Here is an 81,645-nt window from a genome sequence, read left to right on the forward strand (position 1 = left end):
GAGCACTTGCGGAGATGGCGCGTCCATAGGCCGCACCATGCCCGATAAAGCAGGGGTACTCTCCGGCGTGGGAAACGGAATGTCATTGAGCCTGATTTGCAGGCCTGCGGGTTGTGTCTGTTTGGAGACGCTGGAAGTCATAGGAAATAGTTCAATGTAGGTGGTGTCCAGTCGTGTGCGGTTCCGATCGGATAGCAGGGAATCGTGGGCGTCTTCCCGCCGGCCGGGGCGGGTGGGGCGCTCGCCGGCTCGGGACCGGTGGCCGGGTTCACCGGCGGGACCGGCACCGGCGGCCCGGCCCACGAGGGTCGCTCGTACCCGTGCGGCGGCTCGCCGTCGCCCCGGGCCAGCCGGAACGGCCGGGTCGCCTCACGCGCCGGCTCCGGACCGGTGCCCGGCTCGGACTCGTACTGACGCGGCGGTTCCGGCTCGTACGGCCGGGTCGGTTCCGGTCCGGCGGCCGGCTCGGCGCGCAGCGGCTCGTACGGCCGTACCGGCTCGGGCCGGGGCGGCTCGTAGCCGGACGGCGGCTCGACGCGGGCCGGCATGTACGGCCGCACCGGCTCGGGCGCCCACTCGGCCGCGCGCTCGTCGCGGGCCGGCCGGTCGTCCCAGCCCGCCCGGTCGTCCCAGCCCGCGCGGTCGTCATGGCCGGCACGGTCGTCGTGGGCCGCGCGGTCGTCGTGGCTGACACGGTCGTCGTGGCTGGCAAGGTCGTCATGGGCCGAGCGGTCGTCGCGGGCGGCGCGGCGGCCGGCGGTGTCGTCCTCCCGCTCGCGCCGGTCGGCGGGCTCCGCGGCGCGGCGCGCCGCCGGCTCGCCGGTGCGGGCCCACGGCGGGGCCCAGCCGTCGCCCCAGCTCGGGCGGTTCCAGGACGGTCCGGACCAGTCGGGTTCACCGGCGCCCGGGTCGTCCGCGGCGGGCTCCCGGGAGTCGGCGGCGGCCCGGGGCCCGGCGGCGCCCGCCGGTCCGTCCGGCGGGCGGACGTCGCCCACGGGCTGCGCGGAACGGCCGGCCGGGTCGGCGGACGGCTCGCCGGCCGCCCGGTCGGCCCAGCCACGGGAGAGCGACGGGGTGGACTCGGTGTTCGGCGCGTGGAAGCCCGGTGGCACCTCGAAGCCGGATGCGGCGGCGCCGACCGGCGGCACCTGCAGGGCCGGGGGCGCGGAGGCGGGGCCGCTCTCGGCCCAGCGGGGCGCGGCGGCCGGGTCGTCGGCGGCGTGCCGGGAGCCGGCGGCGTCGGCCGGGTTCACCTGCTGCTCGGCCGGGGGCACCGGTCGCGGGGCCGGTACGGCCAGCCGCTCGCCGTCGCTCTGCCGGGGCGGTTCGTCCGCCGGCGGGGCACTGACCGGCGCCTGGCGGGTCACGCGCGACTCCTCCCCGGCGTGGTGCACGCCGTTGACGTGGCGGCCGTTCACCGGTCCCGGCTCCGGTCGGCCGGGTAGCGGAGCCGGCAGGTCACCGTGCCGGGGCGAGGAGGCGGCCCAGCCGCCGAGATCGCCGTAGGGCCAGCCGCCGGGCGCCGGAGCACCACGGGACCAGCCGTTCGGCGGGGGCGCCCAACCGCCGCCGGTACGGGCGGGTTCGTCCTGCCGGCCCGTCCCGTCGCCGTGCTCTCCCGGGGTGGCGGCTCCGGGTTGCCCTGTTTCACTCACCGCGCGCTCCTTGGTCGCCCCCGCTGAGGCTACCGTGTGGTGACAGTGGCGATAAGTTACAGCGGCGGGCCAATTCCGCGACGGGTTCACGAACCCGCACCGGTTCGGGTGATACGTGCCGGCTCGTACGCAGATACTCGGAGGTTCCCATGACCGCAGTGGGGAACGGTGCACAGACCGCCGGTCGGCCCACCCGCCTGCCCCGCTCGGCACGCCGTAAGCAGCTGCTCGCCGCTGCTCAGGAGGTGTTCGTCGCGCAGGGCTACCACGCCGCCGCGATGGACGACATCGCCGAGCGGGCCGGGGTCTCCAAGCCGGTGCTCTACCAACACTTCCCCGGGAAGATGGAGCTCTACCTGGCGCTGCTGGACACGCACTGTGACGCGATAGTGGCAAACGTGCAGGGCGCCATGAGCAGCACCAGCGACAACAAGGAACGGGTCAGCGCCGCGGTCCGCGCGTACTTCGACTTCGTCGACCACGAGAGCGAGGCGTTCCGGCTGGTCTTCGAGTCCGACCTGCGCAACGACCCGGCGGTGCGGCAGCGGGTGGAGCGGGTCGAGCAGGGCTGCATCGCGGCCATCACCGACACGATCATCTCGGACACCGGCGTCAGCCGGTCGCACGCCGAGCTGCTCGCATCGGGCCTGGTCGGCGCCGCCGAGACGGCCGCCCAGTTCTGGCTCGCCGGCGGCCGTCAGGTGCCCAAGGCGGAGGCCGAGGCGCTGGTCGCGGCCCTGTCCTGGCGGGGCATCGCCAGCTTCCCGCTGCAAGGTGAGTCAGCCTGAACATCGGGCCGCCGGATCGGATAGCCTTCCCACGGTGGCTTTTTCGCCCCAGTTGAGGAGGCACAGTGGAGGTCAAGATCGGCGTGCAGTACGCGCCGCGGGAGCTGGTCCTGGAAAGCGCGCAGTCGCCGGCCGAGATCGAGCAGATCGTGACCGACGCCTTCGCCAGGAGCGAGGGCACGCTCTCCCTGACCGACGAGAAGGGCCGGCGCGTGATCGTGCCGGTCGGCAAGGTCGCCTACGTCGAGATCGCCGAGGCGTCGCCTCGCGCGGTCGGGTTCACCGTTCGCTGATTCCCGCGGCGCCGGCCGCCGTGGCGGGCCTCCCGCCACGGCGGCTCAGTTGTTCAGCCCGACCGCCGTCATCCGCGCGGTGTGCGCCTCGGTCAGCCGGCGCAGCAGCCCCGGCACGTCCCCGCCGGTCCGGCCGATCAACGCGCTGAGCGCGCCCCGGTCGGCGGCGGCGACCCGGCCGGCCTGGGACAGCGCCTCCCCGAGCAGCCGCCGGGCCCACATGGAGAGCCGGCCCGCGGCCCGGGGATCGGCCTCGATCGCGGCCCGGATCTCGGCCGCGGCGAACTCGGCGTACCGGGAGTCGTGCAGCACGTCGAGCAGCAGCGTCCGCTCCGGCCCGTCCAGGCCGTCGGCGATCCCGCGCAGGAAGTCGTCGGTGATCGCGTCGCCCACGTACGCCTTCGTCACCGCCTCCGCCCAGTCCCGCGGCTCGGTCGAGTCGTGGTACGCCCGCAGCGCCTCGACGTAGGGGACCATCGCCTCCTCCGGGGTGACGCCCCACGCGGCGAGGCGGTCGGTCAGCCAGCGATAGTGGGCGATCTCCGCGGCGGCCATCTCGCTGAGCGCGGCGCGGCGGCCCAGGTCGGGCGCGAGGCGGGCGTCGGCGGCGAGGCGGTCGAAGGCGAGCAGTTCGCCGTACGCGACGAGCCCGAACAGGTCGATCGCGGCGGGATCGGGGGCGGTGGGACCGGCGGCGGCAGAGCCGGTCGCGGCGGGGTCGGGGGCGGCCACGAGCGCAGGCTACCGGCGCCAATGCTGTGACTCAAGTCACATCGAGCCGCCCCGCGCGCACGGCCACCACCTGGGAATCGGGACGACTCAGGGGCCGTTCAGGTAGGATGAGACAGTTGCCGTGGGCACCGATTCGGTCAGCTTCGCTGATCAAGACCGGTCCCCGACGCGCGTGCGGCCCGGTCCGGCTCGGCGATTCGCCCCCGACCGCGTGGCCCGCGCCACACACCGAACGCGCCCTGAGGACATGAGGGGCGCACCACGAGAGGGCACCCCCACATCCACATGAGCGACCAGATTTCCGGCCAGCCACTGGCCCCCACCGCTCCGGTCCCGCCGGAGGCACCCACGTTCGCCGCGCTCGGCGCGCGGCAGGAAACCGTCGAGGCGCTGGCCGCCGCCGGCATCACCCGCGCCTTCGCCATCCAGGAGTACGCGCTGCCGATCGCGCTGCGCGGCGTCGACCTGATCGGGCAGGCCCCGACCGGCACCGGCAAGACGCTCGGCTTCGGCATCCCGCTGCTGGAGCGCGTGTTCGCCCCGTCCGAGGGCAGCGACGGCGTCCCGCAGGCGCTCGTCGTCGTACCCACCCGTGAGCTGGGCATCCAGGTCGCCAAGGACCTCGACGCCGCCGGTCGCACCCGGGGCGTCCGGGTGCTGCCGATCTACGGCGGCGTGGCGTACGAGCCGCAGATCGAGGCGCTGCGCAGGGGCGTCGAGATCCTGGTCGGCACCCCCGGCCGCCTGCTGGACCTGCAGAAGCAGAAGCACCTGCGGCTCGACCGGGTCCGCGCGCTCGTCCTCGACGAGGCCGACCGCATGCTCGACCTGGGCTTCCTGGACGACGTCGAGAAGATCCTGGCGATGCTGCCGGAGGACCGGCAGACCATGCTGTTCTCGGCCACCATGCCGGACCCGATCGTCGCGCTGTCGCGGCGGTTCCTGCGCCGGCCGGTGACGATCCACGCCGGGCACACCGCCGAGACCGGCCCGTCCCCGCAGACCACGCAGCTCGCGTACCGCACGCACTCGCTGAACAAGGTCGAGATCGTGGCGCGCATCCTCCAGGCGGAGGGCCGTGGCCTGACCATGATCTTCACCCGTACGAAGCGGGCCGCCGACCGGGTCGCCGAGGATCTCGACTTCCGTGGTTTCGCCGTGGCCGCCGTGCACGGCGATCTCGGCCAGGGCGCGCGGGAGCGGGCGCTGCGGGCGTTCCGCGCCGGCAAGATCGACACGCTGGTCGCGACCGACGTGGCGGCCCGGGGCATCGACGTCACCGGCGTCACGCACGTGATCAACTACGACTGCCCCGAGGACCAGGACACCTACACCCACCGCATCGGCCGTACCGGCCGGGCCGGGGCAACGGGTGTCGCGGTGACGTTCGTCGACTGGGACGACATGCCCCGCTGGCGGATCATCGACAAGACGCTCGGGCTGGACATGCCCGAGCCGCCGGAGACGTACCACACCTCCGCGCACCTCTACACCGACCTGGCCATCCCCACCGACGTCAGCGGCACGCTGCCGACCGCCGAGCGCACCCGCGCCGGGCTGTCCGCCGAGGTCGAGGAGGACCTGGGTGGCGGCGGCCGGGCACGCCGGGGCGCGCGTCGGGGTGACAGCCGGGGCCGCGAGCGCGGCGACCGTGACCGTGGTGACCGCGGTCGGGGCCGTGCGAGCGACGGCGGGGACGCGCCCGCCGGGCAGGCCGAGGCCGGGGACGGCGAGGCGACCCGTACGCCGCGTCGGCGGCGTCGTCGCCGGGCCGGCGAGACGGTGGCCGGCGAGCCGACCGCGGTGATCAGCACCGAGGGCTCGACCGAGGCCCCCGCCGCACCGCAGGCCGCGGAGGGTGAGACGGCGAGCAAGCCGCGTCGCCGTCGTCGCCGCCGCAGCGGCAGCACCGGCGCGCCCGCCGAAGCCAGCAACGCCGACTGACGAACACCAACGGAAACGGCCTCCCGGACCCCGGTCCCGGAGGCCGTCCCCGTCCCACGACCGCCGGACCCACGCGGTGATCATGAAGTTGACGGCGCGACACGCCGTGCTCACGTACGGCCAACCTCATGATCAACCAGGTCGGCGGGGTGGGTGGAGAACTGGAGAGGTAGGTAGGGATGCCGGAAGCGCTGGAATCGGCGCTCGCCGAGGTACGGACGCTGCTGCTCGCGCCGGGGCTGACCCGGGCGGTGGCCGCCGGGCGGCGTCGTGGGCAGCGTCCCTCGGTGGTACGCGCGGAACTGCGCCCGGTCGCGCTCAAGAGCGGCCCCCGGTTGCAGATCGCCACCTCGGACGGGTCACGGCCGCACACCCGCAACGTGGCGCCGGGAGCCGAGGCCGACGCCGCGGTGGACGAACTGCTCGCCGAGCCGTTCGGCAACTGGCACGTCGAGACCGCCGACGCCACGATCCAGCTCCGGGTGACGAAGTCCGGTGAGGCGCAGGTGCACCGCGCGGCGGCCAGCCGTACCGCCGGCGAGCCGGAGCGGCACGACCGGGCCAAGGAGTGGCTGCTCGACCCGGGTGATCCCCTCTTCAAGGAGATCGGCGGCTCGGCGGCCAAACGCCGGCAGGTCGACGCGTTCCTGCGCGCGCTGGCCGCGACGCTGCCCGACGACCTCACCGGCGCGCTGCGGGTGGTGGACCTGGGCTGCGGCAACGCGTACCTGACCTTCGCCGCCTACCGCTACCTGCTGCGGCGCGGCCTGGACGTGACACTCGTCGGCGTGGACGTACGCGAGGACCAGCGCCGCCGCAACACCGAGCTGGCCGAGCGGCTGGGCTGGGCCGACCGGGTCAGCTTCGTGGCCGGCACCATCGCCGAGGCGCCCGTCGAACCGGCGCCGGACCTGGTGCTCGCGCTGCACGCCTGCGACACCGCCACCGACGAGGCGCTGGCCCGGGCGGTGCGCTGGGACGCCCGCTGGGTGCTCGCCGCGCCCTGCTGCCACCACGACCTGGCCGCCCAGCTCCGGGCGCGCCCGGCGCCGGGACCGTACGAGCTGCTGACCCGGCAGGGCATCCTCCGGGAGCGGTTCGCCGACGTGCTGACCGACGCGCTGCGGGCCGGTCTGCTGCGCCTGCACGGGTACCGCGCCGAGGTGGTGGAGTTCGTCGACTCCCAGCACACGCCGCGCAACCTGCTCATCCGGGCACGCCGGACGGCCGGAGCGCCGACCGACGGGCAGCGCGCCGAGTATCGCGAGCTGGTCGGCCAGTGGGGCGTGACGCCCCGGCTGGAGACGCTGCTGGCGGAGCGGGCCTGAGGGGCGCGCTACCGCCCCCGGTCGCCCCGGTTGCGATCGCCCCGGTCCAGCACAGACACGCGCTCACCACGGTTGGCGGGCCGCTCGCCGTCCTCGGCCGCGGTCGGGAACGGCACCACCTTCCCGCCGAGCTGCTCGGCGTTGCCGGCGGCGGCGAAGGCGTTCCACGAGATGTCCACGAGCATCCGCTTCAGCTCGGCATGCCGGAGGGCGGCGTTGCGCTGCAACGCCATCCGCGCTCCCAACACGACCGAGGCCAGCGTGGTGCAGATCGCGCCGGTCGCGGCGATCAGGTGTACGCCGGTCGCCTCGCCACCGCGTACCGCCAGCACCAGCAGCCAGATCCAGAAGCCGAGAGCGAACAACGCGGCCTTGGCCACGAAGAAGAGGCTCACCGCGCCGGGGCGATGCGGTACGGGACGGTCCGGCTCGGCCATGCTTCTCCTCCATCGATTCTCAGGGTTCACTCAGCCTATTACCCGAAGCGCATTACCCGAAGCAAGCTTCCGCATTCACCGAGTCCCGCCGACGAGATCTCCGGACCGATCAGTCAGTTACTTCTGCGCCCCGGCGTACTAGGCTCGATCGACAGAGCCGGGCCACCGGCGGGAGGGGCAGATCCGACAGGGATGGGTTCGGCAGACGTTTCGCCGCAGATGGCCTTCGCGCGCTTCGTACGCCGGGCCATCGACGACGCGCGCGAGGAACGCGGCTGGACGGTCACCGATCTGGCCACCCACACCGGAGTCGGCCGCTCGACGGTGTTCCGCTGGCTGGCCGGCGACTGGCAGGACTACCCCGAACTCGCCAAGGTGCGCGGCTTCTGCGCCGCTCTCGACCTGCCCGTGGCGGCCGCGTTCCGCGCGCTGGGCCTGCCCGACGCCGGGCCGGTGCCGCGCCGCCGAGGTGCCGAGGAGGGTCCGGTGGAGGCCGACGTGCGGGTGATCCTGGACCGGCTGGCCGACCCGAGCGTGCCCGCCGAGGAGAAGCACCACATCCGTGATCTGCTCCGCTACCTGGCCCGCCGCCCGGTCCGCCGCGCCGGCTGACCGAGGGCTCAGGCCACCGTCAGCGTGAACTCGGCGGTCCGCACCACGCCGCCGACCTGGAAGTCCAGGAACATCCGGTAGTTGCCCGGCCCCGGCGCGGTCAGCCAGAACGTCACCTCGTCGCCGTCGCGCACCGGCTCCGGGTGTACGTGCAGGTAACCGAGGTCGCCCTCGCGCAGCGCGACCAGGTGCCCGAACGCGCCGAGGTACGGCTGAAGCGGCGCTGCCCCGCCGTCCGCGCCGGTGATCCGGAACCGCAGCGGCACCGAGCGTCCCACCTCCGGGGTGCCCGTGTACGCGGCGGTGAACCCGTCGACGGTGGCCGACGTCGCGGCGGCGGGCAACGGCCGGGGCCGGTACGCGCCGGGCGCGGCCAGGTCGGCGCCGAGCACCACGGCGACCTGTCCACCGTCGTCGGCGACGGCGGTGAAGTCCGCGTACATCCGCCAGGAGCCCGCCTCGATCGGCCCGAGCGGCACCGACCAGCTGCCGTCGGCGGCCATCGTGGGGTGCAGGTGCAGGTAACCGCTCAGGTCACGGCGCACCACGATCACATGCATCGGCTTGTCGTGCACCACGGCGAACCGGGTGACCGCGCGGCGCTTGTCGTCGCGGATCTGGAAGCGCAGCTCACCGGCGCGGCCGGCGGTCAGCTCGGCGTTCGACGGGACCAGCGTGTAACCGGCCGAGGTGATCGACAGCCCGGCCGCGCCGTCGCCGCCGCCCTGGGTGACGGTGGCGCCGTCGTGGGAGTGCGCGCCGGTGCCGGGCGCGTGGGCGTGCATGCCGCCGTCGCCCGTGGTGGCCCCGCTCGCCGTGGCTGCGGGCCGCGCCGGGTCGGCGGGCGCGTTCATCCGGCCGAGCCCGAAGCCGAGCAGCACGGCGAGCACGAGCCCGCCCACCACCAGGGCCAACCGCAGCGTCTCCCGATCCACCGCGACCGGGCCGCCCGCGGCCACCCCGGCGCGGGGCGGTGTCGCGCCGGTCACGGCGTCGTCGGGGACGACGCCGGTGCCGGACGTGCCGGACGACGACTCAGGCACCGCCGCCGACCAGCTCGTAACCCGCCTCGTCCACGGCGGCACGGACCGACTCGACCGCCAGCGGGGCGTCACTGGTGACGGTGGCGGTGCCACCGGCCAGATCGATCCGGACCTCCTCGACGCCGGGCAGCGCGGACAGCTCCTCGGTCACCGCCCGGACGCAGTGTTCGCAGGTCATCCCGGTCACGGCGTACGTCTGGACGACGGGTAGCTGCTCGGTCATGACCCCACGGTACCGCCGGTCACCTGCGGCTCCGCCGACGGTCCGCCGACGGTGGCGACGCTCGCATTCCGGCCGCGCCGGGAACTTTTCGACGGCCGGGACCTGTCACGCGGACGCGACGGGTCAGGCGGCCACCGCGAGCGCCAGCGGCAGCACGTCCGGCGCGCCGGCCCGGCGCAGCAGCCGCGCCACCATGGCCATGGTCCAGCCCGAGTCGACCAGGTCGTCCACCAGCAGCACCGGCCCGTCCAGCCCCGGCAGCGCGTCGGCCAGCTCGTCCGGCAGGCGGAAGGCGTCGTGCAGCGCGCGTACCCGCTGGGCGCTGTTGCCGCGCGGCCCGCCGCCGCCGGACGGACCGGCCGGGACGACGTGGCCGAGCAGCGGCAGCCGGCCCACGGCGGCGATCCGCTCGGCCAGCGAGCCCACCAGCAGCGGTCGCGTCCGCGAGCCGACCGCGACCACGCCCACCGGCCGCCGGGGCCACGGGTCGTCGCCGTGCGCCCACGCCTTCAGCACCTCGACCACGGCCGCCACCACGTCGTCGGGCACCGGGCCGTCGGGCGCCTCCGGCCCGACCAGCCCGCGCAGCCGCCCGCCCCACCCCAGGTCGGAGAGGCGTCCCACGGCCCGGCCGGGCAGCGCCTGCTCCGCCGGGGCGATGCGGCCCTTCAGGGGTACGCCGACCGCGTCCAACCCGGTGGGCCAGAGCTTCTTGGGCGGGATCGCGACGCCGGGGCGCCCGAGGAACGTCTGCGCGGCGGTCAGCGCCTCGTCGGAGACGGCTGCCTCGAACAGCGGGCCGGCGCAGTTGTCGCACCGCCCGCAGTCGGCCGCCCCGGTGTCGTCCAGCCCTTCCCGCAGGTAGCGCATGCGGCAGCCGGACGTCGAGGCGTACTCCCGCATGGCCCGCTGCTCGGCGGCGCGCGCGTCGGCGACGCGCCGCAACCGGGCCTCGTCGTAGACCCACGGCTCGCCGGTGGCGAGCCAGCCGCCGCGCACCCGGCGGACCGCGCCGTCCACGTCGAGCACCTTGAGCATCAGCTCCAGCCGGGCCCGGCGCAGGTCGACCACCGGTTCGAGGGCCTGGGTGGAGATCGGCCGCTCGGTGTCCAGCGCGGCCAGCACGGCGCGGACCTGTTCCTCGGGCGGGAAGGCGAGCGAGGCGAAGTACCGCCAGATGGCCGCGTCCTCCACGCCGGGCAGGAGCAGCACCTCGGCGTGCTCGACTGCCCGGCCGGCGCGGCCGACCTGCTGGTAGTAGGCGATCGGCGAGGGCGGCGCGCCCAGGTGCACCACGAAGCCGAGGTCGGGCTTGTCGAAGCCCATGCCGAGCGCGCTCGTGGCGACCAGCGCCTTGATCTTGTTGTCGAGCAGGTCCTGTTCGGCGGCCCGCCGGTCGGCGTCCTCGGCCTGCCCGGTGTAGGAGGCGACCGACCAGCCCCGGCGGCGCAGGAAGTCGGCCGTCTCGGTGGCCGCCGCGACGGTGAGCGTGTAAATGATCCCCGAGCCGGGGAGCCGGTCCAGGTGGTCGGCCAGCCAGGCCAGGCGGTGCGCCGGGGTCGGCAGATCGAGTACGCCCAGGCGCAGCGACTCCCGGTCGAGCGTGCCCCGCAGCACCAGCGCGTCACCCAGTTGCTCGGCCACGTCCTGCGTGACCCGGGCGTTGGCGGTGGCGGTGGTGGCGAGCACCGGCGTGCGCTCGGGCAGGTTGGCCAGGAACGTGCGCAGCCGCCGGTAGTCGGGGCGGAAGTCGTGCCCCCAGTCGGAGACGCAGTGCGCCTCGTCCACCACCAGCAGCCCGGTGGTGGCGGCGAGCTTCGGCAGGACGCCGTCGCGGAAGTCCGGGTTGTTCAGCCGCTCCGGGCTGATCAGCAGCACGTCGACCGCCCCGGCGTGGATCTCGGCGGTGATCTCGTCCCACTCGTCCAGGTTCGCCGAGTTGATGGTGCGGGCCCGGATGCCGGCGCGGGCCGCCGACTCGACCTGGTTGCGCATCAGCGCCAGCAGCGGCGAGACGATCACCGTCGGCCCGTGCCGGTTGCCCTCGCGCAGCAGCGCGGTCGCCACGAAGTAGACGGCCGACTTGCCCCAGCCGGTGCGCTGCACGCAGAGCACCCGCCGCCGGTCGACCACCAGCGCCTCGATGGCCCGCCACTGGTCCTCGCGCAGCCGGGCGTGGTCACCCGCCAGCCGCCGCAGCACCGCCTCGGCGCGTTCCCGTACGGCCGTCCGATCCTGGCTCATCCGGCATTTCTACCAGGAGCGGCGGGGGCGGCCGTCCCTTCCGCGTGTCAGCGGCCGAGTACGGAACCGCCGTTGACGCCGAGCACCTGCCCGGTGACGTACCCGGCGGACGGGCCGACCAGGTAGCTGACCGCCGCCGCGATGTCGTCCGGCACACCGGCCCGGCCGACGAGCGTGGCGGCGACGCGCTTGGCGTGCCCCTCGGGCGTCATCCGGTCGCCGAAGAATTCAGTCTCGGCCACGTAGCCGGGGCTCACCACGTTGACGGTGATCTGGTCCGGGCCGAGCTGGGCGGCCAGGTCGTACGCCCAGCCGTGCAGCGCGGCCTTCGCGGCCGAGTACGGCCCGCCGCCGCCGCGCTGCGCGGCGATCGAGCTGAGCAGGACAACCCGGCCGCCGGGGCGGCGCAGGGCGGGCAGCAGCGCCTCGGTGAGCAGTACGGCGGTGAGCACGTTGGCGTCCAGGTTGGCCCGCCACCAGTCCGCCACCCCGCCGAGCGAATCGGTGGACCCGCCCAGGAATCCACCGGCGTTGTTGACGACGGCGTCCACGGCGCGCTCACCCACGGCGTCCACGACCGCGCCGACCTGCCCCGGATCGGTCAGGTCGGCGACGACGGCCGTGACCGCCCCGTCCCGCCCGCTCTCGGCACCGATCCGGCGTGCGGCGGCGTCGAGCACGTCCCCCCGCCGCCCCACCACGAGAACATCGAACCCGTCCCCGACGAGCCCCCGCGCCACGGCAGCCCCGATCCCGGTCCCACCCCCACTGACCACAGCAAGCCGCCGCTCCCCCATGACCGCTCCCCTTCCCGCTGTCCCCGCTCTCCCCGTTGATCAAGGAGTTTGCGTCATCCTAACCGCGAAATCAGGACACAAACTCCTTGATCAACGGGGTGGAGGGAGAGGGCCGGAGGTCAGCGGGGGCGGTGGAGGGCCTTCAGGAGGGGGGTCACGCGGGAGCGCAGGCTGGCCAGGCCGCCGGGGAAGAAGTAGACGGCCAGGATGAACACCGTGCCCAGGACGAACAACGGCTGGCTCAGCGGGTGACTGAGGAACGCGGGCAGGCTGTTCACCGCGTCGCTGCTGCCGAACGCGGTGAGCCGGTGGTCCAGGTACATGTACAGGACGCCGCCCAGCACCGGCCCCCACCGCGTACCGGGACCGCCGAGCACCACCATGACCAGCAGCGACAGCGTCAGCTCCGACGACGTGATGTGCGGGCTGGCGCCGCCGACGATCAGCACGTAGACCACCCCACCGGCCGACGCGAGACCACCGGCGAGCGTGAACGCGACCAGCTTGAACCGGTACGGGTCGAGCCCGAGCACGCCGATGCGTCGCTCGTCGTCGCGCAGCCCGGCCAGCACCCGCCCGGTCGGCGAGGCGCTGACCCGGTGCACGACCAGGACCACCATGGCCAGGTACGCCAGCGCCAGCCAGTACAGGTTCACCGTGTTGGTGACCCCCACCAAGGCAGCCGGCAGCCCCGACACGTCCAGCGGCAGGCCCTCCTCGCCACCGGTGAGGCCGCCGAAGTCGCGGGCCACCAGGATCGCCCCGACCTGCGCGAACGCCAGCGTCACCATGGCGAACGCGATGCCGACGGTGCGCAGCGCCACCGCGCCGAGCAGCGCGGCGAGCGTGGTTCCGCCGATCACCGTGAGCACGGCGGCCTGCCACAGCGGCAGCCCGGCCTTGGTGACCAGGATGTCGGTGCCGTACACGCCGGCGGCGAAGTAGAGGGCGTGGCCGAAGGAGAGCATTCCGGTACGCCCGAACAGCAGGTCGTATCCGGCCGCGAGCCCGCCGAAGACCAGGCAGATGGCGAGCAGTTGCAGCGTGCCCGGCGAGTTGAGCGGCCCCTCGAAGATCCCGGGCAGGTTCAGCGTCGAGTACGGCAGGATCGCCGCCACCACCAGGGCCACCAACGGCAGGTACGGACGCAGGCCGTGCCAGCGGGAACGCCCGGGGGTCAGTTCGTCGGGCACCTGCGCCGGAGGCGCGTCGACCACCGAGTTGGTCATGCGTGAGCCACCTTTCCGGCCAGGCCCTGCGGACGCAGCAGCAGCACCACGGCGAGCAGACCGACCACGCACAGGTCGCCCAGCCCGGACGTGCCGTAGTAGTTGACGAACTGTTGCAGCAGCCCCACCGCGACCGCCGCGTACGCGGACCCGACCACCGAGCCCATCCCGCCGATCACCACCACGATGAACGCGAAGATCAGCAGTGAGCCGCCCTGCCCCGGCGAGACGGTGCCGAAGTAGACGCCGCCGAGCGCGCCGGCCAGCGCGGCGGCGGCCCCGCCGATCGCGAAGACCAGCGTGAACGCCTTGCGCACGTCGATGCCGAGCGCCGTCACCATCTCCCGGTTCTCCACGCCGGCCCGGATGATCAGGCCGTACCGGGTCCAGCGCAGGAACGCCAGCAACGCGCCGAGCACCACAGCGGCGGCGACGATCAGCAGCAGCCCGGCGTTCGGCACCTGCGCGCCGAGCACCGACGTCACGTTCCGGCTCCACTCCGGGCGCGGGAACGGTCGCGGGTCGGCGCCCCAGGTGGCCTGGAGCAGCGCCACCCCGGCGAGCGACAGGCCGACGGTGACGAGCACCTGCTCGATGGTGCGGGAGTAGAGCGGCCGGATCAGCACCAGCTCCACCAGCACGGCGACGAGCGAACCGGCCAGCACGCCGAAGACGACGGCGAGCACGAAGCCGAACCCGTCCGGTCCGGCGCCGGGCAGGTTGCCCGAGGCCCACCACGTCGCGTACGCGCCCACGCCGAGGAACAGCCCGTGCGCGAAGTTGAGCACGTCGGCGAGGCCGAACACCAGCGACAGGCCGGAGGCTACGAGGAAGTACAGCGCCGCCAGGCCCAGCCCGGTCAGCGTCAGCAGGACCACGGTGTTCACGCGTGCACCTCCCCGGAGCCGGAACCCACACCGAGCAGCGACTTCGTCAGCGCGGTCTCCAGCAGCAACTCCTGGGCGTCGCCGGTCCACGCGACCTTCCCGGCGGAGAGCACCACCGCGTCGGTCGCCAGCCGCCGTACCACCGCCAGGTTCTGCTCGACCAGCAGCACCGGCACGGATTCCGCGACCCGTTCCAGCACCTCGGCCACTTCGGTCACCACCTTCGGCGCCAGCCCTTTCGTCGGCTCGTCGACGAGCAGCAGCCGGTTGTCGTTGAGCAGCACCCGGCCGATCGCGAGCATCTGCTGCTGCCCGCCGGACAGCGAGCCGGCCCGTTGCCGTCCGCGCCGCTCCAGCTCCGGGAAGAGCGAGAAGACCTTGTCGTACGCGGGCGCGACACCGCGCCGTTCGGCCAGCCGCAGGTTCTCCGCGACGGTGAGCCCGGCGAAGACGCAGCGGTCCTCCGGCACGTAGCCGAGGCCGTCGCGGACCAGCCGGTGGGTGGGGCGGGCGAGCAGGCTGCGCGCCCCCATGCGTACGCTGCCGCGCACCTCGCCGCCGCGCGGCGTCAGCCCGACGATCGCGCGCAGCGTGGTGGTCTTGCCGACGCCGTTGCGCCCGAGCAGCACCGTCACGCCGGTCGGCGCGACCTCGAACGACACGCCCTGGAGGATGTGCAGCCCGGCGATCCGCACGGACAGGTCCGCCACGGACAGGACAGGTTCCGCCATCAGAGCGCCTCCCCCAGGTACGCCTCCTGCACTGTGGCGTTCGCCATCACCGTCTCCGGGGTGTCGCACGCCAGCAGCGCGCCGTGGTGCATCACGGCGATCCGGTCGGCCAGTTCCAGGATCACGTCCATGTGGTGTTCCACCATGAGCACCGCCCGGCCGCTGTCCCCGGTCAGCGACTTGATCACGCTGACCAGCTCGGGCACGTCCTCGGCGCTCACCCCGGCCATCGGCTCGTCCAGCAGCATCACCCGGGGCTCCCCGGCGAGCAGCAGCGCGATCTCCAGCTTGCGCTTCTCGCCGTGGGCCAGGGTGCCGGCGAGCGCCGTACCCCTGTAGTGCAGGCCGACCCGGTCGAGCGCCGCGTCGGCGGCGGCGGCCACCTCCCGGTCGGCCGCCGCCCGCCGCCACAGCTTCATCGAGCCACCCCGGTGTGCCTGTACGGCGAGCCGGACGTTCTCCCGCACGCTGAGCGAGCCGAAGACCGAGGACGCCTGGAAGGTACGCCCCAGTCCGAGCCGGGCACGCCGGTGCGGCGCAAGCGCGGTGATGTCCGCGCCGTCCAGCAGGACCGTGCCCTCGGTGGGCCGGCGCAGGCCGGTGATCAGGTTGAACAGGGAGGTCTTGCCGGCGCCGTTGGGCCCGATCACGCCGAGGAACTCCCCCGGCGCCAGATCGAGGTAGACGGAGTCGACGATGGCGACCTCACCGATCCGCCAGGTCAGACCGCGGGTGGCGAGCATCGGTCAGCCCTTCATCTGCGCGACCGGCGGCGCGCTCTCGTCACCGGTGAGCGACTTCTGCGCGGTCGCCGTGAAGGTGGTGCCGCTGCCGGAGAGCTTCGCCTGGTACATCGGCTGGAGCAGGGCGTGGTCCTCGGCGCGGATCTTCATGGTGCCCTTGACGCCCTCGAACTCCCAGCCCTCCAGCGCGGTGACCATCTTCTCCACGTCGTCGCCGCCTTCCTGCACGGCCCGGACGACCATCTGCGCGGCGGCGAACCCGTCCGGGTGGAACAGGTCGAGCGTGCCGCCCGGCACCTTCGCCTTCGCGGCCTTCGCGGCCTCGGTGTCGCTGGCGCCGTCGAAGTAGTGCGACAGGAACGAGATCTTGCTGCCGGCCGCGCCGAACGTCGGCCACGAGGCGCGGATGTCCAGGCCGGTGACGACGGTGGTGGAGGCGAGGACGCCCTGCTGGTCGAGCGTCTGCCACATGGCGCCGGCGGTGGTGCCGGCCCAGGCGACGAAGAGCAGGTCCGGCTTGGCGGCCTTGATCTGGCTGGCGAACGGCGTGAACTCGGTGGCGCTGGCCGGGGCCCGCACGCTGCTCACGTTCGCGCCCGCGCCCCCGATGACGGCCTTGACGGCGGCCTCGTTCGCGTCGCCGAACGCGCCGTCCTGCGCGAACACCACGACCTTCTTGCCGCCCGCGTCGCCGATGAACGAACGGGCGGTCACCACGTCCTGCCACGACTGCCGGCCGGAACGGAACGTGTACTTGTTCGCGCCGGTCACCGCGTCCGTCGCGGCCGGGCCGGAGATGAACAGCACCTTGTTCTGCGCGGCGATCGGCGCGACCTGGAGCGCCACCCCGGAGGAGGTGGACCCGGCGATGATCTTCGTACCCTTGCCGATCAGGTCCTTCGCGGCGGACACGGCCTTGGCCGGGTCGCCCGCGTCGTCGGCCTCGGTCACCTCGATCGTGCGGTCACCGACCTTGCCGGTGCCCTTGGTGGCGAAGTCGAGGCCGGCCTTGAAGCCCTCGATGTACTGCTTGCCGTAGCTGGCGAGCGGCCCGGACTGGGAGTAGACCAGACCGACCTTGACCGGGGCGGCGGCGTCGCCGCCGCCGGATGCGGTGTCCTGCGGGCTGCCACAGGCCGTGGCAGCCAGAACGACCGCCACCGAGGTGGCGGCGGTAAGGAACACCCGTCGCGTGTGCCGGATCGTCATTGCGACTCCAGGTGAGGACAGGGGGAATGTCAGTTGTCGGCTCACGCTAGAAGTGACGTCACCCACGGGCTATGTGGTCGGCGCACACAAGTGCCCGGGACAGGATGGCCGCTCGTTACAACGCCGGACATCGGCACGTAACCGCGCCGACCCGGGATGGCCGCACCCACCACGCGCACCTCGCCGGGAATGTCGGCCCACGCCATCGCGCCGGTCACCGCCCGCCGCATTCCCCGTCATGGTCGGCCGCCCGTGCGCATCGCCGGCCACCGTCACGCGGCCGGTCGCACCAGACCCAGTGGCGTACCGACTGATCGTCCTTCCGCGACACGGTCGTCCCGGCGCGCTCCACGTCGGCCAGGAACCCGAGCGCCCGGCAGATGGCCCGCGCGAACCCGCGCGCGCCGTCGAGGTCGGCCGCGAGAACCGGCAGGTGTACGACGAACCGCTCCCGGCTCACCGCTGCGCGCCCGGCGTGAACCGGGACTGCCAGCTCTTGAGCGCCGCCTTGATGCGGGTGTTCTCCTCGGCGTACCGGGACGCGTCGCGCCGGGCCAGCGCCAGGTCACCGGCCACCCGGTAGAGGAAGGCGTGCACCTCCGCCGGGTCGAGTCCGTGCCGCACGGTGCGGAACTTCCGCTCGCGGATCTGCCCGACGCTCAGCGGCCGGCACGACTCCGAGCGGTACCAGCCCTGGTTCGGCGGCCTCCGGGTCCGGTTACGCCGCGCCGACTGGAACAGGTTGAGCACGTTTCGCACGCCGATCCTCCTCACCGAGCCGTGGAGGCGGCCCGCCCGCAGACAGGGGACGCGGGCGGGCCGCCGACCCCGAGACCGCAGCCCGTTCGGCGGTACGACCCCGGAGCCCAATCCGGGTCCGACTCCCGAGGTTTGCCGAACCAACCGGAGCCGGACGCGACTCAACCTACACCAGTATCTGGTTACGCGCGAGCCTCCACTCTCGACGCGCTGGGCAACTTGTTGCAGTTACTTGTGCAGGTAGGGCAGGATCGGATTCGCCGAACCAACCGGAGTCCCCACCATGCCCACAGCAGAAGCACCGTTCCGCCGTATCGCCAACGACATCGCCGCGAAGATCAAGAGTGGCGAGCTGAAGCCGGGCGACCGGCTGCCCTCGACCCGCGAGTTGGCCGAGTCCTACGGCGTCCACATGAACACGGCCTACCGGGCGATGTCGTTGCTGCACGATCGCGAGCTGATCACCGGCCAGCCCGGCCGAGGCACCTACGTAGCCGAACCCCCGGCCTGATCAACTCCACTACGCCGAGGTGGCGGCATCACCCCGCCCCGCCCCGCCGATCTTGGAGTTGTGGCGCCTCAGATGCCCGGTTCGCGGCTTACGCGAGGCACCACAAGTCCAAGATCGATGGAGCGGCCCGAGATCTTGGTACGGGATGGCCCCTCGGGGGGCCGTTTCGTACCAAGATCTCGGGAGCGGGCGAGCGCGACGGACCCCGGGCACGCTCACGGGGTGCCCGCCGCTGCGGCGAGCACCCCGTGAACAGGAGCAACGGTCAGCGGCCGGCTCGGGCGGCCACCGCCGTGTCGGGGTGGTCGCTGAACACGCCGTCCAGGCCCAGGTCGAAGAACAGCTCGTACTCGGACGTGATGTCACCACGCGCGTTCGGGTCGGTGCCGATGCGGAAGTCCACCGGCAGGAACTGGTTCTCGGCCCGGAACGTCCACGCGTGCACCACCAGCTTCTGCCGGTGCGCGTCGCGGATCACCGGGGTCGGCGCGAGCAGCCGTCCGGCGGAGTCGCGGGGCACGATCAGGTTCTTGTTCAGGCCGACGCCGTCGGCGTACCGGGAGATCCAGGCCAGTCCGGCGGGCGTGGCCAGGTCCGCGTAGGTCCGCTTGTCGCCGCCCGCGACGAAGTCGTAGGGCGCGCCGCTGGCGTCCATGAGCTGCACCAGCCGTACGTCGATCATCTTGTCGAGTTTGCGCAGGTTGGCGGTCTCGAAGCTCTGCACGAACACCGGGTCGGCGCGGTGGGTGAGCCGGTTGCGGCGCAGCACCGCCACCAGCGGCTCCTCCAGCGGGCGGCCGATCGAGGCGAAGTAGGTGGGGTGCTTGGTCTCCGGGTAGACGCCGATGGTCCGGCCGCGGGCCTTCGACTCGGCCCGCGCCAGGTCGATGACCTCCTGGAACGTCGGGATCTCGAACCTGCCGTCGAACGCGGTGTTCGCGACGCGCACCTGCGGCAGCCGCTCCTTGGCCCGCAGCGTCTTCAGCTCGGCCAGCGTGAAGTCCTCGGTGAACCAGCCGGTGACTGTCACCCCGTCGATGGTCTTCGTGGCCTTGCGGGCGGCGAACTCGGGGCGGGCGGCCACGTCTGTCGTACCGGAGATCTCGTTCTCGTGCCGCGCGACCAGGACGCCGTCCTTCGTCGCGACCAGGTCCGGCTCGATGAAGTCGGCGCCCTGCCGGATGGCGAGCCGGTAGGCCTCCAGGGTGTGCTCCGGGCGGTAGCCGCTCGCGCCGCGGTGGCCGATCACGATCGGCCGCTGGGTCGCGCGGGTCTGCTCGGCGGCGCGGTGGTCCGGGCCGGCCTGGGCGGCCACGGCCGGCACCACCACAGCCGCCGCGAGCAGCGCGCCGGCCACGCCGAGGGCGGAAAGGGTACGTCGCAACGCCGTCTCCTGTCGTCGATGGGTACGCACAGCAGACCGGGCGCGGTTGACCGCCAGTTGGTCGGTTCCTGACCTGCCGGTGAATCTCCGGACGGAAGATGACGGGATGCGCCGCCTGCTCCGGAAGCCCGTGCGGCTGGTGCCGTTGGGGTTCCTGGCGGTGATCCTGGTCGGCACCGGTCTGCTCATGCTGCCCTGGGCCACCAGCGAGGAGCGGTACACCCCGTTCGTCACCGCGCTGTTCACGTCCACGTCGGCGGTGTCGGTGACCGGGATGGCGGTGACCGACACGCCGAACTACTGGAACGGCTTCGGGCTCGTGATGATCACCGTGCTGACGCAGCTCGGCGGCCTGGGCATCCTGACCGGGGCGTCGCTGGTGATCCTGGCGGTCTCCCGCCAGCTCGGCCTGCGCAACCGGCTGCTCGTGCAGGCGGAGACCGCCGAGTTCGGCCTCGGCGACGTACGCCGGCTGCTGTTGCGCATCGCGGCGACCGTCTTCGTCACCGAGGCCCTGATGACGGCGGTGGTCGCCGCGCGCCTGTTCCTGGCCTACGACTACCGGCCGGGCCGGGCGCTGTGGTCGGCGGTGTTCCACTCGGTGCAGGCGTTCAACAACGGCGGCTTCGCGCTCTACTCGGACGGTCTGATCGCGTTCTCCCGCGACGGCTGGGTGGCGCTGCCGCTCAGCATCGGCGCGATCATCGGCGGGCTCGGTTTTCCGGCGCTGTTCGAGGCGGTACGCGAGTGGCGGCAGCCGGCGCGCTGGGCGGTCGCCACGAAGCTGACCGTCTGGGGCAGCGTGGTGCTGACCGTCTTCGGCGTCGCCTACCTGCTGATGGCCGAGTGGGGCAACCCGTTCACGATCGGCACCTTCGACGTGCCGGGCAAGCTGCTGGCGTCGTTCACCCAGATCGCGTTGAGCCGTACCGGCGGCTTCGACGTCATAAACGTCGGGCGGCTCACCGACGAGAGCTACCCCATGCTGATCGGCCTGATGTTCATCGGCGGCGGCAGCGCCAGCACGGCCGGCGGCATCAAGGTCTCCACGTTCTTCCTGCTCGGCTTCGCCATCTGGGCCGAGTTGCGGGGCGAGCCGGACACCACTGTCGGTCGCCGCCGGGTGGCGGCGGCCAGCCAGCGGCAGGCGCTGACCGTGGCGCTGCTGAGCGTGGCGCTCGTGGCGGGCGGGACGGTCGGCCTGATCGGTTTGACCTCGCACGTATCGTTCTCGGCCGCGTTGTTCGAGGTCACCTCCGCGTTCAGCACCACCGGCCTGACCGTCGGGGTGTCCGGGCAGCTCTCCCCACCCGGTCAGTACGTGCTGATCGCGCTCATGTACATCGGCCGGGTCGGGCCGCTCACGCTCGGCTCGGCCATCGCGTTGAACACCCGTCGACGGCTGTACCGCTACCCGGAGGAGCAACCCATTGTCGGCTAGACGCCCGGAGGAGACCGGCATCGCGGTGATCGGCCTGGGCCGGTTCGGCTCGCGCCTCGCGGACTCGCTGTCCCGCCTCGGTTACGAGGTGCTGGCGATCGACCACGACCCGGCGCGGGTCCAGCACTGGTCGGCCGACCTCGACCGGGTGGTGCAGGCGGACACCACCGAGGAGGTGGTGCTGCGCCAGCTCGGGCTGGCGGACTTCCGCCGGGTGGTGGTCGCGATCGGGGCGTCGCTGGAGGCGAGCGTGCTCACCGTACTGGCCCTGGCCGAGCTGGGGATCGAGCAGATCTGGGCGCGGGCCACCTCGGAGAAGCACGCCAAGATCCTGCACTCGGTCGGCGCGCACCACGTGGTCTTTCCCGAGGCGGAGACCGGTGAGCGGGTGGCGCATCTGATCGTCAGCCGGATGCTCGACTTCATCGAGTTCGACGACGACTTCGCCATCGCCAAGGTCAAGGTCCCGGCGCCGCTGGTCGGGCGGTCGCTGCGCGACATCGCGCCGCAGGACCGGTACGGCGTGATGGTGGTGGGTGAGAAGCAGGCCGGGGAACGGTTCCGGTACGTCGGACCGGACACGGTGCTGGAGGCGGACAGCGTGCTCATCGTGGAGGGCGGCATCACCCAGGTGCAACGCTTCTCCGCGCTGGCCTGACCGTCAGTCCTTCTTCGGGCCCTTGCCCTTGCCCTTGCCCGGCCCACCCCCCTTCGACTGGTCTACTGTGCTTTTCCCTTGGGGCCCTCCTTGCCCTTGCCGGGCTTCGGTGCGGCCTTGGGCTTCGCCGGTTTGGGCTTCGCCGGCCCGCTCTTGGTGGTGGTCTTCGCCGTGGTCTTGGTGGGCGACTTGACCGGCGTCTTCACCGGCGGCGCGGTGGTGGGCGCCGAGCCGGCGATCCCGGACACCTGCACGCCGCAACTCTTGCCGCCGACGGTGAACTCCACCGGCAGCGTGTTGCTCCCGGTGTAGCGGCCGGCCAGCGTGAGCTTCGCCGACGCGCCGGGCGCCAGCGCCGGGGTCGCGGTGGGCGCGGGAATCGACACGGTACGCCCCTCCTGCCGGGCCGGCGGCTGGGCCGTGGTGACCGTCTGCTTGCCGGGGAACGTGAAGTTCATGGTCCAGCCGCGCAGTTCCCGGTCACCGGTGTTGGTAAGCGTCAACTCGGCGGAGAAGTCCTTGCCGGTGTCGCGGCGCAGCGAGTAGTCGACAGCGCAGGGCGTCGGCTCGGGCAGGCTCATCCGCGCCTCGGTCGGCTCGACGCCGCCGCTGGCCGGGCTCCGCGACGTCAGTCCCCACATCGTGGCGGTCACCGCGACCAGTCCGACGGCGGCGACACCGGCCTCCACCTTGCGCCGCCGCGCCACCGCCCGCCGCGTGCGGGTACGCACCGCCGAGAACGGCAGCGCGTCGGTCTCCGCCGACCACGGCAGGATCGTGGTGCCCGCGTTCTCGGCGAGCGCCGGGTCCATCCGGCCGAACGCCGGTGACACCGGCACGATCGCCGCGATCCCTGCGGCCTCGGCGAGCGTACGGGCCACCTCGGCGGTCGCCGGGCGGTCCTCGGGGCGCTTGGCCAGGCACCGCTGCACCAGCGCGGCGACCGGCTCGGGCAGGCCCGGCACCGGCGGCATCGGGTCCGGGTCGCGGTACATGTGCGCGCGCAGCATCTCGGTGGTGGTGCTGGCCTGCCACGGCAGGCGGCCGGTCAGCATCCGGTAGAGCAGCAGCCCGACCGCGTACACGTCGGTGGCGGGCGAGACGTGCCCGTTGTCCAGCCGTTCCGGCGCGAGGTAGGCCGGCGTGCCGAGCAGCGCGCCGTCCGGCCCCTTGTCGCTCTCCCCCACCAGCGCCGAGATGCCGAAGTCGACGACCTTCACGCCGGTCGGGGTCAGCATGACGTTGCCCGGGGTCACGTCCCGGTGCACCACGCCACGGGCGTGCGCGGCGGCCAGCGCCGAGGCGACCTCCGCGCCGATGGTCATCGCCTCCCGCCAGGGAAGCTGCCCGTCGCGGCCGAGCCGCCCGCTGAGCGGACCGCCGTCGACAAGTTCCATGACCACGTACGGCACGGTCAGGCCGACCTGGACCGACTCGCCGTAGTCGTACACGTTGGTGATGTTGGGGTGGCACAGCCGCGCGGCGGCCTGCGCCTCCACCCGGATCCGGTGCCGGAACGCCTTGTCGCTGGCCAGCCGTGAGGCCAGCACCTTGACCGCCACCTGGCGGCCCAGCACCTCGTCGTAGCCGCGCCAGACGACCGACATGCCGCCCGCACCCAACTGCTCGACGAGCCGATAGCGCTCGCCGAGCAGTTGCACGCCGTTCCTGACCGGTCCACCCATGGTCGGTCCTGTTGCCCGAAGTGGGCCCCGGTACACCTCAGCGGTCGGAATCGGTCAGGAAAGTCACCCGTTCAGGCGGTCGCGAGGAGTTGGTCCACCGGCGCGTAGTCGTCGGTGAGCACCATCGCGTCGCCCACCCATCCGGTCACCGCCGCCTCGTCCATCAGCTCGGCCCGCTCCGGCAGCAGCTTCAGACCGGGCGGGATCGCGGCCAGCGGCAGCGGCGCGTCCGAGGCGACGATCACGAAGTTGGCGCCCTGCTCCCCGTCGATCGCGCCGGGCGGCGCGATCAGCGCGACGTGCGCGAACTCGGCCTTCACCGTGGCCAGCTCGGCCCGGATGAACCGGCCCGGCGGGTAGTCGATGACGTTCTGCACGTAGATCCCGTCCGGGCGCAGCACCCGCCGGATGTCGGCGGCCATCTCCCGGGTCGCCAGGTGCCACGGCACCACCAGGTGCCCGAACGCGTCGCCGACGATGAAGTCGCGGCTGTCGGTCGGCTCGCCGCGCAGCAGCACCCGCGCGTCGCCCACCTCGGCGCGCATCTTCGGGCCGGTGCGCAGGCCCAGCTCCCGCCGGTCCAGCTCGACCAGCCCGCCGTCCAGCTCGAACACCAGGTTGTCGGTGCCGGGCCGGGTCGCGGCCAGGTAGTTCGGCACGGTGAAGCCGCCGCCGCCCAGGTGCAGCGCGTCCATCGGCTGCTTCGCCGGCCGGGCCACGTCCGCAACCAGGCCGATCCACTGCGTGTACGCGTACTTCAGGTGGTTCGGCTCGTTCAGGTCGACGTAGGAGTGCTCGGCCGAGTTGAGGTAGAGCGTGCGTCCCTGCGGCCACGACGGGTCCACCTCGACCCGGGCGCAGTGGTACGCGGTCTCCACGTCGCACGGGTTCGGCGCGGCAGCGGTGAGCCCCGCCGCGGCGAGACCGAGCAACGCCAGCGCGGCCTTGACCCGGCCCGGCGTGGACGGCCCGCCGGCCCCGGCCTGCCGTCGCAGCCACACGCCGAGCCCCAGCCCGGTCACCCCGAGCGCGGCAGCGAGTCCCAGCACGATGACGGAGCTGGACAGCGCGGCCACCAGCACGAAGCCGGTGCCCAGCGTGGCGGTGATGCCGCCGAGCGTGCCGATGCTGGACAACTTGCCCACCACCTGGCCGGTGCGGCGCAGGTCGGCGAGCTGAAGCTTCACCACGAGCGGGGTGATCCCGGCCAGCAGCGCCGCCGGCAGCACCACGGTCAGCGCTGTCAGCAGGAGCACCGCGCTCGCCGCGCCACCGCGCAGCACCTCACCGGCGTACCTGACGATCGGCAGCGTGACGGCAGTGGCGATGCCCGCCAGCACCAGCGCCGGGGCGAGCAGGGTGCGCGGGTCACGCCGGTCGGCGAGCCACCCGCCGAACCACGCCCCGTACGCGATCGCGGCCAGCGCCATGCCGATGACCGAGCTGGTCACCTGGAGCGTCACCCCGACGTACGGGCCGACCAGGCGCAACGAGACGGTCTCCAGCACCAGCACCGCGCCGCTGGAGAAGAAGACGAGGAACGCGGCGAGCCCGTTCGGGAGGGCCCGCGGCGGAACCGGGGCGTCGGCCGCCGGTTCCGCCATGACGTCGGACGATGTGCTGCTCACCGTGGCGATGGTACGCAGCGCCGCCGGCGGGCCGCGTCAATACATCGAGATGTGAACATGGTTTGTGTGGTCCGCAGCCGGGCTGCCGCCACCGCTGTACGCGCGCCAGCCGGTGTTCGGCATCCAGATCTGCCGATACCAGATGACGTACATGATGCCGAGCCGGTTCGCGTTGTTCTTCGCCCAGGCGGCGAGGCTGTCGCCGTACGCCTTGTCGCCGCCGGTGGCCGTCTTGTCCTCGAACCCGCCGCTGGCGGCGGAGAAGTCGCAGGCCCGGCCCTTGGGGTGCTCGCCGCCGCCACCGCTGCGATGACACGAGGCGTAGCGCTTGTAACCGGCCGCCTTGGCCTGCTGGAGCATGTGCAGCGTGCGCGGCGTGATGCAGCCGGACGCGGGCGTCGGGTCGTCCACCGAGCACGACTCCGACGGCCACGAGCCGTCCGAGTTGCGCGGCGCGGGCTTCGCCGACGAGGAGGTGCCGTTGAACCCGGACCCGGCGCCGGAGCTGACCTTCGCCAGCGCCACCTCGGCGTCCTTCTTCTTGCGGGCCTGCACCGCGACCTGCTTGGCCTGCTCGCGCACCTCGGCATCGATGGCGAGCTTCGCCTCGGCCGCCTGCGCCTTCGCGTCGGCCAGCTCCCGCAGCCGTTTGCTGTCCCGCTGGGCCATCACGTCCAGCTCGGCGGCGCGCTTGAGGAAGTCGTTCGGGTCGGCGCTGGCCAGCAGCATCGACGTCGCGGTCAGCCGGCCCATCCGGTACGACTGCGCGGCCACCTCACCGGCCTGCGCGCTGAGCCCGACGAGGCGTACCTCGATGTCCTTGAGCTGGGCGTCGAGCGCCTTCTGCCGGCGCTTGGAGTTCTCCAGCTTGTTCTGGGCCTCGATGTGGCCCTTCGCCGCCGCCTCCAGCGCCGCCCGCAGCTGCTTGCTGCCGCCCTCGTTCGGGGCGTTCGGGCTGGGTACGGCGGCGGCCGGCCCGGCGGCCACGCCGGAGCCGAGAAGCACGGCCAGCGCGGCGAACGCGGCGAGCAGCGACCGCCGGGCGCGCCGGCCGGTAGAGCTGGTCCTGGGCACGTGTTGGTCCTTCCGTCGACCGCCGGCCCCCGTACACCGAGCGGCGTCTCCGCCGGCGCCGGTCGGCGGCCTGCTGGCGGAGACCGCCGGTCACGATACCGGAACACGCGCGACACGCCAGGCCGGCGACGGCGTACGGCGGCTGGCGTCGACGCAGCGTGCCGTGGCCGTCGCGCAGCGCCGCTCAACCACCCAGCAGGGCGGCGCTCACCTCGTCCCAGATCTCCGGGCTCGCCGCCACGAGCAGTCCCTTGCCGTCGTCGGCCGGGTGGTAGTCGGCGCCGTCGAAGCGGCGGGCCACACCGCCGGCCTCGCGCACCAGCAGGGTGCCCGGCGTGTGATCCCACGGCAGGGTACGCCAGAACAACACGAACTGCTGCGCGCCGGTGAGGATGTCCAGGTACTCCCGGCCGGCGCAGTGCTGGCCGGGCAGCAACTCACCGATGCGGCGCCCGCCCTCCTCCACCTGGCGGCGGAAGTCCGGCGGCAGGAACTTCGTCGCCGCGGTGCCCCGCAGCGCGCCCACCCGCGGCTCCGCCGGCGGCGTCCGCAGCGTCGCTCCGTCCAGCCGGGTGCCCGCGCCGAGCCGGCCCGCCGCCATGGTGCCGTCCAGCGGGTCGTACACCCAGGAGGCCACCGGTACGCCGTCCGTGAGCAGCGCCGCCATCAGCGCGAACGGCCGCCGCCCGGCGGCGAAGTTGGAGGTGCCGTCGACCGGGTCGACGAGCCATACGTCACCGCTGCCGCGCAGGTGCCGCAGCAGGTCCGGGTCCTCGGCGACGGCCTCCTCGCCGACCACCACCGAACCGGGCAGCAACTGACGCAGACCCTCGGAGATCAGCGCCTCGGCCTCCCGGTCGGCGACAGTCACCACCTCGCCGGGCGCCTTCTCGGAGATGTCTGCCTCGTCGAGCCGGCGGAACAACGGCACGACGACCTTCGCCGCCGCCTCCCGCAGCAGCGCGCCGACGTCGTCCAGCAGCGGGTCAGCCACGCGGAGGCAGCTTGACCACGCTGACGAAGAACTCGTCGATCTGGCGGACCACCGAGATGAAGCGCTCGAAGTCCACCGGCTTGGTCACGTAGGCGTTGGCGTGCAGCTGGTAGCTGCGCAGGATGTCCTCGTCGGCCTGCGAGGTGGTGAGCACCACGACCGGGATGCGGCGCAGTTCCCCGTCCTTCTTGATCTCCTCCAGCACCTCCCGGCCGTCGCGCCGGGGCAGGTTCAGGTCGAGCAGGATCAGGTCGGGCGTCACCGCGTCCGCGTACTGGCCCTCACGGCGCAGGTACGCGAGCGCCTCGGCGCCGTCGGAGACGACGGTGAGGCGGTTGCGGAGCTTGTGCTCCTCGAACGCCTCCTGGGTCATCAGCACGTCGCCCGGATCGTCCTCGACGAGCAGGACCTCGATCGGGCTCTTGCCGTCCGCGGGCGCGGTCATCCCACCGTCTCCTTCATGCCACCGTTTGTACCGTGTCCGTCCGCCTCCGCGGGCGGCTCTTCGCGTGCTTCGCCGTCCGGCTGACGCCCGACGGCCGCCGGGTCACCCTCGGCGGCCTCGGCCTGCTCCCCGGCCTCGGCCACCTCCGCCGCCTCCGCCGCCTTGGCGGCCTCGATGTCGGCCTCCAGCGCGGGCAGCGTGAACCGGATCGTGGTGCCCTCGTCGGCGTCGGTGTCCACCCAGACCCGGCCGCCGTGATACTCCACGATCTTCTTGACGATCGCCAGCCCGATGCCGGTGCCCGGGTACGCGTCCTTCGAGTGCAGCCGCTGGAAGATCACGAAGATCTTGTCGGCGAACTCCGGCTCGATCCCGATGCCGTTGTCCCGGCAGCTGATCTCCCACTCGCCGTCGACCAGCCGCGCCGACACGTGCACCTTCGGCGGCACATCCGGGCGGCGGAACTTCACCGAGTTGCTGACCAGGTTGACCAGCAGATTGGTCAACAGCGGCTCCTCGCCGCGGATGGTCGGCATCTCGCCCCAGGTCAGCTCCGCGTCGGCGTACTGCACGGCCGCCTCGGTCTGCCCCGCCACGTCGCCCATCACCTTGTTCAGGTCGACCTCGGTGAAACCGGTGGTCAGCCGGCCGATCCGGGAGAACGCCAGCAGGTCGTTGATCAGCCGCTGCATGCGCTGCGCGCCGTCCACCGCGAACGCGATGTACTGGTCGGCGCGCTCGTCGAGCTGCCCGGCGTACCGCCGCTGCAGGAGCTGGCAGAAGCTGGCCACCTTGCGCAGCGGCTCCTGCAGGTCGTGCGACGCGACGTAGGCGAACTGCTCCAGGTCACGGTTGGAGCGGGTCAGCTCCTCGGCCTGCTTCTGCAACTGGCTGTTGACCCACTCGATGCGCTCCCGCGCCTCGCGTACCTCGTCCAGCTCGCGGGCGATCTTCATCCGCATCTGGTCGATGTCCTCGGCGAGGCGGCGGAACTCCGGCGGCCCGGACCCCTCGATGCGGTGCCGGTAGTCGCCGTCGGCCACCTCACGCACCTGGCCGACCAGGGCGGCCAGCGGGCGGATCAGGATCCGGTCCAGCGAGAGCAGCATGACCACGCCGGCCGTCGTGACCACCAGCGCGGCGATGATCAGCAGCACGACAAGCGTGTTGCTCGTCGCGTTGACGCGGTCGGCGGTCTCCTGCCGGACGGTGAGGATCTCGTCCTGGAGCGTGTTCACCGACGAACGGATGCCGTCGAACTGCTGCCGCGTCGCGTCGGTGATCAGCGCCTGGCCCGCCGCCGCGCCGTCCCGCTCGACCGTGCTGATCACCGGCTCGGCCACCTGGCTCCGCCACTGCGCGGTCTTCTGCTCCACCACGTCCAGCGACCGGCGCACGTCCGGGTAGTCGGCGGAGAGATCGCGGATCGAGGCGGCCAGGCTCTGCTCGCGCTTCACGCCCTCCTGGTACGGCTCCAGGTCGGTGCGGTCGCCGTTCACCGCGTACCCGCGCACCGAGGTCTCCTGGTCGAGCAGCGCGCTCATCAGCTCCTGCGCCTGCACCCGCAGCGGACCGGTCTTGAGCAGCACCGCGTCGATGTTCTGGCGGTTCTGCGCGGCGACCGCCGCCTCCGCGCCGGCCAGCCCGAGCAGCAGCACGACCACCACGCCGAGCAGCGCGGCCACCCGCCGCCGCAGGGTCCACCCCTGCTGGTACGCCTTCACCGGTTCCTCCCCGTCGCCCTTCGCGCTCGCGCTCACCGGCCGCTGCCCCGCGTGACCAGCAACATCGCCACGTCGTCGGCCAGCGGGCCACCGTTTATCTGCTCGGCGCGGCCCACCAGCCAGGCGGGCAGCTCGGACAGCGGCACCGCCCGGTTGGCCGGGTCGGCGAGCAGATCGGTCAGACCGGGCACGTCGAGCCGTTCGTCACCGCCGTCCACCCGGCCCTCGATGAGGCCGTCGGTGTACATCAGCAGGGACCAGTCGTCGGTGTCGAACTCCAGGTCGAAGGCGATCGGGCGGCGCGGCCGTACGCCCAGCAGCAGCCCGCCCCTGGCCGGCACCGGCGCGACAGTGCCGCCGCTGAGCAGCAGCGGCGGCGGGTGACCCGCGAGGCGTACGGTGGCCCGCGCCGACGCCAGGTCGAGCCGGGTGGTGGCCACCGTCGCGAAGATCTCCTGGAGGCGGCGCTCGCTCATCAGCACCTGCTCCAGCGCGGGCAGCACCTCGTCGTCCGGCACCCCGGCCAGCACCAGCGCCCGCCAGGCCACGCGCAGCTCGACGCCGAGCGCCGCCTCGTCCACGCCGTGCCCGCAGACGTCGCCGACGATCAGGTCGATCCGGTCCGGCCGGGTCTGCACCACGTCGTAGAAGTCGCCGCCGATCAGCGCGGCGTGCCGGCCGGGCCGGTAGAACGTGTGCACCGACACCTCGTCGGTGGTCATCAACGGCTGCGGCAGCAGGCCGCGCTCCAGGCGGGCGGACTCGGCCTGGCGCAGCTCCACCTCACGCAGCCGGCGGGCGTTCTCGTCGGCCCGCTTGCGCTCCACCGCGTACCGCAGCGCCCGGGTCAGCAGGACCCCGTCGACCTGGCCCTTGACCAGGTAGTCCTGCGCGCCCTCGGCGACCGCGACGATGCCCAGGTGCTCGTCGGACCGGCCGGTCAGCACGCAGACCGCCGCGCCGCTGGCCATCTCCAGCACCCGGCGCAGCCCGTCCAGGCCCTGCGCGTCCGGCAGGCCCAGGTCGAGCAGGACGCAGTCCACGCCCATCACCCGCTGCCGGGCCTCGCTGAGACTGGTCGCCACCAGCAGGTCGATCATCGAGTTGGTCTCGGCGAGCAGCTCGCCGACCAGGAAGGCGTCGCCCTCGTCGTCCTCGACCAGCAGCACCCGTAGCCGCTCGCCCGGCGGTACGCCGCCGTGCAGCCCCGCCCCGGCCGACGGCACGTGGACGGCGCCCGACGCGCCGGAACCCCGCTGCGGTCGGGTAACCGCCGCGAGTCGCGGGAGTTCGCTGGTGATGTCGGGCTCCTTCCGAATGCCCTGCTGATCCTGACTCAGACCACAGTCATACACAACGCGGCCGACACCGGCGCGGCGGAGCGGGTGACCGGTCCACCTCCACAGCGGCACGGTCGACAGACGATGTTACGCCGGGAGCGCTGTCACGCCCGCAGCGCACCGTCCGAGGACTGCCGCCGCAGCCCCCGGGGGTGCAGGATGATGCCCACCCCGTTGATCCACCCCGAGGAGTCCCCGTGGGCGCACCCCCCACCCGTCCCGCCGACCGGGCGCTCACCAAGCCCCGCCGCCGGCTGACCAGCGCCGTCGCCGCGCTGATCGCGCTGCTCGCCGTCGGGGCGGGCGTCCTGGTCGGCCTCTCCACCCCGGCCCCGGCCCCGGCGGACGCGCCCGAGCGCGAGTTCAGCGCCGCCCGGGCGTACCGGAACGTCGAGGTGATCGCCGCCGAGCCGCACGTGGCGGGCAGCGCCGCGAACGACCGGGTACGCGAGCACCTGGTGGCGACGCTGCGCGGGCTGGGCCTGCAGACCGAGGTGCAGGACGCGGTCGCGCCCGAGGCCGGGCAGCTGTCCGGCGCGGCCGGCGGGGCCACGCTGGCCCGGGTCCGCAACGTGGTGGCCCGCCTTCCCGGCACCGATCCGACCGGAAAAGTGTTCCTGGTCTCCCACTACGACTCGGTGCAGACCGGGCCGGGCGGCAACGACGACGCCGCCGGCACCGCCACGATCCTGGAGGTGGCACGGGCGCTCACCACCGGCCCGCGCCCCCGCAACGACATCGTCTTCGTGCTCACCGACGCGGAGGAGGCGTGCCTGTGCGGGGCCGCCGGGTTCGCCGGCGACCACCCGCTCGCCCGCGACGGCGGGGTGGTGCTCAACCTGGAGGCGCGCGGCTCCACCGGCCCGGTGATCATGTTCGAGACGTCCCGGAACAACGCGAAGCTGGTCGAGGTGTTCGGCAAGGCCGCGCCGCACCCGGTGGGCACCTCGTTCGCGGTGGAGATCTACCGCGCGCTGCCGAACGACACCGACTTCACCGCGTTCCTCGACCGCAAATTCGTGGGCCTGAACTCGGCGTACATCGACGGCGGCGCGATCTACCACACCCCGCTGGACGTGCCGGCCCGAGTGGACCGGGGCAGCCTCCAGATGCACGGCGACAACGCGCTCGGCCTGGCCCGCGAATTCGGCCGCACCGACCTGGGCGACCTGAGCGCCGGCCACGACGACACCTACTTCCCGGTGCTCGGCGGGCTCGTCCGCTACCCCGGCTGGCTGACGCTGCCGCTCGCCGTCGCCGCGCTGCTCGCCGTCGGCGCGCTCGGCTGGCTCCTGCGCCGCCGGGGCCGGGCCACCGCCGGCACGCTCGCCGCCGGCTTCGGCCTGACCCTGCTGCCGGTCGTCGTGGCGCCGCTCGGCGCGTGGCTGCTCTGGGCCGCGATCACCACGATCCGCCCCGGGTACGCCGAACTGCTCGACCCGTACCGCCCGGTCTGGTATCGGCTCGCCGTGGTGGCGCTCTCCGCCGCGGTGCTGTTCTGCTGGTACGCGCTGCTGCGCCGCCGGGTCGGCCCGGCCGCGCTGGCGTTCGGCGGGCTGGCCTGGCTCGCCGTGTTCGGTGTGCTGCTCGCGGTGGCGGTGCCCGGTGGGGCGTACCTGACGACACTGCCCGCCCTGGCCGGCGCGCTCGCCGGTTTCGCCGCGCTCGCCACCCGGCGCGACGGACCGTGGCCGGTGGTCGCGGTGACACTCGCCGCCGCGGTGGCGGTGGTGATCCTGCTGCCGCCGGTGGTGCTGCTGTTCCCGGCGCTCGGCATGGGCATGGGCGCGGTAGCCGCGCTCGTCGCGGTGCTGCTCGGCCTCGCCGTACTCCCGGTGGTGGACCTGCTGCACCCCCGGGCCAGCGGCCAGCGCGGCCTGCTCGCGCTGCGCGCACGCCGGCTCGGCGCGCTGCCCGCCGCGGCCGCCGCGCTGGCGGCGGTGGTGCTCGCCGGGGTCGGCCTCGCAGTGGACCGCTTCGACGCCGCGCATCCCGTGCCGACCCACCTGATGTACGCGCTGGACGCGGGCACCGGGAAGGCGGCTTGGCTCACCCGCGAGGAGAAGCCGCAGCCCTGGACCGACGGCTACGTCGACCGGAGCATCGCGGTGGCCGACGACTTCCCCGGGCTGGGCAACAGTGAGATGCGCGCCGGACCGGCCGCCGCAGCGCCCGTGCCCGCCCCGAAGCTGGACCTGCTCTCCGACACCCGCACCGGTGACCAGCGCGTGCTGCGCCTGCGCGTGACGCCGCAGCGGCAGGTACGCCTGCTCACGCTGCACGTCGACACCAGCACCGCCACCGTGCGGTCCGCCTCGGTGGCCGGGCGGGACGTGCCGGTCGAGCCGGGCGGCGGGAAGTGGGGGTTCGGGATCGTGTTCCACGCCCCGCCGCCGGAGGGTGTCGAGGTGACGCTGACGCTCGTGCCCGGCGCCGGGGCCGTTTCGGTGCGCGCGATGGACGCCAGTGACGGGCTCTCCGGGGTGCCCGGGTTCCGGGAGCGGCCGGAGGGTGTGGGCGTGGTCGGCTCGCACAGCTCGGAGATGCTGGCGGTGGCGCGCACGTACCCGCTCTGACCGCCACTTACTTGCACCACCTCGCCGAAGTGGCGGTATCCCCGCGCCGGGATACCGCCACTTCGGCGTACTGGAGTGGATCAACGCCGCCCCAGCACCTCGGCGACCCGCAGGAAACCGTCCGTGCCGTGGCCCAGCCCGACGGCCCGGTGGGTCATGCCTTCGACCGCACGCATCACCCCGGCGTCGATGCCGTGCGCCTCGGACGTGTGGACGATGTGCGCCATGGACGACACCGCGGAGGTGATCGGGTTGCCGTCTCCGGGGAACGTGCCCGTGTCCATCTCCACCGCGCCCTCCTCGAAGATGGGCGGCAGGATCGCGGCGATGCCAGTGGCGAACGGCGCGAGTTCCCGGGCCGTGACGCCTTCCGCCCTGGCCACCGCCAGCGCGTGCGCGTAGCCCGCCATCGCGGTCCAGAAGATGTCGAGCAGCGCGATGTCGTACGCCGCCGCGCGCCCGATCTCCTCCCCGAGGTGGGTGTGGGTGCCGCCCAGCGCGCCGAGCACCGGCTGGTGCTTCCGGTAGAGGCCGGCCGGACCGCTGTAGATGACCACCGCGCCCGCGGTGCCGGTGGTGGTGGTCGGCGTCATGATCGCCCCGTCTAGGTACCGGACGCCGTGCCCGGCCGCCCACCGCGCGGTGTCCCGGGCCCGGTCCGGGGTGTCGGCCGTCAGGCTGACGACCGTGCGACCCGTGAGCGCGGCGGCCACCGCATCGCGTCGCAGGATGGCGTCCGACGCGTCGTAGTTCACCACGCAGACCACAGTCAGCCCGCTCGCGGCGACCGCCTCCTCGGCGGTCCGTGCGCTCGTCGCGCCCCGCTCGACCAGCTCACGGTCCTTGCCGGGCGTGCGATTCCAGACCGTCGTGGGCACTCCGGCGCTCAGGAAGGCGCCGGCCAGCGCACGACCCATCGGTCCCAGACCGAGCACCGTGACAGACTTGTCGGGATTGGTGTTCACGCAGACTCCTCTTGTCGAACGGGACGCAGATGACGCGCAGCCGGGCCCAGGATCTGAACGTCTGTGGAGTGACGGCCGCGATCGCCGTGATCGACGGCAAGTGGAAGACAGCCCTGCTCTGGCTGCTGGAATCCGGCCCGCGCCGCCCCGGAGAGCTGCGCCGGCAGCTTCCGGGACTCACCGAGAAGGTGCTGACTCAGGCGTTACGCGAGATGGAGGGCGACGGACTGGTGCACCGGGAGGCGTACGAGGTGCTGCCGTTGAAGACCGAGTACTCGCTCACCGCTTTCGGCCGCGAACTGGCCGAGGCGCTGGCTCCCCTCTCCGACTGGGGCCACCGCCGCCTGGACAAACTCGCCGAAGCCCGCACCGCCTCCTGACCTGTTCTTTTCCGCCTCTGCCCACAACCAGGTTCGTCGCGGTCGCGCACGCCGACAAGTACCCACAAAAAAGTGGCTACGTCTGCTGATCGACCGCGAGACTCGGGTCATGGAATTCCTCTGCTACCACCGCGACCGGCTCGGCTCGGCGTCTCTGCGCCAGGAACTGGTCGAGGAGCACTGGTCCTACATGGACCGGTACGCGGAGCAGATGATCGCGCGCGGCCCGACCCTCGCCGACGACGGCTCGCCGACCGGCAGCGTGCACATCCTGAGCCTGCCCGACCCCGCCGCCGCACGGGCGTTCGCCTTCGACGAGCCCAACTACCAGGCCGGCGTGTACCGGGACGTGATGCTGCGCCGGTGGCGGAACATGCTGGGCCGCACCATGTGGGACTTCCCCGGCGGCCGGACCGGCGGCAACCGCTACCTGGTGCTCGGACTCGGTCCAGAGCGGAGCGCGGGCCTGGTGCTGCCGCAGCGGCAGGACGAGCTGATCGCGTACGGGCCGCTGCTGTCCGACGACGGCGCGACCTGGCTCGGTACGGCGGCGTTGGTGCGGGCGACCGGCCCGGACGACGCGCGGGCGGTGCTGGCCGTCGACCGGTATGCCGAGGTGGAGGCGCACCACTGGGTGTTCGGTGGCCGCCCAAGCCCGGATGCCGCCGCCTCGGTGTAGCAGAGCGCGGTGAACCCTGGTTGTAGGGTCGCGGGAGTGATCGACGCGATCTTGGCCGCCGTGGTGCGTCACCGACGCCCCACCCTGGTGACTGGTCTGCTGGTGGCGGGCGGGAACGCGGCAGCCATGGGCTACGCGCCGAACGTGGCGCGGGCGACGGCCCTCCCGCTCCTCCTCCTCGCCCTGGCCCTCCTGCTCCTGGCGGTCATCAGCATGGGGACACGGCCCGCCGCTCTGATGGTCCTGCCGCGGGACGTGGCTTTCGCCTCACCGGTCCCGGCGTGGCGGGTTCTCCTCACCCTGGGTCTCCTCGGCCAGTCCTCCGCGACCGTCGGCGCATACCTGCGCTCCACGGAAGCGGGCATCGCCACCACGTTCGACGTCGGCGTCGGCCTGCTCTGGTTCCTGCTGATCGCGCTGCTGGTAGCTGCGGCGTGGCGTGGGCACAGCGTGCGGCTCAGCCCGGACGGCGTACGCACGACGGGACTCCTCGGGTCGCGCATGATCCCGTGGGAGGCAGGGGCGCGCGTCGAGGCGCCGAGCAACGACAGGCGGTCCACCATGCGGCTGCCGCTGACGATCGCGAACCCCGCGCTGGTGCGGCGTCGTGGCCTGGTGGGCCGCCCCGCGATACCCGTCGACGGCGTCCAGCCCGGCTTCCTCGCCTCCGTGATCGGCCAGTACGTCGCCCACCCGGACCATCGGGCCGCCATCGGCACGCCGGACGAATACCGTCGGCTGGTTGCCGACCTGCACGGTAGGGCCGGTTGACCTAACTCCCACATAGAGTTCCGCCGTTTGGGATCGCGGATGCGGAAGCGTTCTCCCCGGCGGCAAGGATGGCCGCGCCGCGACCCGATCCTCATCTAGGCCGAGGTGCATAGTCCATCAAACGGGCCAGACCACCTCTGACCTGCGGAGCAGAACCGAGCCCTCCTCGTTCAAGGATACACGAGCAGGACTCACGTTAACCCCCGGACCAGATAATTGCACATGAGGTGGTAGTGTTCATCCTGGCCTACTGTCTGTTCGTCGCGACACCTTAGTCAAGGTCAGTCAAGGAGCAGGCAATGCTTGATCAGAGGGACCGAGTCTTGAACGTTGGTGATCTCGTTCAGGTCCGATGGCCGCACAGGTTCGTCACCCCGGGGCGGGTGATAGCGCCGGACATGCAGGGGTTCGCCCTTACCGACAAAGGACTTACGCCCGTTCCTCACGTAGTTGTGACGACGCACCTGCCACACATGGTGCTACCGCCCGGTGTGCGCGTCTTGCCGATTGGAACCCCGGCCTACGCAAGCTTCCAACTCGATGAAGTCGAATTAGTTGGAGCTGATCCGGACTGGGATCCGTTCGAGAAGCGCCCGACCGCGAGTCCGGAAGAACTGCGCGTGATTTCCGGTGAACGATGGTGGCGCGTCCCTTCCTATGCTGGTCCTACCCACGTGGGTGCTTACATCCCCAGCACCTGGTACCCGCAAGGGGCGCCGGCCTGGGCATGGGAGGACGGTTGGCGCAAGGCGAATGTCGTTCATGCGTCCAGTGGATGGATTAAGGTTAAATTCCGCGACGGGTACCAGAGGCCGGGAGGGCCGAAGGCATACCGCCCTCACGAGATATCGCCAGTTCTGTGCCAAGAATCGGAGGCAGATATCAAGGTGGACTGGCGCAGGCAACCCATGCCTCGCTACGAGATGTATCCCATGCCCGAAATTTAGAGGTGGCTGCCAGATACCGATCTGACTCTTATAGCCTGGCGGGCGCGGGCGCGCCTACTTATGCCATCCCGTCGCCCTTCGTCCGCACACCTGTGGGTGGGGCCCACCCCGTCGAGGTGGAACGCACCACTGCCTGAACGACCTTAACCGGGTAGGCCCCACCTGCTCCGCTCTGTGCGGACGAAGGTTGTCGGGATAGCGACACCTGCGCGAGCGCGCACAGAAAGCTGTCACATCTCTAGCGATACGCGACCGATTGCCTGCTTGCCCCTTGAGGGACCGCCCGTGAGTCTCGCATTTCTTGGGACGCTTGGTTAGCATCCGCCGGTGGACATCCTCTCGGATGCGCAGTACGAAGTACTCACCTTCGTTGGCGCTTGCAACCGGAACTTCTACAACCCCACTGCGATGCAGGTAATGCTCTGGCGGAGCAACCGCCGCCCTGAACAGGCTGTGTACCGGACCGTTCGTCGACAGTTTGGGCCAGCTGTCGACCTTACTGCGCCCCTACACGGGATGGACACGGCGAGTGATCGAATGGCTGCGTCTCTTTGGGGGGATGCCTTACGGCCGTTGCAGGACGCGTTCGCCTCCATCGCGAAGCAGCTTGCTCCGCTCGGCTCTGGCGGCAGCAAGGTTCGATACGTGCAGGAACTAGTGAAGCCGGCCGAGACGGAGGTTGCACACTTGCTCAGGCTTACGTGGCTAGAGGAAGTGCCAGCGCCTCATGGCGGGGAAGCCGGACTCCGGCTTACCGATCTAGGCCGCGCGCTGCTCCGTGATGCCGAGAGCGACGAGGAGAGCGACGAAGATGTCAGCGTCGTGGTCCTTGGGCGGGAGGACCCTCTCGCTTACCCAATCCTAGTTGGGCAGTTTGCGGTGGCTGGGGCCGGGCTACTAGTCGACCCTTACCTAAAACTGGCGGATTTGCACACGATCGTGGTTAGCACGCAGCTCACACGGCTGCTGGTGAGTGGCAAACCCAACAACCGCGGCGTGGTCGCCTCCATGGAGGCTTACCTCGGAAGCCAGAGCCTCCCCCGGCCGGTCGAGGTTCGATCGTCAATTGGGTTGCACGATCGAGTTCTCATCGCGGACGAAGGGGATGTGCTCACCGTTGGCACCTCCCTCAATGGCATAGGGCGGACGACTACAGTCATGACCCCGATCCCGTCTCCCGCTCGTGAGTCGTTGCGGAACGAGTATGAGCGGCTCTGGCGGGAGGCCACTCTGGTTGGCCCAACCCCTGCTGAGGATGAGGCTGACGAGCCTTCAGACAGCGCACCTCGGTCACGCGGACCCGGGCTTCACCCTCCGGACCTACACGCACCTGCTGCCAACGAGTGAGGACCGCACCCGGCGAGCCATCGACAAGGCGCTGGGTGAGGACCAGGAGGAGGACGACCCTCCGGAGCCCGTAGACGGCCTGGAGACGGCATGATCTTGCTTTCGGCCCCCTCTGAACGACCCAGGACGCAGGTCAGGGGGCATGCCGGTTCTACTTCCAGCGGAAATGCACGAACAAACGGCCGAAGTTCTTCGAGTCCTTCTCGACCCGGTGGTAGAGCTGCTTCACGTCCTTCTGGTCGAGGAACCGCAGCACCTTCTTCTTCAGCGCGCCCGACCCCTTACCCGGGATGATCTCCACGAGGGTGGCCTTCTTCGCCACCGCCTCGTCGATGATCCCGCGCAGCGCACGATCGATGTCGTGGCCCTTGTTGTAGATGTCGTGGAGGTCGAGCTTGAGCTTCACGGTCCCATCCTAGGTACGCGGAAGGGCAGCCCGGGCGGGCTGCCCTTCCGCGTGATCAGTCAACGGCCGACCTTGCCCTCCACCCGGCGCAGCGCGGTGGCGTAGTCGGTGTTCGTCGAGTACATCGCGGCCGCGATGCGCAGGTGCCGCAGCGCGTCCACGGGCCGGTTCATCCGCTCCAGCGTGCGGCCGAGCACGTGGTGCGCGTAGTGGTCGCTCGGGTCCCGGTCGACCAGCTCGCGCAACTGCTCCTCGGCCCGGTTGAGCTGGGCCGACTGGAAGTAGGCGCGGGCCAGCAGCTGCCGGACCGACGAGTTGTCCGGCTCGGCCTCGATGATCGGTTCGAGCAGCCGGGCCGCTCCGGTCGGGTCACCCGCTTCGAAGAACATGGTCGCCCGCCGGTACTCCGCCAGAAGATCCACTCGACCCACCTCCTCGTGTCGCGCCAGGCCTTGGTCCGACGCTGGCACAACACCGGCGGGAGCGCGAGTGTTCCTGCGGGGCGAAAGATCAGGTTGTGGGGTCGTACCGGCCGCCGACCAGGTCCCAGGCCCGGACACCGCCCACGATTCCGGCGGTGTTCGGGACGATTACCACGTCATCGCCCATCCGGGCCACCTGCTCGGGCCGGATCAGCCGGGAGTTGCCGCCGCCGAGGTACAGCCGGTCCCAGCGGAACACCGGCCGCAGGCCGTCCACCACCTGCCGGATCCGCCGGGACCAGAACGCGTCGCCGAGGCGCCGCCGTTCCGGCTCCCCCACGTACGTGTCGTAGGTGGTGTTCCACCGCACCGGCGCGTGCGACAGCTCCAGGTGCGGCGCCAGCACCCCGCCGTCGAAGAGCGCGCTGCCCAGCCCGGTACCGAGCGTCAGCACCAGCTCGCAGCCGGTCCCGGCGACCACGCCCGCGCCGTGCACCTCGGCGTCGTTCAACACCAGCGCCGGCACGCCGAACGCCTCGGCCAGCGCGGTGCGCGCGTCGTACCCGGACCACTCGGCCAGCAGGTCCGGGTCGACGCGGCTGCGCGGCCCGGACCGCGTCACATAGTGCGGCGTGGCCACCACGACGCCGTGCCGGATCATGCCGGGCATGCCGACGGTGAGCCGGTCCGCCGTGGGCAGGCGGGCGCCGAGATCCAGCAGCGTCTTGACGAACAAGACAGGCGGCAGCGGGTACGGCGTGGGCACGCGCAACGGCCGCGCGCGCATGGTCCCGGCGGCATCCAGCACGGAGGCCTTGATCCCGCCGCCACCGCAGTCGATCGCCAGTGTGGTCACCACGGCAGTGAGTCTCCCTCAGATCGGTGCCGCCGCAAGCGTGGGTCGCGGTAATCCGGATGCGCACGCCGGTAGGCTCGGTGCCCTGATGAGCGCCACGTTGATCGCCAAGGACCTCACCGCCGGCCACGGTGACCGCCTCCTCTTCGAAGACCTCGACCTGGTCGTCGCGCCCGGCGACGTGGTGGGTCTGGTCGGGGTCAACGGCGCGGGCAAGTCCACGCTGCTGCGTACCCTCGCCGGGCTGGTCCCACGCGAGCAGGGCACGGTCTCACTCAGCCCGCCCACGGCGACCGTCGGCTACCTGCCGCAGGAGCCGGAGCGCCGGCCCGGCGAGACGGTCCGCGAGTTCCTGGCCCGGCGCACCGGGGTCAGCGCCGCGCAGGCCGCGCTCGACGCCGCCACCGAGGCGCTCACCGCCGGGGCGGCGGGCGCCGACGACGCGTACGCGAATGCTCTGGAACGCTGGCTCGACCTCGGCGGCGCGGACCTGGACGAGCGGGCCGCGCAGGTGGCCGCGGAGCTGGGTCTCGACGTCGGCCTCGACCACCCGATGACCGGCCTGTCCGGCGGGCAGGCCGCCCGCGCCGGGCTCGCGTCGCTGCTGCTCAGCCGGTACGACGTCTTCCTGCTCGACGAGCCCACGAACGACCTCGACCTGGCCGGGCTGGACCGGCTGGAACGCTTCGTCACCGGGCTGCGCGCCGGGACCGTGGTGGTCAGCCACGACCGCGAGTTCCTCACCCGCACCGTCACCCGGATCGTCGAGCTGGACCTGCATCAGCGGCAGGTCAACCACTTCGGCGGTGGCTACGCGGCCTATCTGGAGGAGCGGGAGGTGGCGCGCCGGCACGCCCGCGAGGAGTACGAGGAGTACGCCGACACGAAGGCCGACCTGGAGGCGCGCGCCCGCACCCAGCGGGCGTGGATGGAGAAGGGCGTCAAGAACGCCCGGCGCAAGGCCACCGACAACGACAAGATCGGCCGCAAGTTCCGCACCGAGTCGACCGAGAAGCAGGCCGCGAAGGCCAAGCAGACGGCCCGGCTGATCGAGCGGCTGGAGGTGGTCGAGGAGCCGCGCAAGGAGTGGGAGCTGCGGATGGAGATCGCCGCCGCGCCCCGCGCCGGCGCCGTCGTGGCCTCGCTGCGAGGAGCAGTGGTACGCCGTGGCGGCTTCACGCTCGGCCCGGTGGACCTGCAGATCGACTGGGCCGACCGGGTGGCGATCACCGGGGCGAACGGCTCCGGCAAGAGCACCCTGCTCGCCGCGCTGCTCGGGCGGCTCCCGCTGGACGAGGGGCACGCCGCGCTCGGCCCCGGCGTGGTGGTCGGCGAGGTCGACCAGGCCCGGGGACTCTTCCTCGGCGACCAGCCGCTGCTCGACGCGTTCGGCGCCGCCGTACCCGATCTCGCCCCGGCGGACGTGCGGACGCTGCTGGCGAAGTTCGGGCTGCGCGCCGACCACGTGCTGCGGCCGGCGGCGACGCTGTCCCCCGGCGAGCGGACCCGGGCCGCGCTGGCGCTGCTGCAGGGGCGCGGCGTGAACCTGCTGGTGCTCGACGAGCCGACCAACCACCTCGACCTGGCCGCGATCGAGCAGCTGGAGTCGGCGCTGGCGAGCTACCCGGGCACGCTGCTGCTGGTCACGCACGACCGGCGGATGCTCGACGCGGTGAGCGTCAACCGGCGGCTGCGCGTGGCGGACGGACGGATCGCCGAACACTGATCCATGCCGAGTCGGCCGGGCGGGTCCACAATGAGCGCATGCTCAAGTGGGAGTACGCGCTGCTGGTCCGTCGTCGTCAACCCGCGTCGACCGACCTCGGGTTCGAGGTCGTCTTCATCTGGTACGGCCCGGACGGCTCCATGATCGACGTGACACCGTACGGCGACACCGCGCTGGCCCACCTGAACCGGGCCGGTGACCAGGGCTGGGAACTGGTCGCGATGAGCGAGGACCCGTCGCTGCCCGGCAACAACGAGCTGCACCGCTACCACCTCAAGCGCCCGAAGGCAGCGGCCGCCCAGCCGCGCCAGCGGATGCGCAGCTCCCGCACCATCCGCCGAACCCTCTCCCCCTGACCCTCCTCCCTCCCCCCCCCCCCCCCCCCCCCCCCGCCCCTCCCGCCCCTCAGCGCGTCGATCTTGCAGTTGCGGCCCTTCGTCTGCCCCTTTTGCGAGCTTGGCCCGGGCCACAACTCCATGATCGACAGCGCCCACCCCAAGCCGCCCGTCGGAGCGTGCACCCCCGACCCGAAACCGGCGGTGATCAAGGAGTTCGTGTGGACGTCGCCCTCGAAAAAGGACACAAACTCCTTGATCAACGGGGTGGGGGGTGGCCTCTCGCGATCGAGGAGTTCGGGTCCATCCACGCCAACGCCAGCACGAACTCCTTGATCCCCGAGTCGCGGGAGATCTTGGAAGGAAAGTGCCCCCATGACCGCCGAAATCTTCCAAGATCTCGGACGCGCCCCGGTGATCAAGGAGTTTGTGTCCTCGCGGGCGTCTTCTGGTGACACAAACTCCTTGATCAACGGGGTGGGGCGGGGCGGACGGCGGGACGGGGTGGAGGAGGACGGCGGACGGGTCGGGGCATATTGGGGTGAAATGGGGGTAACGGGCCGCCGGAGGTGGCGCATGGTGGCGATGGGGCAGACCGCGCTCTCGGGTGAGCGACTCCGGCAGACCGACGAGTTTCTCGCCGAGGCGTGGGCCGACCTGGTCCGGCACGACGAGCGGCTACGCGGGACGACCGTCGAGGTGCGCTTCGACCGGGGGGTGGCGCACCTGACCGGCGCGGTCGCCGACCCGGCGCAGTTGCGGCTGGTACGGGAGTTGATCGGCCGGCTGTCGGGCGTACTCGGGGTCTGGTGCCGGGTCGCCGTGGGCGGGCGGGCGCCGGTGGTGGTCGACCTGGGCTGCGGCGCGACCAAGCAGTGGCCGGGCAATCTGGGGCTGGACATCTATCCGGCGCCGGGGGTGAACGCGGTCGCCAACCTCGCCGGCTCGCTGCCGCTGCGCGACGCCTCGGTGGACGTGTTCTTCGCGGTGCACATCGTCGAGCACCTGATCGACTTCCTGCCACTGTTCGACGAGTGCCACCGGGTGCTGCGGCCCGGCGGTGTGCTCCACGTGATGAGCCCCTGGTGGCGGCACGTCAACGCGGTGGCCGACCCGACCCACGTACGCCTGCTGGACGTGCAGACGTTCAAGGGCATCTGCGGTCAGCGCCCGCCGGGTACGCCGCGCTGGTATCCGCTGCACGTCGGCTGCGACGGCGCGTCGGTCTTCGCCGACCTCACTCCCCTGCCCCCGGACGCGCCGCCCCCACCCGCATCCCACCTGGCCCGCTTCTTCGACTGACCCCGGCCGAGCCGGACCCCACCCCGGACCCACCCGGACCCGGACCCACCCCGTCGATCATGAAGTTGGCGGCACTCAAGGAGATCGACATCGCCGCCAACTTCATGATCGACGCGGCTGGGACGCGGCTGAGACGCGGCCGGGACGCGGCCGGGACGCGGCTGAGACGCGGCCGGGACGCGGCTGAGACGCGGGGCTAGAGGGGGGCGGACTCTCGCAGGGCTAGGTGGTGAGGGGTTACCAGCTCGCGGGGTGGGGAGTCGCGGTCGGGGCCGAGACGTCCGGCCAGGAGCTCGACCGCCAGGCGGGCGATGCGTTCCTTGTCGGGGGCGACTGTGGTCAGCGTCGGGATCGAGAAGCGGCCGTCCTCGATGTCGTCGAAGCCGGCCACCGCGACGTCCTCGGGCACGCGCAGGCCCGCCTCGTGCAGGGCGCGCAGCGCGCCGAGCGCGAGCGTGTCGTTGAAGCAGAAGACGGCGTCGGGGCGTACCCCGGTGGCGAGCAGGTGCCGCATGGCGGCGGCGCCGTCCGCGCGGTGCCAGGCCGGCGAGGGCGCCACCAGGCGGTCGTCGTACGCGATGCCGGCCTCGGCCAGCGCGGCGGTGTAGCCGGCCAGGCGGAGCCGGGCGCTGGCGCCCTCGGGGGTGCGCTGGGAGCCGATCGCGGCGATCCGGCGGCGGCCGAGCCCGATCAGGTGGGCGGTGATCTCCCGGGCGGCGGCCACGTTGTCGATCATGATGTGGTCGGCGGGGCCGTTGTCGACCCGTTCGCCGAGCAGCACCACGGGCAGGCCGTGCAGGGCGGCGAGGTCGTCGGAGGTGAGCGCGAGCGGGCTCAGGATCAGGCCGTCGATCATGTGGTCGCCGATGCCGCTGGCGGCCTTGCGCTCCTGCTCGGAGCCGCCGCCGGTCTGGTGGATGAGCACCGTCCAGTCGTGCTCGGCGGCGGCGGTGACGACGTGCCGGGCCAGCTCGGCGAAGTAGGGGATGTCGAGCTCGGGCACGGCCAGGGCGATCACCCCGGTACGCCCTTTGCGCAGGTTGCGGGCCGACAGGTTGGGCCGGTAGTTGAGCGCGGCGATGGCCTCCTCGACCCGGGCCCGGGTGTCGGCGCGTACGTGCTGGTAGCCGTTGACGACGTTGGAAACGGTCTTCACCGACACTCCGGCCCGCTCCGCGACGTCCTTGAGCCTGTGCCGCACTGAACTGTCCTCCCGGTGAACGCTGGCCGCACTGTACCGCCTCACGACGACGTGACGACCTCTTCACACGGGAGAGTTACAACGTTGCAGAATTCACGGTCGATCAGGGCGGAGCCCTCCCGGCCCGCGCGTCGGGAGGGCTCCGCGGTGCCCGCCTCAGGGGGTGGGGGCGGGCTCGGGGGTGTCCGAGTGCTCGCGCCGGGCGAGCCGGTTCTTGCGGTGGCCGTACCCGAAGTAGATGACCGCGCCGATCAGCATCCAGGCGAGGAACCGCAGCCAGGTCTCCACCGACAGGTTCAGGCTCAGGTAGAGGCACGCCACGGCGGTGAGGATCGGCAACACCGGCGAGAACGGCACCTTGAACGGCCGCTCCAGGTCGGGCCGGCGCTTGCGCAGGATCGGCACCGCGATCGCGACCAGCGTGAACGCGCAGAGCGCGCCGATGCTGACCAGGTCGGCCAGCGCCGACAGCGGAAGGAAACCGGCGAGCAGCGCCACCGCGACGGTCATGATCCCGGCGATCCGGTACGGGGTACCCCAGCGCGGGTGCACCTTGGCGATGGCGGGCGGGATGAGCCCGTCCCGGGCGATGGCGAAGCCGATCCGGCCCATGGCCACCAGGTCGACCAGGATCACGCTGGTGAGCCCGGCGACGGCGGCGATGGAGACGAGCACCGCGGCCCAGCCGGCGCCGACCGCCCGGAACGCGGACGCGATCGGCGCGCCCTCGTCGATCTCGGTGTACTTGACCATGCCGACCACGACCAGCGAGACGCCGATGTAGAGCACCGTGGAGATGAGCAGCGTGCCGAGCAGACCCAGCGGCAGGTCCCGCTTGGGCTTGCGGGTCTCCTCACCCAGGTTCGCCACGGCCTCGAACCCGGTGTACGCGAAGAACACCACTGCGGCGGCGGTGAGCACCCCGACGAAACCGAAGACGGAGGGCTCCAGCCCGAAGATGACCTGGGTGACCGGCTGCTTGATGCCGTCGTCCCCGGCGCCGGCCGGCTCGGCGGCCGGGATGAACGGGCTGAGGTTGGCCGCCTTGACGAAGAACAGCCCGGCGATGATCACGAAGGCGCAGATCGCCACCTTGACCAGCACCAGCAGGTTGGTGACCCGGGCGGACTCCCGGATGCCGACGATGGCGACCACGCCGAGCACCAGCACGATGCCGATCGCGCCGAGGTTGACGACGCTGCCCTCCTCGGCGAACCAGGCGCTGGGCAGGCCGAACAGGTCGGCGAGGTAGCCGGACCAGCCGCGGGCCACCACCGCCGCGCCGAGCGCGAACTCCAGCAGCAGGTCCCAGCCGATGATCCAGGCGACGATCTCGCCCATCGTCGCGTACGCGTAGGTGTAGGCGCTGCCGGCGGTCGGCACGCTGCTGGCCAGTTCGGCGTAGCAGAGCGCGGCGAGCAGCGCGACCAGGCCGGCGATGCCGAACGAGATCACCACGCCCGGCCCGGCGCTGTTGCGCGCCTCGACACCGGTGAGCGTGAAGATGCCGGTGCCGATCACGATGCCGATGCCGAAGCCCATCAGGTCGACCGCGCCGAGCCGGCGCCGCAGTCCCGGCTTGCCGTCCTCGCCGTCGGCGTCGCCCTGGGCGAGCACGTCCCCGATCGGCTTGGTTCGCAGGACCGACATCTGATCACCTCCCCCGCCGTGTGGCCGCCACGGTGGCGGTCTGTGACCGGGCTAGCTACCCAGCCGTTTTCCGCTCCAATCCCGCACGGCAGGTATCGGAATCGTCACGATCCGGCCGAGGTCGGACGGCGCGGGACATCGATCACCGGTCAAGGTCTTGCGCCGGGCACGGATAGGTGAAAGTTTCCTACCGGAGGCGTGGGCAGTGCGGCGAATCTTGCCGCAACCCCGCCGCCGACCGTCCCCCCGGACCCGACGAAGGGACCGCACCGCATGAAGGCAACTCGGCTCGGAGCCGCCGCGCTGGCCGCGGCGCTGCTCAGCGCGCTGGTCGCCGGCACGCCGGCGCAGGCCGCACCCGACGACACCAGCACCGCCACTTCCCCCTCCACCGACTGCGTCACCGACCCGGCCACCCCCAAGCGCCAGTTCCGGGCCATGTGGATCGCCTCGGTGACGAACATCGACTGGCCCACAAAGGACTCCTGGACCGCGCCGGACCAGGTGGCCAAGCAGAAGGCCGAATACCTGGCCTGGCTCGACCTGGCCCAGAAGCTCAACCACAACGCCGTCGTGGTCCAGGTCCGCCCGACCGCCGACGCGTTCTGGCCCTCGCCGTACGAGCCGTGGTCGGAGTACCTGACCGGCGTACGCGGCAAGAACCCCGGCTGGGACCCGCTGGCCTTCCTGGTCGACGAGTCGCACAAGCGGAACCTGGAGTTCCACGCCTGGTTCAACCCGTACCGCGTCTCCATGCCCGCCCCCGGCGGCGCCGGCGCCGACCTGTCGCAACTGGCTCCGGACAGCCCGGCCCGCCAGCACCCCGACTGGGTCTTCGCCTACCCGCCCGCCGGCGTCGCCGGCAGCCGGCTCTACTACAACCCCGGCGTCCCCGAGGTCCGCGAGTTCGTCCAGACCGCGATGATGGACGCGGTCAAGCGGTACGACATCGACGGCGTGCACTTCGACGACTACTTCTACCCGTACCCGAGCGGCACCCACCAGGTGCCCGACGACGCCACGTTCGCGGCGTACAACAGGGGCTTCACGGACAAGGCCGACTGGCGGCGGGACAACATCAACCTGCTGATCCAGGAGATGAACGCCAAGATCAAGGCGGTCAAGCCGTGGGTGAAGTTCGGCGTCAGCCCGTTCGGCATCTGGCGCAACGCGTCGGCCGACCCGAACGGCTCGGACACCACCGGCTCGCAGTCGTACGACATCATCTCCGCCGACTCCCGCAAGTGGGTCAAGGAGGAGTGGATCGACTACATCGTGCCGCAGCTCTACTGGTACATCGGCCAGTACCCGGCCGCGGACTACGCCCGGCTCGTGCCGTGGTGGGCCGAGCAGGTGCGCGGCACGCGGGTCCAGCTCTACATCGGCCAGGCCGACTACAAGAGCGGTGACCCGGCGTACGGGTCGTTCTGGATGAACCCGCAGGAGCTGTCGAACCACCTGACGCTCAACCGGTCGTACCCGGAGGTGCTCGGCAACGTGCACTTCTCCGCGGTGCAGGTGCGGGCGAACCGGCTCGGCGCCACCGACATCTACGCCGCCGAGCACTACTCCCGCCCCGCGCTGGTGCCCACCATGACGCACCTGCCGCGCAAGCCGCTGCTGTTCCCGGTGGTCACCAAGGCCCAGCGGGAGGCGGGCGGGGTACGCCTGAGCTGGCGTCAGCCGGCCGACGGCAAGGGCCCGCTCGGCACCGCCACGTCGTACGCGATCTACCGGTTCGACGGGCACGGCCTGGCCGGGCGCTGCGACTTCGCCGACGCCTCGCACCTGGTCGGCACCGTGCGGGCCACCGACGGCGCCGTGCAGTCCTGGGTGGACACCACGGCGGCCGACGGCGCCCGGTACACCTACTACGTGACCGCGCTGGACCGGCTGGCGAACGAGAGCCCGGCGAGCCCGCCGCGCTTCGTCCGCTGATTCACCCCGAATGCCCCCGGGCCGCCTCGCCGGTCCGGGGGCATTCGTCTGTTCAGGCGGATGTCAGCGAGCCGTTCCCCGGGGCATCGCCCCAGCTCACCCCTTTGATCGACACTTGTCGACACCCGGAGATCCCGGCCACCACCACGCGGAGGTTCCCGTGTCCCGTCGCCTCGCCACCACCCTCGCCGCCGGCGCACTCGCCCTGCTCACACTGCTCGGTCTGGCCACACCGGCCGCCGCCGCGGTGAGCACCCAGCAGAAGCTGTCCGTCCTGACCAGCTGGACGCAGACCAGCGCGTCCAGCTACAACGCCTGGAACAGCGCCCGGCAGAACCGGTCCCCCTGGACCGAGTACGGCTTCGACTGGTCCACCGACTACTGCTCGTCCAGCCCGGACAACCCGATCGGCTTCAACTTCAAGCTCTCCTGCTACCGGCACGACTTCGGCTACCGCAACCACAAGGCGATGGGCGTCTTCTCCGCCAACAAGGCCCGTCTGGACAACGCCTTCTACGCCGACCTGAAGCGGGTCTGCGCCACGTACAACGCGGTGGTCCGGCCCGCCTGCTACAGCCTCGCCTGGACGTACTACCAGGCGGTGAGCGTCTTCGGTTCGGTCGCCGCCGTGTCCCCGGCCGACCTCGACCGCGCCGCCCGGATGAAGGCCGACGCCGAACGCCACGCCGCCGCCCGCGCCTGACGCACCACGCGGGGAGTCCGCCGCACGGCGGGCTCCCCGGCGCAGTACGGAACGGTCGCCCGCCTCAGCCCGCCGTGCTGCGCGGCTGGAACGCCGGCCAGGAGCCCTGCGCGGGAACGCCGAACCGGGGTGAGTCGGCGGCCAGGTCCGGGTGCTCGACGTGCAGCGCCAGCGCCGCCACCTCGTCCAGCCGCAGCCCCGCCCCGGCGCCGTAGGCGGCGTCGAACGCCTCGTCGCCGAGCACCCGGCGCAGCTCCGCCTGCCGGGCCGCCCAGTACGGGCCGTATATCCCCGGCGTGGCCCGCAGGTTCGACCGGGTGGCCTGCGCCGCGCCGAACAGCCGGGCCGCGGAGAGCGCGTCCCCGGCCAGCGCGCAGCGCACCGCTATCGCGTTGATCGTGTCGCAGGCCCGGCCCAGGTAGCCGTGGCTCATCCGCGACCGCAACGCCACCAGCAGGTGCTCGTGCGCCGCCACCAGGTCACCCCGGGCCAGCGCCACCATCCCGAGCAGCATGTCCACCGAACGGCCGCCCCGCTCCGCCGGCCGCGACGCCTCGACCGGGCGGGCCGCGGCGAGCACCTCGGCGGCCTCGTCCAGCGCGCCCCGGCGCCAGAGCAGCTCGGCCAGGTTGTAGACGGCGAGCAGCGCGTCCCCGACCACGTCCTGCGCGTACGCCCAGTCGATCACCTCGCGGCAGACCCGCTCCGCCTCGGCGAACTGGCCCATGTCGACGAGCGGCGCGGCGCGCCCGGCCAGCACCCGGGCCAGCAGCCCCCGGTCACCGGACTGCCGGGCGGCCGCCTCGGCCCGCTGCGAGTACCGCAGCTCCTCGCCGAACTCGCCGTCCGCGCCCGCGTGCAGCGAATGCATGTGGTACGCGGCGGCCAGCTCGGCCTCCGGCATCACCTCGCCGGTCTCGGCGAGCCGGCCGTAGAGCCGGAACAGCCAGAGCCGCCCCTCCCGGGCCAGCCCGCGTTCCCGCCACCACTGGTCCAGGTCGCCGGCCAGGCGCAGCCCCGCCCGGGCGCTACCGCCGGTCGCGCACCAGCGCAGCGCGGCCCGCAACTCACCGGCCAGCGGATCCAGCGCGTACAGGGAGAGCGTCACCGGACGGCCGTCCGGCCCGAGGCACGCCCGGTCCAGCGCGTGCCGGCACCAGTCCACGTGCCGGTCCCGGGCGCTCTGCTCCTCGCCCGCCTCGACCAGCCGCCGGGCCGCGTACGCCCGGATCGGGTCGAGCATCCGGTACGTGCTGCCCGAGGCGTGCGGCTCGGCCAGCACCATCGACTTGTCCACGAGAACCGAGAGCGGGTCGAGCGGGTCCTCGCCGAGCAGCCACTGCACGGTGGGCAGGTCCACCGGTCCGGCGAACACCGCCATCCAGCGCAGCAGCCGGGCCGAACGCGCGCCGAGCGTCCGGTACGACCAGGTGACGGTCGCCTGGATGGTCAGGTGCCGCTCACTGGCCGAGCGCTGCACCGCGCGGGTCGCCGGCGTGGGCGGTGCGGCACCGGTCGCCGCGGCCACCAGGTCCACGGTGTCCTGCTGGTTGCCGCTCCAGCCCGCCTCCACCGGCGGCGGCTCCGCCGTCTCCCGTCCCGCGTCGAGCGTGCCCAGCATGTCGTCCAGCCGCTCCGCCAGCTGCCCGGCGGAGAGCACCCGCAGCCGGGCGGCGGCCAGCTCTATGGCCAGCGGCAGCCCGTCCAGGCGGCGGACCACCCGGTGCAGGTCGGCCTGCTCGGCCGCCTCCGGCGCCCGCCCGCCCCGGGCCACCGCCGTGCGGTCCAGCAGCAACGCCACCGCGTCACTGCCACCGTCGGGCCCCTCGTCCACCGACAGCGGCGGGATCCGCCACACCACCTCACCTGGTACGCCGAACGACTCCCGGCTGGTCGCCAGCACCCGTACGCCCCGGCCACCGGCCAGCAGCCGGCTGATCACCTCGGCCGACGCCGCGGTCTGGGCGTCACAGGTGTCCAGCAGCACGAGCATCCGGCGCGGCGCCGCGTACTCGACGAGGGTGTCGAGCATCGGCCGGCCGGGCTCCGGGCGGAGGCCGAGCACGGCGGCGATCTCGAACGCCACGAGCCCCGGGTCGGTCACCGCGGCGATGTCGACGAACCAGACCCCGTCCGGGTAGTCCTCCACGATCCCGGAGGCCAGCTCCACGGCCAGCCGGGTCTTGCCGGCACCGCCCGCGCCGAGCACCGTCACCAGGCGGTACGCCTCGACCAGCCGGCCCAGCTCGGCGCGCTCGGCCTGCCGGCCGACGAACGAGGTGACCTGGGTGGGCAGGTTGTGAGCCGCCGCGTCGGCGGTACGCGGGCGCGGGAAACGCCGCTCCAGACCGGGCGCGACGAGCTGGAACAGCCGCTCCCGGTCGTCGAAGCCACGCAGCCGGTGCAGGCCGAGGTCCAGCAGGGACACACCGTCCGGCAGCGGTTCGGCGTGCTTGGCGGTGGCGGCCGAGCAGAGCACCTGCCCGCCGTGCGCGGCGGCGGCCACCCGGGCGGCCCGGTGCACCTCGGGGCTGGCGTACTCGCCGTCGCGCGGCTCGGCGTAGCCGGTGTGCAGTCCCATCCGGACCCGGGGCGTGGCGTCCGGGTTGGGCCAGTCGTGACCGGCGAGCGCGCGCTGCGCGGTCAGGCAGGCGTGCACCGCGGCGGCGGCGTCCGGGAACGCGAGGAAGAACGAGTCGCCCTCGGTCAGCAGCTCGGCCCCGTCGGTGCCGGCGAGGGTGTCCCGCAGCAGCCGGCGATGCTCGTGCAGCACCGGCCGGTAGACCGGGCCCAGCATCCGGGCCAGCCGGGTCGAACCTTCGATGTCGGTGAACACGAAGGTCACCCACCCGCTCGGGAGGTGGTGTTCTGGCGACATACGTCGAACCTCCGCCCGCTGACGTCGGATCCATGCTGCCCTATGATCGCGCCGTCACGCATCGTGAGAACGGTTGGGCGGATTCCGACCCAAGGTGCCAAAAGATCACACGGGCGGCAAGAGCCGGTTCGACCCGCGGGACGAGCGGCGGAAACTCAGCAGCCGCAGGAGCCGCCGCAGCAACCTCCACCGCTGGGAATCCCACCAGTCGGGCCGGAACCACCACGCCCGGTGACGGCGACAGCGGAGAGCAGCTTCACCGTGTCGGCGTGACCCCGCGGGCAGGTGGCCGGCTGGGCGGCCTCGGCCATCGGGCGGTTGACCTCGAAGGTGTCGCCGCAGGCGCGGCAACGGAACTCGTACCGGGGCATGACATCAGCGTACGGCGGACCTGACGCCGTCACACGGATGGGTGATACTCGACGGGTGGTGGACGGCGAACGGCGAGCGACGGCCCGGCCCCTGCGACCCGCCGTGCCGCCCGACGGCGACGCCCGGCCCGTCCCGCGTCCCCGCCGCGAGCGCGACCCCATTCCCCCGAAGCCGCCCGCCGGCCCGGCCCGCGACCCGGACGCCACGGCTGGCGAGCCGAGCACGGACCCGGGCGCGAAGCCGCAGCCCGAGCCGGACGCGAAGCCGGGGCGCACGCCCGACGCCGGAGCCGACACGGACACGAAGGCTGACGCGGGTGCCCCGTCCGGCGAGAAGCCGGAGGCGAAGGCCGGGGCGGCGGACGACGCGCAGCCGGCCGGCGGGCGACGTCGGCGCGTGCCGTTCGCGCACGCCGTCCGCACCCGCCCGCGGCAGCTCGCCGTCGGCGCGGCCAGCGCCACCCGCGCCTGGTCCCGCCGCCCCGCCGGGCGGACCACGCTGCCGGCGCTGTTCCTGCTCGCCCTGGTCGGCGCCGCCACCACGGCCGGCGCGGTGATCGTGCCGGCCGCCGTCGGCAGGCCGGCGTCGGTCGACGAGGCCCTGCCGGAGCCGACCGTGGCGCGGACCGCCGCGCCCGCCGCGACGCCCCTGTTCCCGGACCCGTCCGGGCTGTCCGGCACCGCCGCGCCGACCGGAACGCCGCTGCCCGGCGGCGTGACTGTCGCACCGCCCACCGGTCGTCCCGCCGACGCCCTCGCCGACTGGGCGAGGCGGGTCAGCGCGGTCACCGCCATCCCGGTGGTGGCGCTCCAGGCGTACGCCTACGCCGAGCTGGTGCTCGCCCAGACCAACCGTGCCTGCCAGCTGAGCTGGACCACGCTCGCCGCCATCGGGCACGTCGAGTCCGGGCACGGCTCGGCCAACGGCGCCACGCTCGGGCCCGACGGCCGGGCCCTGCCGGAGATCAAGGGGCAGCCGCTCGACGGGCAGGGCGGCCGGTCCCGGATCCTCGACACCGACCAGGGGCAGCTCGACGGCGACCGCGTCTACGACCGGGCGCTCGGGCCGATGCAGTTCATCCCGACCACCTGGCAGGAGATCGGCGCCGACGCGGACAACGACGGCGTGAAGAACCCCCACGACATCGACGACGCGGCGCTGGCCGCCGGCCAGTATCTGTGCAAGGGCGGCCGGAACATGACCATCCCGGGTGACTGGTGGGGGGCCATCCTCTCGTACAACGATGTGCGCCGGTACGCCCAGGCGGTCTTCGACAAGGCCGACGAGTACGGCAGGCTCAGCCGCAACGTGAGGTGACCGCTCGCGTACATTCGCGGACTGAACCCTTCCCCCCGGCAGCGGTTGACGGCAAGCTAGACGGGTGATGGTGCGCGAGTGGAACCCTCGGACCGCCTCGTCCGCCGAGATCGCGTCCCTGCTGGACACGCTGAACGCGGTCCTGGCGGCCGACCTGCCGCAGGACCCGCCCTGGCAGGAGAGCTCCATGCGGGAGTACCTGTCCGAGGTGATGCCCGGCGAGCGGCGGATCTCCTGGGTGGCTCAGGAGGACGACGCTCCGGACGGCACGCCCGGAGCGATCGTCGGGCATGTGCACGTGCTGCTGCTGGGCGGCATCGGCGTACTGGAGGTGCTGGTGCATCCGGCGGTCCGGCGCACCGGGCTCGGCCGTGAGCTGGTCCGGGTGGCCGCCCGCCGGGTGTGGGACGAGGGCTTCCAGTCGATCGGCGTGGAGGTGGTCGGCGACACCCCGGCCGTGGCGTTCTACGAGTCGCTGGGCTTCACCCGCGACTATGTGGAGACCCGCAGCGTGCTCGACCTGCGCACGGTGGACTGGCCGGCGCTGACCGAGATGGCCGCCGAGGTGGGCGCGGGCTATCACGTGGAGTTCTGGCCCGGCGGGCCGCCGGACGAGCTGCTCGAGGCGTACGCGCGGGCCAAGGCCGAGGTGCGCGACTCCGACGACGTGGAACTGCGGCCCAGCTCCTACGACCCGGACCGGCTGCGGGACAGTCTCGCCACGTTGCACCGGCGCGGCATGAAGCCGTACATCGTGCTGGCGTTGCACGAGCGGACCGGGGACGTGGCCGGGCTGACCGAGGTGGTGGTGCCGGCGCAGCACCCGACCCGGGCCGACCAGTACGACACGATCGTCGTCCACGACCACCGTGGTTACGGCATCGACCGGGCCATCAAGGCGCGGATGCTGCTGGAGCTGCGCTCGGCCGAGCCCCAGCTGGTCGAGGTGCAGACCTGGAACGCGCAGGACAACGAGTCGATGCTGAAGGTCAACGCCGAGCTGGGTTACCGCCCCGACCGCGACTGGTGCGAGTACGGGGTGGACGTCGCCGAACTGGTGCACCGGCTGGACAGTCACCGCTGACCGTTCACCGGACGGCCACCGAAGGGCTGGACGGTGGACCCACGAGACCCTTAACGTTCGTTAGTTCCTGTCCACCCACCGTGGAGGCCCCATGCGCCCGCGCCGCACCCTCGCCGCGCTCGCGACCACCGCCGCCGTCACCCTCACGGCGATCGCTGTCGCACCCCCCGCGGCCAGCGCCGCGCCCACCGACCTGCTCATTTCCGAGTACGTCGAGGGGTCGTCCAACAACAAGGCCGTCGAGCTGTACAACGGCACCGGCGCCCCGATCGACCTGGCTGCCGCGGGCTACCAGCTCCAGCTCTACTTCAACGGCGCCAGCACGTCGACGAACATCGCGCTGACCGGCACCGTCGCCGCCGGGGACGTGTTCGTCTTCGCCGCCGCGTCGGCCGCGCCCGCGATCCTCGCCCAGGCCGACCAGACGTACGGCGGGTCGCTGTTCAACGGCGACGACGCGATCGTGCTGCGCAAGGGTGACACGGTGGTCGACTCCCTCGGCCAGGTCGGCGTCGACCCGGGCAGCGAGTGGGGCAGCGGGCTCACCAGCACCGCCGACAACACGTTGCGCCGGCTGCCCTCGGTGACCGCCGGCGACACCGATCCGGCGGACCCGTTCGACCCGGCCGCGCAGTGGGCCGGCTTCGCCACCGACACGTTCGACGGGCTGGGCAGCCACACCATCGGCGGAGGCGGCCCGGTCGACCAGCCGCCGACGCTGGCCTGCGGCGGCGCGCTGACGCTGTCGGCGGGCGCCACCGCGACCCGCGAGGTGACCGCGACCGACGCCGACGACACGATCACCGACCTCGCGGTCACCGCCGTCGTGCCGGCTCCGGCGAGCGGCTCGATCAGCCGTACCGCGTTCACCCCGGCGGCCGGGGACGGTGGCACGGCCACCGCCACGCTGACCGCCACCGGCCTGCCGGCCGGCAGCTACGCGGTCACGGTGACCGCCACCGACGACGACGGCGACACCGCCACCTGCACGCTCTCCGTGCAGGCCACCAGCGTGCTGTCGATCGGCGAGGTGCAGGGCCGCACCGGCGACGACGAGGACGGCCGCGCCGACCGGTCGCCGCTCGCCCCGGCCAGCGGCAACGGCACCAGCTCCCAGTTGTACGACGTGCGCGGCGTCATCACCGGCATGTCGCTGACCCGCAGCTCGGCCGGGGCCGACCAGTGGGGCTTCTACCTGCAGAGCCGGCTCGGCACCGAGGACGGCGACCCGCTCACCTCCGACGGGCTGTTCGTCTTCATGGGCTCGTTCACCACGCTGATCGGCGGGTACGCCCCCACCGTCGGCGACGAGGTAGTGCTGCGCGGCCGGGTCTCCGAGTACTTCAACCAGACCCAGCTCTCCGGCGCCTCGCTGGTCCGCAAGCTCGACTCCGGCCTCGACGTGGACACCGCGGTCCGGGTCGACGACGCGGTCCCGCCGGCCGAGGCGGCCGCCGCCGACCTGTTCTGGGAGCGGCACGAGGGCGAGCGGATGCGGGTACGCGCCGGCAGCGGCGTATCCGCGCCCCGGCACATCTACTCCTCCACCGCCGACTCCGAGATCTACGTGCTGGACCGGGAGGACCCGGTCATGAAGCGGTCCGACCCGTACGCCCGCCGGGTGTTCCGGGACGCGCACCCGCTCGACGACATCCCCGGCACGCTCTTCGACAACGGCAACAACCAGCGCATCCTGCTGGGAGCGGGCGGCGTGAAGGCGGCCGCCGGTGACTCCCGCGCGCTGCTGCCCGAGGCGCGCACGTTCGACACGCTGACCGAGGACGCCTACGGCTCCGTGTCGTACGCGTTCAGCAAGTACAGCGTGCAGCCCGAGCAGCTCACCCTGACCGGTGGCGCGGACCCGGCCGCGAACCACCCGCCGCAGCCGGCCGACCGCGGCAGCGAGGTCGCGATCGCCACCTACAACGTGGAGAATCTGTACGACTACCGGGACGACCCGTTCGACGGCTGCGACTTCGCCGGCAACACCGGATGTACGGGGGTCAGCCCGCCGTTCGACTACGTGCCGGCGAGCCAGGAGGCGTACGCCGCCAAGCTGGCCGCGCAGGCCCGGCAGATCGTCAACTCGCTGCACAGCCCGGACCTGATCCTGGTGCAGGAGGCCGAGGACCAGGACATCTGCTCGGTGGTCGACGGCGCCCTGGCGTGCGGTGACACGAACAACGCCGACGGCGCGCCGGACACCGTGCAGGAGCTGGCGCTGGCCATCGCGGCCAACGGCGGCCCCGCCTACGCCGCCGCGTACGACCGCACCGGCGCGGACGCCCGCGGCATCGCCTCGGCGTTCCTCTACCGCACCGACCGGCTCACGCTGGCCGAGGCGACCGCCGCGGACCCGCTGCTGGGCTCCGCGCCGACCGTCCAGTACCGCTCGGCGGCGCTCGCGTCCAACGCGGACGTGCAGAACCCGAAGGCGTTCAACGCGGTGCTGCCCGCCGACGTGGACCGGTCGACCGGCGTGGACGGCAGCAACGTCTACACCCGCGCGGCCCAGCTGGCCCGGTTCACCGTCAAGGCCGCGCCCGGCTCGACCGAGCGGTTCACGCTCTGGGCGGTCGCCAACCACTTCTCGTCCGGGCCGGACAGCCGGGTCGGGCAGCGCCGCGAGCAGGCCGCGTACGGCGCCGCGATCGTCGCGGCGGTCGAGGCGAGCGGCCCGAACGCCCGAGTGGTCTACGGCGGCGACCTGAACGTGTTCCCCCGCCCGGACGACCCGATCGCCACCGCACAGAACCCGACTCCGTCGGACCAGCTCGCCCCGCTGTACGAGGCCGGGCTGCACAACCTCTGGGACGACCTGGTGGCGGACGCGCCCGCGTCGGCGTACTCGTACACCTTCAGCGGCCAGGCGCAGACGCTGGACAACCTGTTCGTGAACGACCCGATGCACGACGACCTGGTGCAGGTACGGACGGCGCACATCAACGCCGACTATCCGACCGACGCGCCGGAGCTGGGTGACCGGGGCGCCAGCGACCACGACCCGCAGGTGGCCCGGTTCCGGTCGCGTGCCTCGCTGCGGGTGGCCGACACCTCGGTGGCAGAGGGCGACAAGGGCACCCGCGCGATGACGTTCACCGTCACCGTGTCCCGCCCGCTCTCCGAGCCGGCGTTGATCTGCGCGACCACCTACGGCACGACCGCCCAGGCCGGGTCGGACTACGACCCGTACGTGGGTTGCAAGCTGCTCCCCGCGGGCCAGACCTCGCTGGCGTTCCCGGTCACCGTGCGCGGCGACCGCAAGCGCGAGGCGGACGAGAAGCTCACGCTGTACGTGGCGGGTGTGCCGGGCCTGCGGCTGGCCGACCCGTCCGGCGTCGGGACGATCCTGAACGACGACTGACAGGTGTTCCGGGCGGCGGCCCGTCGATTCGCTCATGGGCGGATCGGCGGGCCGCCGCGGTATCCGCACCGCTGCGGATCGGGCGGGGGCGGCACGTTCCGGTACTTGGCCACCCGCACCTCCCACTGGCTGCGGCGGCGCAGCGCGTCCCGGACCGCCCGGTCGCGGTAGAAGGTCTCCGGCGGGCGGGCCAGCCCGTACCGGTCGGCCCACCACTCCCCCGGCTCCGGGTCGGTGACGACGTCGAGGTGGGACGGGTACCGCCGCTCCGCGCCGTCACGCAGGTCGGCCCGGTCACGCATCGGCTTGAGCACCGTGCCGGCCTCGTCGACGACCACGAGCCGGAAGCCGGCCGTGCCCACGATGCGCGACAGCATGGCCAGGCTCGGCGTCAGGCTGCCCGCCTCGATCCGCCCGACCGTGCTCGGATGCACCCGGGCGAACCGGGCCAGCTCACGCTGGCTGGCGTCGGCCCGGCGACGCACCGCCCGGATGATCCCCGACGCCGGGAACGGGACGTCGAACGGCTCGGTGAGCAGCGCCGGCCCGCCGCCCTCCGCAAGCCCGCCCTCCACCGCCGGCCCGCCGTCAGCCGCTGTCACGGGGGTCGCTGGGGTCGCTGCCGGTACTGCGGTCGCCCAACTCCCGGGAGTCGCTGAGGGCACGGCCGTCGCGCAGGTCACGTAGGCAGCGGCCGTCGCGGAGATTGCGCATGGTGCTTCCGGCGCGGCGCAGGCACCTGTGCCGGTGGCCGCCTCCGGCCCGGTGTCGGCGATGTCTGTCACGCCGCCCACGGTCCCGCCTGCCGCATCGGCCCGGCAACCCCGCTCCGCATCCCTGTGGAAAACCTGGAATCCGCCGCCCGACCAGACCTCGCCGTGCGTCAACCGCCCCACTCAAGGCACACGGGGCGTGACATCACTGTGCGTTAGCCAGTACTGCCGAAGCGAACGCCGCACACTCAAGACAAATAACAACCAATCCGGACACAATGCTCGAAATAGCCGAGCCAAGGAAGACCACCTCAGGCGCCTTTGCTCTGCAGCCTTCGAAGCACTGCTTACGCTTCGTGACAGTTGCGCCCGTGGCTGCAGAGCAAAGTCGGCTGAGGGGCATAGCGCCTGCCGCCCTGAAAACTACTGTGAGCTACCGCGCCTGGCTGTGGACAACTTGAGGCAACGCACCGCCCGCGGATCTCACCGACGCGCCACGACACGCGCGCCGGCGCGAGCCCGCCCCGGGTCCGACGCCGGGCGGCCGGGCGGCCGGGCGAGGGTCAGTAGCGCTCGCGCAGCAACTGGGCCGCCTCGACCGCCCAGTAGGTGAGGATGATCTGCGCACCGGCCCGGCGGATCGAGGTGAGCGTCTCCAGCATCACCCGCTCCCGGTCGATCCAGCCGTTCGCGGCGGCCGCCTCGACCATCGCGTACTCGCCGGAGACCTGGTAGGCGGCGACCGGGACGTCCACCGCGGCCCGGACCGCCGACACCACGTCGAGGTAGGGCAGCGCGGGCTTCACCATCACCATGTCGGCGCCCTCGGCCACGTCCAGCTCGACCTCGCGCAGCGACTCGCGCAGGTTCGCCGGGTCCTGCTGGTAGGTTCGCCGGTCGCCCTCCAGCGCCGACTCCACCGCGTCGCGGAACGGGCCGTAGAAGGCGGAGGCGTACTTCACCGCGTACGCGAGCACCGAGACGTCCTGGTGCCCGGCGGCGTCGAGCGCCTTGCGGACCACGCCGACCTGGCCGTCCATCATCCCGGACGGGCCGACCACGTGGACCCCGGCGGCGGCCTGGGCCACCGCCATGTCGGCGTACGCGGCGAGCGTGGCGTCGTTGTCGACCCCGCCGTCCGGGGTGAGCAGGCCGCAGTGCCCGTGCGAGGTGAACTCGTCCAGGCAGAGGTCGCTCATCACCACAGTCGCGTCACCGACCTCGGCGACCACGTCCCGGATCGCCACGTTCAGGATGCCCGCCGGGTCGACACCGCCGGAGCCGGTCTCGTCGCGCGTCGCCGGCACCCCGAACAGCATGATCCCGCCGACCCCGGCCTGGACCGCTTCGACGGCGGCCTTGCGCAGCGAGTCCCGGGAGTGCTGGAGCACTCCCGGGAGCGACGCGATCGCCCTCGGCTCGGTCAGCCCCTCCTTGACGAACATCGGCACGACCAGTTCGGCCGGGTCGACGCGGGTCTCGGAGACCAGCCGCCGCACGGCCGCGTTGCGACGCAGCCGGCGGGGCCGGATCTCGGGGTACGGCATGAGGGAGCCTCCTGTCAGCGGAACCTCAGGGCGGTCGGGCCCTGCACCTTGGAGCCCCGGCGCTGCTTCGCCGGCATGGCGGCGAGCTTCTCCCGCAGTTCGACGGCGTAGGCGGCGAGCGCCTCCACCAGGTCGGGCACCGAGGCGTGCGGCGGCTGCACGTCGACCCGCAGGCCGAACTCGGTGGCGGTCTCCGCCGTCTTGGGCCCGATCACTGCAACAACCGTGCGCGCATGCGGCTTCCCGGCGATACCGACAAGGTTCCGCACCGTGGACGACGAGGTGAACAGCACGGCGTCGAACCCGCCCGACTTGATCGCGTCGCGGATCTCGGCCGGCGGCGGGGCCGCCCGCACCGTCCGGTACGCGGTCACGTCGTCGACCTCCCAGCCCCGCTCGGTGAGCCCGGCGGCAAGCGTCTCGGTCGCGATGTCGGCGCGCGGCAGCAGCACCCGGCCGACCGGGTCGAGGACCTCGTCGTGCGGCGAGAACTCGGCCAGCAGGCCCTCGGAGGACTGCTCCCCGGAGGGGATCAGCTCCGGCTGGATGCCGAACGCGCGGACCGCCTCGGCGGTGGCGTCACCGATACAGGCGATCTTGACGCCGCCGAAGTGACGGGCGTCGAGGCCGTGCTCGGCGAACTTCTCCCACACCGCCCGGACCGCGTTGACCGAGGTGAAGATCACCCAGGCGTACCGGCCGTCGACCAGGCCCTTGACCGCCCGCTCCATCTGCGCCGGGGTACGCGGCGGCTCGACCGCGATGGTCGGCACCTCGCACGGGATCGCCCCGTACGCGCGCAGCCGGGCGCTCATCACGCCGGCCTGCTCCTTGGTGCGGGGCACCAGCACCTTCCAGCCGTACAGCGGGCGGTTCTCCCACCAGCTCAGCTTGTCGCGGTCGGTGACGGCCGCGCCGACGGTGAGCACCACCCGGCCGGTGAAGCCGAGCGCCGCCGCGACGAAGGAGTCGACAGTCGACGTGGTGGTGTACTGCGTCTCGCCGGTGCCGTCGCCGGTCACCCCGACCGCTGTGGTGCCGTCGACGCCGGCGGCCAGCAGGCCGTCCCGGACGGCGGCCAGGTCACCGGCGTCCACGGCGAGCGCCAGCGAAGCCCGGCCCACGGCCGTGGCGAGCGCGTCGAAGTCGAGCGCGGTGACGTCCTCGACGTCGGCGGCGGTGCGTACGCCCGGCAGCGGGACGCCCGCGTAGGTGGCCACGCCCTCGGCCTGGCCGACGCCCGGCACCACCTCGAAGTGCGCTGCGGTACGCGCGACCGCCTGCACCTCCTTGACCACCGAGTCGTGGCCGAACGGGTCACCGGCGACCAGGTGCACGGCGTTCTGCCCGGACCGGGCCGCGGAGATCAGCACCTTCGCCACGTCCCCCGGCACGCCCTCGGCGGGGCTGAACTCGGCGTCGGGCCGGGCCTGGGCGCGTACGTGCGCCAGGAGCGACTCGGGTACGCCCCGGTCGTAGACCACCTGGTCGGCCTCGACCAGGGCGTCCAGCGCCCGGCGGGTCAGCAGGCCGGGGTCGCCGGGACCGGCCCCGACGAAAGCGATCTGGCCTACGGGCTTACGGGTGCGGGTCATTCTGTGCTCCCAAGTTGCTGGGTCCCCGGGCCGGCCTGTGCGTCCTGGCCGAGGATCGAGTCGGCGCCGAGTTCGAGGAGTTCGGCGGCGAGTGCCTTGCCGATCTCCGCCGCGTCGGCGGGCGTTCCGGTGCGGGACAGCCGGAGGTCACGCGAACCGTCCGGGCTGATCACCGCACCGCGCAGGTAGATCTCCTGAATCACGTCGCCCTCGTCGGTGGGCTCGCCTTCGGCGAGGACGGCGTACGCGGCCACGGGTGCGCTGCATCCTGCCTCCAGGGTGGCCAGCAGCGCCCGTTCCGCGGTGATCGCGGCGCGGGACGGCTCGTGGTCGAGCAGCGCGAGCATCTCGATCACGTCCTGGTCGTCGGCCCGGCACTCGACGGCCAGCGCGCCCTGAGCGGGCGCGGGCAGCATGAGCATCGGGTCGAGCGTCTCGGTGATGACGTCGGCGCGGCCGATCCGGTTGAGCCCGGCGCGGGCCAGCACGACGGCGTCGAGGTCGGCGTCCGGGCCGAGCACCCGGCTGAGCCGGGTGTCGATGTTGCCCCGGATCGGGGTGACCTCCAACTGCATGCCCAGCGCGTGCAGCTGGGCGATCCGGCGCAGCGCGCCGGTGCCGACGCGGGCGCCGGGGGGCAGCTCGGCGAGCGTACGGCCGTCGGTGGCCACCAGCGCGTCGCGCGGGTCCTGCCGGGGCGGCACGGCCGCGACGTGCAGGCCGGGCGCCGCCGCGGTGGGCAGGTCCTTGTACGAGTGGACGGCGAAGTCGATCTCACCGGCGGTCAGCGCGTCGCGCAGCGCGGACACGAACACGCCGACGCCGAGTCGCTGCACCGGGGCGGTCGACTTGTCCCCGGCGGTCACCACCTCGACCAGCTCGACCGGGCGGCCGGTGGCCGCGGTGAGGGCTTCGGCCACGTGGCCGGACTGGGCCATCGCCAGGGCGCTGCCCCGGGTGCCGAGGCGCAGTGGGGCGGTCATCGCGCACCTCCGGTGGGCGGGATGTCGGCGGCGTCGAACGACGGCCGCCCGTCGAGATCGGTGGCGACCACGTCGGGAACGGTGTCGACCGGGGACGTCTGCGGAACGTCCAGGTCGAACAGCTCGCGCAGCAGCGCCGCGTACTGGTCGCCGCCGGGCTCGGCGGCGAGCTGGCGGACCCGTACGGTCGGCTGGTGCAGCAGCCGCTGGACGACCCGGTGCACGGTCCGGGCCACCTCGGCGCGCTGGTCGTCGCTGAGGTCGGGGCGGCGCTGACCGAGCCGGCGCAGCTCGGTGGCGACCACGTCGTCGGCCCGGCCGCGCAGGGCGGCCACCGTCGGCGCCACGTCGGCGCCGCGCAGCCAGCTCAGGAACGACTCGACCTCACCGGCGACGATCCGGGCCACCTCGGCGGCGTCGGCGGCGGCCGGCCCGTCGGCGAGCACGGCGGCCATCCGGTCGATGTCGACGACCTCGACGCCGGGCAGCTCGGCGACGCCGGGCTCGACGTCGCGCGGTACGGCCAGGTCGAGCAGGACCAGCGGGCCGCGGTCGGCGTCCCGGCGGGCCAGTGCCCGGGTCACCACGTCGCGGGTGAGCACCGGCTCGGTGGCGGCGGTGGCGGCGACCACGACGTCGACGTCGGCGAGCGCGGTGATCAGCTCGGCCATCGGCACGGCGGACGCGCCGTACGACTCGGCGAGCCGGACGGCACGGGCGGCGCCCCGGTTGGTCACGGTGAGCGGGCCGGCGCCCAGCCGGGACAGCGTGGCCACGCCCAGCGAGCCCATCGCGCCCGCGCCGACGATCATCGCGGGCCGCCCGGCCAGCTCGCCGTCGAGCATCTCGGCGGCGAGGTCGAGCGCGGCGGTGACGACGCTCTGCCCGGCCCGGTCGATGTTGGTCTCGGCGTGCGCGCGCTTGCCGACCCGCAGCGCCTGCTGCATCAGCTCGTGCAGCAGGCGGCCGGCCGAGTCGGCGCCACCGGCGGAGTGGTAGGCGTCGCGGAGCTGGCCGAGGATCTGCGCCTCGCCGACCACCATCGAGTCGAGCCCGGCGGCCACCCGGAAGACGTGGTCCACGGCGGCGGCGTCGTAGTGCACGTAGAGGTGCGGGGCGAGCGCCGCCGGCTGGCAGCCGGCCTGATCGGCCAGGACCGCGCAGATGTCGCCGAGTCCGCCGTGGAACCCGGAGACGGCGGCGTAGACCTCCACCCGGTTGCAGGTGGAGACCAGGACGGCCTCGGCGACGTACGGCTGGGCGATCAGGCGGTCCAGCGTCCGGGTGAGGTCGGCGGGCGGGACGGCGAGCTGTTCCAGGGTGGCGACCGGGGCGGTGCGGTAGGACGCGCCGACGACGAGCAGTTTCACGTGCCGATCGCCTCCTGGGTGTCGGTGGCCGCGAGTCCGCCGGGCAGGGCGGTGAGGGCGGTCCCGCCGGTGGCGGGGAGCGCGGTCAGCGACGCCTTGCGGTGCTCGTGGAAGGACAGGATCTGCAGCTCGATGGCGAGGTCGACCTTGCGCACGTCGACCCCGTCCGGGACCGAGAGTACGCAGGGCGCGAAGTTGAGGATGCTCGTCACGCCGACGGCGACCAGCTGATCGGCGACCGCCTGGGCGGCCGGGGCGGGCGTGGCGATGACGCCGATCGAGATCGATTCCTCGGCGACCACCTGGGGCAGGTCGTCGATGTGCTGGACGACGAGTCCGTTGATCCGCTCGCCGACCCGGGACCGGTCGGCGTCGAGGAGCGCGGCGATACGGAAGCCGCGGTTGGCGAAGCCGTCGTAGCCGGCCAGCGCGTGACCGAGGTTACCGACGCCGACGAGCGCGACGGCCCGGCACTGGGTGAGGCCGAGCACCGAGGAGATCTGGTCGACCAGGAGCGCCACGTCGTAGCCGACGCCCCGGGTGCCGTACGAGCCGAGGTGGGACAGGTCCTTGCGGAGCTTCGCGGAGTTGACGCCTGCCGCGTTGGCGAGCCCTTCGCTGGACACCGTCTCGTGCCCGGAGTCGGCGAGCGTGTGCAGCGCACGCAGGTATTCCGGGAGCCGGGACACGGTCGCCTCGGGCAGGTCCGGAAGCGCCGGTACGGCACCGGTGCGGCCGGGCGCGCCTGGTTGACGGTGCTGACTCATGAGACTCCGTGCGGTGCGATCCTCGACCAGCGACGGGGGCCGGTCGTTTCGGGACTCCCGCTGGCGACCGAGATTGCCGGCTGTGCTAGCAGGGCGCGTCGGAACTACAGAGTAGGCGCTTGTGAAGAGGTGCACAAATCGCGATCTTGAAAGCTCGCGACGCGCCTTCACCTGCCCCTCCATTCCCGCAAGATCGATCGACCGCCTCCCTTGGCGGCGCGTGGCGATTATTGCTCAATCCCGACTTCCCTGACCAATCGCGCGCGGCTCGTAGCGCTCCGTCACCGGCGTGGCGAGGCGAGTCTCACGTTTTGCAGTAGGGAGAACCCCACCCCCAAGAGGCCAGCGTGCGGGATGGGTCGGCGGGGCACGCGCCCATAGCCTCGAACCATGACCGCCGCACCACTGGCCACCGCGCCCACTCCGCTGTCCCCCGTCCACGGGCTGCTGCGCCGCCTCGCCCGCGACACCACCTACGTACTCGTGGGCTTCCCGCTGGCGATCGTCGGCTTCGTGCTCGCGGTGGTGGGGATCTCACTGAGCGCCGGGCTGCTGGTGACCACGCTCGGCCTGCCGATCCTCGCCGGCTTCCTCTACGCCGCCCGTGGGCTGGCCGACATCGAGCGGCTCCGGCTCGCCGCGGTGCTGGACCGGCCCCGGGTACGCCCGGTCTACCGCCGGCCGGAGCCGGGCGCCGGGTTCTGGCGGCGGGTGTTCACCCCGATCCGGGACGCGCAGTCGTGGCTCGACCTGCTGCACGCGTTCGTCCGGCTGCTGGTGGCCCTGCCCACGTTCGTGCTGCTGGTGGTCTGGTGGGTGCTGGCCCTGGGCGGCACGCTCTACGTCGCCTACGACTGGGCCATCCCGCGCGGCGTCGACGACCAGGACCTGAGCCAGCTCCTCGGGATGGGTGACGGCGCCGGCGCGCGGATCGCCCTGAACACCGCGATCGGGCTGTTCGCCCTGTTCACGCTCCCGCTGGTGGCGCGCGGCTGCGCCCGCCTGCAGGCCGGGCTGGCGTACTCGCTGCTCACCGGCGTGGCCGAGATGCGGCAGCGGATCATCACGCTGGAGGAGCAGAAGCGCGCCGCCGCCTCGGCCGAAGCGGTCGCGCTGCGCCGGCTGGAGCGCGACATCCACGACGGCCCGCAGCAGCGGCTGGTCCGGCTCGCCATGGACCTCGGCCGGGCCCGCCACCAGCTCGCCGACAACCCGGACGCGGCCCGGCAGACGCTCGACGAGGCAGTGGCCCAGACCCGGGAGACGCTGGACGAGCTGCGCGCGCTGTCCCGGGGCATCGCGCCGCCGATCCTGGTCGACCGGGGCCTGCCCAGCGCGCTCGCCGCGCTGGCCGCCCGGGCGCTGGTGCCGACCGAACTGGTGGTGGACGACGACCTGGGCACCGCCGCCGGCCGGCTCGATCCGGGGCTGGAGAGCACCGCGTACTTCGTGGTGGCCGAGGCGCTGACGAACGTGTCGAAGCACAGCCGGGCGAACGCCTGCCGGGTGGAGGTCACCCGGAAGGTGGGCCGGCTGGAGATCACCGTCACCGACGACGGCGTCGGCGGCGCGCACCTGGCCAAGGGCCACGGGCTCAACGGCATCGCCGACCGGGTCCGGGCGGCCGGCGGCACGCTGGAGGTGACCAGCCCGGCCGGCGGCCCGACCCGGGTCCACGCCGAACTACCGAGGTGACCCGGACCGCCGGGTCGGGGCGTGATAGACACCGGACCCATGCGGGTGGTGATCGCGGACGACGCCGTACTGCTCCGGGAGGGGCTGATCCGGCTGCTGACCGAGTACGGGCACGAGGTGGTGGCGGCCGTCGGTGACGGTGACGCGCTGGTCGAGGCGGTGGTGGCGCACCGGCCCGACGTCTCGGTGGTGGACGTGCGGATGCCGCCCTCACACACCGACGAGGGACTGCGCGCCTCGGTGGAGGCCCGCCGCCGGGTGCCGGGTACGCCGATCCTGGTGCTGTCCCAGTACGTCGAGGTGTCGTACGCCGACGACCTGCTGGACACCGCGGGCGGCGCCGGCGGCGGCATCGGCTACCTGCTCAAGGACCGGGTCGCCGCGATCGACGAGTTCCTGGACGGGCTGGCCCGGGTGGCCGCCGGCGGCACCGTGCTCGACCCGGAGGTGATCAGCCAGTTGCTGGTCCGTCGGCGGCGCGACGACCCGCTGGCGTCGCTGACCCCGCGCGAGCGCGAGGTGCTGGCGCTGATGGCCGAGGGCCGCTCGAACACCGCCATCGCCCGGGCGCTGGTGGTCAGCGACGGCGCGGTCGAGAAGCACGTCCGCAACATCTTCACCAAGCTCGACCTGCCCCCGGACGCGACCACGCACCACCGCCGTGTCCTGGCCGTCCTGGCCCACCTGCGCGCCTGACCGGGCCGGGTCAGGCGAGCGTGCGGGCCAGCGTCACCGCCTCGGTGAGCGTGTCGGCGGCCGGGTGGCCGCTGCCGCGCAGCCGGTCCGGGTCGGACAGGCCACCGGTGTAGAGGACGCAGCGGGCGCCGACCGAGGCGGCCGCGTCGGCGTCGTCGAGCGAGTCACCGATCAGCACCACCTCGTGGCCGCCCAGCCCCAGCTCGGCCAGGTGCTTCTCCAGCCACTCGGCCTTGTGCCCGCCGCCGACTGTGGCACGCAGCCCGTCCACCCGGCGGAAGTGCGGCGTCAGCCCGTACGTGTGCACCGTCGGCACCAGCTCGTCGTGGAACCACATGGACAGCAGCGACTGGCTGCCCTCCCAGGACTCGATCGCGGTGGTGGCGTCGGCGGCCAGGGCGCAGGTGGTCAGCCCGGCCCGGTAGGCGTCGTGGAAGACCCGGTCCAGCGTGCCGAACGCCTCGGCGTCCACGGCCCGGCCGAGCATCTCGGCGTAGTAGTCGGCGATCGGCCGCCGGAACCGGACCCGGTGCTCGGCCGCGGTGACCGCCGGCCCGCCGGCGCTGGCGAAGGCCACGTTCGTGGCCTGGACCACCAGGTCGAGGTCGTCGAGGAGCGTTCCGTTCCAGTCCCACACGAGGTGGCGTCGCATACCCGTCACCCGAGCACTCTAAGGCTAGAGCTGCGGCGTGGTCAGGTCGCGCAGCAGCCGGTCCTCCTCGACCCGCCAGTAGCCGTGTTCCTTGCCGTCGAGCAGCACCACCGGCAGCCGGTCGCCGTAGTCGCGCTCCATCTCCAGGTCGCCGGTGACGTCCCGCTCCACCCACCGGTCGCCGGTGACCGCGACCACCCGGTCGAGCGCGGCCTTCGCGTCGTCGCACAGGTGGCAGCCGGGCCGGGTGATCAGGATGAGCCTCGGGTCACTGGACATCGGATACCTCCGTGCGGATCTCGGTCGGCGACGCCGGCGACGGCACCACGGGCGCCGGGCGCAGCTCGGTCTTGCGCACCTTCCCGATCGCCGAGTACGGCAGGCTGTCGACGAACTCGACGGCGGTCGGGCACTTGAACCGGGCCAGGTTACGCGCGCAGTGGGCGAGCAGGTCGTCAGCCGTCACCGGCGGACCGGCCGCCCGGACCACGTACGCCCGCACAGTCTCGCCGGTCCGCGGGTGCGGCACGCCGAGGACCGCCGACTCGGCCACCCCGGGGTGCGCCTGGAGCACCAGCTCCACCTCGTGCGGGTAGACGTTGAAGCCGTTTACCAGGATCAGCTCGCCGAGCCGGTCGACCAGGAACAGGTCGCCGTCGCCGTCGGCGTACGCGACGTCGCCGGTGGCCCACCAGCCGTCCGGGTCCGGCCCGCCCCGCCCGGCCGGCCAGTAACCGGCGAACAGGTTCTCCCCGCGTACCATGATCTGCCCGGGGTCGGTGCCGGCCAGCTCGTCGGAGAGGTCCATCTCGTCCTCGTCGGGGGCGTCGGCTGGCACTCCGTCGCGCCACAGCTCGACGCCGTCGGCCCCGGTCAGGCGCAGCTCGACGCCGGGCAGCGGACGGCCGATCGAGCCGGGTTTCGGCTCGCCGCCGACGAGTGTCGACGTGAGCACCGGCGCGGTCTCGGTGAGCCCGTAGCCGACGTGCACCGGGTGCCCGGTCAGCTCGGTGAAGCGCGCCCCGACGGCCGGCGGCAGCGGCGCCGCGCCGCACACCGCGACGCGCACCGAGGCGAGCGCCGCGGCCGGGTCACGCTCCGCCTCGGCCCAGGTCAGGAACATCGACGGTACGCCGACGAGCACCGTGACCCGGTGCCGGGCGATCTCGTCCAGCGCCCCGGACGGGCCGGGCTCGTCGACGAGCACACCCGTCGCGCCGTGCCGCACCACGGCGCCGAGCACCGTGTTCAGCCCGTACGCGTGGAACAGCGGAAGGGCGAGCAGCACGACGTCGTCGGGGCCGACCACCGGCGGCTCGATCCGGTCGGTCTGGTCGTGGTTGGCGGCGAGCGCGCGGTGCGACAGCATCGCGCCCTTGGGCCGTCCCTCGGTGCCGGAGGTGTAGAGCAGGACGGCGAGGTCGTCGCCGGCGCGGGCCGGGAACCCGTCCGGCCCGGTGTCGCCGCGTACCGGCGGCGCGGTGTGCACGGCGCGCAGCCCGGGCAGCTCGGCGCGGTTCACCCGGGCGGTCACCTCGGGGGCGCCGACCAGCACCGTCGCGCCGGAGTCGGTGAGCACGTGCCGCAGCTCGCGGGCGGTGAGCGCGGGGTTGACCGGTACGGCGATCAGGCCGGCCCGGAGCGCGGCGAGGTAGGTGACCACGAAGTCCGGGGTGTTGCCGAACGCGACAGCCACCCGGGGCGGATGTCCCGGTCCGGCGGCCGGCGGCGCGTCGGCGAGCAGCGCGCGGGCGGTGGCGGTGACCGCGTCGTCCAGCTCGGACCAGGTGAGCGTCCGCTCGCGCCAGCGCAGCGCGGCCCGGTCGCCCCGTTCGGTGGCGGCCCGGCGGAGCCGGTCGGCGAGGTTCGGCGCGGAGCTTTCGGCGGCGTCCTGCACGGTGGCTGAGTCTGGCACAGCGGCGTCCGCCGGACCATGCCCGGACACGGCACCGGGTCCGCCACACGGGACTGGGAATGCAGTACGGTGGGATTCCCGAGCGCGGGATAACGATCTCCAGCGGCACGAGCCGAGCGACCCGGGGCGACCCGTGCGAGCCGCCCTCGCGACACGCCGAGCGGAAAGAAAATCTGCTCCGACCAGGACTTTCCACTGCGGACCACGATCCGGCGCGAAAGTCAACCACACGCGACGGACAACGGGTCCGCCATTCGTGCGATCCGGCGGGAAATACTTCCGCTCTGTGTAACGGACTTGCCACGCGTGGGTGACGTTGGCCCTATCATCACTCGGGTCGGCTCACCCCATTTGCCGTGAGTCGACACCCCTCAGCCCGAGGAGGCCCCCGTGCCCGTCAGCGCATTGGACCAGCACCTCAAGGGGATCTGCCGCCCGTCGGCACGTCCCGACCCGGCCGCGCCCGGCCGGGTTCCACCCGGTCCCCCGGCACCACAGTGGCGCCCGGTGCGGTCGCTGCCCACTCGGACCGGGGAGGCGCGGTGACCACCTTCGGTTACGCCGAACGGCCGGCCGGCGTCACCGGCCCGACCCAGCGCAACCCGCTCAACGAGCGCGCGGACCCGCCTCCACGCAGCGCCGAGAGCCAGCTCGCGGTACGCGGCGAGGGGCGGCGCGTACGCAGCCGCGCGCACCACACGAACGAGGCGCCGGCGCGTCCCGCGACGCCCGGCGGCAACGCGAAACCCGCGGCCGGCCGCCTCGGCAGCCCGGCCCGCCCGACCATGCCGGCGCAGGCCCGGCGCGGTGACGCGGCCACCGGCGCGGAGCCGTCCGCCGCGGAGACCGCGATCCTGCCGGCGGTGACCACAGGCGACACCGCCGTCCTGCCCGCCGTGCCGGCCGCCACGCCCGCCACCGGATTCCCCAGCCGCCCCGACCCGTCCGACCCGGCCACCGAGGTGTGGACGCTCGTCGAACGCGCGCAGGCCGGCGAGTCCGAGGCGTTCGGCCTGATCTACGACAGGTACGTCGACACCGTCTTCCGGTTCGTCTACTTCCGGGTCGGCAACCGCCAGCTCGCCGAGGACCTCACCTCCGACACGTTCCTGCGCGCGCTCAAGCGGATCGGCAGCTTCACTTGGCAGGGGCGCGACCTCGGCGCCTGGCTGGTCACCATCGCCCGCAACCTGGTCGCCGACCACTTCAAGTCGGGGCGCTACCGGCTGGAGGTGACCACCGGCGACGTCCTCGACGCCGACCGGGAGGACCGCGGTCCGGAGGGCAGCCCGGAGGCGGCGGTGGTGGAGCACATCACCAACGTCGCCCTGCTCACCGCCGTCAAGCAGCTCAACCCGGAGCAGCAGGAGTGCATCGTGCTGCGGTTCCTCCAGGGCTTCTCGGTGGCCGAGACGGCCCGTGCCATGGGCAAGAACGAGGGCGCCATCAAGGCCCTCCAGTACCGCGCGGTACGGGCCCTGGCCCGCCTGCTGCCCGACGGCTTCCACTCCTGACCGGCAGCCACCGTCCCGTTTCCTCACCGGCGCCACCGCCGGGCGCTGTCGCGTGCCCGACGCCCCACGCAGGCCGATCACTCTTGGTGATTTCGCCGCCGTCCCAGCCGTAACCGGCGACCGGCGCGGTCCGTTTCTCCGGGTGCGACCAGTGGTTGTCCCGGCGTCCCCCGGGCCACCCGGTCCGGCGGGTCGGGTCGGCCGTTCCGGTCGACTCGGTGCCACACGCTGCCACCGGTCGCTGGTGACGACGACGGCCGCCCGGCCGTGACCAGCGAGAGGGGGTGCCGCGGTGGACAGCGACCTCTTCTCCCGTCGGCGGGCCGAGCGCTTCGCGCAACTCCTCGACGAGGCCAACGGCGGACGCCGGCACCACGTCCGGTCCAAGGCGGACGGTGAACTCACCGCGCTCGTCGAGGTGAGCCGCCGGCTCAGCGCCGAACGGCCCGACGTCGAGGTGGACGCCGAGTTCCGCACCGGACTGCGGGCGATGCTCGTGGCCACCGCCGAACGTGAGGGCGTCGGCACTCCGGCCAAGACCACCACCGGGGTACGCGGAACGCTGCTGCCCGCGATCACCGGACGCCGGGCGCGGGCCCGGGGCGCGATCCTGGTCGGCGTGGCCGCCGGCGCGGTCGCCCTCTCCGGCATCTCCGCCGCCAGCGAGAACGCGCTGCCCGGTGACGCCCTGTACGGCATGAAGCGCTCCACCGAGCGCGCCCAGCTCGCGCTCGCCAGCTCGGACATCAGCCGTGGGCAGCTCTTCCTCGACTTCGCCCGCACCCGGCTGGACGAGGCCGCCTCGGTGCGCGGCGACCGGCTCGGTTTCAGCGCCGTCCTGGACGACATGGACGCGGACACCCGCCAGGGCGTACGCCTGCTGACCACGGTCGCGGCGCAGCGTTCCGACCCGGTGGCGCTGGACGCGGTGGACACGTTCCTGGCCGGCCAGCGCCGGGTGGTCAGCGGCCTGCTGGACCGGCCCGACCACGCCGAGCGGGACCGCACCCGCCGCTCGCTGGCGCTGCTCGACGCGGCCGGCAAGCGCGCCGACGCGCTGCGCGAGGCGATCGCCTGCGGACTGCCCGCGCCGCAGGCCAGCGACGCGCTCGGGCCCGCCCCGGCGGCCTGCCCGGCCGACCGCTGAGCGCGTACGCCGACCGCGCCACACTTCTCCCGGCGGACACCCACCCGTCACACCGTGCCGGATACGCTCGACGCGGAGGGCGTACGCGGTCGTCGAGGCAGGGAGGTCACCGTGGCCGGAACCCGGAAGGTGACCGTCAGCACCGACGCGCACGGGCACACCACGGGCTGGTCGGAGGCCCCGTCGGCGCCCGCGACCACGATCCCGCCGGACCCCACCGCCGCCGCCTTCTTCGACGTGGACAACACGATGATGCAGGGCGCCTCGATCTACTGGTTCGCCCGCGGGCTGGCCGCCCGGAAGTACTTCACCACCGGTGACCTGGCCCGTTTCGCCTGGCAGCAGGCCCGGTTCCGGCTGCTCGCCACCGAGCACGCGGGCGACATGTCCCAGGCCAAGGAGGCAGCGCTCGCGTTCGTGCAGGGCTGGCGGGTGGACGACATCGAGCGTCTCGCCGACGAGATCTTCGACGAGCTGATGGCCCCGCGCATCTGGGCCGGCACCCGCCGCCTCGCCCAGCGTCACCTCGACGCGGGCGAGCGGGTCTGGCTGGTCAGCGCCGCCCCGGTGGAGATCGGCCGGGTGATCGCCGCCCGGCTCGGCCTTACCGGCGCGATCGGCACGGTGGCCGAGGTGGTCGACGGCGCGTACACCGGGCGGCTGGTCGGTGACCTGATGCACGGGCCGGCGAAGGCCGAGGCGGTGACCCAGCTCGCCGCCGTGGAAGGGCTGGACCTGGCCCGCTGCGCGGCCTACAGCGACTCGGCGAACGACCTGCCGATGCTCTCCGCCGTCGGCCGTGCGGTCGCGGTGAATCCCGATCCGGCGCTGCTGCGGCAGGCCCGCGAGCGGGGCTGGGACGTGCGCGACTTCCGCACCGGGCGGCGGGCCGTACGCATCGCCGTGCCCTCCACCGCCGCCGCCGGGCTGCTGGCCGGCGCGGTCACGGCCGGACTGGCGCTGCACCGGCGCCGCCACCGCGAGGCCTGAGCCGGCGCGCGTTCGCTCAGGGCCCGAACGGGTCGGGGCGGCGTTCGAGCAGCTTGTGCAGCGTCTGCTGGATCGTCTCCCGCACCTGGTCGGCGAGGTTGAACACCACGAGCGGGTCGTCGGCGGAGTCACGCAGGTGCGCGGTCGGGATCGGCGGGCAGAACTCGATCAGCCACTTGCTCGGCAGCGGCACCATGCCCAGCGGCCCGAGCCAGGGGAACGTCGGCGTGACCGGGAAGTACGGCAGTTTGAGCAGCCGCGCGAGGGGCTTGATGTCGGCGAGCATCGGGTAGATCTCCTCGCCGCCGACGATCGCGACCGGCACGATCGGCGTGCCGGTGCGCAGCGCGGCGGAGACGAATCCGCCCCGGCCGAAGCGCTGGAGCTTGTAGCGGTCGGAGTAGAGCTTGCCGACCCCCTTGAAGCCCTCCGGGAACACGCCCACCAGTTCGCCGTTGCCGAGCAGCCGCTCCGCGTCCGGGTTGCAGGCGACGGTGCCGCCGGTCTTGCGGGCTATCTCGGAGACGACGGGCATCCGGAAGACCAGGTCGGCGCCGAGCAGCCGCAGGTAGCGGCGCGCCGGGTGCCGGTCGTGCAGCGCGGTGGAGAGGATCAGCGCGTCGAGCGCCACGGTGCCGGAGTGGTTGCCCACGACCAGGCCCGCGCCCTCGGCCGGTACGTGCTCGATGCCGCTGACCTCGGTGCGGAACCAGTCCCGGTAGAGCAGCCGGACCAGCGGGTGGACAACCGCGTCGGTCAGGTCGGGGTCGAAGCCGAACTCGTCGACCTCGTAGTCACCGGCGAGCCGCCGCCGCAGGAACGCCAGGCCCTGGGCCACCTTGCGGTCCCAGTGGTCGCCCGGCCGGTCGGCCACCGCCGGTCCGGGCGGCGTGTCACCGGCCGGCGCGTCGCCGGCCACGGCCTTCTTCGCCACGGCCTTCTTCGCGACCGTCTTCTTGGCCACGGTCTTCTTGGCCACCGTCTTCTCGGCCGTCGGGCGGTGCGCGGCCGGACCCGGGGCGGCCGACCCGGCCGGGGTGCCGGGCTCGTCGGCGGAGGTGTCCGGCTCGACCGGCGCGGCCGGGCGGGCGGACGGCGCGGTCACCCGGCGGTGTCCGTTGCGCCGTGCCGGCTCCGCGCCCGGCCCGGGCACGTCCAGCGGTACGTCGTAGCGCGCGTCGCGCCGCTCCTCCGGGCTGGTCACGAACGCTCCCGTACGGTCGAGCGGACCTGCCGGATACTCTCCAGCACCAACCGCTCGGCCGCGGCCAACTGGTCCCGGGTCACCACGACGCCGCCGTGGTGGGCGCGGATGAAGTCCTCGAACGCGGCGGCGGTCGAGCGGGGCGTGAAGCCGAACTCCCGCTCCAGCCGGCTGGTGTCCACCACCCGGCCGTGCACGAACAGGTCCACCTGGTCCAGGCCGTACCGGCCGAAGCCCAGGCTACGGGCGATCGCGGCGACCCCGGCCAGGCCCGGTTCCAGCACCGGCACCGCCACCCGGCCGGCCCGGCGGATCGCCTGCGACAGCGACAGCACGCCCGGCCCGGCGACGTTGTACGTGCCCGGGTGGTCCTCGGCGACCGACCGGTGCAGCACCTCCAGCGCGTCGTCGAAGTGCACGAACTGCAGGCGCGGGTCACGGCCGAAGACGGTGGGCACCACCGGCTGGGAGAAGTAGCGGGTGAGCGTGGTGTCGGCGGCGTACCCGATGAACGGCGCGAAGCGCAGCACGGTCGCGGTGACGTCGGGCCGGCGGCGGCGGAACCCGCGGACGTACCCCTCGATGTCGAGTATGTCGCGGCCGAAACCGCCGCGCGGCACCTCGCGCGGCTCGGTCTCCTCGGTGAAGACGGCCGGATCGCGGAACGACACCCCGTACGCGGCGGTGGACGAGCGGACCACGAGCTTGCGCAGCCGGGGCGCGCGCTGCGCGGCGGCGAGCATCTGCATCGTGCCGATGACGTTCTGTTCCTTCATCGCCGACCGGCCGCCCTGCTGCGGGTCGGGGGAGGTGACGAGCGCGAGGTGCACCACGGCGTCGACGTCGAGGTCGGCCAGGAGACCGCCGAGCGAGTCGAGGTCGAGACGGACCCGTTCCACGTCGGTGAGCAGGTCGGCCAGCTCGGGGTTGGGCGGCGCCGGATCGACCCCGATGACCCGCTCGATCCGCGGGTCGGCGGCGAGCCGCGCGGCGACGTGCGCGCCGAGCCAGCGACCGACCCCGGTCACGACGACGACCCCCGGGGCACCGGAGGTGTCACCGGGGGTCATGTCGTGCGCCTTGCGCGGCAGGCGGGATCGAGCCGGGACGTCCACGGCCTGATCACCTGAGCCTCCGAGGGTCGACAGTTGGCAAGTGGTGCCGGGTGCCGGGCCAGTGCCCGGCCCCGGTCACTTGCCGAGACGGCGACGCTGGACGCGGGTCTTGCGCAGCAGCTTGCGGTGCTTCTTCTTAGCCATGCGCTTGCGGCGCTTCTTGACCACCGAGCCCATACGACAGCCTTTCGATGCAACGTTCGGGGCGGACCGGAAGACACCACCGCCGGTGGCGTCTTGACCGCTTGCGGACAACGGACCGGACCAGCGTGGTGGGCAGGGCACACCAGAGGGCGATCACGGTCGTGGTCCAGCCTAACCGGAGTGCGTCAGCAGGACCAACGCGCCCCCGTCGATGCCCCTTTTCGTCGCACTCGGCGGACCGGCCCGCCGAGTGCTCAGGCGGACTCCTGGAAGGCGCCCCGGAGGTATTCGTGCACGGCGTGCTCGGGCACCCGGAACGAGCGGCCGACCCGCACCGCGGTCAGCTCACCGCTGTGCACGAGACGATAGACAGTCATCTTGGAGACCCGCATGACCGTCGCCACCTCGGCGACGGTCAGGAACCTGACATCCGACAGCCGTGCGTCGGACTGCGACCCGGCCATGGCTCACCGACCCATTCCCGTGCCCGGCGCGTGTCACCGGGCAGGTGCTTCCGCCTCGACGAGCGACGCGCGTGTAACCAGTACGGTAGCGGGACGGCTGTGACCTGCGCGATCCCTTCCACCCTTTGATCATGGCGGGACAGCCGTTCACCCGATGTCCACCAGGGGTTTTTCGCCCGGACGGGTGTCTCGTCCGTAACGCCTACTCCGCGCGCAGCGCCACCACCGGGTCGAGCCGGCCGGCCCGCTGCGCCGGCACCACGCCGAAGACGATGCCGACCGCCGCGGAGACGCCGAACGCCAGCGCCAGCGACCACCAGGTGATCGCCGCCGGGATCGGGGAGAACGCGTCGACGAGCAGCGCGGTGCCCACGCCCAGCGCCATCCCGGTCAGGCCGCCCACCGAGGTGAGCAGCACCGCCTCCAGCAGGAACTGCACGCCGATGTCCCGGGGACGCGCGCCGACCGCCTTGCGCAGGCCGATCTCGCGGGTCCGCTCGCGTACCGAGACCAGCATGATGTTGGACACGCCGACGCCGCCCACCAGCAGCGAGATGCCCGCGATGGCGGCCAGCACACCGGTGAGCACGCCCAGGATGTCGCCGAGCACGCCGAGGATCTGCCGCTGGGTGACGGCGCTGAACTCGGTGTCCGGGTGCCGGCGGGACAGCTCCGCGACGATCCGCTCGCCGAGTTCGTCGATCCGCTCCCGGTCCGGCGCCTTCACCGCGATGCCGTCGATGCGCTGGGTGCCCCACAGCCGTTGCGCCGCCGTCACCGGTACGTGCACCTCGTCGTCCCGGTCCACGCCGAGGCTCTGCCCGAGCGGCGCGAAGACGCCGATCACCCGGAACCGCACGCCGGCCAGCGTGACCTGCTGACCGAGCGGGTCCCGGTCGGGAAACAGCGCCCGGGCCACCGAGTCGCCGAGCACCGCCACCCGGCGGCTGGTGTCGACGTCCGCCCCGGTCAGGTAGCGGCCCCGCGACAGCGACCTGGTGAACACCGACGGGGTGGTCTCCAGCACCCCCTGCACGGTGGTGAAGTCGGACCGGTTGCCGGCCCGGGCGGTCGCGCCGGAGGCCACTGTCACCGCGACCCGGCCGGGGTCGCCGACCACCCGGGAGACGGCGTCGGCGTCGCTGAGGTCCAGCGGCGAGACCACCGGCGCGTTGCCCACCTCGATCCGGCCCGGCACCACCAGCAGCAGGTTCGAGCCGAGCCCCTCGACCTGCTGCTCGACCTGCTGTTTGGTGCCGGTGCCGATGGCCACCAGGATCACCACCGAGGCCACCCCGATGATCACCCCGAGCATGGTCAGCACGCTGCGCAGCCGGTTGGCCCGCAGCGCGTCCCACGCCACCCGCCACGCCTCGGCCAGCCTCATCCCGCGTCCCCGCCGGACCGCGGACGGCGCTGCTCGGCGCGAGGGCGCTCCCCGGGCCGCGGAAGGCGCCCGGTGGCACCGGCGGCGCCACCGGAGCCACCGGGCGGGTGCCCCGGGCCGCTTCCGGACACGGACCGGGGCTCCGCGCTGGGAGCGGGGTCCAGTGTCGCAGGTACGCCGGAGCCGTCCGACGGCGGTCGATCATGAGCGCTGTCCGAGCGGATCAGGCCGTCCCGCACCGCGATCCGCCGGCGCGCCCGGGCGGCCACCTCCTGGTCGTGGGTCACCATCACCAGCGCCACCCCGGACTCGGCGTTCAGCTGTTCCAGCAGCTCCAGCACCGCCTCGCCGGTGGCACTGTCCAGATTGCCGGTCGGCTCGTCGGCGAGCAGCACCGCCGGTTCGGTGACCAGCGCGCGGGCGATCGCCACCCGCTGCTGCTCGCCGCCGGAGAGCTGGTTGGGCCGGTGGTGCAGCCGGTGGCCGAGACCGACCCGGCCCAGCATCGCCGCCGCCCGCTCCCGCCGCTGCCGCGCCCCGACGCCCCGGTAGACAAGCGGCAGCGCCACGTTGTCCACCGCCGACGTACGAGCCAGCAGGTGGAACGCCTGGAACACGAAGCCGATCGTCTCGTTGCGCAGCGTCGCCAGCTCCGGGGCGGTGAGCGTGGTGACGTCCCGGCCGCCGATCACCAGCCGGCCGCCGCTGGGCCGGTCCAGCCCGCCGAGCAGGTGCATCAGCGTCGACTTGCCCGAGCCGGACGGGCCGATCACCGCCACGTACTCGCCCTGGTCGATGGTGAGCGACACGCCGCGCAGCGCGGACACCGAGACGCCGTCCAACTCGTACGTGCGCCAGACGTCGACCGCCTCGATCGCCGGTTCGGTCACGGGAGTTCCTGGCCGTCGCGGACCTGGTCGGCGCCACGTACCACCACCCGGTCGCCGGCCCGTACGCCGTCGACGATCTGCACCAGGTCCTGCCCCTGCACGCCCACCGTCACCGGCACCCGGTCGGCCCGGCCGTCCCGCAACACCCAGACCGCGTCCCGCCCGTCGGCGGAGAACACCGCCGACGCCGGCACCGCCACCGCGTCGGCGGCCTCCCGCACCCGCAGCCGTACCACAGCGTTCATGCCGGGGCGGGGCGCCGGAGCGGCCTCGGCCTCACCCATTCGTCCGGCACCGAGGTCGAGCCGGACCCGGTAGGTGACGCCACCCCGCGCCGAACTGGTCGGCAGCACGTCCACCGACCGCACAGTGGCGTCGTACGTCGCGCCGGTCACCGCGTCCAACTCGACCGACGCGGGCACCCCCGCCCGCACCAGCAGCACGTCTGTCTCGTCCACCTCGGCGAGCAGGCCGAGCCGGCCGGTGTCCACCACAGTGAGCACCGGCGTGCCGGCGGTGACCCGGCCACCGGCCGGGATCGCGTCGTCCACGCCGGGCGGCGGTCCGCCCTGCCCGCCCGCGCCGAACGCCGACGGGTCGAGACCGGGCACCGCAGAGCCACCGGCCGCACCGAGCAGCCCGGCCAGGTCGGCCGGCGCCGCCGCCCGGGTGCCGCCCGGCTGCACCACACCGGAGATCGGCGCGCGCAGCGTCAACGCGTCCACTGTCGCCTTCGCCAGGTCGTACGCCTGCTGGGCCTGGAGTCGCTGCGCGGCCGACAGCGCGCCGACGGCGCTGTTCAGCCCGGCGACCCCGCGCTGCACCTGGGCGACGGCCCGGTCGGCCGCCCGGGCGGCCGACTCGTACTGCCGCTGCGCCGAGGAGACCTGGAGCAGCAGCGCGGCGCGTACCTGCGGGTCGCCGACCTTGCCGGCGGCGGCGCGGGCGGCGGCGAACGCCTCGTCGGCGGCCCGGTCGGTGCCCCGCCGGCTGCCGCCCAGGTCACCGGTGCCGGTGCCCCGGCCGGCCCGCTTCGCCGCGCGCAGCGCCTCCCGGGCCTGCGCCAGGCGCTCCCGGGCGGACGGCGAGTCGATCACCGCGAGCACCTGCCCGCGGCTGACCCGCGCGCCGGGGGCGACCCGCAGGCTGGCGAGCGTGCCGTCGGCGGGCGCGGTGAGCGTGGCCGCGGCCCGTGCGGTCACGGTGGCCGGCGCGTCGATCACCTCGCTGACCGGGGCGCGGCCCACCTCGGCGACAGTCACCGCCGGGGCGTCGTCGCCGCAGGAGGCGGCGGTCGTGCCGGTCAGGGCGACGACGGCGAGCAGCGCGGTGACGAGACGGGGGCGGCGGGCCGCGGGCAGCCGCGGCGAGGGAGTGCGGGCCACCCGGCCCATGCTACGACCCCGTCGACAGGCGTCGACGTGTCAGCCGACGACGGCCCGCACGTACGCGACGCACTCGTCGTGCAGCATCGACCACGGGTCGCCGAGCACCTCGTCGGCGGCCTGCGCCGGTGACCGCCGCTCGTGCACCACGGCCCGGTAGAAGTCGAGCATCCGCTGCTCGCCGTAGCGGTCGACCAGGTGCCGCACGGCCAGGTAGCCGACGCCGTAGGCGCCGCCGACCCGGCTGTCACTCGCGTCCGCCTCCGGCGCCACCGCCTCCAGCCGCCCGGACCAGCCGCCGCGCAGCAGGTCGCGCACCTCGGTCAGTCCCTCGTAGCGGTGGACCGGCTGGCCGTCGGCCCCGGCGTACTCGGCCAGCCCCTCCACCAGCCACCAGTCGGCGCGGTCGGCGTACCCCCGGTCGGGCAGCGAGGCGGCGTGGGTGAGTTCGTGCCGCAGCAGGTCGTCGACGCCGTCCGGGGTGACGGTCTGGGCGTTGAGCACGACGTCGTGGCGTCCACCGCCGACGCCGACCGCGTACCCGGCGGTCCACTTCGGCCGGCCACCGCCGTACCAGCGCCGCCACTCGGTCTTCCCGGCGTAGTAGACGAGATACCGGTCCGGCCGCGCGTCGCCGACCGCGTACCGGTCCGCGACCCGGGCGGCCGCCTCGGCCTGGGCGAGCAGGCCGGGCAGCTTGCTCCGCTGGGCGGTGGTGGTGGCCACCACCACCCGCTTCCCGACCGTCACGGCCAGGTCGTTCGCCTGCCACGGCCGGACGCCGGCCGGGTCCGTGCCGGACGGTTCCAGCGCGGTCAGCCGGGGCTCCTCCCCCACCAGCCGCCAGCGCGCGTCCAGCTCCACAGTGCTCGGCGCGCAGTCCGGCGCCACGAAGCAGTACCCCACTGTGATCGTCTGCCGCCACTGTCCGGGCTGCCCGTCGGCCGCCTCCGGCACCCCGTCGGCGGCCGGCCGCCACACGGTGACGCGCAGCGCCCGCAGCGCCGCGTACCGCCGGCTCAGGGCCGGCCGTGCCGCCGGTTCGGCGATGGCGAGGAAGCCGGCCCGGTCGGCGCCGACGAGCGCGGTGGCCTGCCGGTCCAGCAGCGCGAGCATCCGCTCGCCGAGCCGCCGCTGCGCCGCCGTGCCCGGGTCGCTCTTCGCGGCCGACCGTCCGGCCGCGTCCGGCGCGGGCCCGCGCAGGAGTACGCCGGGCACCGCGCCCGCCACCAGGCCGAGCGCGAGTCCGAGCGCGGTCCAGAGCGGCCAGCGCCGCCGCTTCCGCACCGCCCGCGTCGGCTCGCCCACGTGCGCCATTGGTACGGGGTACGGCGCGGGTACCGCGACGGGGTGCGGCAACGACGCCGCGTCCGGTGCCGGTGCCGGTGCCGGTGCCGGTGCAATGGTGTCAACGGCGGCGTCCACCTCGGCGCTGTCGGCGCCGGCGTCAGCCGCGCGGGCGGTCTCGGCGCGGGTGTCGTCAGCGCAGGCGTTGGCGCTGACGTTGGCCGCGACCGCGTCGGCGGCGCTCGCCTTGTCGACGGCATCGACGGCATCGACGGCGGGACGATGCTCGTCGCCGTCCGTCGTCCGGCCGGGAGGCTGCTCGTCGCCGTCGGTCACCGGCGAAGGGTACGACCAATCGGGCGTTCCGGGAAAGAGTCCCGCCGCTGTTCCGCCGCGCTCCGAGATCTTGGAAGGAAAGGGCCCCCAGA

73 protein-coding genes are annotated in these 81,645 nt (G+C 73.1%); 26 read left to right on the forward strand and 47 right to left on the reverse strand.

The window, feature by feature from the left end; all coding sequences use genetic code 11:
* Positions 1-137: 137 nt before the first annotated feature.
* A complete protein-coding gene (locus tag HA073_RS30785) occupies positions 138-1,655 on the reverse strand; it encodes a hypothetical protein (RefSeq protein WP_305070230.1) in 1,518 nt (505 codons plus the stop codon).
* A gap of 149 nt (positions 1,656-1,804) precedes the next feature.
* Between HA073_RS30785 and HA073_RS27845 the strand changes: the two genes are divergently transcribed.
* Both HA073_RS27845 and HA073_RS27850 read left to right on the forward strand, forming a co-directional pair.
* Positions 1,805-2,443, forward strand: a complete 639-nt coding sequence (locus HA073_RS27845) for a TetR/AcrR family transcriptional regulator (RefSeq protein WP_030502929.1) — start codon at positions 1,805-1,807, stop codon at positions 2,441-2,443.
* Between the two features lie 65 nt (positions 2,444-2,508).
* On the forward strand, positions 2,509-2,736 hold the full coding sequence (locus tag HA073_RS27850) for a DUF3107 domain-containing protein (protein WP_030502928.1): 228 nt from the start codon (positions 2,509-2,511) through the stop codon (positions 2,734-2,736).
* Between the two features lie 45 nt (positions 2,737-2,781).
* Here the strand turns inward: HA073_RS27850 and HA073_RS27855 are convergent, their stop codons facing one another.
* Positions 2,782-3,468, reverse strand: a complete 687-nt coding sequence (locus HA073_RS27855) for a ferritin-like fold-containing protein (RefSeq protein WP_043328173.1) — start codon at positions 3,466-3,468, stop codon at positions 2,782-2,784.
* Between the two features lie 285 nt (positions 3,469-3,753).
* Between HA073_RS27855 and HA073_RS27860 the strand changes: the two genes are divergently transcribed.
* Entirely contained in the window at positions 3,754-5,412 is a 1,659-nt protein-coding gene (locus HA073_RS27860; RefSeq protein WP_166457654.1) for a DEAD/DEAH box helicase, read from the forward strand.
* 179 nt (positions 5,413-5,591) lie between these two features.
* Positions 5,592-6,740 (forward strand): SAM-dependent methyltransferase, encoded by a 1,149-nt coding sequence (locus tag HA073_RS27865; RefSeq protein ID WP_043328170.1) that lies wholly within the window; start codon positions 5,592-5,594, stop codon positions 6,738-6,740.
* 8 nt (positions 6,741-6,748) lie between these two features.
* Here HA073_RS27865 and HA073_RS27870 read toward each other — a convergent pair whose 3' ends face one another.
* Positions 6,749-7,177, reverse strand: a complete 429-nt coding sequence (locus HA073_RS27870) for a hypothetical protein (protein WP_069088024.1) — start codon at positions 7,175-7,177, stop codon at positions 6,749-6,751.
* A 192-nt stretch (positions 7,178-7,369) separates the two neighbouring features.
* Between HA073_RS27870 and HA073_RS27875 the strand changes: the two genes are divergently transcribed.
* Positions 7,370-7,789 (forward strand): helix-turn-helix domain-containing protein, encoded by a 420-nt coding sequence (locus tag HA073_RS27875; protein ID WP_043328166.1) that lies wholly within the window; start codon positions 7,370-7,372, stop codon positions 7,787-7,789.
* A gap of 8 nt (positions 7,790-7,797) precedes the next feature.
* Here the strand turns inward: HA073_RS27875 and HA073_RS27880 are convergent, their stop codons facing one another.
* From HA073_RS27880 to HA073_RS27930, 11 genes are all read right to left on the reverse strand, one after another.
* Entirely contained in the window at positions 7,798-8,832 is a 1,035-nt protein-coding gene (locus HA073_RS27880) for a hypothetical protein (RefSeq protein WP_309228067.1), read from the reverse strand.
* On the reverse strand, positions 8,825-9,055 hold the full coding sequence (locus tag HA073_RS27885; protein ID WP_043328162.1) for a heavy-metal-associated domain-containing protein: 231 nt from the start codon (positions 9,053-9,055) through the stop codon (positions 8,825-8,827). The genes HA073_RS27880 and HA073_RS27885 overlap by 8 nt, the downstream gene beginning before the upstream one ends.
* 123 nt (positions 9,056-9,178) lie before the next feature.
* Positions 9,179-11,299 carry a RecQ family ATP-dependent DNA helicase gene (locus HA073_RS27890; protein ID WP_166457655.1) on the reverse strand — a complete coding sequence of 707 codons (2,121 nt, stop codon included), beginning with the start codon at positions 11,297-11,299 and terminating at the stop codon, positions 9,179-9,181.
* A 47-nt stretch (positions 11,300-11,346) separates the two neighbouring features.
* Positions 11,347-12,096, reverse strand: coding sequence for an SDR family NAD(P)-dependent oxidoreductase (locus HA073_RS27895; protein ID WP_043328158.1), 750 nt, complete (start codon positions 12,094-12,096; stop codon positions 11,347-11,349).
* A gap of 119 nt (positions 12,097-12,215) precedes the next feature.
* Positions 12,216-13,325 carry a branched-chain amino acid ABC transporter permease gene (locus HA073_RS27900; RefSeq protein WP_166457656.1) on the reverse strand — a complete coding sequence of 370 codons (1,110 nt, stop codon included), beginning with the start codon at positions 13,323-13,325 and terminating at the stop codon, positions 12,216-12,218.
* Positions 13,322-14,212: a branched-chain amino acid ABC transporter permease gene (locus HA073_RS27905; RefSeq protein ID WP_043328154.1), complete on the reverse strand. Its 891-nt coding sequence runs from the start codon at positions 14,210-14,212 to the stop codon at positions 13,322-13,324. The genes HA073_RS27900 and HA073_RS27905 overlap by 4 nt, the downstream gene beginning before the upstream one ends.
* Positions 14,209-14,943, reverse strand: a complete 735-nt coding sequence (locus HA073_RS27910) for an ABC transporter ATP-binding protein (protein WP_113973479.1) — start codon at positions 14,941-14,943, stop codon at positions 14,209-14,211. The genes HA073_RS27905 and HA073_RS27910 overlap by 4 nt, the downstream gene beginning before the upstream one ends.
* The gene (locus HA073_RS27915) at positions 14,943-15,686 is read right to left on the reverse strand and encodes an ABC transporter ATP-binding protein (RefSeq protein WP_064446648.1); all 744 of its coding nucleotides are present in this window, start codon (positions 15,684-15,686) and stop codon (positions 14,943-14,945) included. The genes HA073_RS27910 and HA073_RS27915 overlap by 1 nt, the downstream gene beginning before the upstream one ends.
* Positions 15,687-15,689: 3 nt before the next feature.
* Positions 15,690-16,895: a substrate-binding domain-containing protein gene (locus tag HA073_RS27920; protein ID WP_166457657.1), complete on the reverse strand. Its 1,206-nt coding sequence runs from the start codon at positions 16,893-16,895 to the stop codon at positions 15,690-15,692.
* A gap of 214 nt (positions 16,896-17,109) precedes the next feature.
* Positions 17,110-17,355 carry a hypothetical protein gene (locus HA073_RS27925; protein ID WP_166457658.1) on the reverse strand — a complete coding sequence of 82 codons (246 nt, stop codon included), beginning with the start codon at positions 17,353-17,355 and terminating at the stop codon, positions 17,110-17,112.
* Positions 17,352-17,654 carry a DivIVA domain-containing protein gene (locus HA073_RS27930; RefSeq protein WP_043328146.1) on the reverse strand — a complete coding sequence of 101 codons (303 nt, stop codon included), beginning with the start codon at positions 17,652-17,654 and terminating at the stop codon, positions 17,352-17,354. Before HA073_RS27930 ends, HA073_RS27925 begins: the two co-directional genes overlap by 4 nt.
* Before the next feature lie 283 nt (positions 17,655-17,937).
* Between HA073_RS27930 and HA073_RS27935 the strand changes: the two genes are divergently transcribed.
* Complete coding sequence (locus tag HA073_RS27935) at positions 17,938-18,165, forward strand: GntR family transcriptional regulator (protein ID WP_069088015.1); 228 nt, start codon at positions 17,938-17,940, stop codon at positions 18,163-18,165.
* 265 nt (positions 18,166-18,430) lie between these two features.
* Here the strand turns inward: HA073_RS27935 and HA073_RS27940 are convergent, their stop codons facing one another.
* The gene (locus tag HA073_RS27940) at positions 18,431-19,549 is read right to left on the reverse strand and encodes a glycerophosphodiester phosphodiesterase (RefSeq protein ID WP_166457659.1); all 1,119 of its coding nucleotides are present in this window, start codon (positions 19,547-19,549) and stop codon (positions 18,431-18,433) included.
* A gap of 106 nt (positions 19,550-19,655) precedes the next feature.
* On the opposite strand from HA073_RS27940, the gene HA073_RS27945 reads away from it, so the two are divergent.
* Together HA073_RS27945 and HA073_RS27950 are read left to right on the forward strand one after the other, a co-directional pair.
* A complete protein-coding gene (locus HA073_RS27945; RefSeq protein ID WP_064446652.1) occupies positions 19,656-20,990 on the forward strand; it encodes a TrkH family potassium uptake protein in 1,335 nt (444 codons plus the stop codon).
* A complete protein-coding gene (locus HA073_RS27950) occupies positions 20,980-21,648 on the forward strand; it encodes a TrkA family potassium uptake protein (RefSeq protein WP_064446653.1) in 669 nt (222 codons plus the stop codon). Before HA073_RS27945 ends, HA073_RS27950 begins: the two co-directional genes overlap by 11 nt.
* A gap of 62 nt (positions 21,649-21,710) precedes the next feature.
* On the opposite strand, the gene HA073_RS27955 is transcribed toward HA073_RS27950, so the two are convergent.
* From HA073_RS27955 to HA073_RS27985, 7 genes are all read right to left on the reverse strand, one after another.
* A complete protein-coding gene (locus HA073_RS27955; RefSeq protein WP_166457660.1) occupies positions 21,711-23,333 on the reverse strand; it encodes a serine/threonine-protein kinase in 1,623 nt (540 codons plus the stop codon).
* 71 nt (positions 23,334-23,404) lie between these two features.
* Entirely contained in the window at positions 23,405-24,937 is a 1,533-nt protein-coding gene (locus HA073_RS27960; protein ID WP_199496069.1) for a fused MFS/spermidine synthase, read from the reverse strand.
* 60 nt (positions 24,938-24,997) lie between these two features.
* Positions 24,998-26,035, reverse strand: a complete 1,038-nt coding sequence (locus tag HA073_RS27965; protein ID WP_166457661.1) for a hypothetical protein — start codon at positions 26,033-26,035, stop codon at positions 24,998-25,000.
* Between the two features lie 184 nt (positions 26,036-26,219).
* Positions 26,220-27,029, reverse strand: coding sequence for an inositol monophosphatase family protein (locus HA073_RS27970; protein WP_166457662.1), 810 nt, complete (start codon positions 27,027-27,029; stop codon positions 26,220-26,222).
* Positions 27,022-27,474, reverse strand: a complete 453-nt coding sequence (locus tag HA073_RS27975; RefSeq protein WP_043328130.1) for a response regulator — start codon at positions 27,472-27,474, stop codon at positions 27,022-27,024. The genes HA073_RS27970 and HA073_RS27975 overlap by 8 nt, the downstream gene beginning before the upstream one ends.
* Positions 27,471-29,198, reverse strand: coding sequence for an ATP-binding protein (locus HA073_RS27980; protein WP_064446848.1), 1,728 nt, complete (start codon positions 29,196-29,198; stop codon positions 27,471-27,473). The genes HA073_RS27975 and HA073_RS27980 overlap by 4 nt, the downstream gene beginning before the upstream one ends.
* A 32-nt stretch (positions 29,199-29,230) precedes the next feature.
* Positions 29,231-30,424, reverse strand: a complete 1,194-nt coding sequence (locus HA073_RS27985) for a PP2C family protein-serine/threonine phosphatase (RefSeq protein WP_064446658.1) — start codon at positions 30,422-30,424, stop codon at positions 29,231-29,233.
* Between the two features lie 311 nt (positions 30,425-30,735).
* On the opposite strand from HA073_RS27985, the gene HA073_RS27990 reads away from it, so the two are divergent.
* The gene (locus HA073_RS27990; RefSeq protein WP_166457663.1) at positions 30,736-33,114 is read left to right on the forward strand and encodes a M28 family peptidase; all 2,379 of its coding nucleotides are present in this window, start codon (positions 30,736-30,738) and stop codon (positions 33,112-33,114) included.
* Positions 33,115-33,194: 80 nt separating this feature from the next.
* On the opposite strand, the gene HA073_RS27995 is transcribed toward HA073_RS27990, so the two are convergent.
* A complete protein-coding gene (locus tag HA073_RS27995) occupies positions 33,195-34,079 on the reverse strand; it encodes an NAD(P)-binding domain-containing protein (RefSeq protein ID WP_166457664.1) in 885 nt (294 codons plus the stop codon).
* Between the two features lie 29 nt (positions 34,080-34,108).
* Here HA073_RS27995 and HA073_RS28000 point away from each other — a divergent pair, with 29 nt between their 5' ends.
* The 4 genes from HA073_RS28000 (at position 34,109) to HA073_RS28015 (ending at position 38,203) form a co-directional block, all read left to right on the forward strand.
* Positions 34,109-34,459: a helix-turn-helix domain-containing protein gene (locus HA073_RS28000; RefSeq protein ID WP_135242141.1), complete on the forward strand. Its 351-nt coding sequence runs from the start codon at positions 34,109-34,111 to the stop codon at positions 34,457-34,459.
* Positions 34,460-34,568: 109 nt separating this feature from the next.
* Positions 34,569-35,138, forward strand: a complete 570-nt coding sequence (locus tag HA073_RS28005; RefSeq protein ID WP_166457665.1) for a YciI family protein — start codon at positions 34,569-34,571, stop codon at positions 35,136-35,138.
* A gap of 36 nt (positions 35,139-35,174) precedes the next feature.
* Positions 35,175-35,909: a PH domain-containing protein gene (locus tag HA073_RS30980; RefSeq protein ID WP_166457666.1), complete on the forward strand. Its 735-nt coding sequence runs from the start codon at positions 35,175-35,177 to the stop codon at positions 35,907-35,909.
* Between the two features lie 1,274 nt (positions 35,910-37,183).
* A complete protein-coding gene (locus tag HA073_RS28015; RefSeq protein WP_166457667.1) occupies positions 37,184-38,203 on the forward strand; it encodes a hypothetical protein in 1,020 nt (339 codons plus the stop codon).
* 151 nt (positions 38,204-38,354) lie between these two features.
* Here HA073_RS28015 and HA073_RS28020 read toward each other — a convergent pair whose 3' ends face one another.
* From HA073_RS28020 to HA073_RS28030, 3 genes are all read right to left on the reverse strand, one after another.
* Positions 38,355-38,609, reverse strand: a complete 255-nt coding sequence (locus tag HA073_RS28020) for a Smr/MutS family protein (RefSeq protein WP_064446661.1) — start codon at positions 38,607-38,609, stop codon at positions 38,355-38,357.
* Between the two features lie 59 nt (positions 38,610-38,668).
* Positions 38,669-39,031, reverse strand: a complete 363-nt coding sequence (locus HA073_RS28025) for a M48 family metallopeptidase (protein WP_018787684.1) — start codon at positions 39,029-39,031, stop codon at positions 38,669-38,671.
* Between the two features lie 88 nt (positions 39,032-39,119).
* Entirely contained in the window at positions 39,120-39,890 is a 771-nt protein-coding gene (locus HA073_RS28030) for an ROK family protein (RefSeq protein WP_166457668.1), read from the reverse strand.
* Positions 39,891-39,975: 85 nt separating this feature from the next.
* On the opposite strand from HA073_RS28030, the gene HA073_RS28035 reads away from it, so the two are divergent.
* The 3 genes from HA073_RS28035 to HA073_RS28045 all read left to right on the forward strand — a co-directional run bounded on the left by HA073_RS28035 (position 39,976) and on the right by HA073_RS28045 (position 43,250).
* Complete coding sequence (locus tag HA073_RS28035; RefSeq protein ID WP_064446663.1) at positions 39,976-41,613, forward strand: ABC-F family ATP-binding cassette domain-containing protein; 1,638 nt, start codon at positions 39,976-39,978, stop codon at positions 41,611-41,613.
* Positions 41,614-41,651: 38 nt separating this feature from the next.
* A complete protein-coding gene (locus HA073_RS28040; protein ID WP_043328117.1) occupies positions 41,652-41,969 on the forward strand; it encodes a hypothetical protein in 318 nt (105 codons plus the stop codon).
* 555 nt (positions 41,970-42,524) lie between these two features.
* Entirely contained in the window at positions 42,525-43,250 is a 726-nt protein-coding gene (locus HA073_RS28045; protein WP_043328114.1) for a methyltransferase domain-containing protein, read from the forward strand.
* A gap of 196 nt (positions 43,251-43,446) precedes the next feature.
* Here HA073_RS28045 and HA073_RS28050 read toward each other — a convergent pair whose 3' ends face one another.
* Together HA073_RS28050 and HA073_RS28055 are read right to left on the reverse strand one after the other, a co-directional pair.
* Positions 43,447-44,451, reverse strand: a complete 1,005-nt coding sequence (locus HA073_RS28050; RefSeq protein ID WP_166457669.1) for a LacI family DNA-binding transcriptional regulator — start codon at positions 44,449-44,451, stop codon at positions 43,447-43,449.
* Positions 44,452-44,607: 156 nt separating this feature from the next.
* The gene (locus tag HA073_RS28055) at positions 44,608-46,101 is read right to left on the reverse strand and encodes an amino acid permease (RefSeq protein ID WP_043328110.1); all 1,494 of its coding nucleotides are present in this window, start codon (positions 46,099-46,101) and stop codon (positions 44,608-44,610) included.
* Between the two features lie 273 nt (positions 46,102-46,374).
* Between HA073_RS28055 and HA073_RS28060 the strand changes: the two genes are divergently transcribed.
* A complete protein-coding gene (locus HA073_RS28060; RefSeq protein ID WP_166457670.1) occupies positions 46,375-48,039 on the forward strand; it encodes a glycoside hydrolase family 10 protein in 1,665 nt (554 codons plus the stop codon).
* Positions 48,040-48,199: 160 nt separating this feature from the next.
* Entirely contained in the window at positions 48,200-48,742 is a 543-nt protein-coding gene (locus HA073_RS28065; RefSeq protein WP_064446667.1) for a phospholipase, read from the forward strand.
* 64 nt (positions 48,743-48,806) lie between these two features.
* Here HA073_RS28065 and HA073_RS28070 read toward each other — a convergent pair whose 3' ends face one another.
* On the reverse strand, positions 48,807-51,620 hold the full coding sequence (locus HA073_RS28070) for an adenylate/guanylate cyclase domain-containing protein (protein WP_069087771.1): 2,814 nt from the start codon (positions 51,618-51,620) through the stop codon (positions 48,807-48,809).
* 155 nt (positions 51,621-51,775) lie between these two features.
* On the reverse strand, positions 51,776-51,991 hold the full coding sequence (locus HA073_RS28075) for a zinc ribbon domain-containing protein (RefSeq protein WP_043328103.1): 216 nt from the start codon (positions 51,989-51,991) through the stop codon (positions 51,776-51,778).
* Positions 51,992-52,028: 37 nt separating this feature from the next.
* On the opposite strand from HA073_RS28075, the gene HA073_RS28080 reads away from it, so the two are divergent.
* From HA073_RS28080 to HA073_RS28090, 3 genes are all read left to right on the forward strand, one after another.
* Positions 52,029-53,309 carry a lytic murein transglycosylase gene (locus HA073_RS28080; protein ID WP_205798831.1) on the forward strand — a complete coding sequence of 427 codons (1,281 nt, stop codon included), beginning with the start codon at positions 52,029-52,031 and terminating at the stop codon, positions 53,307-53,309.
* Between the two features lie 67 nt (positions 53,310-53,376).
* Positions 53,377-54,393 (forward strand): GNAT family N-acetyltransferase, encoded by a 1,017-nt coding sequence (locus HA073_RS28085; protein ID WP_043328100.1) that lies wholly within the window; start codon positions 53,377-53,379, stop codon positions 54,391-54,393.
* Between the two features lie 91 nt (positions 54,394-54,484).
* Positions 54,485-57,757 carry a lamin tail domain-containing protein gene (locus HA073_RS28090; RefSeq protein ID WP_166457671.1) on the forward strand — a complete coding sequence of 1,091 codons (3,273 nt, stop codon included), beginning with the start codon at positions 54,485-54,487 and terminating at the stop codon, positions 57,755-57,757.
* 32 nt (positions 57,758-57,789) lie between these two features.
* Here the strand turns inward: HA073_RS28090 and HA073_RS28095 are convergent, their stop codons facing one another.
* The 6 genes from HA073_RS28095 to HA073_RS28120 form a co-directional block, all read right to left on the reverse strand.
* A complete protein-coding gene (locus HA073_RS28095) occupies positions 57,790-58,359 on the reverse strand; it encodes a helix-turn-helix transcriptional regulator (protein WP_274476872.1) in 570 nt (189 codons plus the stop codon).
* A gap of 674 nt (positions 58,360-59,033) precedes the next feature.
* Positions 59,034-60,017, reverse strand: a complete 984-nt coding sequence (gene hemB, locus HA073_RS28100; RefSeq protein ID WP_043328097.1) for a porphobilinogen synthase — start codon at positions 60,015-60,017, stop codon at positions 59,034-59,036.
* 14 nt (positions 60,018-60,031) lie between these two features.
* The gene (locus HA073_RS28105; protein WP_166457673.1) at positions 60,032-61,612 is read right to left on the reverse strand and encodes a uroporphyrinogen-III synthase; all 1,581 of its coding nucleotides are present in this window, start codon (positions 61,610-61,612) and stop codon (positions 60,032-60,034) included.
* Entirely contained in the window at positions 61,609-62,595 is a 987-nt protein-coding gene (gene hemC / locus HA073_RS28110; protein ID WP_064446671.1) for a hydroxymethylbilane synthase, read from the reverse strand. Before hemC ends, HA073_RS28105 begins: the two co-directional genes overlap by 4 nt.
* Entirely contained in the window at positions 62,592-63,965 is a 1,374-nt protein-coding gene (locus HA073_RS28115; RefSeq protein ID WP_043328095.1) for a glutamyl-tRNA reductase, read from the reverse strand. Before HA073_RS28115 ends, hemC begins: the two co-directional genes overlap by 4 nt.
* Positions 63,962-64,732: a redox-sensing transcriptional repressor Rex gene (locus HA073_RS28120; RefSeq protein ID WP_043328093.1), complete on the reverse strand. Its 771-nt coding sequence runs from the start codon at positions 64,730-64,732 to the stop codon at positions 63,962-63,964. The genes HA073_RS28115 and HA073_RS28120 overlap by 4 nt, the downstream gene beginning before the upstream one ends.
* Before the next feature lie 390 nt (positions 64,733-65,122).
* Between HA073_RS28120 and HA073_RS28125 the strand changes: the two genes are divergently transcribed.
* Together HA073_RS28125 and HA073_RS28130 are read left to right on the forward strand one after the other, a co-directional pair.
* A complete protein-coding gene (locus tag HA073_RS28125) occupies positions 65,123-66,427 on the forward strand; it encodes a sensor histidine kinase (RefSeq protein ID WP_064446673.1) in 1,305 nt (434 codons plus the stop codon).
* A gap of 39 nt (positions 66,428-66,466) precedes the next feature.
* Positions 66,467-67,123, forward strand: coding sequence for a response regulator transcription factor (locus HA073_RS28130; RefSeq protein WP_113973496.1), 657 nt, complete (start codon positions 66,467-66,469; stop codon positions 67,121-67,123).
* Positions 67,124-67,133: 10 nt separating this feature from the next.
* Here HA073_RS28130 and HA073_RS28135 read toward each other — a convergent pair whose 3' ends face one another.
* The 3 genes from HA073_RS28135 to HA073_RS28145 are packed head-to-tail and all read right to left on the reverse strand — an operon-like array spanning position 67,134 to position 69,720.
* A complete protein-coding gene (locus tag HA073_RS28135; RefSeq protein ID WP_013475152.1) occupies positions 67,134-67,775 on the reverse strand; it encodes an HAD family hydrolase in 642 nt (213 codons plus the stop codon).
* A 24-nt stretch (positions 67,776-67,799) separates the two neighbouring features.
* Entirely contained in the window at positions 67,800-68,054 is a 255-nt protein-coding gene (locus HA073_RS28140) for a glutaredoxin family protein (RefSeq protein ID WP_013288752.1), read from the reverse strand.
* The gene (locus tag HA073_RS28145; protein WP_166457674.1) at positions 68,044-69,720 is read right to left on the reverse strand and encodes an AMP-binding protein; all 1,677 of its coding nucleotides are present in this window, start codon (positions 69,718-69,720) and stop codon (positions 68,044-68,046) included. Before HA073_RS28145 ends, HA073_RS28140 begins: the two co-directional genes overlap by 11 nt.
* A gap of 512 nt (positions 69,721-70,232) precedes the next feature.
* Here HA073_RS28145 and HA073_RS28150 point away from each other — a divergent pair.
* The 3 genes from HA073_RS28150 to HA073_RS28160 all read left to right on the forward strand — a co-directional run bounded on the left by HA073_RS28150 (position 70,233) and on the right by HA073_RS28160 (position 73,341).
* On the forward strand, positions 70,233-71,204 hold the full coding sequence (locus tag HA073_RS28150; protein ID WP_043328086.1) for an ECF subfamily RNA polymerase sigma factor, BldN family: 972 nt from the start codon (positions 70,233-70,235) through the stop codon (positions 71,202-71,204).
* Between the two features lie 292 nt (positions 71,205-71,496).
* On the forward strand, positions 71,497-72,351 hold the full coding sequence (locus HA073_RS28155) for a DUF5667 domain-containing protein (RefSeq protein WP_064446675.1): 855 nt from the start codon (positions 71,497-71,499) through the stop codon (positions 72,349-72,351).
* A 111-nt stretch (positions 72,352-72,462) separates the two neighbouring features.
* The gene (locus HA073_RS28160; RefSeq protein ID WP_043328083.1) at positions 72,463-73,341 is read left to right on the forward strand and encodes an HAD family phosphatase; all 879 of its coding nucleotides are present in this window, start codon (positions 72,463-72,465) and stop codon (positions 73,339-73,341) included.
* A gap of 16 nt (positions 73,342-73,357) precedes the next feature.
* Here HA073_RS28160 and HA073_RS28165 read toward each other — a convergent pair whose 3' ends face one another.
* The 8 genes from HA073_RS28165 to HA073_RS28200 form a co-directional block, all read right to left on the reverse strand.
* Entirely contained in the window at positions 73,358-74,260 is a 903-nt protein-coding gene (locus HA073_RS28165) for a lysophospholipid acyltransferase family protein (protein WP_051611579.1), read from the reverse strand.
* Positions 74,261-74,541: 281 nt separating this feature from the next.
* Entirely contained in the window at positions 74,542-75,615 is a 1,074-nt protein-coding gene (locus HA073_RS28170; RefSeq protein WP_064446676.1) for an NAD-dependent epimerase/dehydratase family protein, read from the reverse strand.
* Between the two features lie 120 nt (positions 75,616-75,735).
* A complete protein-coding gene (locus tag HA073_RS28175; RefSeq protein WP_007465623.1) occupies positions 75,736-75,837 on the reverse strand; it encodes a 30S ribosomal protein bS22 in 102 nt (33 codons plus the stop codon).
* Positions 75,838-76,058: 221 nt separating this feature from the next.
* Positions 76,059-76,268 carry a helix-turn-helix domain-containing protein gene (locus HA073_RS28180; RefSeq protein ID WP_013288759.1) on the reverse strand — a complete coding sequence of 70 codons (210 nt, stop codon included), beginning with the start codon at positions 76,266-76,268 and terminating at the stop codon, positions 76,059-76,061.
* A gap of 202 nt (positions 76,269-76,470) precedes the next feature.
* Entirely contained in the window at positions 76,471-77,655 is a 1,185-nt protein-coding gene (locus tag HA073_RS28185) for an ABC transporter permease (protein ID WP_043328082.1), read from the reverse strand.
* On the reverse strand, positions 77,652-78,545 hold the full coding sequence (locus tag HA073_RS28190) for an ABC transporter ATP-binding protein (RefSeq protein WP_166457675.1): 894 nt from the start codon (positions 78,543-78,545) through the stop codon (positions 77,652-77,654). The genes HA073_RS28185 and HA073_RS28190 overlap by 4 nt, the downstream gene beginning before the upstream one ends.
* Positions 78,542-79,939 carry an efflux RND transporter periplasmic adaptor subunit gene (locus HA073_RS28195; protein ID WP_166457676.1) on the reverse strand — a complete coding sequence of 466 codons (1,398 nt, stop codon included), beginning with the start codon at positions 79,937-79,939 and terminating at the stop codon, positions 78,542-78,544. Before HA073_RS28195 ends, HA073_RS28190 begins: the two co-directional genes overlap by 4 nt.
* 30 nt (positions 79,940-79,969) lie before the next feature.
* Positions 79,970-81,553 carry a hypothetical protein gene (locus HA073_RS28200; RefSeq protein ID WP_166457677.1) on the reverse strand — a complete coding sequence of 528 codons (1,584 nt, stop codon included), beginning with the start codon at positions 81,551-81,553 and terminating at the stop codon, positions 79,970-79,972.
* Positions 81,554-81,645 lie beyond the last annotated feature (92 nt).

This window comes from Micromonospora sp. CMU55-4 (genome assembly GCF_011602315.1).
GTDB lineage: Bacteria > Actinomycetota > Actinomycetes > Mycobacteriales > Micromonosporaceae > Micromonospora > Micromonospora chalcea.

Coding starts and splice junctions, on each gene's coding strand:
- HA073_RS27915 (WP_064446648.1), bottom strand. CDS start 15,686: ATGCTCGCCACCCGCGGTCTGACCTGGCGGATCGGTGAGGTCGCCATC.
- HA073_RS27955 (WP_166457660.1), bottom strand. CDS start 23,333: ATGGGTGGACCGGTCAGGAACGGCGTGCAACTGCTCGGCGAGCGCTAT.
- HA073_RS28135 (WP_013475152.1), bottom strand. CDS start 67,775: ATGCGACGCCACCTCGTGTGGGACTGGAACGGAACGCTCCTCGACGAC.
- HA073_RS28180 (WP_013288759.1), bottom strand. CDS start 76,268: ATGGCCGGGTCGCAGTCCGACGCACGGCTGTCGGATGTCAGGTTCCTG.
- HA073_RS28090 (WP_166457671.1), top strand. CDS start 54,485: ATGCGCCCGCGCCGCACCCTCGCCGCGCTCGCGACCACCGCCGCCGTC.
- HA073_RS27960 (WP_199496069.1), bottom strand. CDS start 24,937: ATGGCGGAACCGGCGGCCGACGCCCCGGTTCCGCCGCGGGCCCTCCCG.
- HA073_RS28105 (WP_166457673.1), bottom strand. CDS start 61,612: ATGACCCGCACCCGTAAGCCCGTAGGCCAGATCGCTTTCGTCGGGGCC.
- HA073_RS28045 (WP_043328114.1), top strand. CDS start 42,525: ATGGTGGCGATGGGGCAGACCGCGCTCTCGGGTGAGCGACTCCGGCAG.
- HA073_RS28070 (WP_069087771.1), bottom strand. CDS start 51,620: ATGTCGCCAGAACACCACCTCCCGAGCGGGTGGGTGACCTTCGTGTTC.
- HA073_RS28035 (WP_064446663.1), top strand. CDS start 39,976: ATGAGCGCCACGTTGATCGCCAAGGACCTCACCGCCGGCCACGGTGAC.
- hemC (WP_064446671.1), bottom strand. CDS start 62,595: ATGACCGCCCCACTGCGCCTCGGCACCCGGGGCAGCGCCCTGGCGATG.
- HA073_RS28080 (WP_205798831.1), top strand. CDS start 52,029: ATGGGTGATACTCGACGGGTGGTGGACGGCGAACGGCGAGCGACGGCC.
- HA073_RS27845 (WP_030502929.1), top strand. CDS start 1,805: ATGACCGCAGTGGGGAACGGTGCACAGACCGCCGGTCGGCCCACCCGC.
- HA073_RS27935 (WP_069088015.1), top strand. CDS start 17,938: ATGCCCACAGCAGAAGCACCGTTCCGCCGTATCGCCAACGACATCGCC.
- HA073_RS27910 (WP_113973479.1), bottom strand. CDS start 14,943: ATGGCGGAACCTGTCCTGTCCGTGGCGGACCTGTCCGTGCGGATCGCC.
- HA073_RS28175 (WP_007465623.1), bottom strand. CDS start 75,837: ATGGGCTCGGTGGTCAAGAAGCGCCGCAAGCGCATGGCTAAGAAGAAG.
- HA073_RS27865 (WP_043328170.1), top strand. CDS start 5,592: ATGCCGGAAGCGCTGGAATCGGCGCTCGCCGAGGTACGGACGCTGCTG.
- HA073_RS28120 (WP_043328093.1), bottom strand. CDS start 64,732: ATGAGTCAGCACCGTCAACCAGGCGCGCCCGGCCGCACCGGTGCCGTA.
- hemB (WP_043328097.1), bottom strand. CDS start 60,017: ATGCCGTACCCCGAGATCCGGCCCCGCCGGCTGCGTCGCAACGCGGCC.
- HA073_RS27900 (WP_166457656.1), bottom strand. CDS start 13,325: ATGACCAACTCGGTGGTCGACGCGCCTCCGGCGCAGGTGCCCGACGAA.
- HA073_RS27870 (WP_069088024.1), bottom strand. CDS start 7,177: ATGGCCGAGCCGGACCGTCCCGTACCGCATCGCCCCGGCGCGGTGAGC.
- HA073_RS28075 (WP_043328103.1), bottom strand. CDS start 51,991: ATGCCCCGGTACGAGTTCCGTTGCCGCGCCTGCGGCGACACCTTCGAG.
- HA073_RS27875 (WP_043328166.1), top strand. CDS start 7,370: ATGGGTTCGGCAGACGTTTCGCCGCAGATGGCCTTCGCGCGCTTCGTA.
- HA073_RS27860 (WP_166457654.1), top strand. CDS start 3,754: ATGAGCGACCAGATTTCCGGCCAGCCACTGGCCCCCACCGCTCCGGTC.
- HA073_RS27895 (WP_043328158.1), bottom strand. CDS start 12,096: ATGGGGGAGCGGCGGCTTGCTGTGGTCAGTGGGGGTGGGACCGGGATC.
- HA073_RS28060 (WP_166457670.1), top strand. CDS start 46,375: ATGAAGGCAACTCGGCTCGGAGCCGCCGCGCTGGCCGCGGCGCTGCTC.
- HA073_RS28195 (WP_166457676.1), bottom strand. CDS start 79,939: ATGGGCCGGGTGGCCCGCACTCCCTCGCCGCGGCTGCCCGCGGCCCGC.
- HA073_RS27920 (WP_166457657.1), bottom strand. CDS start 16,895: ATGACGATCCGGCACACGCGACGGGTGTTCCTTACCGCCGCCACCTCG.
- HA073_RS28055 (WP_043328110.1), bottom strand. CDS start 46,101: ATGTCGGTCCTGCGAACCAAGCCGATCGGGGACGTGCTCGCCCAGGGC.
- HA073_RS28125 (WP_064446673.1), top strand. CDS start 65,123: ATGACCGCCGCACCACTGGCCACCGCGCCCACTCCGCTGTCCCCCGTC.
- HA073_RS28000 (WP_135242141.1), top strand. CDS start 34,109: ATGACGCGCAGCCGGGCCCAGGATCTGAACGTCTGTGGAGTGACGGCC.
- HA073_RS28185 (WP_043328082.1), bottom strand. CDS start 77,655: ATGAGGCTGGCCGAGGCGTGGCGGGTGGCGTGGGACGCGCTGCGGGCC.
- HA073_RS27890 (WP_166457655.1), bottom strand. CDS start 11,299: ATGAGCCAGGATCGGACGGCCGTACGGGAACGCGCCGAGGCGGTGCTG.
- HA073_RS28140 (WP_013288752.1), bottom strand. CDS start 68,054: ATGTCCAGTGACCCGAGGCTCATCCTGATCACCCGGCCCGGCTGCCAC.
- HA073_RS28005 (WP_166457665.1), top strand. CDS start 34,569: ATGGAATTCCTCTGCTACCACCGCGACCGGCTCGGCTCGGCGTCTCTG.
- HA073_RS27945 (WP_064446652.1), top strand. CDS start 19,656: ATGCGCCGCCTGCTCCGGAAGCCCGTGCGGCTGGTGCCGTTGGGGTTC.
- HA073_RS27975 (WP_043328130.1), bottom strand. CDS start 27,474: ATGACCGCGCCCGCGGACGGCAAGAGCCCGATCGAGGTCCTGCTCGTC.
- HA073_RS28130 (WP_113973496.1), top strand. CDS start 66,467: ATGCGGGTGGTGATCGCGGACGACGCCGTACTGCTCCGGGAGGGGCTG.
- HA073_RS27885 (WP_043328162.1), bottom strand. CDS start 9,055: ATGACCGAGCAGCTACCCGTCGTCCAGACGTACGCCGTGACCGGGATG.
- HA073_RS28085 (WP_043328100.1), top strand. CDS start 53,377: ATGGTGCGCGAGTGGAACCCTCGGACCGCCTCGTCCGCCGAGATCGCG.
- HA073_RS28170 (WP_064446676.1), bottom strand. CDS start 75,615: ATGACCCCCGGTGACACCTCCGGTGCCCCGGGGGTCGTCGTCGTGACC.
- HA073_RS28040 (WP_043328117.1), top strand. CDS start 41,652: ATGCTCAAGTGGGAGTACGCGCTGCTGGTCCGTCGTCGTCAACCCGCG.